157 protein-coding genes and 1 pseudogene (2 of these 158 cut by a window edge) are annotated in these 113,060 nt (G+C 30.6%); 42 read left to right on the top strand and 116 right to left on the bottom strand.

Translation table 11 applies throughout. The annotated features are described in order from the left end of the window. The 25 genes and pseudogenes from NSQ92_RS09875 to NSQ92_RS09755 all read right to left on the bottom strand — a co-directional run. Positions 1-421: the start of a hypothetical protein gene (locus NSQ92_RS09875; RefSeq protein WP_341151441.1), read on the bottom strand. 824 nt of this gene lie to the left of the window's left edge; the window shows 421 of its 1,245 coding nt (coding positions 1-421); it begins with the start codon at positions 419-421; the stop codon falls past the left edge of the window. A gap of 78 nt (positions 422-499) precedes the next feature. Continuing rightward, a complete protein-coding gene (locus NSQ92_RS09870; protein ID WP_341152712.1) occupies positions 500-739 on the bottom strand; it encodes a hypothetical protein in 240 nt (79 codons plus the stop codon). 163 nt (positions 740-902) lie between these two features. Beyond that, complete coding sequence (locus NSQ92_RS09865) at positions 903-1,073, bottom strand: hypothetical protein (protein ID WP_341152711.1); 171 nt, start codon at positions 1,071-1,073, stop codon at positions 903-905. A gap of 25 nt (positions 1,074-1,098) precedes the next feature. Then, positions 1,099-1,977, bottom strand: a complete 879-nt coding sequence (locus NSQ92_RS09860) for a hypothetical protein (protein WP_341152710.1) — start codon at positions 1,975-1,977, stop codon at positions 1,099-1,101. A 70-nt stretch (positions 1,978-2,047) separates the two neighbouring features. After that, the gene (locus tag NSQ92_RS09855) at positions 2,048-2,497 is read right to left on the bottom strand and encodes a hypothetical protein (protein WP_341152709.1); all 450 of its coding nucleotides are present in this window, start codon (positions 2,495-2,497) and stop codon (positions 2,048-2,050) included. Positions 2,498-2,579: 82 nt separating this feature from the next. Then, positions 2,580-2,783, bottom strand: a pseudogene (locus NSQ92_RS09850) (RsfA family transcriptional regulator); the annotation flags it as partial. 103 nt (positions 2,784-2,886) lie between these two features. Beyond that, on the bottom strand, positions 2,887-3,144 hold the full coding sequence (locus tag NSQ92_RS09845) for a hypothetical protein (RefSeq protein WP_341152708.1): 258 nt from the start codon (positions 3,142-3,144) through the stop codon (positions 2,887-2,889). Positions 3,145-3,177: 33 nt separating this feature from the next. Beyond that, positions 3,178-3,384, bottom strand: a complete 207-nt coding sequence (locus tag NSQ92_RS09840) for a hypothetical protein (RefSeq protein WP_341152707.1) — start codon at positions 3,382-3,384, stop codon at positions 3,178-3,180. A gap of 47 nt (positions 3,385-3,431) precedes the next feature. Then, the gene (locus tag NSQ92_RS09835; RefSeq protein ID WP_341152706.1) at positions 3,432-3,662 is read right to left on the bottom strand and encodes a hypothetical protein; all 231 of its coding nucleotides are present in this window, start codon (positions 3,660-3,662) and stop codon (positions 3,432-3,434) included. A 58-nt stretch (positions 3,663-3,720) separates the two neighbouring features. Continuing rightward, positions 3,721-3,891: a hypothetical protein gene (locus tag NSQ92_RS09830; protein WP_341152705.1), complete on the bottom strand. Its 171-nt coding sequence runs from the start codon at positions 3,889-3,891 to the stop codon at positions 3,721-3,723. Between the two features lie 160 nt (positions 3,892-4,051). Then, entirely contained in the window at positions 4,052-4,315 is a 264-nt protein-coding gene (locus NSQ92_RS09825) for a hypothetical protein (protein WP_341152704.1), read from the bottom strand. Positions 4,316-4,372: 57 nt separating this feature from the next. Further along, a complete protein-coding gene (locus tag NSQ92_RS09820; RefSeq protein ID WP_341152703.1) occupies positions 4,373-4,741 on the bottom strand; it encodes a hypothetical protein in 369 nt (122 codons plus the stop codon). A 30-nt stretch (positions 4,742-4,771) separates the two neighbouring features. After that, positions 4,772-5,176, bottom strand: coding sequence for a hypothetical protein (locus NSQ92_RS09815; RefSeq protein WP_341152702.1), 405 nt, complete (start codon positions 5,174-5,176; stop codon positions 4,772-4,774). Positions 5,177-5,203: 27 nt separating this feature from the next. Continuing rightward, the gene (locus tag NSQ92_RS09810; protein WP_341152701.1) at positions 5,204-5,404 is read right to left on the bottom strand and encodes a hypothetical protein; all 201 of its coding nucleotides are present in this window, start codon (positions 5,402-5,404) and stop codon (positions 5,204-5,206) included. A gap of 57 nt (positions 5,405-5,461) precedes the next feature. Next, positions 5,462-5,704 (bottom strand): helix-turn-helix domain-containing protein, encoded by a 243-nt coding sequence (locus tag NSQ92_RS09805; RefSeq protein WP_341152700.1) that lies wholly within the window; start codon positions 5,702-5,704, stop codon positions 5,462-5,464. Positions 5,705-5,764: 60 nt separating this feature from the next. Next, the gene (locus tag NSQ92_RS09800; protein WP_341152699.1) at positions 5,765-6,082 is read right to left on the bottom strand and encodes a hypothetical protein; all 318 of its coding nucleotides are present in this window, start codon (positions 6,080-6,082) and stop codon (positions 5,765-5,767) included. Further along, complete coding sequence (locus NSQ92_RS09795) at positions 6,069-6,212, bottom strand: hypothetical protein (RefSeq protein ID WP_341152698.1); 144 nt, start codon at positions 6,210-6,212, stop codon at positions 6,069-6,071. Before NSQ92_RS09795 ends, NSQ92_RS09800 begins: the two co-directional genes overlap by 14 nt. 120 nt (positions 6,213-6,332) lie before the next feature. Then, the gene (locus NSQ92_RS09790) at positions 6,333-6,692 is read right to left on the bottom strand and encodes a hypothetical protein (protein ID WP_341152697.1); all 360 of its coding nucleotides are present in this window, start codon (positions 6,690-6,692) and stop codon (positions 6,333-6,335) included. 46 nt (positions 6,693-6,738) lie between these two features. Then, positions 6,739-7,077, bottom strand: a complete 339-nt coding sequence (locus NSQ92_RS09785; protein WP_341152696.1) for a hypothetical protein — start codon at positions 7,075-7,077, stop codon at positions 6,739-6,741. A 36-nt stretch (positions 7,078-7,113) separates the two neighbouring features. Then, complete coding sequence (locus NSQ92_RS09780; protein ID WP_341152695.1) at positions 7,114-7,491, bottom strand: hypothetical protein; 378 nt, start codon at positions 7,489-7,491, stop codon at positions 7,114-7,116. A gap of 32 nt (positions 7,492-7,523) precedes the next feature. After that, entirely contained in the window at positions 7,524-8,489 is a 966-nt protein-coding gene (locus tag NSQ92_RS09775) for a hypothetical protein (protein WP_341152694.1), read from the bottom strand. A gap of 53 nt (positions 8,490-8,542) precedes the next feature. Next, positions 8,543-8,797, bottom strand: a complete 255-nt coding sequence (locus tag NSQ92_RS09770; protein ID WP_341152693.1) for a hypothetical protein — start codon at positions 8,795-8,797, stop codon at positions 8,543-8,545. A 30-nt stretch (positions 8,798-8,827) separates the two neighbouring features. Then, entirely contained in the window at positions 8,828-9,454 is a 627-nt protein-coding gene (locus NSQ92_RS09765) for a hypothetical protein (RefSeq protein ID WP_341152692.1), read from the bottom strand. Between the two features lie 37 nt (positions 9,455-9,491). Beyond that, positions 9,492-10,148 carry a DUF3920 family protein gene (locus NSQ92_RS09760; protein ID WP_341152691.1) on the bottom strand — a complete coding sequence of 219 codons (657 nt, stop codon included), beginning with the start codon at positions 10,146-10,148 and terminating at the stop codon, positions 9,492-9,494. Between the two features lie 46 nt (positions 10,149-10,194). After that, complete coding sequence (locus NSQ92_RS09755) at positions 10,195-10,389, bottom strand: hypothetical protein (protein WP_341152690.1); 195 nt, start codon at positions 10,387-10,389, stop codon at positions 10,195-10,197. A gap of 106 nt (positions 10,390-10,495) precedes the next feature. Here NSQ92_RS09755 and NSQ92_RS09750 point away from each other — a divergent pair, with 106 nt between their 5' ends. After that, positions 10,496-11,170: an SOS response-associated peptidase gene (locus NSQ92_RS09750; RefSeq protein WP_341152689.1), complete on the top strand. Its 675-nt coding sequence runs from the start codon at positions 10,496-10,498 to the stop codon at positions 11,168-11,170. 114 nt (positions 11,171-11,284) lie between these two features. On the opposite strand, the gene NSQ92_RS09745 is transcribed toward NSQ92_RS09750, so the two are convergent. The 4 genes from NSQ92_RS09745 to NSQ92_RS09730 form a co-directional block, all read right to left on the bottom strand. Then, positions 11,285-11,452 carry a hypothetical protein gene (locus NSQ92_RS09745; RefSeq protein ID WP_163187038.1) on the bottom strand — a complete coding sequence of 56 codons (168 nt, stop codon included), beginning with the start codon at positions 11,450-11,452 and terminating at the stop codon, positions 11,285-11,287. A 164-nt stretch (positions 11,453-11,616) separates the two neighbouring features. Next, a complete protein-coding gene (locus tag NSQ92_RS09740) occupies positions 11,617-12,738 on the bottom strand; it encodes an RNA-guided endonuclease InsQ/TnpB family protein (RefSeq protein ID WP_341152688.1) in 1,122 nt (373 codons plus the stop codon). Beyond that, positions 12,710-13,342: an IS607 family transposase gene (locus tag NSQ92_RS09735; RefSeq protein WP_341152687.1), complete on the bottom strand. Its 633-nt coding sequence runs from the start codon at positions 13,340-13,342 to the stop codon at positions 12,710-12,712. Before NSQ92_RS09735 ends, NSQ92_RS09740 begins: the two co-directional genes overlap by 29 nt. A 308-nt stretch (positions 13,343-13,650) precedes the next feature. Next, positions 13,651-13,914 (bottom strand): hypothetical protein, encoded by a 264-nt coding sequence (locus tag NSQ92_RS09730; protein WP_341152686.1) that lies wholly within the window; start codon positions 13,912-13,914, stop codon positions 13,651-13,653. A gap of 212 nt (positions 13,915-14,126) precedes the next feature. Here NSQ92_RS09730 and NSQ92_RS09725 point away from each other — a divergent pair, with 212 nt between their 5' ends. Continuing rightward, on the top strand, positions 14,127-14,342 hold the full coding sequence (locus NSQ92_RS09725; RefSeq protein ID WP_095328652.1) for a helix-turn-helix domain-containing protein: 216 nt from the start codon (positions 14,127-14,129) through the stop codon (positions 14,340-14,342). A 276-nt stretch (positions 14,343-14,618) separates the two neighbouring features. Here the strand turns inward: NSQ92_RS09725 and NSQ92_RS09720 are convergent, their stop codons facing one another. The 4 genes from NSQ92_RS09720 to NSQ92_RS09705 form a co-directional block, all read right to left on the bottom strand. Beyond that, positions 14,619-15,614: a phage lytic cycle repressor MrpR family protein gene (locus NSQ92_RS09720; protein ID WP_095328651.1), complete on the bottom strand. Its 996-nt coding sequence runs from the start codon at positions 15,612-15,614 to the stop codon at positions 14,619-14,621. A gap of 24 nt (positions 15,615-15,638) precedes the next feature. Further along, on the bottom strand, positions 15,639-16,952 hold the full coding sequence (locus tag NSQ92_RS09715) for a hypothetical protein (RefSeq protein ID WP_341151476.1): 1,314 nt from the start codon (positions 16,950-16,952) through the stop codon (positions 15,639-15,641). Positions 16,953-17,049: 97 nt separating this feature from the next. After that, entirely contained in the window at positions 17,050-18,072 is a 1,023-nt protein-coding gene (locus tag NSQ92_RS09710; protein ID WP_341151477.1) for a tyrosine-type recombinase/integrase, read from the bottom strand. Continuing rightward, positions 18,062-18,241 (bottom strand): hypothetical protein, encoded by a 180-nt coding sequence (locus NSQ92_RS09705; protein WP_341151478.1) that lies wholly within the window; start codon positions 18,239-18,241, stop codon positions 18,062-18,064. Before NSQ92_RS09705 ends, NSQ92_RS09710 begins: the two co-directional genes overlap by 11 nt. Before the next feature lie 248 nt (positions 18,242-18,489). On the opposite strand from NSQ92_RS09705, the gene NSQ92_RS09700 reads away from it, so the two are divergent. Next, positions 18,490-19,314, top strand: a complete 825-nt coding sequence (locus NSQ92_RS09700; RefSeq protein WP_341151479.1) for an ATP-dependent DNA ligase — start codon at positions 18,490-18,492, stop codon at positions 19,312-19,314. A gap of 106 nt (positions 19,315-19,420) precedes the next feature. Here NSQ92_RS09700 and NSQ92_RS09695 read toward each other — a convergent pair whose 3' ends face one another. The 59 genes from NSQ92_RS09695 to NSQ92_RS09405 all read right to left on the bottom strand — a co-directional run bounded on the left by NSQ92_RS09695 (position 19,421) and on the right by NSQ92_RS09405 (position 48,150). Continuing rightward, on the bottom strand, positions 19,421-19,888 hold the full coding sequence (locus NSQ92_RS09695; protein ID WP_341151480.1) for a hypothetical protein: 468 nt from the start codon (positions 19,886-19,888) through the stop codon (positions 19,421-19,423). An 87-nt stretch (positions 19,889-19,975) separates the two neighbouring features. After that, positions 19,976-20,716, bottom strand: a complete 741-nt coding sequence (locus NSQ92_RS09690) for an MBL fold metallo-hydrolase (protein WP_341151481.1) — start codon at positions 20,714-20,716, stop codon at positions 19,976-19,978. Between the two features lie 22 nt (positions 20,717-20,738). Beyond that, the gene (locus NSQ92_RS09685) at positions 20,739-20,993 is read right to left on the bottom strand and encodes a hypothetical protein (protein ID WP_341151482.1); all 255 of its coding nucleotides are present in this window, start codon (positions 20,991-20,993) and stop codon (positions 20,739-20,741) included. A 112-nt stretch (positions 20,994-21,105) separates the two neighbouring features. Further along, the gene (locus tag NSQ92_RS09680) at positions 21,106-21,291 is read right to left on the bottom strand and encodes a hypothetical protein (protein WP_341151483.1); all 186 of its coding nucleotides are present in this window, start codon (positions 21,289-21,291) and stop codon (positions 21,106-21,108) included. 231 nt (positions 21,292-21,522) lie between these two features. Next, the gene (locus tag NSQ92_RS09675; RefSeq protein ID WP_341151484.1) at positions 21,523-21,786 is read right to left on the bottom strand and encodes a hypothetical protein; all 264 of its coding nucleotides are present in this window, start codon (positions 21,784-21,786) and stop codon (positions 21,523-21,525) included. Next, entirely contained in the window at positions 21,783-22,124 is a 342-nt protein-coding gene (locus tag NSQ92_RS09670) for a hypothetical protein (RefSeq protein WP_341151485.1), read from the bottom strand. The genes NSQ92_RS09675 and NSQ92_RS09670 overlap by 4 nt, the downstream gene beginning before the upstream one ends. Next, positions 22,121-22,300 carry a hypothetical protein gene (locus NSQ92_RS09665; protein WP_341151486.1) on the bottom strand — a complete coding sequence of 60 codons (180 nt, stop codon included), beginning with the start codon at positions 22,298-22,300 and terminating at the stop codon, positions 22,121-22,123. The genes NSQ92_RS09670 and NSQ92_RS09665 overlap by 4 nt, the downstream gene beginning before the upstream one ends. 26 nt (positions 22,301-22,326) lie before the next feature. Then, positions 22,327-22,551, bottom strand: coding sequence for a hypothetical protein (locus NSQ92_RS09660; RefSeq protein ID WP_341151487.1), 225 nt, complete (start codon positions 22,549-22,551; stop codon positions 22,327-22,329). A 165-nt stretch (positions 22,552-22,716) separates the two neighbouring features. After that, positions 22,717-22,875, bottom strand: a complete 159-nt coding sequence (locus tag NSQ92_RS09655) for a hypothetical protein (protein ID WP_341151488.1) — start codon at positions 22,873-22,875, stop codon at positions 22,717-22,719. Between the two features lie 32 nt (positions 22,876-22,907). After that, on the bottom strand, positions 22,908-23,156 hold the full coding sequence (locus NSQ92_RS09650) for a hypothetical protein (RefSeq protein WP_341152685.1): 249 nt from the start codon (positions 23,154-23,156) through the stop codon (positions 22,908-22,910). A gap of 35 nt (positions 23,157-23,191) precedes the next feature. Further along, positions 23,192-23,329 carry a hypothetical protein gene (locus NSQ92_RS09645; protein ID WP_341152684.1) on the bottom strand — a complete coding sequence of 46 codons (138 nt, stop codon included), beginning with the start codon at positions 23,327-23,329 and terminating at the stop codon, positions 23,192-23,194. A gap of 89 nt (positions 23,330-23,418) precedes the next feature. Next, complete coding sequence (locus tag NSQ92_RS09640) at positions 23,419-23,760, bottom strand: YolD-like family protein (RefSeq protein ID WP_341152683.1); 342 nt, start codon at positions 23,758-23,760, stop codon at positions 23,419-23,421. An 18-nt stretch (positions 23,761-23,778) separates the two neighbouring features. Further along, on the bottom strand, positions 23,779-25,008 hold the full coding sequence (locus NSQ92_RS09635) for a DNA polymerase IV (RefSeq protein WP_341152682.1): 1,230 nt from the start codon (positions 25,006-25,008) through the stop codon (positions 23,779-23,781). A 152-nt stretch (positions 25,009-25,160) separates the two neighbouring features. Continuing rightward, complete coding sequence (locus NSQ92_RS09630) at positions 25,161-25,397, bottom strand: hypothetical protein (protein ID WP_341152681.1); 237 nt, start codon at positions 25,395-25,397, stop codon at positions 25,161-25,163. Between the two features lie 216 nt (positions 25,398-25,613). Beyond that, positions 25,614-25,856 carry a hypothetical protein gene (locus NSQ92_RS09625; protein ID WP_341152680.1) on the bottom strand — a complete coding sequence of 81 codons (243 nt, stop codon included), beginning with the start codon at positions 25,854-25,856 and terminating at the stop codon, positions 25,614-25,616. Positions 25,857-25,891: 35 nt separating this feature from the next. Continuing rightward, a complete protein-coding gene (locus NSQ92_RS09620; RefSeq protein ID WP_341152679.1) occupies positions 25,892-26,485 on the bottom strand; it encodes an HNH endonuclease in 594 nt (197 codons plus the stop codon). A gap of 273 nt (positions 26,486-26,758) precedes the next feature. Continuing rightward, the gene (locus NSQ92_RS09615; RefSeq protein WP_341152678.1) at positions 26,759-27,334 is read right to left on the bottom strand and encodes a sigma-70 family RNA polymerase sigma factor; all 576 of its coding nucleotides are present in this window, start codon (positions 27,332-27,334) and stop codon (positions 26,759-26,761) included. A gap of 12 nt (positions 27,335-27,346) precedes the next feature. Beyond that, entirely contained in the window at positions 27,347-28,387 is a 1,041-nt protein-coding gene (locus tag NSQ92_RS09610) for a hypothetical protein (protein WP_341152677.1), read from the bottom strand. 47 nt (positions 28,388-28,434) lie between these two features. Beyond that, a complete protein-coding gene (locus NSQ92_RS09605) occupies positions 28,435-28,875 on the bottom strand; it encodes a hypothetical protein (RefSeq protein WP_341152676.1) in 441 nt (146 codons plus the stop codon). Positions 28,876-29,071: 196 nt separating this feature from the next. Continuing rightward, positions 29,072-29,251: a hypothetical protein gene (locus NSQ92_RS09600; protein ID WP_341152675.1), complete on the bottom strand. Its 180-nt coding sequence runs from the start codon at positions 29,249-29,251 to the stop codon at positions 29,072-29,074. An 89-nt stretch (positions 29,252-29,340) separates the two neighbouring features. Beyond that, the gene (locus NSQ92_RS09595; RefSeq protein WP_341152674.1) at positions 29,341-29,544 is read right to left on the bottom strand and encodes a hypothetical protein; all 204 of its coding nucleotides are present in this window, start codon (positions 29,542-29,544) and stop codon (positions 29,341-29,343) included. 150 nt (positions 29,545-29,694) lie between these two features. Then, positions 29,695-29,850: a hypothetical protein gene (locus NSQ92_RS09590; protein ID WP_341152673.1), complete on the bottom strand. Its 156-nt coding sequence runs from the start codon at positions 29,848-29,850 to the stop codon at positions 29,695-29,697. A 27-nt stretch (positions 29,851-29,877) separates the two neighbouring features. Then, positions 29,878-31,020, bottom strand: a complete 1,143-nt coding sequence (locus NSQ92_RS09585; protein ID WP_341152672.1) for an AimR family lysis-lysogeny pheromone receptor — start codon at positions 31,018-31,020, stop codon at positions 29,878-29,880. 80 nt (positions 31,021-31,100) lie between these two features. Then, positions 31,101-31,268 carry a hypothetical protein gene (locus NSQ92_RS09580; RefSeq protein ID WP_341152671.1) on the bottom strand — a complete coding sequence of 56 codons (168 nt, stop codon included), beginning with the start codon at positions 31,266-31,268 and terminating at the stop codon, positions 31,101-31,103. 153 nt (positions 31,269-31,421) lie between these two features. Next, a complete protein-coding gene (locus tag NSQ92_RS09575) occupies positions 31,422-33,527 on the bottom strand; it encodes a KAP family P-loop NTPase fold protein (protein WP_341152670.1) in 2,106 nt (701 codons plus the stop codon). A 101-nt stretch (positions 33,528-33,628) separates the two neighbouring features. Next, positions 33,629-34,411 (bottom strand): DUF1385 domain-containing protein, encoded by a 783-nt coding sequence (locus tag NSQ92_RS09570; RefSeq protein ID WP_341152669.1) that lies wholly within the window; start codon positions 34,409-34,411, stop codon positions 33,629-33,631. Between the two features lie 7 nt (positions 34,412-34,418). Continuing rightward, the gene (locus NSQ92_RS09565) at positions 34,419-34,916 is read right to left on the bottom strand and encodes a hypothetical protein (protein ID WP_341152668.1); all 498 of its coding nucleotides are present in this window, start codon (positions 34,914-34,916) and stop codon (positions 34,419-34,421) included. Beyond that, a complete protein-coding gene (locus tag NSQ92_RS09560; RefSeq protein ID WP_341152667.1) occupies positions 34,906-35,193 on the bottom strand; it encodes a hypothetical protein in 288 nt (95 codons plus the stop codon). Before NSQ92_RS09560 ends, NSQ92_RS09565 begins: the two co-directional genes overlap by 11 nt. 29 nt (positions 35,194-35,222) lie before the next feature. Further along, the gene (locus tag NSQ92_RS09555; protein ID WP_341152666.1) at positions 35,223-35,759 is read right to left on the bottom strand and encodes a hypothetical protein; all 537 of its coding nucleotides are present in this window, start codon (positions 35,757-35,759) and stop codon (positions 35,223-35,225) included. A gap of 8 nt (positions 35,760-35,767) precedes the next feature. Next, complete coding sequence (locus tag NSQ92_RS09550; protein ID WP_341152665.1) at positions 35,768-36,022, bottom strand: hypothetical protein; 255 nt, start codon at positions 36,020-36,022, stop codon at positions 35,768-35,770. A gap of 236 nt (positions 36,023-36,258) precedes the next feature. Next, positions 36,259-36,432, bottom strand: coding sequence for a hypothetical protein (locus NSQ92_RS09545; RefSeq protein WP_341152664.1), 174 nt, complete (start codon positions 36,430-36,432; stop codon positions 36,259-36,261). A 13-nt stretch (positions 36,433-36,445) separates the two neighbouring features. Then, positions 36,446-36,622, bottom strand: a complete 177-nt coding sequence (locus tag NSQ92_RS09540) for a hypothetical protein (RefSeq protein ID WP_341152663.1) — start codon at positions 36,620-36,622, stop codon at positions 36,446-36,448. Between the two features lie 315 nt (positions 36,623-36,937). Then, a complete protein-coding gene (locus NSQ92_RS09535) occupies positions 36,938-37,258 on the bottom strand; it encodes a hypothetical protein (RefSeq protein WP_341152662.1) in 321 nt (106 codons plus the stop codon). A gap of 226 nt (positions 37,259-37,484) precedes the next feature. Next, complete coding sequence (locus tag NSQ92_RS09530) at positions 37,485-37,784, bottom strand: hypothetical protein (protein WP_341152661.1); 300 nt, start codon at positions 37,782-37,784, stop codon at positions 37,485-37,487. Between the two features lie 35 nt (positions 37,785-37,819). Beyond that, entirely contained in the window at positions 37,820-38,611 is a 792-nt protein-coding gene (locus NSQ92_RS09525; protein WP_341152660.1) for an HNH endonuclease signature motif containing protein, read from the bottom strand. A 262-nt stretch (positions 38,612-38,873) separates the two neighbouring features. Then, entirely contained in the window at positions 38,874-39,053 is a 180-nt protein-coding gene (locus NSQ92_RS09520) for a hypothetical protein (RefSeq protein WP_341152659.1), read from the bottom strand. Between the two features lie 368 nt (positions 39,054-39,421). Beyond that, positions 39,422-40,111 carry an HNH endonuclease gene (locus NSQ92_RS09515; protein WP_341152658.1) on the bottom strand — a complete coding sequence of 230 codons (690 nt, stop codon included), beginning with the start codon at positions 40,109-40,111 and terminating at the stop codon, positions 39,422-39,424. A 72-nt stretch (positions 40,112-40,183) separates the two neighbouring features. Continuing rightward, entirely contained in the window at positions 40,184-40,315 is a 132-nt protein-coding gene (locus tag NSQ92_RS09510) for a hypothetical protein (RefSeq protein WP_341152657.1), read from the bottom strand. Between the two features lie 188 nt (positions 40,316-40,503). After that, positions 40,504-40,701 (bottom strand): hypothetical protein, encoded by a 198-nt coding sequence (locus tag NSQ92_RS09505; RefSeq protein WP_341152656.1) that lies wholly within the window; start codon positions 40,699-40,701, stop codon positions 40,504-40,506. 93 nt (positions 40,702-40,794) lie between these two features. After that, a complete protein-coding gene (locus NSQ92_RS09500) occupies positions 40,795-41,082 on the bottom strand; it encodes a hypothetical protein (RefSeq protein WP_341152655.1) in 288 nt (95 codons plus the stop codon). Between the two features lie 43 nt (positions 41,083-41,125). Continuing rightward, entirely contained in the window at positions 41,126-41,347 is a 222-nt protein-coding gene (locus NSQ92_RS09495) for a hypothetical protein (protein WP_341152654.1), read from the bottom strand. Between the two features lie 43 nt (positions 41,348-41,390). Then, positions 41,391-41,621: a hypothetical protein gene (locus NSQ92_RS09490; protein WP_341152653.1), complete on the bottom strand. Its 231-nt coding sequence runs from the start codon at positions 41,619-41,621 to the stop codon at positions 41,391-41,393. A 40-nt stretch (positions 41,622-41,661) separates the two neighbouring features. After that, the gene (locus NSQ92_RS09485) at positions 41,662-42,204 is read right to left on the bottom strand and encodes a hypothetical protein (RefSeq protein ID WP_341152652.1); all 543 of its coding nucleotides are present in this window, start codon (positions 42,202-42,204) and stop codon (positions 41,662-41,664) included. Between the two features lie 27 nt (positions 42,205-42,231). Next, entirely contained in the window at positions 42,232-42,429 is a 198-nt protein-coding gene (locus tag NSQ92_RS09480; RefSeq protein WP_095328622.1) for a hypothetical protein, read from the bottom strand. Positions 42,430-42,621: 192 nt separating this feature from the next. Continuing rightward, the gene (locus NSQ92_RS09475) at positions 42,622-42,885 is read right to left on the bottom strand and encodes a helix-turn-helix domain-containing protein (RefSeq protein ID WP_341152651.1); all 264 of its coding nucleotides are present in this window, start codon (positions 42,883-42,885) and stop codon (positions 42,622-42,624) included. A gap of 261 nt (positions 42,886-43,146) precedes the next feature. Beyond that, a complete protein-coding gene (locus tag NSQ92_RS09470) occupies positions 43,147-43,548 on the bottom strand; it encodes a hypothetical protein (RefSeq protein WP_341151532.1) in 402 nt (133 codons plus the stop codon). A 75-nt stretch (positions 43,549-43,623) separates the two neighbouring features. Then, on the bottom strand, positions 43,624-43,893 hold the full coding sequence (locus NSQ92_RS09465) for a hypothetical protein (protein WP_341151533.1): 270 nt from the start codon (positions 43,891-43,893) through the stop codon (positions 43,624-43,626). A 241-nt stretch (positions 43,894-44,134) separates the two neighbouring features. Then, positions 44,135-44,389 (bottom strand): hypothetical protein, encoded by a 255-nt coding sequence (locus NSQ92_RS09460; RefSeq protein WP_341151534.1) that lies wholly within the window; start codon positions 44,387-44,389, stop codon positions 44,135-44,137. A 51-nt stretch (positions 44,390-44,440) separates the two neighbouring features. Further along, complete coding sequence (locus tag NSQ92_RS09455; RefSeq protein ID WP_341152650.1) at positions 44,441-44,599, bottom strand: hypothetical protein; 159 nt, start codon at positions 44,597-44,599, stop codon at positions 44,441-44,443. Between the two features lie 81 nt (positions 44,600-44,680). Then, positions 44,681-44,881, bottom strand: coding sequence for a hypothetical protein (locus NSQ92_RS09450; RefSeq protein WP_341151535.1), 201 nt, complete (start codon positions 44,879-44,881; stop codon positions 44,681-44,683). 106 nt (positions 44,882-44,987) lie between these two features. Further along, positions 44,988-45,161 (bottom strand): hypothetical protein, encoded by a 174-nt coding sequence (locus NSQ92_RS09445; protein ID WP_341151536.1) that lies wholly within the window; start codon positions 45,159-45,161, stop codon positions 44,988-44,990. A 143-nt stretch (positions 45,162-45,304) separates the two neighbouring features. Then, entirely contained in the window at positions 45,305-45,598 is a 294-nt protein-coding gene (locus NSQ92_RS09440; RefSeq protein ID WP_341152649.1) for a hypothetical protein, read from the bottom strand. Continuing rightward, on the bottom strand, positions 45,591-45,788 hold the full coding sequence (locus tag NSQ92_RS09435; protein ID WP_341151538.1) for a hypothetical protein: 198 nt from the start codon (positions 45,786-45,788) through the stop codon (positions 45,591-45,593). Before NSQ92_RS09435 ends, NSQ92_RS09440 begins: the two co-directional genes overlap by 8 nt. A gap of 38 nt (positions 45,789-45,826) precedes the next feature. Next, positions 45,827-46,009 (bottom strand): hypothetical protein, encoded by a 183-nt coding sequence (locus NSQ92_RS09430; protein WP_341152648.1) that lies wholly within the window; start codon positions 46,007-46,009, stop codon positions 45,827-45,829. 2 nt (positions 46,010-46,011) lie between these two features. After that, positions 46,012-46,344, bottom strand: coding sequence for a hypothetical protein (locus NSQ92_RS09425; RefSeq protein WP_341152647.1), 333 nt, complete (start codon positions 46,342-46,344; stop codon positions 46,012-46,014). Between the two features lie 28 nt (positions 46,345-46,372). Beyond that, on the bottom strand, positions 46,373-46,612 hold the full coding sequence (locus tag NSQ92_RS09420) for a hypothetical protein (protein ID WP_341152646.1): 240 nt from the start codon (positions 46,610-46,612) through the stop codon (positions 46,373-46,375). Positions 46,613-46,676: 64 nt separating this feature from the next. Further along, the gene (locus NSQ92_RS09415) at positions 46,677-46,994 is read right to left on the bottom strand and encodes a hypothetical protein (RefSeq protein WP_341151541.1); all 318 of its coding nucleotides are present in this window, start codon (positions 46,992-46,994) and stop codon (positions 46,677-46,679) included. Positions 46,995-46,997: 3 nt separating this feature from the next. Next, a complete protein-coding gene (locus NSQ92_RS09410; protein ID WP_341151542.1) occupies positions 46,998-47,729 on the bottom strand; it encodes a tRNA(His) guanylyltransferase Thg1 family protein in 732 nt (243 codons plus the stop codon). 52 nt (positions 47,730-47,781) lie between these two features. Next, positions 47,782-48,150, bottom strand: a complete 369-nt coding sequence (locus NSQ92_RS09405; RefSeq protein ID WP_341151543.1) for a hypothetical protein — start codon at positions 48,148-48,150, stop codon at positions 47,782-47,784. 98 nt (positions 48,151-48,248) lie between these two features. Here NSQ92_RS09405 and NSQ92_RS09400 point away from each other — a divergent pair, with 98 nt between their 5' ends. Beyond that, on the top strand, positions 48,249-48,512 hold the full coding sequence (locus tag NSQ92_RS09400) for a hypothetical protein (protein ID WP_341151544.1): 264 nt from the start codon (positions 48,249-48,251) through the stop codon (positions 48,510-48,512). Between the two features lie 75 nt (positions 48,513-48,587). On the opposite strand, the gene NSQ92_RS09395 is transcribed toward NSQ92_RS09400, so the two are convergent. The 19 genes from NSQ92_RS09395 to NSQ92_RS09305 form a co-directional block, all read right to left on the bottom strand. Continuing rightward, positions 48,588-48,746, bottom strand: coding sequence for a hypothetical protein (locus NSQ92_RS09395; protein ID WP_341152645.1), 159 nt, complete (start codon positions 48,744-48,746; stop codon positions 48,588-48,590). Between the two features lie 31 nt (positions 48,747-48,777). Next, a complete protein-coding gene (locus NSQ92_RS09390; RefSeq protein WP_095328609.1) occupies positions 48,778-49,002 on the bottom strand; it encodes a hypothetical protein in 225 nt (74 codons plus the stop codon). 158 nt (positions 49,003-49,160) lie between these two features. Further along, the gene (locus NSQ92_RS09385; RefSeq protein ID WP_341152644.1) at positions 49,161-49,448 is read right to left on the bottom strand and encodes a hypothetical protein; all 288 of its coding nucleotides are present in this window, start codon (positions 49,446-49,448) and stop codon (positions 49,161-49,163) included. Positions 49,449-49,559: 111 nt separating this feature from the next. Next, positions 49,560-49,763, bottom strand: a complete 204-nt coding sequence (locus NSQ92_RS09380) for a hypothetical protein (protein WP_341152643.1) — start codon at positions 49,761-49,763, stop codon at positions 49,560-49,562. 123 nt (positions 49,764-49,886) lie between these two features. Next, positions 49,887-50,228 (bottom strand): hypothetical protein, encoded by a 342-nt coding sequence (locus NSQ92_RS09375; protein ID WP_341152642.1) that lies wholly within the window; start codon positions 50,226-50,228, stop codon positions 49,887-49,889. 40 nt (positions 50,229-50,268) lie between these two features. Then, positions 50,269-51,873 (bottom strand): class I SAM-dependent methyltransferase, encoded by a 1,605-nt coding sequence (locus tag NSQ92_RS09370; RefSeq protein WP_341152641.1) that lies wholly within the window; start codon positions 51,871-51,873, stop codon positions 50,269-50,271. Between the two features lie 59 nt (positions 51,874-51,932). Then, positions 51,933-53,369: an LPD25 domain-containing protein gene (locus NSQ92_RS09365; protein ID WP_341152640.1), complete on the bottom strand. Its 1,437-nt coding sequence runs from the start codon at positions 53,367-53,369 to the stop codon at positions 51,933-51,935. Between the two features lie 282 nt (positions 53,370-53,651). Continuing rightward, positions 53,652-55,559, bottom strand: coding sequence for a hypothetical protein (locus tag NSQ92_RS09360; protein ID WP_341152639.1), 1,908 nt, complete (start codon positions 55,557-55,559; stop codon positions 53,652-53,654). Positions 55,560-55,592: 33 nt separating this feature from the next. Then, the gene (locus tag NSQ92_RS09355) at positions 55,593-55,775 is read right to left on the bottom strand and encodes a hypothetical protein (RefSeq protein WP_341152638.1); all 183 of its coding nucleotides are present in this window, start codon (positions 55,773-55,775) and stop codon (positions 55,593-55,595) included. Between the two features lie 139 nt (positions 55,776-55,914). Next, on the bottom strand, positions 55,915-56,127 hold the full coding sequence (locus NSQ92_RS09350) for a hypothetical protein (RefSeq protein WP_341152637.1): 213 nt from the start codon (positions 56,125-56,127) through the stop codon (positions 55,915-55,917). Positions 56,128-56,192: 65 nt separating this feature from the next. Next, a complete protein-coding gene (locus tag NSQ92_RS09345; RefSeq protein WP_341152636.1) occupies positions 56,193-57,050 on the bottom strand; it encodes a hypothetical protein in 858 nt (285 codons plus the stop codon). A 1,136-nt stretch (positions 57,051-58,186) separates the two neighbouring features. Then, positions 58,187-59,986: an ATP-dependent helicase gene (locus tag NSQ92_RS09340; RefSeq protein ID WP_341152635.1), complete on the bottom strand. Its 1,800-nt coding sequence runs from the start codon at positions 59,984-59,986 to the stop codon at positions 58,187-58,189. 230 nt (positions 59,987-60,216) lie between these two features. Continuing rightward, positions 60,217-61,101, bottom strand: a complete 885-nt coding sequence (locus NSQ92_RS09335; protein ID WP_341152634.1) for an AbaSI family restriction endonuclease — start codon at positions 61,099-61,101, stop codon at positions 60,217-60,219. A 60-nt stretch (positions 61,102-61,161) separates the two neighbouring features. Then, positions 61,162-63,549, bottom strand: a complete 2,388-nt coding sequence (locus NSQ92_RS09330; RefSeq protein ID WP_341152633.1) for a hypothetical protein — start codon at positions 63,547-63,549, stop codon at positions 61,162-61,164. Further along, positions 63,546-63,695, bottom strand: a complete 150-nt coding sequence (locus tag NSQ92_RS09325) for a hypothetical protein (protein ID WP_303984635.1) — start codon at positions 63,693-63,695, stop codon at positions 63,546-63,548. The genes NSQ92_RS09330 and NSQ92_RS09325 overlap by 4 nt, the downstream gene beginning before the upstream one ends. Beyond that, positions 63,695-64,159 carry a hypothetical protein gene (locus NSQ92_RS09320; RefSeq protein ID WP_341152632.1) on the bottom strand — a complete coding sequence of 155 codons (465 nt, stop codon included), beginning with the start codon at positions 64,157-64,159 and terminating at the stop codon, positions 63,695-63,697. Before NSQ92_RS09320 ends, NSQ92_RS09325 begins: the two co-directional genes overlap by 1 nt. A gap of 353 nt (positions 64,160-64,512) precedes the next feature. After that, a complete protein-coding gene (locus NSQ92_RS09315; RefSeq protein WP_303984636.1) occupies positions 64,513-64,701 on the bottom strand; it encodes a hypothetical protein in 189 nt (62 codons plus the stop codon). 55 nt (positions 64,702-64,756) lie between these two features. After that, positions 64,757-65,878 carry a cell division protein FtsZ gene (locus NSQ92_RS09310; RefSeq protein WP_341152631.1) on the bottom strand — a complete coding sequence of 374 codons (1,122 nt, stop codon included), beginning with the start codon at positions 65,876-65,878 and terminating at the stop codon, positions 64,757-64,759. 3 nt (positions 65,879-65,881) lie between these two features. After that, positions 65,882-66,205, bottom strand: a complete 324-nt coding sequence (locus NSQ92_RS09305) for a hypothetical protein (RefSeq protein ID WP_341152630.1) — start codon at positions 66,203-66,205, stop codon at positions 65,882-65,884. Between the two features lie 232 nt (positions 66,206-66,437). Between NSQ92_RS09305 and NSQ92_RS09300 the strand changes: the two genes are divergently transcribed. From NSQ92_RS09300 to NSQ92_RS09190, 23 genes are all read left to right on the top strand, one after another. After that, entirely contained in the window at positions 66,438-66,656 is a 219-nt protein-coding gene (locus tag NSQ92_RS09300; RefSeq protein WP_341152629.1) for a helix-turn-helix transcriptional regulator, read from the top strand. Between the two features lie 134 nt (positions 66,657-66,790). Beyond that, positions 66,791-66,991: a hypothetical protein gene (locus tag NSQ92_RS09295; RefSeq protein ID WP_341152628.1), complete on the top strand. Its 201-nt coding sequence runs from the start codon at positions 66,791-66,793 to the stop codon at positions 66,989-66,991. Positions 66,992-67,024: 33 nt separating this feature from the next. Next, entirely contained in the window at positions 67,025-69,535 is a 2,511-nt protein-coding gene (locus tag NSQ92_RS09290) for a hypothetical protein (protein WP_341152627.1), read from the top strand. Between the two features lie 297 nt (positions 69,536-69,832). Beyond that, the gene (locus NSQ92_RS09285) at positions 69,833-70,483 is read left to right on the top strand and encodes a PhoH family protein (protein WP_341152626.1); all 651 of its coding nucleotides are present in this window, start codon (positions 69,833-69,835) and stop codon (positions 70,481-70,483) included. Positions 70,484-70,619: 136 nt separating this feature from the next. Beyond that, on the top strand, positions 70,620-70,826 hold the full coding sequence (locus NSQ92_RS09280) for a YonK family protein (RefSeq protein ID WP_095328583.1): 207 nt from the start codon (positions 70,620-70,622) through the stop codon (positions 70,824-70,826). Positions 70,827-70,829: 3 nt separating this feature from the next. Next, a complete protein-coding gene (locus tag NSQ92_RS09275) occupies positions 70,830-72,185 on the top strand; it encodes a hypothetical protein (RefSeq protein WP_341152625.1) in 1,356 nt (451 codons plus the stop codon). Between the two features lie 66 nt (positions 72,186-72,251). Next, positions 72,252-72,512: a hypothetical protein gene (locus tag NSQ92_RS09270; protein WP_341152624.1), complete on the top strand. Its 261-nt coding sequence runs from the start codon at positions 72,252-72,254 to the stop codon at positions 72,510-72,512. Between the two features lie 211 nt (positions 72,513-72,723). Next, the gene (locus NSQ92_RS09265) at positions 72,724-73,659 is read left to right on the top strand and encodes a hypothetical protein (RefSeq protein ID WP_341152623.1); all 936 of its coding nucleotides are present in this window, start codon (positions 72,724-72,726) and stop codon (positions 73,657-73,659) included. Continuing rightward, complete coding sequence (locus tag NSQ92_RS09260; protein WP_341152622.1) at positions 73,652-75,427, top strand: terminase large subunit domain-containing protein; 1,776 nt, start codon at positions 73,652-73,654, stop codon at positions 75,425-75,427. The genes NSQ92_RS09265 and NSQ92_RS09260 overlap by 8 nt, the downstream gene beginning before the upstream one ends. Positions 75,428-75,485: 58 nt before the next feature. Then, entirely contained in the window at positions 75,486-76,991 is a 1,506-nt protein-coding gene (locus NSQ92_RS09255) for a hypothetical protein (protein WP_328020346.1), read from the top strand. A gap of 31 nt (positions 76,992-77,022) precedes the next feature. After that, positions 77,023-78,453: a hypothetical protein gene (locus NSQ92_RS09250; RefSeq protein ID WP_341152621.1), complete on the top strand. Its 1,431-nt coding sequence runs from the start codon at positions 77,023-77,025 to the stop codon at positions 78,451-78,453. A gap of 33 nt (positions 78,454-78,486) precedes the next feature. After that, complete coding sequence (locus NSQ92_RS09245) at positions 78,487-79,023, top strand: hypothetical protein (RefSeq protein WP_341152620.1); 537 nt, start codon at positions 78,487-78,489, stop codon at positions 79,021-79,023. Positions 79,024-79,054: 31 nt separating this feature from the next. Next, positions 79,055-80,071, top strand: a complete 1,017-nt coding sequence (locus NSQ92_RS09240; RefSeq protein ID WP_095328575.1) for a hypothetical protein — start codon at positions 79,055-79,057, stop codon at positions 80,069-80,071. Between the two features lie 75 nt (positions 80,072-80,146). After that, positions 80,147-80,611, top strand: coding sequence for a hypothetical protein (locus tag NSQ92_RS09235; protein ID WP_095328574.1), 465 nt, complete (start codon positions 80,147-80,149; stop codon positions 80,609-80,611). A gap of 13 nt (positions 80,612-80,624) precedes the next feature. After that, positions 80,625-81,020 carry a hypothetical protein gene (locus tag NSQ92_RS09230; protein ID WP_341152619.1) on the top strand — a complete coding sequence of 132 codons (396 nt, stop codon included), beginning with the start codon at positions 80,625-80,627 and terminating at the stop codon, positions 81,018-81,020. After that, entirely contained in the window at positions 81,017-81,265 is a 249-nt protein-coding gene (locus tag NSQ92_RS09225; protein WP_303984654.1) for a hypothetical protein, read from the top strand. Before NSQ92_RS09230 ends, NSQ92_RS09225 begins: the two co-directional genes overlap by 4 nt. Continuing rightward, entirely contained in the window at positions 81,252-81,923 is a 672-nt protein-coding gene (locus NSQ92_RS09220) for a hypothetical protein (protein ID WP_341152618.1), read from the top strand. Before NSQ92_RS09225 ends, NSQ92_RS09220 begins: the two co-directional genes overlap by 14 nt. Next, positions 81,923-82,426 (top strand): hypothetical protein, encoded by a 504-nt coding sequence (locus NSQ92_RS09215; RefSeq protein WP_341152617.1) that lies wholly within the window; start codon positions 81,923-81,925, stop codon positions 82,424-82,426. The genes NSQ92_RS09220 and NSQ92_RS09215 overlap by 1 nt, the downstream gene beginning before the upstream one ends. Continuing rightward, complete coding sequence (locus NSQ92_RS09210) at positions 82,423-83,139, top strand: hypothetical protein (RefSeq protein WP_341152616.1); 717 nt, start codon at positions 82,423-82,425, stop codon at positions 83,137-83,139. Before NSQ92_RS09215 ends, NSQ92_RS09210 begins: the two co-directional genes overlap by 4 nt. Positions 83,140-83,179: 40 nt before the next feature. Then, on the top strand, positions 83,180-83,914 hold the full coding sequence (locus NSQ92_RS09205; protein ID WP_341152615.1) for a hypothetical protein: 735 nt from the start codon (positions 83,180-83,182) through the stop codon (positions 83,912-83,914). Positions 83,915-83,976: 62 nt separating this feature from the next. Beyond that, positions 83,977-84,459, top strand: coding sequence for a hypothetical protein (locus NSQ92_RS09200; protein WP_341152614.1), 483 nt, complete (start codon positions 83,977-83,979; stop codon positions 84,457-84,459). Between the two features lie 15 nt (positions 84,460-84,474). Then, a complete protein-coding gene (locus NSQ92_RS09195) occupies positions 84,475-84,954 on the top strand; it encodes a hypothetical protein (RefSeq protein WP_341152613.1) in 480 nt (159 codons plus the stop codon). 18 nt (positions 84,955-84,972) lie between these two features. After that, complete coding sequence (locus NSQ92_RS09190; RefSeq protein WP_341152612.1) at positions 84,973-85,956, top strand: tyrosine-type recombinase/integrase; 984 nt, start codon at positions 84,973-84,975, stop codon at positions 85,954-85,956. Positions 85,957-86,188: 232 nt separating this feature from the next. Here the strand turns inward: NSQ92_RS09190 and NSQ92_RS09185 are convergent, their stop codons facing one another. Further along, the gene (locus tag NSQ92_RS09185) at positions 86,189-86,380 is read right to left on the bottom strand and encodes a ribbon-helix-helix domain-containing protein (protein WP_341152611.1); all 192 of its coding nucleotides are present in this window, start codon (positions 86,378-86,380) and stop codon (positions 86,189-86,191) included. A gap of 240 nt (positions 86,381-86,620) precedes the next feature. Between NSQ92_RS09185 and NSQ92_RS09180 the strand changes: the two genes are divergently transcribed. The 13 genes from NSQ92_RS09180 (at position 86,621) to NSQ92_RS09120 (ending at position 105,888) form a co-directional block, all read left to right on the top strand. Then, positions 86,621-86,833, top strand: coding sequence for a hypothetical protein (locus NSQ92_RS09180; RefSeq protein ID WP_341152610.1), 213 nt, complete (start codon positions 86,621-86,623; stop codon positions 86,831-86,833). Positions 86,834-87,007: 174 nt separating this feature from the next. After that, a complete protein-coding gene (locus tag NSQ92_RS09175) occupies positions 87,008-88,720 on the top strand; it encodes a hypothetical protein (RefSeq protein WP_341152609.1) in 1,713 nt (570 codons plus the stop codon). 107 nt (positions 88,721-88,827) lie between these two features. Continuing rightward, positions 88,828-89,439: a type II toxin-antitoxin system PemK/MazF family toxin gene (locus NSQ92_RS09170; protein ID WP_341152608.1), complete on the top strand. Its 612-nt coding sequence runs from the start codon at positions 88,828-88,830 to the stop codon at positions 89,437-89,439. 251 nt (positions 89,440-89,690) lie between these two features. Next, positions 89,691-90,398: an immunity protein gene (locus tag NSQ92_RS09165; RefSeq protein ID WP_341152607.1), complete on the top strand. Its 708-nt coding sequence runs from the start codon at positions 89,691-89,693 to the stop codon at positions 90,396-90,398. 59 nt (positions 90,399-90,457) lie between these two features. Continuing rightward, positions 90,458-96,376 (top strand): phage tail tape measure protein, encoded by a 5,919-nt coding sequence (locus tag NSQ92_RS09160; RefSeq protein WP_341152606.1) that lies wholly within the window; start codon positions 90,458-90,460, stop codon positions 96,374-96,376. Between the two features lie 52 nt (positions 96,377-96,428). Continuing rightward, entirely contained in the window at positions 96,429-97,199 is a 771-nt protein-coding gene (locus NSQ92_RS09155) for a distal tail protein Dit (protein ID WP_341152605.1), read from the top strand. Between the two features lie 20 nt (positions 97,200-97,219). Beyond that, entirely contained in the window at positions 97,220-100,009 is a 2,790-nt protein-coding gene (locus NSQ92_RS09150; RefSeq protein WP_341152604.1) for a DUF7359 domain-containing protein, read from the top strand. Beyond that, positions 100,002-102,383, top strand: a complete 2,382-nt coding sequence (locus NSQ92_RS09145; RefSeq protein ID WP_341152603.1) for a glycosyl hydrolase family 28 protein — start codon at positions 100,002-100,004, stop codon at positions 102,381-102,383. The genes NSQ92_RS09150 and NSQ92_RS09145 overlap by 8 nt, the downstream gene beginning before the upstream one ends. A gap of 12 nt (positions 102,384-102,395) precedes the next feature. Then, the gene (locus tag NSQ92_RS09140; RefSeq protein WP_341152602.1) at positions 102,396-102,755 is read left to right on the top strand and encodes a hypothetical protein; all 360 of its coding nucleotides are present in this window, start codon (positions 102,396-102,398) and stop codon (positions 102,753-102,755) included. 46 nt (positions 102,756-102,801) lie between these two features. Continuing rightward, positions 102,802-102,993, top strand: a complete 192-nt coding sequence (locus tag NSQ92_RS09135; RefSeq protein WP_341152601.1) for a hypothetical protein — start codon at positions 102,802-102,804, stop codon at positions 102,991-102,993. Positions 102,994-103,260: 267 nt separating this feature from the next. After that, positions 103,261-103,572, top strand: a complete 312-nt coding sequence (locus NSQ92_RS09130) for a hypothetical protein (protein WP_341152600.1) — start codon at positions 103,261-103,263, stop codon at positions 103,570-103,572. Between the two features lie 90 nt (positions 103,573-103,662). Continuing rightward, positions 103,663-103,944: a hypothetical protein gene (locus NSQ92_RS09125; protein ID WP_341152599.1), complete on the top strand. Its 282-nt coding sequence runs from the start codon at positions 103,663-103,665 to the stop codon at positions 103,942-103,944. A 15-nt stretch (positions 103,945-103,959) separates the two neighbouring features. Then, positions 103,960-105,888 carry a hypothetical protein gene (locus tag NSQ92_RS09120; protein ID WP_341152598.1) on the top strand — a complete coding sequence of 643 codons (1,929 nt, stop codon included), beginning with the start codon at positions 103,960-103,962 and terminating at the stop codon, positions 105,886-105,888. Here the strand turns inward: NSQ92_RS09120 and NSQ92_RS09115 are convergent. Then, positions 105,885-106,412: a serine O-acetyltransferase gene (locus NSQ92_RS09115; protein ID WP_341152597.1), complete on the bottom strand. Its 528-nt coding sequence runs from the start codon at positions 106,410-106,412 to the stop codon at positions 105,885-105,887. The genes NSQ92_RS09120 and NSQ92_RS09115 overlap by 4 nt on opposite strands. 290 nt (positions 106,413-106,702) lie before the next feature. Here NSQ92_RS09115 and NSQ92_RS09110 point away from each other — a divergent pair, with 290 nt between their 5' ends. Then, positions 106,703-107,875, top strand: a complete 1,173-nt coding sequence (locus NSQ92_RS09110; RefSeq protein ID WP_341152596.1) for an N-acetylmuramoyl-L-alanine amidase — start codon at positions 106,703-106,705, stop codon at positions 107,873-107,875. 70 nt (positions 107,876-107,945) lie between these two features. Next, positions 107,946-108,278, top strand: a complete 333-nt coding sequence (locus NSQ92_RS09105) for a phage holin, LLH family (protein ID WP_341151592.1) — start codon at positions 107,946-107,948, stop codon at positions 108,276-108,278. Positions 108,279-108,384: 106 nt separating this feature from the next. Here NSQ92_RS09105 and NSQ92_RS09100 read toward each other — a convergent pair whose 3' ends face one another. The 3 genes from NSQ92_RS09100 to NSQ92_RS09090 all read right to left on the bottom strand — a co-directional run. Further along, positions 108,385-109,272 carry a GIY-YIG nuclease family protein gene (locus NSQ92_RS09100; protein WP_341152595.1) on the bottom strand — a complete coding sequence of 296 codons (888 nt, stop codon included), beginning with the start codon at positions 109,270-109,272 and terminating at the stop codon, positions 108,385-108,387. Between the two features lie 851 nt (positions 109,273-110,123). Beyond that, a complete protein-coding gene (locus tag NSQ92_RS09095) occupies positions 110,124-112,205 on the bottom strand; it encodes a TerD family protein (RefSeq protein WP_341152594.1) in 2,082 nt (693 codons plus the stop codon). A gap of 812 nt (positions 112,206-113,017) precedes the next feature. Then, positions 113,018-113,060, bottom strand: the end of a protein-coding gene (locus tag NSQ92_RS09090; RefSeq protein WP_341152593.1) for an AAA family ATPase. The gene runs 2,297 nt beyond the window's last position; only the last 43 of its 2,340 coding nucleotides appear in the window; the start codon falls outside the window, past its right edge; it ends in the stop codon at positions 113,018-113,020.

The raw sequence follows: 113,060 nt of genomic DNA, 5'->3' as shown, positions 1-113,060 counted from the left end.
ATTTAGCGTGTTCTTCTCCTGATAAACTTTCTTTGTACTCTAGATTTCTAATATCATAACGAATACTGTTAATCTCTTCTTTCAACTTACTATCAGTCGTAAAATCAATAACAATTTTTTTGAAGTCTGCAACCATGTCAACTGTTTCTTTTCGCAGTCGATCTTCCCAAGGAATTTCTAATTTTGTTCCATTTTCACTCTCAGTGCCTTTGCTAAATGAGTAAACCTTATTTTGTTTAGCTTTAGAGAATCCACCATACATTTCAACAAATACACCATTCGTTTTAGATTCTTGTACTGCAAAGTTTAAGCGATGCCCCTCCCATCCACTATCACTTAACTTAACATCGTGAAACTTATCCTCATTCTTTGGAATATTTAGCTCACCGATAAATTCAAATGTGTTATATAATCTAGCCATATATGTATAATTTCCTCCTTGATATCCTTTAATTTGTTTTCGTTATGTAATTTATTTATATTCGTTACGATAAAAGGCTTATTTTAAGTTAATATAATTTAACTCTTTAGTTAGTTTTTCTTTAACTAATTCCTCTAAATTTCGAACGCTATTTATGTATTCTTCTTTTCCAACTTCAACATAGCCATTTAATTTAATAGAATCAGTTACTAATTCAAATTCAATAGTAACTATATCTTCATGATTACTAAGAGTGACTAGCCTTTGACCAAAACCTGCAGTCTCAATACCTCTAAAAACCACACTTTTAATTTCCATTTCATTTCTCCTCCTTTTATTATTTTAATAGTATGTATTACAGAGTTGCTGGTGGATCAAGACCACTATCTATCAATCTAACCAACTCCTTTTCTCTACTTTTACATTATATCAATTTATTTATATTTAAACAATAGTTATTAGTAATTTATTTATATTTAATTCAAAACTTTTCAATCGCTTCTATCTCATTAGCAAAAATTGCAATGTCGTTAAAAATAGCAAATCCATCTGGTTTTAACTTGCCTATAAATTCTCTAAAATTAGGTTCTGTTACATTTCCAATTTGGTATACTCGACCTTGTTTTGTTGTAATTTTAATATTGAAACTCATTTATTATCCCTCCCTTTTAAAATCCTCATTTTAACTCACATATTTGTTTATAAAGATCAATAAACAACTCTTTATCTAATGTTCCAAGCACTATTAATGTGGTTGAATAAATAAAAGCATTTATAAATGAAACTATATTTAATTTTAAATCTAAAAATAAATCAATGGGTTTGATATATTCGTTTTGATATTTCCCATTTACTATTTTTCTCAATACGTACTTTTTTCTTTTGTCACTATATATTAATGATAAGTGTGCTTCAGCATTACGTATATCACGATTAATCATATTTGTTATGATCTTATATTCATACGATGTACACGCATCAAACTCTATTAGCTTTTTATGTAAATTTAATTTCTCTATTTTATACATATTGTACTCTTCTTGATTTTTTATTTTCACAAGACAAATAAATAAGGGTATAATCTTACCAATAAATTCTATGCCTTTTGAATAGTTATTAGATATTGAAGATGTTACATTCCGAATATCTCCTATGCTCGATTTAGAATTAAGAGTTGAGACTTTCTTTTGAGTTTCTGTTGAAAGAAGTTGAAATTCTAAAATAGTCGATAGTTTCTCTTTTCGTGGATCTTTTCTTGACCCAGTAATAAAAGTACTTATTTCTTCATAAGTCTGATTGGGATTTGTTTCGAATGACTCTAAGATTACCTTCAACATAAATAGCATATATGTCTTAGTGAAGAATTTTATTTCATCACCTTCTATCCAGTCCTTTATAATTTCATAAAGCTGGTGTTTATCTTCATAACTTTCAACTTTTTGGAGTAGCAACACTACCTTTTCGCCAAAATACCCCTCTTCGATTATGTGTGTCAATTCCTCATTAGCCAAATAAAAATCTTCATATCCATCCCATAACTTTTGATTAAGCTGCAAAATAATTATTCCTCCTTTATAATTTATTTGTGATAAAAGCCACGTTTTAATTCAATATGACTTTAATGTTTTAAAGATTCGTATATACTTTTATAAGATGTTTTAACTCTTTTAAGGACACATCATCCAATGGTTTCAATTCGTTTCCGTAAACATCACTCCACTCGGGATAGCCTTTACAGTATTTCTTTGCTTCTTCTAGCATAAAATCTATTTTATACTGCAATGGAGCTTCCTTATCCCACCCATCAAATAAATATGACTCAATTGCTTTTAATTTCATATCCTTTGTGATATTAGTACGTTGTTTAGCGTATTCCTTTACTTCTTCCCATTCTCCATCCCATGCAAATTTTTTCTGCAACTTAGCTTTCTTATTTTTATGTTGCTTTAACCCTTTATGATCGTTTTCATTCTTAGAAAACTCATAAACTATATTATTAATAAGATTTTTATATTTTGGTACCGGATCTGTTCCGTTCCATTCATCTAGTTTTACAAATACTTCGTAGGTTTTCATCTTCGTTCTCCCTTTTATATAATTTATTTTTATTTACAATAAATATGTTTAGCTAATTCGCTTTTCCATATTTAAGATTGTACCTGTACTTCTTAGCAGCGTTTATTGCATTCTCATAATTTAATCTAACAGTATTGTTCCATCGATAACCACAAGATGCAGCACTTCTGTTTAATTTCTTACCTACTTCTTCAAAAGCACTTATAGCTGTGCTACCTTCTCTAATATGCCTTAGTACCACTTCTGCTAACAAAATGTCTTGTTCTTCGTTCCAAATACTATTCATTTTCTCACCTTTTTATAATAAATGTTATCTTATATTTATTATCGGTAACAACTTATAGTGTTTAATAGATAATTATGATAATTAAACCAACATAGGGTCAATTTTATAATTTAGAGATAACGACATTCCATTCTTGCTTTGAATAAACTTTCTTAATATCTTTTTGGTGATTTATTAATTCAATTACAGAAGGATAAAATTTCATACGACCTTTAGTACCTGTTAAACTCATTACGAACCATCCTTCTTTTTCTGAGTGACATATCATATAAAATGGATGTTTTCTATTAACTGCTTTATTGTATTCAATTACATCTCCTGCTTGTAAACTACTATTCTCATTTTTTACAACAACATTCATTTTACAACCTCCTTTTAAGTTAAAAAATTAGTTTTATAATAATATCCAATAACCTTCCTTAACTTTGTTATCAAACTCTTCTTTAGTGTAATTTGAAGCTTCCCATTCACCTTCATACTCATATGTTACAACCACTAAGTCATCAGCACTTGGATGTTGACTTGCTGTGTATTCGTATTTCCATCCCAAAGGGTCTATTTTCGATATATCATCTTTTAATACAAACTTAACTTCCTTCATTCAGTTCATCTCCTCATCTAATGAAAATTTACATTTATTAAAACTTATCAATCCCCAAATGAGTAACTAATTAAATTATCTAATTTTTCTTCTACTATTTTTACAACTGGTAAGCCACTCTCTTGATTAAATAGTGATAAATCTAATTCATTTGGGAACTCTTCCCCATTATTTCTTATTGCTTCGGCTAGTGATTCATGAACATGTACCATTGAAAATTTATTTTCATATATGTATTGTTCACTGATAGCTTCTAAAAGTGCTTGTTTCAATGACATTTTCGTAACTCCTTTCCTAATAAAAAGATAATTATAATGTAACTTAGTTTCGTATGGTTCAATAGTGTTTACAGCGATTTTGGTAATAACTTTCTACTTCTTTAAATTTCTCCCTATTCTCTAGAACTCGTTTTGCTTCAATCAAAGCTGATTCCCATGTATATAAAAGTGTATCCTTTATCTTTATTTTTTTTGCTAATTTAGTAATTTCATCAGTGTTTATCATCAAAAATGACAACTCCTTTTAATGAATAGTAATTATCTACTCTCCACCAAGCCATCAACTTAGAGAAGAATATCACTTATGCATTAATTGTAATTTATTTATATTTATATATCAACTATTATTTTAATTTATTTATAGTTTTATTTTTTATAAAATGTGGTTTTTATAGTTTCTTAAAGGGATCGATAAATTGCCATTTAAACCACTCAACTATCTTATTCCATTCCGCAACTATAGGTAATCCAATAATAACTAATACTATCCACCATGTCGCATAGTCTCCGATAACAAATGTAAGTAACCAGTAAGGTAATAAGAATATCACCCCTCCAAATATTCCTACAGTTATTGCTATCAGTAATATAGATACTGCAAAACCAATGATACTCACTAAAGATTTACCCAACCTAATAAGAAATTTATCCATTTCTCCACTCCCATCATTTTGCTTTACTTTAAAACATCGGTTTTAAAAGAGTCTTATCTATTTTTCCATTACTTCTCCTTCTTCCACCAATCCGTATTCAATAAGCAGATTCCCAAATTGGTCATCAAATAAATCGGAATCATACCAGGGGAGATTATCATAGTAATCAACAATGAATTCTAAGTTATATTTTTTACAAACTTTTTGGAAAGCCTCGTAGAACCCACTAGAACCCTCAACGTATACCCACCAATCATAATATGAATAACTTTCATAATCATAAGGTTCTCTTCCTAGATTAATATCATTTTGTCTAAATATTTCAATTGCTGATTTACGAAAATCCTCTATAAATTCCTTTGTAAAATTACCTTTTATTTCATCAGGAATTTCATATATTGTTGTTAAATCATCATTAATAGGCATAATATCCTCCTCAATTTTAATTTTATATTTTTAAAATAGCTCTTCATTTGAAAAGCCAATGATAGTATCCTCTCTCCATGAATCTAAAGTAACAAAATGATAAGTCTTAACTTTTTCGTTTTCATAAACAAAATACAAAGTGTTATCCATGTCTCTTAACAAGAAATATGATCTATCCTCCACTAACTTCGACATCATCTTATGCCAATCTTTCTCTTCATATCTCATCCAAGCCCAACCATATCCCATTCCCTCTACATCCGTCCAGTTATTAAAATATGGATTATCTTCATTATCGTAGTAATTATTTAGGACTTCAATATATTCATAGAGTGATGTAGTCATCTTCAATTCTAATATTATTTTTTCATCTACTAATCCATACTTTATAATTTTGTCAGCTGGACGTAGAATGTGCTCTAGAATACTTTCCATTTATTCACTCCCTTTTAAATATCGTTTTTATAAGTTTAAATATGGTTTAATTTCTTTAAATATCTCTTCGACTAACTCATAATTAACTTCTTCAAAGTCATCTAAAGTCATCGTTCCCAAAGCAAAGGCTGATTTCACTCTTGTTAAATAATATAAATAAGTACCGTCTTCCCACTCATCAGTAAGACCTACTACACTGGCAATTTTATTCTTAACTTCTTCTTCCAACTCATTTCCCTCCTTATAAAATAACCGTTTTATATTTCTATGCAAGGGAATAATCCCTCACATAGTTGGTTTATCACTTTTCCACTCTCCCCATCGCTTTTCAAATTCGGGAATAATCTCATTCAATTTACTTATATTTTTCTCACCAGGGTTCATTGCTCCTTCTTCCCATCGTTGAAGTGTATATGCCGCTACTCCTAAAATTGATGCTAAATCAGCTTGAGATAATCCTTGTTGTGCCCTATATTTTCTAATAGGACTTTCTTTTTTCCATTCTGTTAATCGCTGCTTTATGCTCATTATCCACCACTCCAATTCTTATTAGTGGTATAAGTATATGTGGTAGTGGTTGTATAGTTTCTATTTAATTAACAAACTCATCAAAGTTTTCTTCTTTGCTTCTAATTGACCAATCCATTTTTCATCGTTAGTCATTTCAGCAACGTATAATAAGCTGTTTACATCCAAGATCATGTCACTAATCACACTAAAATCAAAGGTTATATTATAGTATTCAACCTTATACCCTTCACTCTTCCTCTTTGTAAATGTACTTTTTGTTATCTTTCGCTTAATTCCCCACATATTACTTTCTGTTAAATAAACTCGCTTATAATATTCTTCTATTCCTAGTTCCTTATTAAACTCGCAAATATATTTCACTTTAGATAAGTTCATGCCAATCATCCACCTTTACATCACAATTTTTACAATAATTTTCCGTAGCTTCTTTCCAGCAATACGAACATTTATTTTCAGCTTTTTCACTTTCAAGTAATTCAATTATTATCGTTTCAAATTTTATCATTGTATTATCTCCCTCATGTTTGATAATACATTGTATGACGTGGTGGTGTAAGTGGTGTCGTTATTATGAAAGTTTATGTAATTTATTTTTATTAATTGCTAATTTTATCTCTTTATTGTTTTATTTCTCTGATAGGACTTCCTTTTCAAGTTGCTGTATGTATTTTGGTTTATAGTCTCGTATATCTTTTCCATTATCTAAAATTGACATTACTATCAACACATCTTCCACTGTTTTAGATAACGGATATCTCATTAACCAAAGTTTCAATTCATTCCATCTTCGTTCATAATTCTCTTCTAACTTTTTTTCATATAGACTTTTCCATGGCTCTGCAGCATTATCAGCTATGTATTGTGTAGTTAGTATTATATCTGTTCGAGACTTTTCTGAAATAGACTTCCCTTCATTCTCGCTAACTACATGGCACATGTGATTAGTACCTTTGGTAACTAAGTTATAATAGTTAACTATAGACATCGAATTTCTCTCCTTATCTTAATTTATTTTTAATTAAATCATGCTTTTATAATCCTAATTCAATTAACTTCCGTTCAATTTCTTCTAAAGTACCTCTTCTACCTCTTCTGTAACTACTGTTCTTTGTTGGATATGGTATATTTTCATTGTACTTTTTCATCCATTTAACAAAAAAGTCTATTGCTTGTTCTTTTGTTAGACTAGGATATTCATAACCTTCAATAATATATTTAGCCAATTCATATGTACTAATATCATTTAAAGCCTCACACTCGTTAACCCACTTATCGAAATGTTTAGGTACGTCTAACACACCTTCTTTTGTAAATTCCTTTATTGCTGCATCTAATGCCAAACCTAATTCGATACTGACTTTATTTTTCAAATTTATTATCTCCTTTCGTTTAAAATCTGACTTTGATTAGAATTTATATTCTCGTTCTTTTGCTATTTTCTTTGCTAACCTAACACTAGACACATCGCCCATTAAATAACTATCCATTCCCCTAATTAGTTGACCATGTTGTTCTAGAGTTAAAGAATCTAAATATTCATCTCGTTTTCTTAAGAATTCAATATCCATTTTAATACCTTTCTCAACATTACTTTCTTTAAAAGCATGATATGGAAACTTCCCTAGTTTCAACAAATTCTTGGAGTATTCATTAGCAGCATTATCAAAATGATACCGTTCGTTAAATTTCTTAAGATAAGACTTATCATTTTTATCTTTTATTCTCAAACTTACATAAACTATCGGAATCATGACAAGAATTATTTTTAACGCTAAATCGGTCATATTTTTACCTCTATTCTATTAAATTCGGAATTTCATTTATTATCTAGTAAATTATGTTTCTTAGAAATGTCAGCATACGTTTCACCGTTCAGAATTCTAATAATTGAACTTCGCCCCAAGTTAAACCGTTTCGCTAATTTTAAATATGATAAGTTTTCTTCGTTACGTAATTTAAAGATTTCTAATACTTGTTCCTCCGATAATTTACGTACAAGATTATTATTACTCAACTCTCTTTTTGTTAACTTGTATTTTTCAATTATTTTCTTTGAGAAATTTGACTTCCCGTTTAGGTTGAGGTTAATAGCGCCTACTGTAACATTCAATTTTTTAGCAATTTCAGATTGGCTCAATCCTGAATTGTATAAACTAAATATGTATATGATATTCTCTTCTTTTAAGTTTGTATAAACTGGAGTTAATCCTAATTCCTTAATTTCTTTTATGTAATACTCACCTCTCAAAATATTTGAAATATGTGTTTGACGAACACCATATAATTTCCCTATTTCGCTTTGTGATTTCCCTTCTCCATATAATTTAAAAATATTAATTATATCATTCTTAGAAAAGTCACGGTTATCAAAACACTGTCTTAATTTTTTCACATCGACTTCATTGTTTCTTAAGAACTTCTCCACTTCCTTATTTTTAAGAATGTGTTTTCTTAATGTTGCCTCCGATATTTTTAATTCTTGAGAAATTAAATCTATTTCTACTCCTTCATTAATTCTTTTGGAAATATACAATAACTGTTGTTTGGTAAAATAACCAAATCTTATTTGTTTCATATTTTCCACTTTAAGGTTATATCGTTCTATAATGTCTTTATATGACTCCCCTTTTAGTATTAATCTAACAGCCTCCCGAGTAACATTAAATGTATTACCTATTTCTTGTAGTGTGCTACCCTCGTTCCTCATTTGGAACATTGTTTTAACCTTATTTATTGTACTTTCTGGATACGGAAGCAATATTCTATCTTTGTATAGCTGCATATAACCTCCTCTTTATATAATTTATTTACATTAAAAACCCAATTTTATTTACTTTAACAGGTTAATTTATCTAAGATTTCAACAACACCTCCGTACATAGGAATGTACGGCATTCCATCTTCATAAGGTATGTTATAACGATAGTGTAATTCTACTTCACCAGTTTCTAAATTAACCAATATCCATCTGCTGTCGTCCCAGGAGCCGTACTTTCCTCTTTCATCAAAATCACCTTTTTTCACTTTATTTTCAACAACTAAACATTTTGCGCCATTTTTAAAAATAAACACATTTCCTTTCCTAGCCATCTTTCTCACTCCTTTGAACCTACTTCTAGTTCAATCTAACCCATTATATAATTCCTGTGAAAGCAACTCTTCACTAAATCTCGGTAATTCTCTTAATGCAGCAATAACCTTAGATTTAGTCTCTCTACAAGGGAAATAACCATAACGAGCATATCTGAACATTCTGTTATATGTATTAACTGGTAAAACCAATATGTTGTCTGCTACTAATCGCTTCATAATTAAGTGTTCAAAAAACTTTTTATGATAAGCAATTTCCCAACTATCTTCTTCAGGGTCATCTGGATTGATATATTTGAAGTAAGCAAACTTAGTAATTGTAAAATCAAATTCATCTATCATTTCTAATGGACTCTTAAACTTGTGTTTTATCAATTCAATATTTATTTCTCTTTCTAAATCTTTAAAAGCAGTTACTTTATCGTTTTGATAAGTTAATTCAAAATCCGTATGATTCTTAAAATACAATTCAGCTTCTTTGTGCTCTCTTTCATTTTCAAAGAATACGTCTACATCCTTAAATGGTTCTTTATTAAATATGTTCTTAAATACTCCACCTGCTATGTATCCCTTATGTCCTACCATATATTTATCTAGTTGTCTTAATGCTAAATAATTCTCTAATGGTTCGCCTAATACGAAATCTTCTTTTGACAATTCTATCTCTCCTTTAATAAATTACATGTTTTATTAATTAATAATAAATGGTGAATCTTCCCCATAAACAGTCCCAGTCAATATCAGTAATTCCTAAAATTTTGTTAATCTCTTCTTTGTTATTATTCATAAATCTTTGAGCAAAAGCGTTAGCATCCCTTTCACACCATTGCGAACTATAACCTTTTTTACCAGCACCTATGTATTCCATATCATATTTCTTTTTCTTATGTGTTCTTTGATATGCATGTCTAATCTCATGTAATAATCCAAACAGTAAATAGAGTTGGTATTTATAAGTTAGAAACTTTTTAGATTCAAATTTATGATTGGAAGGATACATAGATATAATCCCATCTCTGTGATTACCGCCAAGTTTACCACTTAATATTCCTCTCAAAATTTGAAATTCAAACGAAGAGTCAAATACATTCAGCCAAGACATAAACACTTGTAGTTTATTTTTATAAATAGTGATTTTCATTCCTAAATCATGATAGTCATCATGTAATAATTTCAAAATGCTTTCTAATTCATTTTCACTTATTATATTGCTTTTATTTTTAATTATTGTTCTACCTTTTAAACGTCTTCTGTCAAATACGTTAAATATTAATAGTTGTTCCTTTCCCACTGTATTTATCGAAACTCTATTGATAAGTTTATTTAATGCTTGATCATAGATATCGTTCACTTAATAATTCACCCTCCTTAATAAAAGAATCTTTTTATTTGATAACTTAAGCTTCCTTACTCACCCTAAAATATTTAAGATCATTTCTTTTGATAACGATTGTTCCATCTACTAAATCGACTTTAAGACTATCTTTCCAACCTAATTCTGTAATGACTCCATTATATTTATCGTACGTTTCTTTTGTAATTTCGAATTTCTTAGTATATCTTTCAAATCCAATATCGATGAAATAATTCATTAAGTCTTCCTCTATTCAATTTATTTTAATAAAACTACACTTTCATTCTCCTGTTTGTTTTTCACATTCTACTTTGCTACACTTAACCTAAAAAGCAGGTGATAGAATGTGTGGTCGCTTTACTTTGTTTACTGATTTTGAAACAATTATTGATCGATTCAACATTGACTCAGCTATTGAGGAATCATTGTATAATCCCAACTATAATGTAGCTCCTTCTCAGTCTGTACTTTCTGTAATTAATGATGGTGAGAAGAACCGTCTAGGATATTTACGATGGGGATTGATTCCTCCCTGGTCTAAAGATATGAAAATCGGTTATAAAATGATTAACGCACGTTCTGAAACTATCTCTGAGAAGCCAAGTTTTCGCAATTCATATAAGAAGAAACGCTGCCTAATACTGGCTGATTCCTTTTATGAGTGGAAACGTACAGAGGAACGTAAAATTCCCATGCGTATTAAACTTAAAGATAATCAACCATTCGGTATGGCTGGATTATGGGAATCGTGGAAATCTCCTGAAGGAGAAACTATATACTCTTGTTCTGTGATTACCACTCAACCAAATCAATTAATGACTGAGATACATGATAGAATGCCAGTGATATTGAAACCTGAAAATGAACAATTCTGGTTAGATCCATCGAATACAGATATTAACTTATTAAACAAATTACTTGTTCCCTTTGATTATGAACAAATGGAGGCTTTTGAAGTATCAAGCGATGTAAATTCTCCAAAAAACAATTCACCTAGCTTAATTCAACGAATTTGTTGATATACGGTCAAGGCAGTCTAGATTCATTGTAATTTTATAGATATGTTTTATTCCCCTATAATTTAACTCATGAGAATCTTAAATGATTCTCTTTTCTATATAATTTATTTATATTTAAATTTTATCTTTAATCTCATCATAAAGTAGCCAAAATCCTTCGTCTATGTAATCTCTTGCATGATCCAAATCACACTTAGCTGCTAATTTATCACCCTTCTCAAGATTGATTAATGTTCGTTGTAAACTCGTGATCGTTTTTCTTAATTTCTCTTCTACCAACAAAACCGTCTATCCGTTGCCAAAAACCTATAAAAATCTATAAGCAATGTTTATTTCCTGCTTCTTTGTATCTGCTTTTGCCGAAGCTACTCACATTTGATATGATACTCCACAGGCGTTAATTCGGGTACAACGAACCCTACACATTAGTAGTGTCTTATAAGTGACTAAGCTACTAATTCTCCATATTTAGCTAAATTTAACGCAGCATTCATATCTCTATCTATCTCTAATCCGCAGTCACACTTGTAAACTCTATCAGATAATTTTAAATCTGATTTAATTTGTCCACAGCACGAACATGTTTTAGAAGATGGGAAGAAACGTCCAACTTGTATAAATTCAATTCCGTATTTTTCACATTTATATTTCATTTGACGGAGAAATTCATACATCTTTTGTTTGGCTACTGCTTTAGCTAAATGACGATTTTTCATCATTCCAACTACATTCAAATCTTCCATCACAACTTTACAAGGTTTGGTTTTCACTATTGTATTTGTTGCTTGATGAATGTGATTGTTTCTAATGTTAGCTAACCGTCTGTGTAGGTTTCGTATTTGCTTTTCGATTTTTATAATGTTACATGTTTTGACAAATCGGTTTCCCTCCTTATTCATCTGGTATTTTCGAGAAACCGTACGCTGCAACCTACGTAAACGTTTCTCAATCTTTCTCACTTCTTTTGTTTTATTGATGTTTTTAAACATCATTTTATTAGAGCAAATGGCTAATTCCTTTACCCCCAAATCTACTCCGATTACTTCATCTGTCAATTCTTGTTTAACTTGCTCTTGTTCAATTCCAATAGACAAATACCAATACTTTCCATCAAATGACACTCTAGGGTTAACGTATTTCACTCCCATTGGGACTTGCTCAGAAGTTGCAACCCATCCTACTTTTTCAATTAACACCGTGTTCTTTTTTACTTTAAGTTTCACATTGTCATTATAGAAAGAAGGTTTAGATTTCTTCTTAGACTTGAATCTTGGACGTTTCGCCAAACCCTTAAAGAATCTCTTATATGCATCACAAGCATCTTTAACAGCTTGTTTAGCTACATTATTTGATACTTCACTCAACCATTGGAAGTCCTCTTGTTTTTTAATTTGTGTGATTTCTTTTCTTAAAACATTGTCAGATAAGAATTTCAACCCTCGTTGATAATTTTCTTGCTGTCTAGCTAATGTCCAATTGTATACCCATCTTGCCACACCAGTAGATTTCCATAGTTGAATTTCTTGTTCTTTAGTTGGTTTAATTCGTATCTTCTTTGCTAGTATCATTCTCTTTCAACTCCTTAATTAATTTCTTAGCCTTATTCGCCCGTCTCCCTTGTAATTCCCAACTAAATACAGTAACAATTTGAATTAAATCTTCGACCAACTCTTGATTATCTGTCTTTGGAGTATTGTCGATAACCTCAATCTTTGTTCCGTATTTAGCAAATAAATTTTCCAAGAGTTCAAATCCGAATCGTAATAACCTATCTTTGTATAAAACTACAACTCTATCCACTTTGTAATTTAGGACTAAATCAATAACATCATTTAACCCTTTTTTGTTGTAGTTTATGCCACTACCTATATCTTTCACAATCTTAAATGGATTACCTTGAGACAGTAAGTATGAATCCATGTTTTCCACTTGTCTCTGCAAATCATCCTTTTGCTTATGAGAAGATACTCGACAGTAGCCGATAGTTATTCTCGATTCTGATTCAGGAGAATGTAAACCAAGAAAATATTCAAGTTGTTGTTGAGAGTAATAACGGTGTCCAGAAGGTGCAGTATATTGGGGATTTAATTTATTTGTCTTATCCCAATTTCTTAAAGTCTGAACTGTTACTCCGATTTCTTTTGCGAATTGACCAATACTGTATTTTTTCATACATTTCATTCTCCTTTGAATTAGTGGATAATTCTATTATATTATGAAATGTATGAAAAATCAATAGTTTTTTATAGATATTTATAGATTTATTCTAACTGTTTATGACCTCCTTTATCAAATAACCTATATTAATTGTAATTTATTTATATTTAAAACACAAGTGTTATTTTTAAATTTTCTAAAATAAAACACCACGACTTCTGCAATTGATTCGTGGTGTACTTTATGCCTTTTAAGCAGTAGAGTATTTATAGTTTATTTTTGACTATAGTCTATGGTATAATTACTTACGTGATTGATATATTTCACAACTTTAGTTCATTATCGTCAAGTGCCAGCTTGGCGATTTTTTCATTTTCTTTATCGTCATTTGATTCCATATGATTAATAACTACCCCAATAATTTCAGCTAGAGAAAACTTATGTAGTTTTCCATCACTTGTCCACATTTGTAAATCTGCTCTCACTATGTCATCTTTATTGAGTAACTCTAAAACTTCTTCAACCTTTAATTTAGCTTCATGCACAAATCCTATTTCCATCTTCCCGACAGTTGTTATAGTGCTCATAAGTCTCCCCCATTGTGCTTTTCGTTGTTTATTCCTATCTATTTTCGATCCCCCTCCTAATAGGAACGTTTGTTCTATTTATTAGTATACTATTTCTAGCGTTCATAATCAATTAATTTATTCGTCATAAAGAACTATATCTAACTATTAATACAAATATTTCTATGCTATACTGAGTTGGTACTATTTTCATATACGGGAGGCATTTCCCAATGAACCAAAATGATATTTTTGGAAAATGCCTACTTGAAGATTTACTACGTAAAGAAAGGATGACTAAGACTGATCTTGCTGTCAAAACTGGTATTGATAAAGCACAAATCAGTAAGTACATCTCAAAAGATAGAGCAATGTCATTAGCTACAGCAAGAATAATTTCGAGAGCTCTTAACTGTAAAATTGATGACTTATACGAGTGGAATATTTAAGTAGGCTAGGGCGTTAGTAAGTTTTGCATTACTTTCGCTCTAGTCCGTTGTTGTCTATATAGACAACAAAAGTTCATATAGTACTAAAAGAAGTATTCCATATACCCATTTTACAACAGCAATAAACATTTGTCTTTGTCTTTTATTGTCGAATTGAATGAATGTTTGTCGAACATATTGACAATTCAGATATTTTTTGGTCAAAGATACCAATTATTTCACTATAATTAATTGGTATCTTTTTTATGAATGACAAATAGCCCATTAAAGGGCTACTTATGCTTCAACTTCAACTTCTATATCATATAATTCTTCTATATTGTCTGCGTTCAGCCATTTGCGCAAATGAGATAAATTAATAGCGCGTTTTCCTGCACTATACCTACTTGTATTGTAATTTTCTCCAATAATTCTTTGCTGCTCTTTAGTTAGTATTCCTGAGTCTTTTGACATGAGGTATCCTTGATAGATCATTCCGGATCTGTTTAATCCAACTGGCGTTAATTTAATATCGTAGTCATTAACTTCGCTAACGAATCTAGTTAATAAAGTTGGATAACTTACAGGCTCATTATAGTCTTCTCTTGCCTTTTGAGATATGACAGGGCTCATTACATAATCGTTATTAACTAACACATAGTCTTTAATTCCACCATCTTCAGTTCTTCTTCTATCGATATTTGACTCAGTTAAAATTTTTAGATATTCGATTGTTTCATCACTTAATTTGATTTCAGCGCCATTTCTGTCTGATATAGTTACAGTTTTCTTTTCCCAATTAATATCTTTTTTCATTAAGTTTCTTATCTCACTCATTTGAGTGCCAAACACTCCATCAAAAATTAGCATAGTTAAAACTTTAGATTGTGTGCTTTCGTTTTTAATCATATCTAGTATTTCATCTTTAGTAAAATGAATTCTATTGTTTGGATCAATAAATTTTTTTATCCATTGTTTATCGTTTACATAAGGTTTGATTACGTTATCGTTATTATCTCGATACGCTTTTTCTCCTACTGCCCAAGTAAGGTACTTATTTATCCAATTGACATATTGTTTTCCCATATCATAATTAAGTGGATTTGCATTGTAGAGTGCTTTTTCAACCTCAATCAAACTAAAATTAAATAAATCTTTTTTAAGTATATGTTCAATATAACCAGTTTTTGCAAAAAAGTATCTAACTGTGTTCGCACTACCTCCTTCATAATTATTTTCTTTGATAAATTGCTCTTTGATTTCTGGGTTATATATTTGATCCAAAGTTTGCATATCATTTCTCCCCAATATTAACTTTTATATTAAATTATCTATTAATTTCTCCATATTTTCTATGCTGTTTTTAACATTTAGTTTAGAATCCACTATTTCGAATTCTTTCCAAATATCATCGTCTTTTCTGAAGTCCACTACTTCCAAAATATCTAAGACTTCATATGCTTTCATTTGTTTATTCATCATTCTACTAGCTAAAATAATGAATCCCACATACATTATTTCTTCATTTAACATACTATTTTCTTTGTTTTTACTATCTGTTTCTTCAATCAGTATATTAAAAAATTCTTTTAAATAATCCGCTACCCTATATCTATCTCCAGTTCTCTCTAAATTAAAGAAGTTTTGGATTGTATTTCTCAAAGTTGAATATTTAACAACTTCATTTAAATTTTTATTTAATTCTTTACCTCTTCCGACTTTTTCATCTAATAGAGATTCTTTTAAAAATTTATTTAAAACTTCGTCGCCTAATCCAGAGTTCATCATTTCAAGTCTTCGCTCATCTGAAATAGGAGTAGCTAAAGAATGTTGCCCTACCATTTCTTTTGCTTTATCGTCTGGATAGTTAGTTAATAAAATCGTAAATATAACTTCAGCATTCTTATCCTCAGAATATGCCATTTCAGATCCTTTTGTACGGTGGTATCCGTCTGCTATATCTAAAATAGTTCCAGGCATTACAGTTAAAGTTCTTTCTGCTGGGTCATACTTTAATTCGTTCATTCCATCATCTGCCGAAAAAACTGCAGCATTGATAATCAACTGACTTGGGTATTGTTTCCCCTTTATAATATTATTCTTAATTTGCAATACACTTTCAGGAATTACTGTTATCTCTTCAACAATTCTGCCATTTATATTTTTCTTTTGCGATTCACGTTGAATGTTAAAATTATAATGAAGTTTTCTTGAATTAGATAATCTAGCAATTTCTCTTGAGCTTAATTCAAAGTTAAATGTGTCATGATCAATCATATTTACATTTTTGAAAGTATAAGGGAACTCAATTTCTTCATCTAATTCACTAGTTCCTCTATATTGCCTTGCTCTTTTCATCTCATATTCAGAAAAGTATTTCGAAGGTTTGATGTTCTCTTCCGACGTTTCAATAAACAACTGTTCTGCTAATAAAAGTAATTCAACTTCTTTCATATTAGGTATCTCAACGTCTGGATTGTTAATTGTTTCTTGAATATTTAATAAATCGTACTTTTGCAAACCAGTTTTAATACTTTGGATAGTTTTTCTTTTTCTTTTAATTTTTTTATTTTTAATTACAGATATCAAATTTTCTTTTAATTCATGTATATTTGTAGACACATTTATCACCACTTATTCTCCTTAATATATCATTATTTTAAGTTTATTATATTTAATCAATAGTGTAAACCTTTAACATGTATTATTAGCAGTTAATTTACTTACTTTATACCATCTTCTCAATCTTTTTGTTCAATAAGTACCTTTCAGTCTCACTTAAACTCTCAATGACTTTAATTAATATTTCATGCTCAACTTTTTTATATAGTTCAGAATCAATGTCACTAATGGAACTTATTGCCCCCAAAGAATTAGAAGTTGTTTCTCCTAAATATAACGATGTGACTTTAGAGTCTGAATGTCCTAAAGCTCTTTGAACTGATACTATATCTCCGCCACTTGCCTTATATCTAAAAGTTCCACCAGCTTTACGAATAGAGTGAAACACAATATTTCTATTTGATTCTATATTTGTTTGTTGTTTGAACCTTTTAATCATATCATGAATCATACTGTTACTTATTCCATTAAACACTAAGTCTGAATCACTTTTGATGTCTAATAGCTCATTATAAAACTTCTCAGATATATCATGCCTGAATTCTTTGTTTCCTTTATCTATTCCCTTTACTATTACATGATTCTCTTTGACTTCAAAATCTGACCATTTGAGTTTTAGAATTGCTTCTTTTCTTATACATGTATCTAAAGCTAGAAGAATTAACAGTCTTTTTTCTTTGGGTTTATGCTTTTCAGTCAAGGCTAATTCTGCCCATTTCAATACTTCATCAAGTGTCAAAATACCATACGAATTTCTTTTCTCTGGTAATGTAGTAATTTCGCTGAAATAAGATAAATCATCATCAATTAACTTTTTAACTTTTAGATATTTTAACAAACTTTTAACTGCAGATACTTTCCCATTAATTGTTTTATTGCTGTATATCTCATTTTTCTGATGATAATTTATAAAATCTTCAAAATCATCAATTGTTAAATTCACATCATCTCTAGTTAAATATTTGACATCTTTGTTTTTTATAAACTGAAAGAATATCCTAATGTCAGTTTCATAAGACTTTCTAGTTCCAACACTCTTTTGTTCTTTCTTGATAAGAAAACGTTCAATCTGATCATAAACTAAATCACTATTTAATATAATCACTTGATTATTTCTTTCAGCTAACATTTACTCTTCCTCCTCTCAATGCTTCATTCTTCTTAGATTTCAGTTCTTTTATTAAATTATATAGAAAATCTATATTCTTTTGAGTTAGTTTGATGTTACCATTTGAATTACCTCTGATAACCCATTCCCCAAAATCCCCCTGAGTTAAGTCTACATCAGCACTTCTCATTATTATCTCTCCTTTAGATTATTAACAATTTATTTATATTATAAACTTATGTAATTACATTCACACAGTAATTTAATTATATTTTATCAAAGATACTTATTATTGTCTATAAAATAATTGGTATCTTTTACATGTTTCTATCTATTGACAACAAAATCTTATTAACCCATTAAATTCCTATGATACCTCTTAAACACCAATGATAACTTAATTACATTCCCTTATACTTATATACGAGGTGTTTTTATATGTATGTTTCTCCAATGTTATTACACAAATCAGAGCAACCTTTCAATGATTCTTCATATATTACTGAACTAAAATTTGATGGCATTAGACTTACACTTTCTAAGTTCAATGGTATTACTAAATTATATACTCGTCATAAAAATGAAGTAACTTCAAAGTTTCCTGAATTACTCAATTTAAACATCCCAGACAACATTGTCCTGGATGGTGAGGTGATAGTTACTAATTCTCAAGGTAAGCCAGATTTCGAAGCTATGATGGAAAAATTCATGTCTAGAAGGTCAGAATCTATAATTTCATATGTAGTATTCGATGTTATCTATTATAAAAATGAGAAAGTTACTAATCGCAGCTTACTTGAACGTAAAGAAATTCTTAATCAGATAATTAAAGTAGACACTCCTCTGCTAACTAAAACTAAATGGATAGAAAGTAATGGCATAGCTTACTTTGATTTAATTAAGCAGCAAGGGTTAGAAGGTATTGTACTGAAAAAATCTAATTCAACATATCAGATCGATAAACGTTCATACGATTGGTTGAAAGTTATAAATTATCAGTATGAAACAGTTAAGATTAGCGGATTAAGAAAAGATAAATTTGGAGTGTTACTTAGTTTTGAGGATGGGAAATACGCAGGAATATTAGAATTCATGCCTCCATCTGAACGTTCAAAGTTATATAGAATTCAGAAGGAATTGAAGATTAGAGAAGATGATAAGTTTATTTATTTATATCCTCAATTAAACCTAACTGTAAAATATAGAAACTTAACTAAAAAAGGACTATTGAGAATACCCTCTTTTCATAAATGGGCTTCTTGATAGTCCTTTAAAACTATGATTTTAACATATCTTCATCACTAATTTTGCTTACTAGTATATAAATAAGACCATCCTGATAAATGGTCTTATTCAACTTTATCTAATGTTAAATGTCCAATAACTCAAATTCCGCTTCGCCTGTATTCATTTCTTCTAATAAATCTTCTATTATGTCATTATAAGGAACAATTTTCGACTTAAAATCGTCTATATCCAGTTTCAAATTACATTCGGTATTGATTTTATCAATATTATTAAATAGATAATTTGCAATATCAACCTCATTTCCCTCAATTGAAAATAAAAGATTATCTTGATAATACCCTTTAAAGTTAAAGCGATATTCACTTCCATACCATTTGTTTTTAAATTTGCTGTATATTACAGTTCCACTATCATCTTCCTCGCATATATAAAATGTAACTTTATTAGCATTAACAGGAAATTTTGATGTATTGTATTCTAGATAGTGCTCAACTGCTTCATCAATTCCTTCAAAGTCATTCTCAATAATTTCGATGTTTTCTTCACCATTTACCAAATGGGTTACTTTTTCCACTTTAAAATTTTCCACTTGATCGCCTCCATATTTTTATCTTTATCATAGCAAAAAAACATGTGGACAACAGCGTCTATTTTTAAATTATAAGTTTTAATGTAATTAGAAGCAGTAATATCTATTCTTTCTCACCATATTAATTCCGTATTTCTGCTCAACTTCTTCGATATCAACATCATCTTGGTAGTGCATTCCGTATATTTTATCTAAATCAATTTTACCTTCATAATATTTAACTACATCCTCTATATAAGAATGTACTGGATTAGGAATCAGTGAAATATCATGGAACAACGCTGCAGTTGAATCATCGATAACCCCATCGAATTGAGCAACCTCATGCTTAGCTATATCACTTGTAAACACAATATTATTACTTCCTAATTCATTTATCTTCAATCCCATAGAGAGCATTCCTTGTGAATGTAAATTGTCCGTTTTCACCATTTCAACAGCATATGTTCTACCTATCATAAATTCATCTTCAACATACTGAATGTTAAAATAATCTTGAATAGACAAGCCATCAGTACATAAACCATATGAAAGAATATTGCTCAAACCTTGTAGCAAATCTGATCTCACCCATAAATTCGGCTTATGATTATAAATCCACTTGCATCGCTGCGCAAATTCTTCGAGTCCTCCAACATGGTCAGAATGTAAATGAGTAATTACCATATCTGTAATATCGGACTCTTTATATCCGGATTCATTTAAACTATATCTAAGCGTAGTTCCAGCATCTAGTAACAACTTCCTATCTCCTAATTCAAACACATAGTTATTGTGGTAGTGCTTTGTAAATGCTCCACCGGTACCAAGGGCTTTTATCTTAATCATCTTAATTCCTCCTAAACTGAATTTAGAAAAACTTTTTCCCTGTTAATCTTTCTGCTTGTTTGTTTATTTGATACCTCGCTATTTTCTCACCTAATTTCCTCGGCATAATCTTTTCGAAATTTAGATATGTATATTGACTCGTGATATTAGTATGATGTACACCTTTTGTCCAAACTTCCATTGATATTCTGCTAATAAAATTTCCTATATATAACGATATATCCAGTCTTTTATTGCCTCCAAACTCAATACTATAATGTTTAACATTATCTCTCAAGTTTTCTCCTCCTTGTCTTTTCTACACTTAATCATCTTCAATGACTCCTTAACAGTCTTTTCAAATTGTTTTATGTAATTTAATTTATTTCTATGTATATCTTTGAGTATATTCATGGCTTTTCATCTCCAATAATGAAAACTCCTCGCTCAAACATTTCCTTAATAGCCTTTAATTCATTGTAACGACCTAATTTATTTGTCATCCCACCACCAAAGTCTCTAAGTATTTCGTGATCTAAAGCCGCCATTCTTTTTTCAGCCCATACTATAAACTCATCAGCATTTGCTAATTTCACTTCTTAATTTCACCTCTTACCTTTTTATTTCTATTAAACTCACCTAAGGCTAATCCGAAGGCGAAAAATGTAGCCATCAATAGAATTGAACTTATATACATCATTTCTCTTTCGTTGTTAATGTAACTATAAGAATTCATTAAAATAGCTAATGCAGTCCATACTCCAACACAGAAACCTTTAAACAACGCCTTCACCTTCTTGAAATTTATTTTTATTAAAAACATTCATTTATTCTAAGTTATCTTTAACAGCTTCCCACAAAGCATCTACTAACTCATTACCCGTGTACTCAACTTCGTAACAAGTTACAAACCACTCATTAAAACCTTTATGTATACTTACATAATCTAACCAATCAATCATTTTACCAACGTCCATTTTCCTGTGATGATAATTAGCCCAATCATCTCTAGGTGCTATGTCATTAAACATTGAGTAAAACTGTTCTTCTGTGACTTCTTTTGCTTGTTTTGGAGTAACATGATATTTCATTGTTTCACCTTATTCAACGTACTTTGAGCAATCGCACCATAAAGTGTATTTTTATGTTCAGCAATTTGATTTAATCCATCTTTAAGTATGTTATATTGCTTCTTCAACTCCATTGCCATTTGATAAATACCTTCTGGTTTAGCAATAGCATACTCATGGACACCTGGTGGAAACTCAATATCACTTAAATCTTCTCTAATTTTAATTAACCAATCAGATTCTTCTTTTCTACATTTATACTCCATTTGAAGTTCTCTAATGTCTCTATCAAACTCTTTCATTGTTATGTTACGCCAACCTTTTGCTTTACGATTTATAATATTATCCAAATGACTCACTTTCTCACCTCATCTAGTGCTTTTTGCGCTGTATCGGCATAAGGAGTACCTGTTTCTTTTGCAATCTCCTCTAGAGCAGCGCTTAATAATTTATTTTCATTTTCTAACTGTGTAAGTCTTTCAATCACTGAAACGCTTATTGATTTCCCCCACATTTTCGATACATCTTGATCCATTTTTTCATTCTCCTAACCTATTAAAATTACTTTTTTATCTGTTTTCTATTATCAAAACCAATTGCTACTTTCCAGATAAACAACGCAGGGATAGTGCCTCCTAAATTCGACATCCAAACTGGAGTGCGCTTATACTTTTCACCCGAATGCCATTTAGTTTCTGAGACAGCCACAATCCACGACTTTCCTAAGAATCTAAAGGCATATGCTTTTACATTTCCTTCTGACCCTTTAATTAATTTTGTAATCACGCTAACCACCTCTCTTTAATCTTCTTTCCAATCAACTTCCCATCCCAATGAACCAATATCACATTCTATACTAGGTACGAATATTTGACCTCTTTCGTCCCAATCCGATTTGGTAATTTAACTTCATTTCGATGTTACAATTTGGATAGATATGTTTTTCTTCCACTAAATTCCCCCTATTTCAAATTTTCTAGTACATGAGTGCTTCCATCCATTAGAAGTTAATTCTCTATATACCCCTTCCCAATTGTCTTCTTCCTCTGAAATAACATTAGTCTCTATTTTACAAGAATCAGTTATTTTTACTAAGACATGTACAGTCAAATTCTCTATCCTCCTTTAAAATCGGTCTTTTATTAAATACCATATCTTACTTTTTTTAATTGCTCCTCAAGTTGTTTGATTAGATTTTCCATTTTATACTCACTCATCTCAACATAAAGATTAAACTCATCATAGTCACCAACTTGAATATGTAAGTACGGTCTACTTGTATCATATGTGCTAAAAGAAGTATGATGGTAATCAACTTTTAATTTATCAATCGTTTCATCCTCTAAATATGTTAAATATTGATCTCTTCTAATAATAATTTTCTGTTCCAATTACATATCTCCTTTTAATTTATTTCTAATGAAAGTTACTTTTCAACTCGATTTAATTCATTTTTCAGCTTAAAAATTTCATCAATAAGCAGACAAATGACATGAGATTCCATATCAGAGTTAATAATTTTCTTAGCTTTCAAATCGATTAATAATTTATCTGTTAAATCCATTGGATCACCTTTATTCCTCCTTTAATAAATGGAACATTCATCTTCAATTTATTTTTATTTATTTAGAAGTGAGATAAAAACCTCACTCTTCAACTAAGATTAATATCGACTACTTCTTCTAAATCCACTCTCATTTTTCCTTCTTCATTGGTAATATGTAATTTTTTCGTGATATTATCGAATTTATTGATGTAGCAACTAAATTCTTGTATCTTACCATGTTTAAAAACTTCAATGCACACTGGAGTATAATCTTCTATTGCGATTTGTAAAACATTATTTATCTCTTCAAGTTTTTGCTCATCTACGATCGGCTTACTTATTATTGTTTTACTTCTGTTATATTGATTAAACTGCTCCACATGTTCAGGAAGCATCATTCTACTCGATTCCCATCTTAAATTTGCACCCTTAGTCAATTTACTAGCCATGATAATTACCACCCTTTTTTACTTGTAATGTCCGCCAATTTTCTTCGCTCGTTCTGTTGCTTGCCCTGCTTTGGTTAATGAAGACGCTCGAAAAAGAGCAGTTCTTCCGTATTTATTCCAAACTTTATCTATTGCAATATTTAAATTTTCTTTTGGTAAGTAATCATTAAATAAATCAATCTGATACTCTTCATCTTTTTGTAAATTTGTTATTGATACTCCGACACTTCTAACAGGTCGTCTATCCCAGTTATCCATGAATAGTTTATATACACCATTGAAGATATCTAAATCATAATTAGTCGGAAAGGTTAATGTCATCTGTCTATGAAATCCTGTTGGGAAATCAAAATCAGCACCTCTTATGCTACAAGTTATTGTCGTTCCTAAATATCCTTTAGCTCTACACCTTCTAGCAACTTCTGTGCTTAATTCCAAAAGTACTATTTTAATTTCATCAGCCGTTTCATAGTCTCTTGGCAAAGTCATATGATGCCCTATTGCTTTTTGCTTAGAATGTGTTGTCACTTTAACTGGAGAATAATCTATCCCATTTGCTGTTTGCCATAATACTTCTCCGTTTATTCCCCATCTCTTCTTTAGTATCTCTATAGGAAAATTAGCCAGTGTTCCGATTTTAAAAATACCCATTCCTTGCAAATGCTTCTCCATTCTACTTCCTACACCAAACATTTTTCCTATAGGAAGTTCCCATAACATATGTAAATTGTCTTCCCTAAGTTCAAATATTCCTTCTGGATTCTTTTTGGCGAAGTTATCACAAGCAAGTTTAGCCAAAATTTTATTTTTTCCAATTCCAATCCTTGCTCTAACTCCTGTTTCATTAAAAATAGATTCTTGTACCAATTTTGCTATTTCATATCGAGATCCAAACAGTTTTTGACTACCTGTAACATCCATAAATTGCTCGTCAATTGAAAATGGTTCGATCATATCCGTGTATCTTTCCATAATGCTACTGATTACAATTGATACATCAATGTATCTTTGCATATGAGGTTTTACAACCACTACTTCTGGACACTTCTTTATCGCTTCTCCTAATAGCTCAGCAGTTTTAATTCCACATTTTTTTGCTAACGGACATGCTGCTAAGATTATTCCGCTTCTTTTTTTCGGATCACCTGCTACTACTAACGGTTTATCCTTATATTGATTATTAGTAACTTTTTCTACTGTCGCATAAAATGATTCCATATCTACAAGGAATATCACTTTTTCTTTCATGCTTTTGTCTCCTTAAAGAACATTTGTTCTTCTTATTATATACGAATATACGTTCGATATTCAACAAAATAATTATTCCTAAATATCCCTTTTGGAAACCATGAAAAAGTTATCTCAATGCTTCAACACTATCAATATTCAATCTTCTTTATTCATAGCGACTCTAAATATTCTTTAATTCTATCTACATCAGTCTCAAGTTGCGTAAAATTCTCCACCTTGTTACCTTGGATATATACTTCCATATAAGGATTATCTATCTCTATTTCTAAATCATCATCTTTTACATATTCTACATACAAGTTAACAGCCTTTAAGATATTAGTTGTACCCAAGAAATTTCTTCTGTGAGCACCATGTCCTAAACCAACCACGTAAACTTTATCCATTAAGTATTCCTCCTTTAGTTTTGATAAATAAATGATTTAATTACTTAAATTTACTCAAGCTACTATATTTAACATACATCATGATCGCTGTAATAGTAGATAGGTAGGCTGCTGTAAGAGTATTTTCTTCAGGGTTAACAAACCAGAACAGGTAATAAGCATACAACGATAGACCTAAGAAAATTAAATTAAATAATAATACTATGTACTTCATGCCTATTCTCCTTTCTTATGTCCACAAGCTTCTTCATAACTCCAAAATCCTTTGCATTTCTTGGAATTAGGTGTCATTTTAAAGTCCGTTAAACTTTCAGAAACACATGTAGTTGAATCATTTTTATTAGGAGAATACATATTCCAAGAACATTCTGTACAGCTGCAATTTAAGTCTTGTGATTCCTGTACTTTTTCAACCTTTTCTAACATCTCGTCGATACCAATAAAGTAATCTTTACTCATATCTTACACACCTTTATGTAATTTATTATTAATAGTTAACCTTTACTTTTTTCTGTGTATTTCTTATAATCTTCATTTAACCAAGCTATTATTCTATTAAATCTTTTTATTGAATACCTTAAATTATCTTCGTTATACCACTCTTCAAATTCATATTCCCATTTTTGACTATTACAGCTTTTACAAGCTGGAACACAATTACTCAAATCGTCTGCACCAGTATGAAAAACATGTTCCTTGTGTAAATATTGCCCTTGTTGAAGCTTTGCTATTTTTTCACTTATGCCGCAATATGCACACGAATATAAAAAATAAGATTTACAACTTTCCCATTCATGTTTTGTAATATTGTGATTTTTATTCATTCTTTTAAAGTTATATTGTTTTATTTTATCTTTATTTTCCTGTCTCCATTTAATACCATAGCCACTCAATCTTTGTTTTGTAGTATGCTTTCTTTTACTCACTCTTCTCCTAGTTGTTTTAGCATATTGATTGTCCCAATTCCTAACTTTGTCTCTGTTGTTGTTCTTCCATTCAGTATTTTTCAACTTAGTACATTCTTTGCAATATGGATGGAATCCATCTACATAATTTGATTTATTTTTATAGAAATTATCACTATTCATTGGTAACCACTTACTACACTCTGAACATAATTTATGTTCAACATTATTAATTATTTTATGGTTCGATTCATATGACACTCTCGGCTTTCTACTACTAGGGTATTTCTTAACATTATCTTTCTTTTCCTTTTTATATAACGGATCTCCGTATTTATAAAATGATCTATAATGCTTCTTACAGTAACCTTTGGCTTCATGTTTCTCATTACATCCTTCAATTGAACATATCTTTATATTGATCAATCCTTTCTTATTTTCACTTAAACGAATCATTTATTGTAATTTATTTTTAATCTTTTTCAAATACCTAGCCACACTTGGTCTACTGAGTCCTATTTCCTTTGAAATTTCCTCTTGAGTCAAGTCTTTTACTTTAGTTAAGTAATATATCTTTCTTTCTCTAGGATCAGCCATAGCATAAAAAGTACGTAGTTTGTCTTGAACCATTGTATACGTATCACTATCAACGCAATCTGAAGCAGTAATTTCTTCATATGTAAAAGAATCCTCATTGTTTTCCACTTGTTGATTCAAACTATAATATGTATATTTATTAATTGTTTTCTGTCTTCTTAAGTACATGAGTATTTCATTTTTAATGCACAATGTTCCATATGTATTAAATTTGCAACCTTTATCTACATCGAAAGTATTAAATGCCTTTAGCATGCCTAGATAACCTTCCGACACCATTTCATCTCTTTGCTGTTTATTAGGTCTAAATTTATTCACTTCTCCGTGAACCATCTTGAGATTCTTCTCAAAGAAGCGCTCTTTCACATATTCATCATTAGTTGACCAATAAAGACCTATTAACTCTTCATTGGTCATTTTATCTAATTTCATCATTTCCACCTCTCTTTAACTGTTATATATGTTATATGTACTCTCATTAACCCATATATTCCCTGTGCTAAATGCAATTTTTGCTCGTTTAAACTTGTCTTTATCCTTTCCTCTCAATCCTCGTTCAACTTCTTCAAAGTTTAATCCTTCTGACTCTATGTATTCTTTGATTAATTTCACTGCTTCTTTACTATATTTCAATGTCGGAACTTCCACTCCACCCCTTTGAACAACATTAACAGTTACAAATTTATCTTCATGTCCTTCATTTCCATCTGGACTTATGTAAATTCCTAATTCTTTAGCCATGTGTTCTGCAAATTTATTATGTGGTTTATTACTCGTTGCACTAAATATGTTAAATTCTCTTGCTACGGCTTCACCAGTACAATCTCCAACTCTCACTACGACAGAACGATTTACTTTATCTTCAATCTTAGTTACCTTATTCTCCATTAAATCAATTCTTTTGGAGTTTTTATAAGCTTCTAACTCTAATTTTGTATTATTGTAGTTTAGTAAAGTTAACATATCACTTGAATCAACCTGTAGAACTTTTTCTAAGTTATAAAGTCTCAATGAAATAGTTTTCTCTTTCTCATCCTCAATTTTCATTATTTCTGCTTGTTTGGGATCATAATACCCTACTTCATTTAGTTGAGGAGTAACCTCTCTTCTCATGAACTTTTTAAACTTGTTAGCATGACCTGAATTTGAAGCGTACATCGCTCCGTATATGCCTTCTTCTAGGACTATATCAACAGACGGTACTTTAGAATATTGTTCGTACAATGTCGTTGTTATTTCACCAACGAGTGTATTTAAGTCGTTGTTTTTTAATATTGATTTAAATATCCTTAACTCTTCACCTTTGAGAGTCTTATATTCAAAACCTTCTTCGAAATCCTCTTTAGTCTTAATATCAAACCACGCTCGTCTCACATCCCTATAACCTTCAAATGCCATCAACTCTGGGGCTATCGTTGCCATTTTTCCATCTAATTCAAACAAAAATAATTCTTTACCTTCTACCGGGAATTTAATAATATTACTCAAATCAACATCTCCTCTTATGTAATTTATTTATATTTATTATGATATCATTACTGAAAATATGTAAAAGACTTCAGAATAATCTTACCATTGACCACTCTAACCAACACATCGTCAATTTCTTTCAGTATCTTCCTATCAATTAGCTTGATTGGTAAAGGAACTCTACCGTTCTTATTCATTTTAACTATTAATCTATCGCTGTTAGGATCAAGGAGCACTTCTCTTTCACTACTTGTTTTAATTCCAAACCTGTCTCCATCTTTTAAATTCAACTTTTCTCTAATTCTTACCGGAATATGAATTCTTAATCCGTGTTCACCTGTGTATGTAATCCTTGCTTTTGTAACTAGATGCTTTCTAAGTATATATCCATAAATCTCTTTCAGGCTATCTGCCGAAAAACTTCTAATTACACTTTCAGACCATCCAGTATTCTTCTGAATTAAGTCCATTAATAACTCCCTATCTAATGTTGTAGTTGTTGCCATCTTTCTTTCCTATTCCTCCTTTTATTTAATTATATTTTTATATTTATATATGCAAAAAATGAAGCAATTAACTTACTCCATTTTTAACTTATCTATATTTTAGCAATTTATTTATATTTAATCAACAAGTATTTGTATAATTTTCAATTTATTATTATGTTTATGAGTTCGATAGTATGTAATATGATTGAGTATTTTATCTAGCAGTTTTATATAACATTGCAGGTGAATCTCTTCTAATTCTAACAACTTTTCCATTAATTTTGCTATAAGGTACATTATCTAATCTAAGATCAAGTCCTCCATGTTTATAAAAATCTATATACATTTTTTCTATTCTTCTATCTTTCAAATTAATTATATTTGATACCAACACAAAAACACCTCCGACTTATCTCTTAAATAAAGTGTACCATTGTGAGACGGAAGTGTAAAGTGTTAATTTATTTATTTTTAAAACAATCATTAATTTGCTACTAGATACTTACTAACTACCTGTACTTCAGTTAAGTTGATAAATGGATCATTCTTTATATCTCCAGTATTTTCACAGTCGCATCCACTTTGCCAGCAATGCATACATACCCCTTCACCATTCGTTTGTTCTTTTCTTAATGTAATTGGTAAGTAAGCCGCTTGTAATTTTGCTAACGAATATTTTTCTTTCATTTCAAATCTCCCCTTTTAGTTTATTTATATATGATACCAATTGTCCTTTTTTGTTAATTAGGTATCTTTTGGTTAAAATACAAATGGTGTTACCCTAATTAAAGGATAACACCACTGTTTAAAACTAGAAAATATGTAGTTATGATTTCATTACGGTCTTACTCCATCTCCTGGATCATATGCTTGCTTGTATTGAATGTCTTGATCTAGGTCAGCAGACTTTTGAATGTCAACTTGAGATACACCAAAAGCTGCAGCTCCAAGAATAAATCCTGTTGCTATGATTTTCACGATAAACTTTTTCATTTAATCACCTCCCTTCAATTGTATTTATTAGGATACTAAGGCTTCCAAGTAAAATTCTTCTACTCCTAATTTACCAAGTTCTTCAACTGGTAATCTTTTATAATACTTATCTCCACATACATTGAAATAAGCTACTGATTTACATAATAATTTTTTGTCTCCATATAGCAATCCTCTGTAGTAGCAATTAAACCCTTTTTGATAATCAGTAAGTTTGTTAAAATCTATTTTCTCTAAAATGGCTTCAGCTAATACTTGCTCTTTTTTCATACAGTAGTAATATAATTCATTGCTGAAATCTCCATCTTTTGTATAACTAGAGAAATCTCTATAATAGATAGCTGCAAAATTCCTACTTTTAACTATTTCCTTTTGAATTGTAGGATTATCTAAAGCATAGCTATCGGCTTCATCCAGATATTCTTTAACCTTTTTATAATCATTAAACATATGACTATTAGCATACTGTAAGAAATTATTAGCTTTAATTGGATTTAAAGCATTTCTAACAAGGAAAATATCGTCTTTAATCGCACTATTTCCATTTAGCAGATTCACTCGACTATTAATAGCAAAAAACCTAGCTTTGAAAGTGTTCCTTGAAAAATCTTGTTTAATTCCTTCAATCGTTTCAAGTATTTCTTGATGAATACTTTTAAGTGTATTGATATTTTGTTTATCTAAATGAGCATAAAATTGCACAATTTTAGAAAACACTTTCATATCATTTGTAATGTAGTTTTTTGTTACTAACTTGTGAATAGCATCTTCTGCATCTATTTCTTCATTTATTAACATGTTGTCTATATGATAAACAAATGCCCATTCTTTACTTTCTTCGTTAGAAGCATTTAACATTAATTCTAACAAGTTTTTTTTATCTTCAGCTAATTTATATAAAGTTAAGTATTCTAACATGAATCTAGCTGTAATGGTATTGGGATTTAATGTCTTTGCAAACTCACTCATTAATTCAAATTTTTCTTCTGGGTACATATGATGAACAACTCTAACAAAACCGTCAAATTTCTCAATATCTCCATTTTCTTTGGAAATCATTTCTTTGAATTTAGCAGCAGTAGCATACCCTGCAAGTTTTGCCATTTTAGTAGCAAGTCCTCTAGTAGATTCGATATCGTTTAAAATTCTTTGTCTTAATCCTTTCATCATTTCCACCCTCGTCCATTTTAATGAATTATAAGTATATTTTACTATACTTTCCAGACTATTTACAGGTAATCTACGTGCTTCTAAATAACTAATTCCACTTCTTTTTTCCTTGCTCGATATTCTATGTAATGGGTCAAAATCTTCACTTTTACATCTTTACCAAATTCTACTTTCAACCCTTTTATGATGCGATCTCTTTCGTTGCTTTTCTCATAAGGGATAAGACCAAAAATCTTCATCTCGTCCATCTTAATCCCTCTTTCAAATTGATTTATTAACTTATGTACTTATTGTAATTTATTTATATTTACCTGTCAATAGTTTTTGTTAATTTATTTATATTTAATTTTAAAAATATTAGGGAGTGTCAAAACAATCTGGGTACTCCCTAATAAAATGTCTCATTTATTCTCGTGTAGCCATATAAATTGACTGGCTAATAATAATTGTCTATCTTCTTTTGTTTCATATATCCATGATGGATATGTCTGTTGGGTCTTTAAATTAGGGAAATGTTTATGTATCATGCTAATGATACTTTCAGGGGCGATGATATCAACTAAAGCTTCGTATTTATCTCTCTTTAGATCCCCCTTTGCATTGTAAGATGTTGGTGTATAGGATTCCAACAAATCAAAAACATTAATCTCTTCTTTTTTAAATAACCCATCTAAATAATGTAATAATTCATTAGTATCACCATAAGTGTGCCATAAATAAATAATATTTGAAATATCATAATCAGTTATCTTTGTTCTTTCTTCTAATAGACCCTTACTTAAATTTGATATTAGAAATCTTCCAATATCAAAATATTCTTCCTTAGTAAATTCTCCCTCTTTATTTTCATCTTCTCTCTCTCTTCTAAACCAAGTAAAGTAGTCGATAGCAAAATCTAAATTTGCCGTTGATGATATTGTCTCTTCAACAAATTCCATTCTCTTTTTTTCATCTTCAATACTCTCTATATAGTCAGTTACTAAAAAAGTTGCTTCACCGTACTTAGGTGCTTTAAAAAAACCTTCTATTGCAACATATGAACTAGACATTTCTACCACTGATTTTATTAGATTAAGCTTTTGTTTTTCTGAGATTTTTGAACATTTCCTTCTTAACTTAATGAATAAGGACTCTTTATTTGCTGTAGTGATAGTCTCATTTATAACATTTAATACATCTATTACACTCTCAGCATTTTTTGCAATATCAAGTATATAACTAACTTTTTGATCTGCAACATCTTTTTTACTAACGGAATAAGAGAAATATCTCTGGAAATAGTCTATTGAGCAAATTCTTTGTTGTTCACTCCATCTTGCTTCTGCGTTACCGTAAAAATTGTTCCCTAAAAAACCTTCTATTTTAGGGAACATATATTTTAACATTTTTTTAATCCCTTCCGATTCTTCATGATCAAACTTTTCTAAACATTGATTAATTAGTTTTTCACGTCTTGATTTTTCCTCATTATCATGAGAACTTCCATATCCCTTATTATAACTTGTTAAGAAAATTTCTCTATTATCCTTAATAAAGTTATATACTGAAGGAATAAATGCTCTTATTCCCTCTATTAACATTAAATCAACTATATTAGCCTCTTTTTTTAATAAAGGAATCGAAAAAGAAAGGATATTTGAATACAACTTTACTTGTCTAGGTGTCTTAAAAAATAATTCTAAACCTCCAGTAAAGTAATACATGAAATCGCTCGCTTCAGAATCTGATAACTCAATTTTATTATCGTGTAATATTCTATTTAGATCTTCTACACAAAATTCTCTAAGATCATCTACTTCAGCTAAAGGTAATTGTAAAGGAATTTGTATAATTTTTTCTAGAAATGACATTCCAGTTAAATTGTCACCGTATGAATATCTATCTTGTAATGCGGAAGACACGACATCTTTATCAAAAGCTAACACATATGCCGTATATTGAAAATCAGCTGACAATTTTATTAATCTAAATAATGAATGAATTTCATTCTTATCTAATCTATCGATATCATCAATTAGAATCACAACTCTTTTTTGTTCCTTAGCTAGTGCTTCTTCAATACGGTTTCTTAATTCCTCTAAATCAGCACCAGAAAAGAAAGAAGCTACTCCGTCTACGATTTCTCCCTTACCAACAATTGTTCCAATTGGCTTGCCAAATTTATTTATAAAACTCGCTAATTTCTCTGAATTGGTTTCTAATGATTTGTCTATAGATCGAGCTAATTCATTAAAAAAGTTAGTGAGCATTATTTCTTCTGAAACAAAACGCCAAGGATTAAACTTTAGAATTACTATATGTTCCTTAAATTCTAATTCTTTTTCAATAAAGTTAAATACAGACGTTTTTCCTTCTCCCCATGCTCCATTTATCCCAATTACTATACTACTAGGATCAGTTCTATTCGAAATAATCTCTGAAATTCTTTGAGCAAAAGGATATCTATTAAATCTATCTTGATTTATATCATTAACCGGACTATCGGAAGAATAATTACTAAATACCATTCATATATTCCTCATTTCCATATTAAAATAAAAGACTTCATTTACTTGTTCTTTAAAAAAAGATAAATAGGACACCCTTTACATTATAATTAACCCATTAACTAAACTCCCATTTCATCTAATTCTTTTTGATACTTCTCCATCGTTTTAAATGATTCAATAGCAACGTCTAGATGTTCGTCTTTTGGCTTTGATGTGAAAAATACGTACTGAGCAAAAGAACCCACTTTATAAACTGGCTCAAGTATTCTTTTAACACGTTTATCTTCAATCACAAAAAGTTCAAATGCTATTGACCAAGTAAGTAGCAATATTAAAAAATCGTTCCAACTTCTAGTAAATGGAATAATCGATAATAATAAACCAACTAAGCTTACGAAAATAACTAAATTCGTCCCACATGCTCTATGAATTCTTGATTGTTTTCTAACATTTTCAACCGTCAACGATTTTCCACTTAGATAGCAATTAGATGTCATATGTTCAGCTGCATGATATTTTCCTATTTGTGTTATATGAAAAGTTAAGAATACTGCCACCCAAATACCTATAAAAAAGTAGTCGAAGTTAATGTTAATATCATTTGCTCCCTCTGTGTTACCCTGAGAAAATAAAAATGTGTAACTCATTAGTGAAATAAATAACACTATAAACATTTTCCAAGCGCTTGCGATTACTTTTAATGCAAACCATGCGCCTCTAATAAAAGGTACTCTTTCCAAAAAATCATTTATACTAAATCGTGTATTTTCGGTATATTCGTACTTCCTATGATCAATGTTGTGACTAGTAATGATTTTACCTTTCTTTCTAATTGCCTTAGCTTTTACATCAGTTGATTCGAATACAACTCCATTGAATAATGCTTTACCGCCGTGTCTCATATCATACCTACTTATTCAAACTGTCAAAATATTTAACAATCTCGTCAGTTTCTAAATCTTCATTAAGTGTAAATTTCAATAAATTAAATATAAAATCCTCATAATCCGTATTATCTTTGAAACTCTTTAAATAGGGTTTTATTACATTCATTATCCACTGTTTATCATTATTTTCTACTTTGTATTCTTCTCTACAGAATATGATTATATCTTTTAGTGTAACTTCAACCTTTTTACCAGCATAATCATATTCTCCAACATTTACTATATCTATGATCCACTCATCTTTACCTTCATCCAGTAAATCCTTCAATAAATTATAAGCAGTATCATATTCCTTTTCTTTCAACTCTTCGAATGTTTCTCCAACTTCCAAATAAGCAGTTTCAGTTTTGCCATCAATTTCTTTAATTAATTTAAATTCTATAAAGTCTTTATTATCGGCATTACCGTCCAAATCTAAAGATATTTGTCTTTCGACATCAATATATATCTTATTTTTCATAAGTAACTCCTTTTAAGCTAATTATATTTCCGTTTATATTGTATTCTTCTTCTTTAAGAAACTTCTCAATAAGATCTTCGCTCCAAAAATCTTTAACAAAGTCTAAAAATTTACTAGGTTCAAAAAACGGAATTGCCTTTATTTCATCGAAGGTATCGAACTCGATATTCATTTTATCTAAATCAAATGATCTTAGTGTATAATATGTGTGTATAATATTACCTTCATAATCTAATTTTTCATTTTTAGTTAAATAGAATTCGTTACAGAATCTCATAATTCACTCATCCTTTCCTAGGGTCACTTTCATCTATCTTTTTGAAATATAACATTAACATTGTGGGTTCCATGAATTTTCTCTCCATCGATATAAAATTTAAACTTATATGAACCACTTCTTAAGCTTAAGGCTTCTCTTTCAGTGATAAGGTCATAATAAAAGTATCTATCTATTAATTTACTATTTACTTCGATTGATTCGTGCTTCAAGTCAAAAGTAGCTGTTTTACCAATTGGTGATGTCACTGACATATTAGCTTTTATCATCCCATCCGGATAATTTCCAATCCCAACACATTCATATTCAACGGATAAATCATAGTTATTAGGATCATTTGTAATAAATTCAACTTCTTGATTAAACACAGTATTTCCATTTAATTTAATAGTGCAATAATCATCAAACCCCTCTATTAATGGGTTATTTACTTTTTCTTTTTCGTTATACCCTAATAAGGGTGGTAAATACCAAATTATCAATAATAAAACAACAATCAACAAAACTAATTTCGAAAACCCTATAAAAATTATTTTGATAAATTGTATTACTATCCACTCCTTCATCCCATTCTCTATTTATTTGCCAATACCTCACTTACCTTCCTATATTTTACTCCATCCTTCATATCAAGCTCAACACAAATACGATAATATTTTCCTAGTCTCATAGCCTCAGTTAATTCTAGTCCACTTGTATAACCTCTGATGAAGTCTTGAGCTTCATCTTCTGTATCAAATGTCTCAACAGGAAGCCTAGAATACTCAACCACTATATAAAATTTATTTATATTTTTAATGTAATTAATATTATTAATGTCCGCTAACATCTATTACTCCTCCTTAATTTCTGCTATGATAATTTTATTAACTTCAGAAGGTGATACAATGGAACAATTTGATAAAGAAAAAATTTATGATTACAGTGAATATCCAGATAAAAACGCTGGAAGGTGTGACCACTGTAACAATTCTCATTTTGAGAACTCGATTAAGAATGGTAAACTCTTTAGAAAATGTCGCCAATGTGGGATGACTAAGAGTATATGATATGTAACCACAGCCCTTATTTTAGGGCTGTTTCTAATTCAATTACATGTATCTCTCCAAAACGCAAATTCAATTTATTTAGTAACTCTTCAAATTTACTTCTTGCTTCCTCATCTGTCGTCGCAATGATAGTTTCATTTAAATCGACAATATAATCACTATCCGCATAACATTGAAATATTTTGTTCATAGAGTCTCCTTTTCTAACGGATTTCCACTTCTTCAATAAACATTAATTCGTCTTCTACAAACTTCTCAACATACGGATGATCATCAAACTGTACATGAATATAAAATCGATCTCGTTTTAAGATAATACCTTTACGTCCTTCAAATAAGCTATTATCACTTATTACAACAACTCTCCTACCTTTAATCATATCCTTCCACTCCCATTAAGAAAATGGTGACAATTCTATGAAGTTTCCCTCTAATTAGGAATATTATATCAATTTATTTATATTTAAACAAGTGTTAATATGGAAAATATATGAAAACTCTCAAAATAAAAAGCCCTAAAATGGGCTAAAGAGTTAAAATCCCTGTTTTATTTTTCATTCTTTTCTCCCTTAAACATTAACATTCTTCATTTAATTCTCATGATATAATTTTAAAATATACATATAAGTTTCATCGATAGCTTCTTTATCTGTATTTTCACCATAAATTATCTTTACTTTCATACTAACGTTCCTTCACTCTACATTTATTGTTAAATAAGTATCTAGTTTTATAAAAGAAATTTCACCAGGATAGTGTTTATTACACCATCCCATTAAAGAATCTATTGAATCGTTAAAGATTAACCTTGCAGTTTCGATCTGGGGATTAAAGTTAAAATAGGTAACTCCTAAATCATTGTTATCATATGAAGAAGTATAGTAAACTACACTTGGATCTAGTTTCTTAATTAGTTTAGCACAACTATAAGACATGAAAGTTACTATGCCACATGCTTCTCTATGAGAATGCCCTTCTATTGCAAATCCATTATTATACTGTTTGAATTTAATCACTTAGCTATTCCTTTCCTGTATTTGACATAGCATAATTATAGCAGATGTGGGATATATATTCCTATTTTGAAAAGGAGCTTCCTACTAAGTTTATATAAAAGTCTGTTTTTATGGCGAGTTTAAATCTACTGTCAATGTATTTGAAAACTTACCATCCATATATACAGCTAATACAATATAATTATCGTACTTAGCTAATATTTCAGTACTAATATTTACAGTTAGATCATTCATCTTTTACCCCTTTACTATGTAATTTATTTTTTCTCTCCGATGGAAATTGTTCATAAATTTGTTTACCTTCAAATATAGTCATAAAAGCATGTTCTTGTGGGTCATTTACTTTATTTTCACCTATTCGCAGCAATGCTGATTCGTAAAACTCTGCCTTTTTAGCTTGATTAATTAGCCAGTCCATAACGTTAACGTCCTTCTCGCTTAATAAAGGAGATTCATCATTTTCGATTGCGTTAATTATGTCTAGTTTAAAACTAACAGCATAATCAATATTCTTGTTTTTGTGCAAAAGTTTCCACCTCCCTTCTCTTTTTTCAAACAAAATCAATCTTTTAATGTAAAATTTAATATCCATTTAACAATCTTATTATACCTTCTTTTGTTATATACTGGATTTCCTTCTTGATACCAATCATTGAATTGAAAAGTATGCTTAGAACCATTGCAACTCTTACATGCGGGAACACAATTAGTAATATCATTGGCTCCATCATGTTCTAAATGTTCTTTATGTAGTAATTGTCCATACATCTCGAACGCCATTCCCTCGCTGATTCCACAATAAGCACAACTGTTATTAAAGAAATCAAGGCACTCAAACCATTCAGTATCAGATATAGTATGTTCCTTATGCATTCTTCTTTCTAATCCGTAATTATATAATTTATTTTTATTTAATTGTTGCCATTCTTTATACTTTCCTTCTTTTCTAGCTTGAGATGCTCTTTTTCTTCTTCTGATTTTAACATTCTCTTTTGCAGCATATTTATCCGAGGAAACTTTCACTTTTTCTGGATTCGATACATACCAACCTCTAGCTCTTTTTATAGCACAGGCTTTACATTCTGGATGATAATAAGTGTATTTCCCCTTACTTTTACTTTCTTTTTCACTACTGTAATACTGAGTCAATTCTTTTAATTCGTCACATACATTGCATCGTTTGTATTCAACATCTTCAATTATAACTACCTTTCCGCTTGACTTCATACTACTCACTTTTCTCTTAGGTTCTGTTAAAGGATCGCCGTATTTATTGTAAATGCGATAATGTTTTTTACAATAGCCTTTTGAAACTTGAACTTCTTTACATCCATCAGCCATACATTCTTTCATAGGTAACTCCTTCCTATTGTATATTAGATTCTAATTAATCTTCCGATCGACCAAATGCATCTTTGTTATCGTTTATAGTTTCAAAGATATTTTCTTTCCAGCTTTATTTCTTTCCTTCTTGACAATTTCAAAGCTACATTTATCCTTACCGTACATCTCACAAGTAACTACATAATCAACAAATAATTTTTTTATATACTCTAAGCTGCCCGATCCATAAAAACTTCCGTTTAAGTAACACATGTAAATTTCATTCATAACATTAATACCAAACTTCTAAATGTGGATTCTCTTTAATAGTTTGCTGTAAATCTAAATGTTTCACTGTTTCCTTAGCTTCTATAAATTCCGGCATATGATTGTATTTATCATAGTATCTTTTTGTTACTAATAAATGTGAATCGTCTGATAGTGTAATTAAGTATCCTTCTGTAATATTCATTTACTTTACTCCTTAATTTTTATTAAAATGAGATTTTTATTGATTTCTTTTCTTTACGTTTCTTCTAATTTCATAAGCTCGACCAAAGAAAAAACCAGCAATTCCAACTAAAATCAAATTTATTAACATACTCTCATCTCCTCTATAATAGTTCCCACTCAGCTTGAACATTCCAATAAGAAACCATAGCTTTCTTTATCTTCTCACCATACTTGTTACAGTAATATAATTCACCATCACTCATGATTACGTACCAGGTTGCATATTGAAATGTTGCTTTAGCTATTTGCCCTTCCTGGATGTTATCGATCATTTCATCAACAGTCATAAGTCACCTATATAATTTATTTTTATTTAAAATCAACATTTTATCTTTTTATAACTAAATTCTTTTTAGAATCATACCTGATCCATTTATAAATTTTTTCGTATCTATCTCTACTATATTTTGGATTAGTAACGTTATACCATGTATGGAGTGAATATTTACTCTTTTGAGAATTACATTCTTTACAAGAAGGAACACAGTTAGTTAAGTTATTTCTTCCTAGTACAATTACATGTTCTTTGTGCAACCTAGTTTTATGTAGCTTTTTGTGATTTTCTTCTGTCAACCCACAATAAGCACAGGAGAAATCAAAATAATTTAAGCATGAATCCCATTCAGAGTTTGCTATTTTGAACTTCTTCTCTTTGTTTCTTTCTCTTGCATAATCAACAAACTTTTCGATATTATTACTTTGATATTCCTTGAAATACCTCTTGTAATGCCCTGGATCGGCTGCTCTTAAGCGTCTTTTATTCTGTGCTTCTCTATCTCTGTTTTTAATATTCCAACTTGCATGATATATTTTTTGTTTTTCTTTGTAGCCCTCTTTTGAATCAATATAATTACGTTGTCGTTTTTTCCTGCATTCTCGACAAGGGTTTACTAATTTATAAAATTCTTCACCATTCTTCTTATACTTTTGCTTATAAAAATTTATTTCAGTAGCTTCTAGCTTCTTTTTACATTCGGTACAGGTAATCACACTTTCAGTTATTATTAATTTTGCCAATAAACATACACTCCTTCTTTCAATTTATTTTTAATAAAACTTAGTTTTTATCTCACAATATTTTGCTATATTTCAACAAAAATACAACTTAACTTCGTGAAATAATCCTGTTTCTTCATAAGCGAATTTAGCAGCATTATACGCTTCTACTGGTGTATCGTATTTAGCAACTAAATAGCCATCTAATGTAATAGCATATTTCATAAATTCTTTCTCCTTCCTACCATATATAAGTTATCAACTTTTAATCAAACACTCTAAACAAAAACTCATCCAACTTAAAGTTTTTCTTCTCGCAAACACCAATCCCAATAAACAAACTAATCAACATTACTGGTGCAAGAAACAAAGTACCCACTTAAACCAACTCCTTTATTTTAATTTATTTTTATTTAAAAGGTCATTGCTTGCTCTTTAAGCGCTATAAATGTTTGAGTATCTAAACCATATACTCTATGTAATCTCTGCTGTATTCGGCTAATTTTAGCGTTATAAGTTGATTCTAAGGAGTCGATATTATCCAATGAGTACCATGCTGCTTCCTGAAATTCATCTGTATATTTTCTAATTAATAATGCGTAAGCTTTCATGATATAATCACCTAGTTATAATTTATTTTTATAATCTAATTATATCATTAACAATGTCAATTATTCAATTTATTTATATTTAAAATTAGAGTGTTATTTTATTTCTATTTTTCTTAATAACTTCTTATAACTCTCCATCAATTCTCTTTCAGACTCATCACAATATGCCTCAAAAAACTCGCTATCTTCAAATCTCTTGATCATTGATTCTAAGGTATACACTTCATAAGATACCTTAACAACTTCCCCTTTTGAAACAAAGACCACGGAATTTTCACCATAAGTATTTAAATATTCAATAGCATCCTTTATTTCCTGGTTATATTCAGTCATATGATACACTTCTGTTAGACCATCAAATTCTACAATCACTGTATACAAGTTAATCCACCTTCTCAAATTTTTTTTCTATCTAGTAATTCTTTTATTTAAGTCTTTCTCCTAAGCCACCAATTAAAATATAAAGATGTCTAATCGTATGGTCAATACCATTTATATCTTGAGCTAATTTGTCTATCTTACTAATATCAGAAGCATTGAAAACTTTTACTAATTTCTCAACTTTCTTTTGATTTACTTCTCTTTCTGATTCAAGCTTTTTTATGTCTTCTCTTAAAATCTTATCAAATAATTCTCTTTGTTCCATATAAACTTCCCCTTTCTTTTTGAAATAGTTCTTTGATTGTAAATTATCTGCTATATAAATGTTTAATATCCCTTACTAAGTTTCCTAAAAAGATTTTAAAATCCCTTTCACTTAGTGTACCTTCCTCACTTAAAATCTTCATCATATTTTGTATAGTTTCTTGTACTAATACCTCTTGATAATTATCTTTTGCTTTTTCTAATAAAGATAATTTATCATCTAATTCAAACTTTAGTTTACTCATTTCATTCCATGCAACTTGTTTATTGTCCATTGATCTCAATCTCCCTTTTAATTTTTTTAAAGTAAAATTGTCATTTTATTACTTCATATAAATTTTCTAATTGCATAATAGCTTTTTCTACTATCGGAACATCTTTTCTATTATAATCTTGTCTTTCTTGCCTGATTCTTTCCCACCCATTGGCATCAGCGTATAAAGGATTTACACTATATACTCTAGCTTTTCTATAAACCTTTGAAAATTCTTCTTCCATGTGGCTAACAAAATCTAAAATGTTTTTAATTTCTTCTTCGCTATAGTATGAGGAAAGTGGGAACTTTTTAATTTTTTCTAAAGCATCTTGTATAATTGACTTTGCATCTTTTTTCAATCCATTTTCAATTGAGTGTGACAATAAAACATTCTCTATTTTAGTTAAATTATAATTTACAATAAATCGGTTTTGATTTTCTGTTTCTCGCTTTTCCTTTTCCGCTGCTTCTTTTATTGCCAATGCTGTTTTGTTAGATGCAACAGTTGCTTTCCAAACCAAAAAACTAAATGTTGTAGTTGCTAAGATATTTACTATTGCGATTAAATCCGCGGTATCTATAGTTGTTATATCTAAATTCACTCTTATTCTCCTTTTAAAAGACTTGTTTTAATAGATTACTTTAGCCCGTTCTCTAATTTTCTCATCAATTTCATAAAGATCTATCCCAGTATCTTTTTTAAATTGTTTAATAGCATTATTTATTGTCATATTGTCTCTTCCTACTCCTGGCTCTAAGTTTACAGGAACAATTCCGTTGCTTTTAATTTCACTTTCACCTATGCTAAATACTACTATTGCTTTCATTTTTAATCCCCCCCTCCCAAATTTCATAAAAGAGCAGTTTTATCTACATAATTCATAGCTTATATCCAATTACCACCATGAGGATCTTCCATATTTATTTCATCGAAACAACTTTCACAGACGTTTGGAAACGGATCGTATTCTTCGTTTATTTTATTACCACAATACTTACATTCCATTTTTCTACTCCCCTTATTTATCAACTTTAATATCAATACCTAGTGCACAAGTTACCTTTAACAAAGTATCCAGTCTAGGAACAACATCCATATTCAACAGTCTTGATATTACTGGCTGCTTAAGACCTGTTATTTCCTCAATTTCTTTCTGTGTAACATCCAACTCTACCATTCTCTTTCTAATCTGAACAACACAATTTTTATAAAACTCTAAATAATATTGCTCAAAGTCTTTTTTGTTTTCTTCATCTAATTTTGAAAAATCCAGTTCATTCACCTTCTTAATTACTTTCTAAATAATATTTTATAACATATAAGTTATAAACACAATAGTATTTTCCAATTAAATTCACTTTTTTTATAATTTATTTTTATTAAATACTATATAAATAGAACGCAACTCACGCCCATGAATTACGTTCTTATTGCAGATGAACTATTTTGGAGTTAGTTCTTTAATATTTTAGCTAAATAAAAGATTGCTGTCCATAGGAATTTATCCCCTGGTCTAGTTCCAAGATCAAAGTATCTATTCATATTAACTAACCCTTCTAACATATGATGAATAATGTTTGTGTAAGAATTCAATAAATTTAGAGTTATTGAATTCTGGAATTTCATTTTCAAATACATACAATTCTACAGCATCTTCATTATCATTTAAATGTATTCTTGTTTTCTCTTTAAACTCTTTGCCTTTATAAGTAATATTTAAATTCTTTAATTCTTGTTCACTAATGTCTCCTTTTAGATGATCAAAAGTAACATGTAAGTAATTCTCATTTGCATCTAGCATTATCCAACGCTTCTTATTAGAATATGGCTTAGCATTTATTCTTCTATGTGAAAGCCTTTCTTTTTCATTAAACTTAAAGTTCACATTCGGAAAGTGTCTTTCAATAACTCTAATTAACTCTTCTCTCACTGAATATGTGTCCATATTTTTCTCCCTTTTTAGCTTTATACTACCATAAAACGGTAAAAACGGACTAAAAAATGTTTTAAAACATGGGTTTTATCCGAATCCTCTACTACAAGCTTCTAATACGCAATCTTCAGCTTGTTTATAATCTTCCTTGCTATATCTGTTCTTATATTCTTCATTAGATATAGAAGTACCATTCCACCAATCTCTAAAAATTTCTTTTGCTCCAGTGGTTGAACATTCATTTATGTAATATCGATAAGTTTTATTCATTAAAATTCTTGTCTCTTGATTGAGATTATCTAACCATTGATCATAATCTTCTTGATTATTAAATCTAAGCACTTCTATTTGATTCAAATTAACATCCTCCTATAATAAGTACTACTCTTTTACTAGTAAATTTATCCTTTACATACGAATCATTTTCTAATACAATATACCTAAGAAGAGCTCAATCCGGCATCTGAGTGGGATAAACCCAGCCGGTGCGAGAGACTCTTCTTTTTTTATTAATTTCAATCATTTCCTAAAAGTTTAATATGTAAATTAGTTTTCTTACTATTCATCTACTTTTTCTCTTCAAGTTATTAATTAATTGTCATCTACTCATTATTAATAGTAAATTATCAAATTCTTTCTGACACATATTATTAGGAACAAAACGCTCTATGATTTCTGTAAAAGGCAGTAAATGGTCACGTAAGATTAGTTCCCCTTCATCCCTGTTTCTGACTGTTCCTGAAACATTATTTAGATAATCTTCTCTTGTCATATTCCAATGTGTGGGACAGTCTACTACAGTGGAGAAGCGACAATATAATCCATTTGGTTGTTTAGATATAAAGCTGCTCAAATTAACACCTCATTACCTCATAATAGTTATCTAAACAGTTGTTTCGTATGGTTACTTAATTACTTTCATAATATCTTTGTCACTCATACCATTTTCTCTCATAAGTTTTACTTTTTTGTCACAATCACGACAACCGTATTTCACAACAAGAGAAGTTTGTTTTAAATATAAATTCTTACCTCTGCAATATGGACACTTTTTAGAAAACATTAATTTTCTTCCCTCCTTTTAATGAATAGTAGCCATCTATTACACTTTTGGGATATGTTATATTTATTACTTTGTTAACGCCTATAAATTCCCATTAATGTACTCATATGCTTCAGCTTTATTATTAAATTTCCTAGGTTGCAATGAACTTTTCTCAAGTACTAAAATATTTCCGAATTCCTTTGTACTAACTTCCAAATATCCTTCTTTTTCTAAGTATTTATACTTTGGTTTGTCCAGCAATAATTGTATTAGTTCATCGTCTTGTTTACTCTTTTTCATTTGATCACCTTCAATTAATCGTAAACCTTTCTTAACTTAATTTCTTTTAAAGTACCTTCCACCTGATCACGATTTCTACACGTTTCGTTTAGTGTTACGGTATACTTTATAAAGCGGATTCATCTTCAAGTTTCTTTTTAAAAATACATTCACCATTAATTACAGAAACGAATTCCCATCCTTCTTTACCTAATTGATCTAATTTATAAAGCTTAATCCCCTTATAATAATCATCTATAAATTCAGATTCATCAATTGACATGTATCTATATTCTTCCATAAATTCACTCCTGTATTAATAATCAATAATTATCTGATGTACTAATTAAATACCAGATTCCCTTACCATTTCTAATACCCTTTGCATACACAACTATTAACCAAAATATAATAGTATTAGAAGAAGTTATAGCCTCTTCTTTTTTATTTGTCCTCAAGAATAGCAATTCTCTTCTTTCTATTTCCTCCTGGTAAATCATAATCATCTAGCACATGATAGTAATTAAATCCTTCATGAAAAGGATGAAAACTGTCAGGATGATTTGTATAGCTAAAACGTAATTTATGATACTTGTCTAGCTTATAATACATAGTTCTATGAGTATCTACTTGAATGATATTGCCATTCAATAAGGCTTGTATACGTTCTTCTCTTGATGGATTACCTTCTAAAACGCTATATCTATCTTTAGTTGATTCTTTCTTAGGTTTACGCATCTAAATCATCCTTGTATTTTTCTATGTAATGATTAGAGTCTTCTGCAAAGGAATATAACTCGTTAACAAATTTACTTGCTGATTGATTTCCATTTCTTTCTGCTTCACTGACTATTCTCCATAAATCTATTGCCTCATTAATTGTTAATTTTAATTGAAAACTTTTTGTTACTAATTCACTAAATTCCATTTAATCATTCCTTTTCGTTAAATTATTTTTATTTACTTTCAATCATAGTCGCCTCTAATTGATTTTACTGCCCATCCTAGTATTAAAGCAATAATGACAATTATCATTAACAATGTTACTATACCGAAAAAGACAGGGAAATTTAAATACATGTATAACATAAATAATATGAATAACGATATATAAGATAAGTATTTTAATCCAATTAAGAACTCTTTCACTCTTATTTCGCTCTCCTTTTAAAGGCATTTTCTATAACCTTTTCACCATTACTCATGAATGAACCTTCACAACAACCACATTTCCAAGTTCTTTCATAATTTAATTCCTTTTCTTTCTTACCTCTGTTTAATTTACCTTCACAATCAGGACAAATATTATTCATTACCTTTGCTTTTCTTACTCTCATTTCTTCACGCTTTTTTGAGTCCAGTTCTATTTCCTCTACTTGCTTTTTAGTCAATTTAGACTTATTAATAGCATTAGTGGCAACTATCTGTTGCAGAAGTGTAGAATAATCCATACTTCCTAATATAGAAATTTCTTTCTTTTCCAATTCATCACACCTCTATTATAATTTATTTTTATAAAGTCATTTCCTTAACTACTACCATATAATTATCTATATCACTATTAATTTCTACTGGATACCCTACTAAGTGGTCAAATTCACCATTACCTGAGCCGAATGCTCTTTCACTTTCTTGCTTAAATGAATCATATACTTCTTGTGAAATTAGTATTTTTTCTGTATCATACCCATCAGTAAGTGCACTTGTTATAGAATCATAAATACTATCAAAAATTTCATTTATATTTATCACAATATATTCCTCCTTTATAATATCAATTTATTTTTATATCGATAAATTCGTACATTTATCATCCTTATCGTACTAAGTACAATTTAACATCAAGTAATTCTGAGAAAGTAAGGTTTCCTAAATCATCACATAAACCTATATAACGATAATTCCCATTATTAAATAACACTTTTATATCTGAACCCGCTAACATTAAGTCTATTGCTTCATGGAGATTTATTTCTTTTTCTTCTTTCTTAAATTCATCATCAAACTCCACTAATTCATTCTCATCTATTCTCCCTTCATTAAGAATCCATGGTTCCCAACCCTTATAATCACAAACTTTATCCCATAACCCTAGATTCATAATTTGTTTTACGGTTAATTCAATTTTAGCCATAGTTTATTCTCCTTTCTCTAAGTAAACATATTGCTCAATGTAATTTCTATCTTGTGAGAAAACAGGCGTTTCATGATCGACTCCCCATGTACTTCTTAAAGCCCCATTCTTTTCAAAATACTGTTTAGTAATACAAACTCCCCTCTTTTGCCAAACAGGAATATCATTCCAGTTAACACCTTTTTCTAGCATTAGTTTATCCTGCATTTGTTTACCATTTAATCCTTGTAATTGCTTATGTGGAAATTTAGCTTGCGCAACCATTGAAATACTATTCTTAGTTGCATCTTGTTGTCTCCATAAAAAGTAATTACATACTTCATCATGAGGTAATACCCACGCTCTACTATCAAATGTAGCTAATGATTTCTCTGGGTATCTTTCTCTCATCACCTCATTAAATTTAGCAGTAGCCATAGATGCCGATACGGAGACTAACTTTTGTAAGTTGTTATCAAACCATGATTGAGTTGTTAATTTATCATAGTTAGTAAGCAGTAAACTAATTTCATCTGATTGATGATAAACAATTTTACATCCCATGATATTCTTAGCTAGATACTTACAAGTTTCCCAGAAGGCATTAGTTATATCCTCATCAAATGGCTTTTTCATTCCTTTTGTATATGTATGAAAGTGCGTGCCATCAATTCTTAATACAATTGGCAATCTCTTTGGCAAATTGATTCTATAAGCATTCTCATAATCTTTCATTCTATCTCCGAACTTATCCATTTACAAATCTCCTTTTTAATTGTAATTTATTTTTTTTAAAACTGTAATTTCATTAGCTATTAATAAAATTAAACTTTCCCATTTTCTCATACTCTAAATATAATTCTAATCTTGCTTGCATTTTCATTCTTCCTCTGAATGAATCATTCTTTGCCAATATCATTGTTTCATAATCTATTTCGTGTTTATCGGCAATACTATTCATTTCTCTTCTTACTCTTTCTGCATTAATAGAACTTAATTTCTTAGCTTCATAATTATTAAATACTACCATTGTTTCATCAAATTTTGATGGCATAATTCCCCATAGTGAAAGGTCATAAGTTTCAGTTTGATAATCATACCAAAGCCAAAGCAATAGGGCTTTTTCATACTTCTCATCTTTCATCCATTCACAAAAATATTCTCTTTTATAATCCAATTAAAACACTCCTTTTATAGATTAAATTATAACTTTTTCTTTCCTTCACCTTCATGTTGTGATAGCTTATAGATTATCATATAGAAGGAGATGATATTATGAAACCAGAATATCAATTGCAAGCCCAAACAATGATAGATGTTTATAAATTCACTGAAGAATTTACAGGTGGTTACATTCTTCATCCTGACGAAAGAAAAGAAATTGAAAAGAAAGCAATAAACTTAGGTAATATGACTTGTGGACTTTTTGTAGGCAATGATGAAATTCTTAAAGATATTTTAATGGGCAATCTAAGAGAAGCTCTTAAAGATGCCACTGGTAAAACATTGAAAGTATCCCATTCAGTTAAATTAATATAAAATTATAAGAATTAGATATGTAGAGTAAATACTAAATTTGCATATCTAATTCTGAATTACTTTAAATGATTCATTTCATTGTGATTTATTAAATGATTCAAAGGTTGTTTCAGCTAACTCAATTTGCAACTTAGTTAATTTACTTTTAAGCAAACTCATTTCTAATTCTTTAGCATCAATCGTTTCTTCAATATACTCTATTTCTGCTATTAGTTTTTCAGGACTCTTTTTCATAATTACCCTCCTTTAATTTACGATACAATCCTTATTTTACTAACTGTTCCAACGTCATATAAGGTTCATTTTCTCCATATTTCACATTAACAAAGCAGCTATCATCATTCGTATATTCAAACATGATATAAGCTAATTGATCCTCGTCTTCATCCTGTGCAGTAAAGTATAAGTTTCCTTGATTCTCTGAAATGAAAGTAATATCTGAGAAATAATTCCCCTCTAAATAATCAGTACAATTTTTAATTTCAAGCATATTAACTCCTCCTATTATGTAAATTATTTATATTTTCCTTATCTTCGTTTTCTTGTTACTTCTATTATAAATCGTATACACATACATTTCAATTGTTAATTTAATTATATTTAAAATAGTTTCTTATTAGATAAATCTTACAATTTATAATATGTCACTTATAAAGATTGGTTTTTTATGAATTTTTGCACCCTTTTTATGTCCCATATCTCCTTAGCAGCTTCTGGTAATTTCTTACTTATATTACTTTCAACTTGACTAAATTCTACTAAAATTCCTTTTTTAATTAAGTCATCTAGATACGAACCTTGTCTATATAATTCCATTTCATATAAGTTATTGTATCTATCCTCAATATATAAACTATTTTTTCTTAAAAAACATATCTTAATTTGTTTCGCTTCTAGTTCAGACAAGATTTTTTTAAAATCAACTACAATCTTCATTTTTTGTTTCCCTCGATTCGTTTATGTAATTTATTTCTATTCTTTTTAACTGGATTAATCTTATCATATACGAACGTATATGTAAAGTGTAGAATCAAATTTTTTTATAAATTATCTGATTCTTTTATTTCTAGCATATTCTTCTACATCTGACTTCAAATATAACCTAACTGTATCCTTAGATATATAAGGTTTCAAAAGTCCGTTGGCTACAGATTGATTAAAAGCTGATCTACTTTGATTAGTTACTTGCATAGCCTCTCTAGGAGTGAGCAAATTTTCTTCTATCCATTGTTTCAATTGTTCGCTATTCATCAATTAAAACCTCCATTAGTGTTTATTAACTTTATCTTAACATAGATAGTCGTATATGTTAAGAGTAAGAAAAACGGCTAAAATAAGCCGTAAAATAGGGATGAAATGCTTCTTTTAATTAGATTAAAAAGTCTCTCTTTCCAATATATCTACACTCTCAATATCATCATGAAAGAATGTAATTTGAACCTTATCCCCTTTCGCAAAGCTACCTTCAATGACAACAATATCATCTGGATCGTTGTTATTTACAGCAGTATAAAATAATCCATCTGAAGTTTTAGAAATGACAGTAGCTGTAATTATTTCATATGATGAGTTAGTTTCTGACGTGATTGGTTCAGCTTGTGAATAAGCTTGATTAGGAATTGATGGAGTGCTGGATAGTGCGTAAATTGTTAGTATTGTTAAGATTAAGCATAATGAGATTAGAATAGTGGATGATATTACATATTGTTTTTTCATGAATCATTCTCCTTTTAATATGTAATTTAATTATAATTTATTAAGATGTCAGTCTTAAAAGATCACTAGTTTCTACTAAGAAATATTCTTTATTATTCATTACCTTTTCATAAGATGTTTTACCTTCAAATGAATCAATAACAGACTTCTCTTCTTGTGTCATATCTTTATAGCTTTTCTTACCATAGCTAGGCGGAATCCAGCCTTTACGCTGAGATCCATAAAGATTGAATTTCTGCAGGAGTTCTAGATTTTTAAATTCGATATGACATGTTCCCTTTTTGAAGAAGGTAATATAAAAATATTTAGTTTCAATTTTCTTTGTTTGTTCTCGTGTTTCAGCATCCTTTAACACTTGTTCTAAATCTATTTCTTGTGTTATTCCTCCATCTAAATAATTGAATACTTTTTCTATATCCTTCAGTTTATCTTTAACTTTATAATTACTTGGGTTATATCTTCCCCATGAATAAAGAATATCATAGTAACCATTTAGGGGAATTATTACTTTTTTATTAATTTTATAGGCTTTGTTCGTTTTCCATCCGTTGTATAGATGTACATTCTTTGAACTTTCATCATAATAATGTTTGTAGCTAAATTCTTCAAATAAATTTAAGATAGTGTCTTCTACTCCTTGAATCATTTCTTTATTTAATTCTATACGTAAAGAATAAATGTTATAGAAAGAAAAATCATAATCCTTCAATTCCTCTATTTGCTGCATATATTTTTGTCTTAGGTTACTTGTAAACAATCCCATGAATTGTTCATTATTAAATAATGCTTGCCAATACTTTGCTCTAATACGTTTAATATAAGAATTCTCTAAGCTACTACCGTCTTTGTCTTCATAGTCTAAACCTAGCTTTAAAACTGGATTACTATTCTCCTTGAAGCTGCTTAGCATTAATGGCACTAATGAATTATATTCTTCAATTAGTTTTAAGCCCGCTTTAATTTCATAATTATATTGCTGTACTATACCTCTTATAAAATCAGATTCTATTAAGTTAGTATTTTTATAATCTTCTTTTATATTGTATGACTCTTCTTGTTTTAAGTTGTTTTCTATTAAGCTAGTATGTATTACTTTTGGAATTGATATATGTATAAGTGCAACTGAAACATCTGTCTTTCTTAGAGCATCACTAAAAGCGTTATCAATATATTCAACTTCCGCATTGTATTCCTCTAACTTTCTGATAAGATCTTTTCTGGTATTACTATATGGGTTAATGAGAGTTTCTTTATTAATTAAACATACTAACTCTCCACCAGATTTAAGTATCTCTATAGCCTGTAAAACATGCTTTTCACCATTAGAGAATGGAAAATTTGCAATAATAGCATCATACTTTTTGAAACTTTGAAATGATAAGAAATCATTATGAATAACTCTGTAACCTTTACCTTTTAAGATATGGATAAGATTCTCGTCTATCTCGATTAGATCAATATCATATTTATTTCTTTTATGATGGTACTGACTGTTTCTGAATTTATTATCAATAGCTTCGGCTAAATGTCCCATTCCTGCTGATGGCTCAAGTACGGATTTAATATTTTTCCACTCTAATTTAAATAGCATTTTTTGAATTAATTTCTCTGGCGTTGGATAAAAATCATGGTTTTCTTTGAACATGTTCGTTAATTCCTCCTTTATATTTTAGGGGAAAAATAATACTCTTTCCCCTTGTTAATTTATTTACTTTTTAAATATTCTTCTTTGGCTTGACGAATAGAGACAGATAATAAAATCTTATTAAAAGTTGCTTCAATGTCTTTCTCATTACCTGTTTTATAGGTATCCATTAGTTCTAATTGTTCTTCTCTAGTCATGTTAGGAAGAATATTTTTGAGAAAGCTATCCATCATTTTAGACGTTTCTTCTTTCTCCTGCTTAGCTTTCATTTTAGAAGTAAAGTCTAATACATTCGACTGATTATAATGACTTGTAGGCTCATTTGTAGGCTTTATAGAATCCTCTAATGGGTAAGTATTAATGAAGTGCTTATAGTCTTCTTTACGTTCATCAGAGTACCAGGAACCATCATCTTCTATAACATCATTTACAAATGACTCAATATGACTTTTTAAAGGTGTAGCTTTGAACATATCTGATTTAACTAAATCTAATCTACCTTCATACTTTTGACCATCTGACCAAACTATATTAAACTTTGTCTTATCATACGCTCCATTATCTGGTGCATGTTTAGCAGCATTTCTTATGATTGTTTCAGCTTCTGTAAATGTAGTTACTTTTAAGCCGTCTTCAATTTCTCCAGACTCTGACCAAACAAATTCTATTTCTTTTAAAACTACTGTTTTATTGTCATTTTCAATTGTTTTGTATGTATCTTCAAGTACTGCTTCCTCTTGCATTAATTCCTCTGTTTCTGCTATTACATTTGATACAAGTTGATTAGTATCAGCTAGAATTGATTGAATAGCTTCAACAAGTGATAATCTTTCTTGAGTTTGACGAGCGTACCAAAAACCACGTTTTGACCATCTGAAGCCATTTTCTGATAACATCTTTCTAACATTTTGAGAAGGCTTAGAGCTGAAATATAATTCAATTCCTTTCTTTTCTTCATTGATAACTACCTGTAAAGTGATGTCAGTAGCGTTGATTTCTTGTGTAACTTCTACAGTTTCGATTGTTTCAGATACTTCTTCTTGAGTTGTTTCGTCTTCAATTATTGTTAAACCTCTGTAATTTTTCATATTGTCAATTGCTTGGATAACATATGCTTTCACTTCTTCAGATACTTCAAGATATTCAACTAATCGTAAAGGCTGATTATACATATATTCGTGACCTTGAATGCCTTTTAAATATTCAAACCACATAACAAGTGAAGTTTTATAATCTTTAATATCGGATTCATGAATTTCATATACTTCTAAATCAGATCCACAAGTTACCATTTCAAAAGTCATTTCATCATAATAACTAACTCTTTGTTGACGATTGATATATCCTTCTGCACCTCGTTTAGTTTTCTTAACAGTATCAATATGACCATTGTAACGAGCAACTACAAATGCTTTACTGTGATACATGTTATCTAAAACTTCCTTTGCGCTTTGTGGATTAGAGTTAATTTTTGAAATGATTTCTTGAGTGTTCATCGCGAACCTCTCCTTTTTTGTAATTTATTTTTATTTGTGTAATTTGTCTTCCCTTACCTGATACTTAAATTATAACAAATAAGTTATAAAATATCAACTGTTAATTTATTTATATTTAAACTTTTTTTAAAGGGAAACTAATTAAAGCTTCCCTTGTGTGATAGCTGGCTGAGGTGAATTTGTTTTTCTGTATAGGTTATGCTTGTTGTTCGGCTAGGTTGCATAGTTGAGCGTATAGGCTAACTATTCTTAGTTGGTATTAAGCTCGCATTAAATTCCTATTTATTTATGATTATGTATAATTGCAAATGGATATCCTTCACACTCTATATGTAATTCTTGTTTAAGTTTCTTTGTTAATCTGACTCTTTCTAAACCATATGTATCAAGCATTTCTTGTAAAGAAACTTTTACCTGTCTCTCAAAACTTTGTTTAGAATATGCTTTATTCATTTCGGAATATAATTCTCGTAAGTGATAAACTATTTCTTTTTCCGTTGCATATTTTTTAGTATGTAATAAATCCATGGTGATTTTATGTATATGTTCTGTTCTTACACTGGCTTCATCCGTTATCTTTGTTTTTACTAAATAAGGATACACTTCATTGGCTATTTCTTCTCCAAAAGTCCTATATAGTAATTCTTTACTCCACGCCTTCATAGTTATATTATTTTCCACATATAGTAAAGCTCGTTCTAATGATTTAATCATATGTTCATCAGAATACGATGGTATAGAGTAGAAACTTACGATATTTTGTTGTTTATGTTTAGCAGCAATATGCTTAGCCTTTTTTAAATAACTTTCTGGTATTTGATTTTCATTTAATTTTTTTATTAATAAAAGAAAAGCTAATAATCCAACTCTATTAGGAATTTTAGAATTTCTACTTGTCATTTCTAGAGCTTTACAGATAGTTGGTATACTTGCAAAAAAGACTACGTTGTTTTCATCATCTGATAATTTTTCATCATAAACGTGATCTAAAGCCACATCATGAAGAACATTTAAAACATTTAAGTATTTTTTTACAACCTTATGTATTTCAGGATAAGATTCCTCAAACTCTCCACTTAGAATCATTTTCTTGTTAGATAGCAACATTTGTTTTTGTTCTCTCTGCCAGTCGGTATCTTTAATCTCTAATTTAAAAACTTTTTTTATAAAATTGATAGCTTGAGAACGCGAACAACGCTGCAACCTTTCTACACATCTAATTATATTCCCTCTAAATGAACATGTAGAGCTATGACATTTATAGAAATATTGATTTATCTTAGTGATAAATATACCTGCACTAGGTGAATTATCTTCATGAAATACACATTCAAATGTACCAGTATGAGGTACACCTAAAAAGTCATAAAGGTCAATCTCTTGAGTTATATAATCATAAAACTCCCCTTCATTCTCAAGCAATTTGTAAGCAGGTTTAAGCAACACTTGCAAAGCTTCGACATCAGCATTCTTAATAGCATGAACAAACACATTATCTCCCCTTTGGGGTTTTGGGGTGACTGTTATAGAAGTGTTATTAATACTTATTCTATCAGTCACCCTTTTCTCCAACTGTAATTTATTTATATTTAAGTGTGAGTGTAGATGATTCATAATTACATTAATATCATATCTGTTATTGTTCATTTGCTTAATAATACATTTAAACTTTTCATTTGTCTTATTCCAATAATAGTTAGGTAGTCTCATAATACGTTCAGTTGTTTTAACTGCAGGATCAGAATTAAAATAACTTATTAATAAATCCTGACATTCTATATAATTATTAATTGTAGTAGTTTCATTAACTAACCAATATACATGTAATCCATTTCTAGTTTCGATAATTACAGATGGTTTAAATTTGAATTCATCTAACGATTTCAATTTATTTATTTTATACTTTTTTACATGCTCAAGTGGGTAATATTCTTTATTTTCATTTTTACCACAATCAAAATCAATAAAGACCGCATTAATCTTATTAATTTCATGTTGCTTAGTTCCACCTGAGTTAACTGTAAAATATATATCGTAACCATTATCATTATAATAATTTAAATCATTTTCTATTTGATCATATGTATTATATAAGTTAATTGGTGCTTTTCCTTTAGTATTTAGTATTCTAAAGTTTATTTTGTTTTGTGTATGGAAAAGTTTTAAAAAGTCATTCGTTTGATTGTTCAATATGTATTGCTCCCTTTGATTAATAATAGTTGATTAATGAAAATTTGATTTGTTAAACTGTGCAATTGCTTCTTGAAGTTCTGTTGTAATTGGAAATAAAGTTACATTTCTATCATCCTTTGTTTTACCTGAGAAGATATATTTCAGTTTTTTCTTGAAGAATAAATAACAGAATTGATCGTAATTGTAACAGAAATATACATTATTTTTAGTCATTATATCCACCTCCTCTTTATTAATTTAATTGTATATAGAGTCGCTTAAAAAAGAATAGAACTCTACTCCTTTATAATACCATAAAAGCAATAGAATGTACAGTTGTAATTTAATTATATTTAAAGATTTTTACTAATGTTTATCGCTGTCGTTTAGTCCTAGCATATTCCTCTAAATCAGACTTTAGATATAAACGTATCTTTCTATTCGTACCATACTCTACAAATGGTTTAATAGCTCCACTTTGTACAGATTGATTGAATCCAGGTTTAGATTGTTTAGTTATTTTTATAGCTTCTTCCTGCATAACTAGATTATTGTGTATCCATTGTTTGATTTGATCAGTGTTCATTGATAGTTCTCCTTTGTTAGTTATATACAATTGATTATATGATATATGGATAGATATGCCAATGGTTATTTACTAAGGTACTCCCATCCATATTTAAATTCCCAAGATGGCTTAATATTACTGTTATTGAATGCATAGTCAATATATTTCCGCATTGACCAAGACTTTCTATATTTAAACGTTGCTGTAGCTTTCTGGTTATCGTTTGAATAGGTTATTGATACTTTGTTATTATCAATTAGAATATTGGCGTAATCAGCTAGCATTTGAGTTTCTGGGATTATATCTGTTATGGATTGCTTAGGTTTAGATGGTGTCCTGTTTGATTTCTTAGGTGATTCATTATTTGATTGAGTAATAACATATTTACCATTTAATTTATTTATAAGAATACTCCAGAAGTCTGAATCTCTACCATGTTCCTTCATTATGGATTGAATATATTGTTCTATTTCCCAGTATAAATCATAGTTGTTAGGCTGCACTGGAATAGTTACAGACTCATTACCTTTAGGATTGAAGTATGTCATTGTGTTGTTAGTGTTTCTGTTATCGTTGATCCATACTGATTGACCGAAACCATGTAAACTTTTTGAAGCTGTGAATGTAATTGTTTCTTCTTCTGTTGCTGTGCTACCTTGTTGGTTATCTTCAGTTTCTTCAATAACCTCTTGAGTTTGTTCTGCTTCTGTATCTACATATGTACCAATGATTAACTTATCATTTTTACCAAATGAGATAATAACTTCACCGTTAACTAATTTCATTTGCTTTGCCATTGTAGATAATCTAATTCCATTCTTGATAGTTGTGAAGTAAACTCTTCCATTGCTAGTACGGTCAACTCTTAATGAAGTGTATTCTCTATCGTTATGTACTCCTGAGTGATTGAATTCGTTAGCGTTTAATGTAACTTGGATCATGTTAATCGTCTCCTTTAATTTTATATTTAATTCCTTATCTTTAATTAAATTATAACATATTATTAGTTATATGTATATATGTAATTTAATTATATTTAAAGTTTTTTATATTAGGTAATATGATTGTAGGTTGCTGGTGTAAGTGTAGAATTACATATAGATTGGGTACAATTTAATTGCGGAATATGTAACAATGACAAATGATATATGATAGTAAACTATATTGTGTACAATTTAATTTTATATAACACATTAATCTGCGCATAACGGTTATCGTGCGACAGTGTAAAAATACACTAAACTACTCAATTTTTATCATTTTCAAATTTAAAATTTTACAAAGTTTACCAATCAATTATCTTTTCATGCGTGCGTATTAGCTGCTGGATCAATTAAATTTGACTTACATTTATTTCCTTTATCCCTATGGAATGGTTATTCTATTGGGTTTTTTGAGTAAAAATAGGCTATTTTCTACTAATAAATGGTAATATGGAGGGGGCATAGTTTACATTTTTAACCCATTTATTACCTGGTAAAATCCTCCTAACACTTCTATCCACACACCATACTTATTTTTCCATTTCATCTCAATTTCTATCATTTTCACCCTATTTCTATCGGAAAGTCTATCGGAACATGTCGATAGAACCCTTGATATCATTGACTTTCTCTCACCTCTCATTTTCTCAATTTCACCATATTTTCACCAAAAAGTGACTCAAAGCCTTGTGGCTCTAAGGCTGAACGATACTCCACCTCGATAATCACTAATTTACGTATCGAAAATACCCTGCAAACCCTTATATATCAACGTTTCATCTCACTTTTAACCCTCATATTCACCTTATCGACGATACACCTCTATCGGGGGCTTATTTTACACTATTTCAATCCATCAATTTCCCACATACAATATACCTTTAAAAATAGCTATATTTCTCCTTCGCATTCTATTTAAATCACAAAATAACCTATATACTTTAATTTACTCTAATTTACTTCATATTACTATCTTATCTATTTTCACTAATCTCCATAAAAAATAGGCAGCTCATTATCTGAACCGCCTGAAGTAATTTTTTATGTAATTTTTAATCCTAATGACATATTTCTCATCGATATTTGTAATTTAATTATACTTTACTTTCAACTAGTTTATCTCCAAAATACTCATCAATGAATACAGATCCTTCTCCAATTTGACTCACATAAAGATTCTTCTTACTACGAGTAACAGCAACATACCAGAGCCTACTCTCCTCATCTAACTTCGCCTTTTCATGTGGAAACTTCTTCTCTTCTACCCCAACTAGAAAGCAAGAATTCCACTCAAGACCTTTTGAAGAATGTACGCTCATTAATTTAACACTATTCTTCTTAGCTTTCTTACTCATGTTTGTACCATAAACGTAATTGATAAATTCCTCTAAGTTGTCTGTCTTAACAAATCCCTTTAATATATTCATGTTTTTCAATCGTTCCTGGATTTCTTCTTCATTAGTATATGTTTCATATATGTAGTTCTTTAATTTAAACAATTTAATTATATTATCAATCAAACTTCTAATTCCTATGTTACGTTCCTTCTGCATTCTCAACCTGTTTATGTTTTGTTCAAATTGATTCTTCTTTTCGTAGTGCCACTTAGCGTCAAACTTATAATCCAAGAAATTTTCATATAAAGATAAAGTATTCTTAGCGGATTGATCTTGCACATCTTTCAATATTGTATTCTTAAAGAACTTTAATGAATCGTTTCTTAAATTCCAAACATTTATAAAAGCTGCATCATCTTGCAAATTATGTACCAATCTTAAATAACTCATAATAGCCAGTATCTCTTTTCTTTGGAAAAATGAATCTGTAGATGTAATATCGTAGTCAATCTCCCTTGCTCTAAGTTCATTTTCAATATGAGCAGCATGTGCATTCATACGATATAATACAGATATTTCTTTTAACTCTTCCCCTTCTTCTATTAATCTCTCAATATGGTCAACTACTTTAATGGCTTCATCTTCTCTTGTTTGATATGTATGTAATGTAATTTCTCCATCTTCTTCTGAGTTTGCAATAGAATCCTGGTAATGATCAAAGTTTTCAAAATAAGGTCGTATGAATTCATTTGCAGAGTTTACAATATTTCTAGCAGAACGGTAATTAATATCCAAGTGAAGAATCTTAGCGTTCCAATCCTTTTGAAATTGCATCGCATATTCTAGATTTCCCGATCTAAAGCTATAGATTGACTGGCGAAGATCATACACGGCAAATATGTTCCCTTTCTTTGCTAACAATTTTAGTAACTCATTTTGTACAAGGTTTGAATCCTGATGCTCGTCAATAAGAACATATGTATAATCCGTTAAATCTGGATTCTCCTTTAACACTTTATAGCATTCTAATAAGAAATCATCGAAATCACATAGTCGTTTCTTTTTCTTAAGTTCTTCATATGTATGGTAAAACATTCTTAAAACTTCTTCTGTATAGTTTGTCTCTTTATAAACAAATTCATCATACGGCATTCTCATATAGTTCTTTTGATAAGATATCCATGATAATACTTCTGAAGTATTCACCTTTGGATCTATTCGCTTAAACTCGTTTTCAATTTGCCAATCCTTAATTAAATTTCTACTATTGATGTAACTCCCTGTTTTAGCTAAAATTCTTCCACATATAGCGTGAAATGTTCCTACGTGGATATCATTGAATCCCATTTTTGATAATTTGTTTTTTAATTCAGTGGCGGTTTTGTTGGTGAAGCTAATAGCTAGTATCTTTTCTTCCGGTACATCGTGGTTAACAATTAAATTCCTAACCCTTTCTAATATAATACGTGTTTTCCCACTTCCAGCCCCCGCAATTACACCAAAAGCCCCTTCTGTAACTTCAACTGCAGCTTTCTGTTGTTCATTTAGTTCAATCAAATAATCCTCTCCTCTATTTGTTTTATATTTTAAATTGTAATTTATTTATATTTAAAACACAATACTTAATTATAATTTAAATTAAAATATCGCACTAGACTTTTAATATCCTCCCTTATTATATTCAATTAATTTAAGGGGTATATAAGCACATACGTATTTATACCTTATAGAAAGCTTGTTAGATGGTTTAGGATTGATTATATACATAAAGAAAACAGCAGATAAGACTATACCTGCTGTTTTGGATTAAGATACGGTTTTAAATCAACTTCATCGGAAATTCGCTTATATATAGCATAATTCCCATTGACTGTTGGTTTAAAAATACCGACAAATTGATACTTATTTGTTTTGAAAACTGGATCTTTTATCTTCATGAATGTGATTCTATTTCTTATATAAAACTTCATGTTCAATTCATTGTTTTCATCAACGTGTTTTTCAGTAATTTCAGTCCAATCTGAGTTTATAAGATTCATCCATCCGTTTCTATCGGAAAATTTACCATCCCCCAAATCGTATGATAAATGCGGAAACCATAACGAATACTCATTGTTTAAATTTAATGATCCTTGTCGGAAGCCATTGTATTCTCTTCCAAAACAACTTATTATATCCACTGTTCTATCGAACGTAAAATTATCCTTAATACTTATAACTCCGTTACTTTTAGCTGTATTAGTATAGTCTTCAATTTCTTCCCAAGTTGTAATGTTATTTCTTGAGGCTAAATCATTTATTAATCTAACAAGTTCATCTACTCTGTTATGAATACCATCGACTTCCTGACTCGCATCTATTCTTTCAATAATGATCTCTTTCTCTTTTACAGCTTGAAATAGCTTACCAATTTCATAAGTCCTTACTTCATCATTAAGAACATTTCCTAAGTGATATGCCTCATCCACTTCTATCCCTAAGTTTATTTGAGGAAAGAATAAATCAATCAGTGCGTACTTACCATCTGCTCTTTTAACATACTGTTGAGTTACTGGTTTTATATCAAGTCTATCTAACTTAGTCCAAATTCGATTAAGAATATAGTTCTCATAATCTTTTCGCTTGGTTCGAGAAAAAGTGCGTATTAAATAGTCTCTTTTATTTTTGTTCATTTGCTTTCCCCTTTTAATATATTATATGAAAATTATACCTTATTTTTGCGACAAAAAACGTTAAGCACTTTCACTGTACATCGCTAATTCAATTTCCATAATACGTTTTCTAACTTTCTCAACAGGAGTACCATATATTTTTGTATGTTCTTCAGTTAAATGACAATTTGAGTATCTTATTCCCCTTTTTATTGGTGGAGGTAGCATTTTCACAAAAAATGGATCTAATTGCATTCCGTTAATAAAAGGCATAAATATACATTCATATCGATTGGTTTTCATAGCTGTTTCTACTTCTATAGGTAGGAGCTGCTCTTTTAAGTCGTTATATATTTTCCAATTAGTGTTTTTAAATATGAAATTATTACAGCTGCTAGATCTCATAATATTCCAAAGCTTATCAGGTAGCTGGTTAGGATTATGAAAAAGCCAATTGATGCATAGTCTATATTTTGGACATTCCGCCATCATAGACTCAGCTAACTCTTGGAACCCGTCTGACATAAACTGATGTGGTTCATTAAATACGATTAATGTTGGATCATCAGTTTGAATGATTTTCTTTATCCAAAACACTTTCATCGTTAGTAAGTACATTAGTATTTGAACACCTATGTCTCCTATATTTACTTTTTTCATTCTTAGAAGAACTATCTTTCTTTCTCTAATCCATTTTTCAATATCCATATTCTTGTTTGGTTCTTGTGCAATCATATGTTTAAAATGAGGATTACCAAGAACCATTTTAAGTCTGGTTTTGACGGTAGAAATCGCCTTATCATTTTTAGCATTTAAGAAATCATGGTAATATTCTAAAGCTAATAATTCGTCTTCCTCCTTTACGATTTCATACATGCTGTTAGCAAATTGTTTAGACTTTAGACAACAATACATATCGTATAGATTACATTTACATACCTTGGCTATTAAAGAACAAATTTCTTGAGATGTTGTAGTATCTTCTAATCCTAATACTTTAGTGAAATTGTCTGCTATCACATTCATCCCATTAATTCCAATTAAATTTGCTACATCCTCTAATCCAAAATACACAGGGTTATTATAGTCACCTAGATTAATGTCGATTATCCTGTCACTAGGTAAGGATTCTAATAAAGAATCACACATTCCACGACCATTTCCTTTTTCATCAATTACATCTGGTATAATAGCTCCAGCATTTATTGTGTTAGCAAATTCAACTATCATATTAATAGCAGCAGTATCTTTTCCCATACGGGGAGAGCCGGTTAGAATATTTGTATTACACAATGCATCTAAGTTATCACTTGGTAACCTTATCTCAACTTGTTTGCCTTTGTCTTCCGTATGACCAATTAAAATACCGTCCTTTTTAGTTAACATTTTATTCACAGACAATTCTTGTCTTTCATCAATACCTAACTGAAAATCTTTTTGTATATTTCTTTCAGGTAATTTAATAAAGTGTTTAATTTCTTTTCTGGTTAACAAGAAGCGCTTATTAAAGTTAAAGAAATAAGTCTTGATTTTTCTTCTTTCAACATATTTTTTATACCATTTATATAGTTTTTTGTTTTTAATTTGTATTTCAACTAGTTCATTATCTCCATTAAGTTGTTTTAAAGCTAATATAATCCCTCTCGAAATCATTTCTGACCTTCTAATACTCTCGCCATTTACTATTACTCTCAAACAACAATCAAACGCTGGATTTCCTAATTTAGAATTGCTTGATTCAGAAACACTTTTACGTTTAGGAAGAGAAGAATTTCTTTTCTTAACTTCTCTCCACCAATCAAACTCTGCAGGCTGAATGCCAAATTGTATAAAAACATCTTCACCACTTCGAATGGATTGTGATTGTTCCATTAGTTCTCTTATAGGCTTTTCCTTTAAACGCTGATCAACTGATAGTGATAACCCAGGGGTATATTTAAGTTTTAAATCGAAACATACAGTATGGTTAGTTACGTTAGGTATTGGGTTACTAACATTTACCTTGGCTGCTTTATGCCATGTAAAATTCATTGTCTGAAGTGTTTCTTCTTCAATATTTTTTGGGAAAGTAACATAGTTGGAATATTCTTTATTAGTTATTTTTGTTTCAAAGAATAACTTATTTTGAACAGGAAGTGTAATTCCATCACTATCCATCTTGAATTGGTTGGTCATATGCGCTAATTCTTGAAAAGAGTCGGAAAGATAATCTAATAGAAGATGCACTTTATCATTTTTTGTGGATGGAGTTGGTTTTATTTGATAAGTTACTAATTCTGGTTGTTTAATTTGGAAGTTGAATTTTATTTCAGGTATTTTGAATTCTTTTTGCTGCACTTCTTCAGGTGTTTCTATCACTTGTTCAACATTAGGAATAACTGTAAATTCCACCTTAATAGGAAATGTATTCTTAATTACTTTCTTTTTTATTAACGGATCATTTAGATGCCCCAACATAATAATTTTCATAAGCCAATCACAGCCTTAATAACAGAGATCGCTTTAAGTAAAAAGTAATTATCATTTGCTTCCACAGTGTAATAAATCCCATATGGAAATCCGATTAAATAACCGAATATAAATCCAATAATAGTAAAGACTATTTTCTTTAGCATTATCCTCCCACCTTTACACTATCTTTGAAATTCATATTCTGGAAAGCTTCTGTTAAAACATCATTCAGCATATTACCTATTATTGCAAATAACATAACTGCTGAAGGAATTAAGAAACATCCTGCAATAACAATGACTGAAGTCAATATGACTTGTTTACCTGCGTTACGTTTAAACAAAAAAGTAATTACTCCGATAAAGAGTGCCAACGTCCCACAAACCATGCTAATATCCTTGAAAACATCCCATAAGGGTTGCATACTATTCCAAATGTTCATTCCACCTGTAGTAGAAGCAAATACTCTACTTTGAGACATCATCACTCCCGAAATTCCCCATAACCACGTTGCTAACTTTTTCATCTTCTTTGCTTCTCTTTTAGTCTTTGGTAAGTATTCGGATATATCTATAATTTCACGATGTATCTGTTCGTTGATTTCTTCACCATTAATCCTTATGATCATTTTTCTTTTCCTCCATTCTTTTTACATGTTTAAAACCGAAAGCCCAGTAAACAATAGTTGTAAAAAGCATACCGAAAAAAGGAATCATCATTTCACCCACTTCAAAGAATAATTTAATTATATTTAGGAGATATTAAAAACAAGACAAGATGGAAAGGTGGAATCTAAGATGATAACTGCGACTTTAATTGGGGTTGGTTTAACGTTGATTACAATTGGATTATTACCGTTCTAAACAAGCTATCTAAAATTTTCCCTACGTCAAAAGGTTTTATCCTTCGGGAAAATTATATGATTTGCATGTTGGAAAATATGACTGTTTTTATAAATTGAGTAATAATTACCCCTCCCTCTTATTTAGGAGGGGATAGTTTTAATTTTTCTAAAACAGTCTCAGGTGTCATTCCTTCTTTTATTAGTAAATCAATAGTAGAATACCACTCGATAATTATTCTTTTACATTCCGTGCAGATACTTGGAAATTTGTTTACACCTTTATATTCTCGATTACACGATTTACATTTATGCTGATAAATTTTCATATTATCACTCCTGCTGTGGCGGATATTTTCAAATATTGCTAGAAATAAATAGATATCAACGAAGATACTTATTAAAAACATCAGTAGGATTACTTTTTGCCTTGACGCTACTACTTCTTACTGGAATTACACTTTTCTTTCTAGCTTTTGGTTTATACTCAACAACTTTGATTTCATTAAGAGTATTCTCTTCTTCATCTGCTAATGTATCTAATTCTTGCATTCTTGAATTAATCCAAGGTAGACCGCTAAGGATTGAAATTACTTCTCCTCTTTTCTCTTTATAGTTTCCTTCAAAAAGATCATACGGACGCTTATTTTTAAAAACATTAAATATTTCATCATAATCCATAAGTTCCATTAAGTAGTCATCTCCATTGAAAATAACTCCCGCTCTAATTACTTGATCGTATTCAATAGGAGCGAATATACTGTTAATCCATGATTCTTGTATTTTCTTAGCAAAATGATCAGTTGTTAATGCTGTCCCTGAAACATCCATCACTTTTGCTACACCTATGACTAACACTCCTTTCACCGAGAATATTTGTCGCAAATCTTTTCTATCAATCACTCCATTTTCACTGCTTTTATTTGTGTATTCTAGCAGCTTATTAATCATTGAAATGAATTCCTCGTTAGTTTTCTTATAAATGATATTTTTAGAGATAAAAGTGTTACTATTGGTTAGGACTGTATTGTTGTCAATTGGAATAACGCAAAAGTCTAAATCGGATAATTCACTAAGAGCCTCTAACGAATTTAGTTTGTTATTGAGTGTTTCATTGTTGGCAGGTAAAATCGGACAAGCTACAAATGTCTTATCAGGCATCTCATTAGATAGTATTTCTAATAATAATGAGCTCATTCCTGAACCACTTCCCCCACCTGTACCGAATGGGACTAAAATAACTTCAATTGATGGTTTGGATAAATGCTTTTTAACGAAGTTTACAGTTGATTCCCAGTTATCTCTCATTAGTTGTTTAGCTAATTCTCTATCTTTACCTACTCCTTCGCTACCTAATAAAGAGTGAATCATATCTTCAGGTATATTAGTAATTGATTTTAAATCAGTTTCTGAGTAATTTATGGCTACACTAGTGTAAAAATGTTTAGCTGCCAAATCCGCAATATTGCCTCCTGCTTGCCCAAGACCTATGAATCCAAAATACATATATTATTCCCCCTCATTTTCTAATTTGATTTGTAAAGCTTCAATTCCTCTTGGTGTAACGAACATCTTATATTCCTTTTCTTCTCTTACTATTTCAATAAATTTCATTGGTTCTAAACGATAAAGACATTTTCTTAGTGTCGCTTCTGTGATCCTTGCATCACTGTTTAACATGTCTTCTGCAACTCTTCTTCTTTTGATTGATTTAAATTTCTCAGTTGCATTGTTCTCTGTTAAATAACTGAGCAAAAAAAAATCCTTAACTGTTAGACTGTCTACTATTTCGTAAAAATAAGTATCGGTAATTATGATGACTACCTCCTTCATCTTTAAATATTTTTGACTATCGCTAGAAATAGTTGAATATTTTCTATGATATTCGTCTATCTGATTTAGAGTATAAACTTAAAAACAAGCAGTACGCAAGAGAAAAGTTAAAGAAATACATTAATTTTTTAATGAATTATAATAACTTATTAAAATATTACTTGTACTTCATTGGAATAGTTTGCTATACTTACATCATACAAGTTATTATTAAAAGGAGGGATAGGTAGAATTGTTAGGTGATTTTGTAGTGATCAAATCAAAATTAAGAGTTAAAATAGCAGAAACAGGAATAAAACAAAACAAATTAAGTGAGGAATTAAACGTTACTCCACAAACATTTAGTTCTTGGGTAAACGGGAAAGCAGTTCCTTCATTAGAAGTTGCATTTAAATTAGCAAAAAAATTAGATTGTACTATAGAAGAAATATTCGAATACATAGAAGACTAAACGAACCATCCCTCACCCGTCTTTAAATATAAATAAATTGACAATAATTCTATTTATAATGTAAAATAAAGACACGGAATATTTAAATTTTAACTTTAAATATAATTAAATTATATATTTAGGAGGTGGAATGAATGGTCAGCAAGATGAAACGACATACTTTAAGTGAGGTGATAAGTTATGTTGAAGAATTACTTTCTAATGGGTCTGCTTCATACGAAATGGAACTTCTTTATCAAGAATTTAAATGGCAAGGTGAATACATAGATTCTAAGAAACATAGAAAATTAATAAACGAAATTATTAGAGAAATGAATGTATACAATGGTTTCTAAATATAAATAAATTATTAAAGGAGAGGTAATTTATTGATTAAATTAGATAGGCAGGTTTATATTTATAGTGTTGATACGTCTGCTTTCTATAATGATTCAGAAAATCAAATTCATGCAAAATTATTAAACCTCTATGGATTAAGAAATGATTATAAAAAGCAACAAGATATTCAATCAATAAAAGAAATATCGGAAGAAATAAAACTATTAAAAGAAAGTTTACTTTCTGAAATAAATAAAAACTGTACTATACGTAAATTAAGGAATGAAGTTTTAAAAGATAATAAAGTTATATCTATCTTTGATTCAGTATTAACAAGAACTTTAAGTATGAAACAAAATACTTTATCTGAAGATATTATGGTTGTTCAGACATACTATTTTCAGATTTTAGAAGATTTAATAAAGAATGGTTTTATACATAATGATCAAAAATACATATATTTAACCTCAAGTGCCGGACAGATTAGAACTAAAAAATCTGTATTTATTAGAGAGGAATTATGGGAAAAACATAAAGATTCCTTATTATGTGGATTATCAATAGAAAAAATCAATTCTTTTGGTGGAGTTAATATAAACAAATACCAAGCATATTTAGCGCTATCAAATTCTGCTACAGATGAGTGGGATAACTTTAATATCGATAGATCTATCGTAGTTAACGATCTTGAAACCGATGTACATAGTTTAGTAGATTACATTGATCGAAATACATATAGTATTGAAAGAAAAGTTATGGACATTCCAATAGAACATACTGATGGTTGTGGAATGATATTGCCTAGAAAGAGCAAAAAGTCTTTTATGGTTCGTTTACCATGGTGTAAAGGATTATTAGTCCCCTTCCCTTTTGATAAATTCGCAAAGATATTCGATGCATATAAAGTCACAGATATTTACGGTAAGGAATGGGATATAAAGAAAGATAGAATTGAAGTAATATTTACAAAGTCACAATTTAAGATGTGGAAGTATTACAATAGCTGGGAAGAATACAAAGAATCATTTAAAAAGTATAAGTGTCACGCAGCTAAATTAAATGAAGAAGATGTTGGTGTAGATGCTAATTTGAATTACCAAATGCTCCAAACATTAACAGATATTACAGTTGAAGAATTAACAGATATAGCTAGGTCAACATGTAAGGATATATTAACAATAGGTGAAGATAAAGAAACTATGCTAAGGGTTTTGGGAGCTACTAAAGATAATAAAAAGAAGAACCACTTCCAGAACGCACTACTAATTTATCCTGAACTCTTGAATGATGTTCATTCAAAAAAAGTTATTAAAGATAAAAAGAAAAGTCTAGTTAAGGATGCAAAGGCTGCTAAATTGAACACTAAAGGCAAATATACATTTCTGTGCCCTGACTTGTATGCTTTTTGTGAAAAACTGTTTCTTGACATAGCGTCACCAAACGGCTTGCTCTCCGAAAATGAAGTATATTGTTCTCTATATGAAGAAGGAAAATTAGATATCCTTCGCTCCCCTCACCTATATAGAGAACATGGAATTAAGATTAATTTGAAAGACGATGAAAAAAGTAAATGGTTTATAACTAAAGGAATCTATACAAGTGTAAAAGATCCAATAAGTAAAATGTTACAATTTGATAATGATGGAGACAAGGCATTAGTAATACAAGATGAGACCTTGGTAAAAGTAGCTGAAAGAAACATGCAAGGAATTGTGCCACTATATTATGAAATGGCAAAAGCAGAAGCCGAATTAATTACTAATGAAAACATACATAGAAGTTTGATAATGGCATATAAAGCTAATATCGGGGAAATAAGCAATAACATTACTAAGATATGGAATTCAAATAATATTAATCTTGACGTTATAAAATGGTTATGTATGGAAAATAATTTCACCATCGATTTTGCTAAAACGCTTTTTATGCCTGCTAGACCTGATAATGTAAAAGAACAAATATCATCATATATAAAGAATAAAGTCCCCTACTTCTTTGTTCATGCAAAAGATAAAGATATAAAGAATGTTGAGCCTATAAATGACAGTGTAGTAAATAAGCTTGAATACATAATACCAAAGAAAAGAATACTCTTTAAAAAGGTTGCAGGAAAATTCAATTATAAGTTGTTAATGAAGAATAAAAAAGTAGAAATGGATGAAGATATTATTGAAAAATATAATTCACTCAACAGTAATAAGAAATGGAGACATAAGATTGAAAGCGGAATAAACAGTAATGATAAACTATATATCTATAAAGTTATCAGAGACGAGATTTTAATGATAAATAATGATATAGATTATGTGACTGATGTATTAGTTAAATATCTTTATTCCGAAAAAAACAGTAAGAATAAGACTACACTTTGGGAATCTTTTGGAGATGTACTTTTTAAGAACTTAGAAATAAATTTAAAAAATACAACCCAATGTGAATCTTGTGGTAAGCGTATAATCATTAAATCAAATAGAACTAAGTATTGTGAAAAATGCTGGAAGGAAAAAGAAAGAGAGATATGGAGGGTCAATAAAAGGAAGGTAAGAAGTGTCCAAGTTTAGAAAAACGTTGTATCCCTTGTGGCTCTAAGGTTTGCAAGCATTAATAAATATAAATAAATTACATAAACTCGACTTATTATTGATATACCAAGTGTTTTGGCGATTTGGAGATAATCCTCTTTAAAGGAGGAAAAACGCTAAAGTACAAGCAAAAGGGCAATTTTTCTCTTTCCCATAAAACTATCATTTTATATTTTCAAATATAAATAAATTACATTAAGGAAAGGTAAATGACATCCCCTCACCTCCCTCCTATCCTGCCTTAGAAATTAAAATACTAAATAAGGGGTAATACATATGCCAATGCCAAAAGATACTATGCTTTATGGATTTGCTACAAAGTTAACAAGCGAACAAAAAGAATATGTTGATTCAATCTTTGATAAGCAATTAACTATTGTAAATGCTCGGAGTGGAACAGGTAAGACTACTTTGGCAGTTGGATGTGCAAAAATTATTGATAAGCCCTTACTGTACATCTTCTCTCCTGTTGAGGAAGATAAATTAGGGTATACTCCTGGTACAGTTGAAGAAAAAGAATCTAAGTATACTGTTCCACTTAAAGACGCATTACTAGAAATTAATGAAGATCCTTCTAGAGTAATTCACTCTGAGGAAAATTTAGATAATGTAAAGAACGGTAATTGTTGGGTAAAAGCTCAATCTCACGTTTTTGCTAGAGGAACAAACATTAAGGATATGACAGTTATAATAGATGAATGTCAAAATTTCACTAAGTCAGAATTGCGAAAAATCCTAACTAGAATTCATGATTCATGTAAAGTTATTATGATTGGTCACACTGGTCAAATTGATTTAAAAGATCCTAGAGATAGTGGTTTTGCTGCATACATAGAACATTTTAAGAAAAAAGAATACGCTCATGTTTGTGAACTTTCATGGAATTTCCGTGGAAGACTCGCTAATGATGCGGATGAACTAATATAAATATTCACTCGTGATTTACTTATAGTCTATCACCTACAAAGGTTTAATACTGTACCCGCAAACAGTGTAACTTCTCCCCTATTCAAATGACTAGGGGATACTTTGTTTTAAGGATATAAAAGGAGGAGAATTACAAATGGCAAAAAAGAAAAATCTAGACACTAAGACAAGTAATAGAGTTGGTATTCTAAATTTTGAAGATTTTACTGTAGTTAATATTGATGAAAAAGATGGTGGAGAATTCACCTATGATTTAAAGGAAATGCTGAAGCAATTTGATGGCAGAAAAGTTTCTATTACTGTTTCATATGAAGATGAAGCCCCTGTCGTTGAGGAGGTCTAATAGATGATAAACTCCCCTATTTTAAAACGACAAAACAATGAAAATGAAGACGCATATTTAGTGCGTTTGTATTCTAATAAAGAATTTTATGGAATTGATAAGTATAAAATTGCCGAACTAATGAATGCTGCTACTGGTAAAAATTGCGATGAGAGTAAATGGCGTAAAGATTATGCTCAATATTTAAGATGGAATACATACAAGGAAACTAAAAATCTAGAAGAAGATACTTCTGCTGAGAAAGAAATTATTAATAACTATCGTTCTGAGGTTGAAATTTTAAAAGATGGATCTCAGAAAAGTGATAAATTAATTAAAATGTCTGTAGAGGATAGTAAAAATTCTGACTTTCTTCTAAAATCACATGGTTATGATCCTAAAGTTTGGGAAGTTGTAAATGCTAAATCAAGCATATGGAATCAACATAATAAAGAAGACGGAACTTTAACCCTATTTAGCAGCAAGATAACAGTGAAACCTAAGAAAAATGAATTTGATGTTGAGGACGTTAAAGAAATTGTAAATGATTTAATGAAGAATTACTCCCCACCTTCTCTTCAATCTATAAAATACAAAGAGAATGGTAAGTTGCTAGAAGTGAATATTTCTGATTTGCACCTAAATAAGTTAGGTCATATAGATGACGAATACGATCACAATTTAGCTGAAAAAGCATTCTTCTACATACTAGACGATGTAATTAATAAAACACAACATATGAAGTTTGAAAAAATATATTTTATTTGGTCACATGATTTCTTTAATATCGATGGATTAACTAAAACTACAACTGGTGGAACGCCACAAGACGTTAGTACAAGATTTTCCAATATGTATAAGCAAGGAAAAAGAATGCTTATACAAGCGATTGATTTGTTAAGACAAATTGCTCCGGTAGAAACCATTCAAGTTGGGGCTAACCATGATAGATTAACGAGTTATACTATGTCAGAAGTATTAGATGCTTGGTTTAGAAATGAAGACAATGTATTAATCGACAATGACCCACTTTCTAGGAAATACAGACGTTTCGGCAAATGTTTAATTGGGTTTAGTCATGGTCATGCAGAAAAGAAACGATTAGGTAAAATTATGCCTATTGAAGCTAGAAAAGATTGGGGAGAAACTTTATTCGCTGAGATTCATGCAGGACATTTCCATAGTGAGCAAGCAGTAAAAGAAGAAAATGGAGTAATCGTTAGATATTTATCATCCCCAAGCGGTTCCGATAATTGGCATTATGAAAGTGGTTATGTGGGTGCGATAAAGAAAGCTCAATCATTCGTTTGGGACAAAAATAAAGGTATGGAATTAATGATTAATACGTCAGTTACTGGTGAAGAGTTATTAGTTAAATAAAAACAAATTACATAAGGTATGATGTTTACACATCCGCTTCCTCCCTATTTTAAGGAGGTATTTTTTATGAATGATTATCCTAACGTGATGATTATCCCACCAAATGATATTACACCTGAGCAACTTATTAATCGGTATGTAGACATGATCCATTACAGTATCGAGCGTAATGAACCCATCGAAGAAATTCTATTTGATTTATTTGATGATGCTAATCGATGGACATCAAAACAATTTCTTATTGATTTAGCAGCTCAATCCTTACAAGAGCTTGAGAACATAAAAGAACATGAAGATGATTTTGACGAGGAAGACATAGATGAGTAGCTTAAAATCAAGGTTTTATTTTGACTTATACATACTTTATTCCCAAGGTCGAGGAGATTAATTTCTTCTCGGCTTTTTAATTTAATCCATTCCCAGAGAACATTTGGTGGGTAGTTTTTTCGGTGTACGTACACCTCCCTCTCCTTTTACTGCTCATTAAGCGCTCTCTTGAAATGGATTAACTGGATTACTTTAGAAAGGAGATACAAGAATGGCTACTAAGAAAATTACTTGCACATGTTGTGGGAAATCCAAAGCACAAGAAGATTTTTATACATCTCGTTCATATATAAACAAACATACTGGTAGATCTTCTCTATGCAAAGAGTGTATTTGGGATTATGTTACAACAGAAGATAATGGATATGACTATAACAAAATGTTAGATATGTTACAGATGATCGATAGACCGTTCATCCAAGATTTGTTAACTTCTTCTATTGATGAAGCTGCAAAAGGAAATAAAAATGTATTTAAAATATATATGAAAAACTTGGGCATGGTTCAAAATATTGATAAACGTTGGCAAGATTCTGAGTTTGATGGTTTTAATAAACCGGATACAAGTGAGAACACGAGTAAATCTAATATGCTTCTCGAAATTGAAGATGAGGAAATTCAGAATCTAAGTAAAGAAGACATGAAATATCTAGTTTCTTTCTGGGGAAAAGGATTTGATCTCGAAGCTTATATTTGGCTACAAACTGAATATGAAGATTGGGTAAATAGATATGAATGTGATTCTAAAGGTATGGAAAACCTCATTAAAGAAATATGTAAGCAACAATTAGACATTAATAATCGGAGAGCTCTTGGTGAAAAAGTTGACCAGCAATTAAAAACATTACAGGATTTACTTGGCTCAAGTAATCTAAAACCTGTGCAAGAAACAGGCGCTAATGCTGTCGAACAAGAAACATTCGGAACTCTCATTAAGAAATATGAAAACGAAAAGCCTATTCCTGAACCTGATGAAAAATGGAAAGACGTAGATAAAGTAAGTAAATATATTAGAGTGTTCTTCTTAGGTCATTTATCTAGAATGTTAGGAATTAAGAATGAATATGAAGAAGAATACTGGGATGAAATTGATAAACTTACTGTTGAAGAGCCTGTTATTGATGACGAGGAAATAGACAATGGCTAGTCATGAAAATTATAAAGTAACTAGAAATAAGGCTACTCGTGGAATTAATATATTTAATAAAGACAGAAACTTCAACAAAAAGAAATCTAAGTCAGAAAGATTAATGGATGGAATAGGTATTTGGGCTTCTTTCTATAGAAGTAATCCCCATAGATTTGTCAAAGAATATTTAGGTATCACATTAAAAATGTTTCAATGTATCCTGATTTACATGATGATGCATAATCACTACTTTATGTATCTAGCAAGTCGGGGGCAAGGAAAAACATTTTTAACTAGTATATTTTGTTGCGTGAGGGCAATTCTATTCCCCCAAACTAAGATAATTATTGCCTCCGGTACAAAAGGTCAGGCTAGAGAAGTTATAGAAAAAATAGATGATTTGAGGAAAACCTCTCCTAACTTAGCTAGGGAAATCAGTGATTTAAGAACTTCTACTAATGATGCTCGTGTTGAGTTTCATAATGGAAGTTGGATTAAGATTGTTGCCTCAAATGATGGAGCTAGAAGTAAAAGAGCGAATCTACTTATAGTTGATGAGTTCAGAATGGTTGATTTAACTATTATAAGCAAGGTTCTTAGAAAGTTTTTAACAGCTCCTAGATCCCCTAAATATTTAGAAAAAGATGAATACGCTCACTTAAAAGAAAGAAACAAAGAAATTTATTTAAGTTCCTGCTGGTACAAAGTTCATTGGTCGTACAATAGATTTTTAACTTATTACAAAGCTATGACGAATGGCGCTAAATATTTCGTATGCGGTCTTCCCTATCAACTTGCTATCAAAGAAGGATTACTGGACGAAGAACAAGTTAAAGATGAAATGTCTGAAGATGACTTTGATTCAGTTGGTTGGAGTATGGAGATGGAAGCTTTATGGTTCGGTGAATCAGAGAAAGCCTTCTTTAAATTTGAAGACTTAGAGAAAAATAGAATACTAGCCTCCCCTCTTTACCCTAGAGATATGTATGATCTTATTAGAGATACTTCTTTTAAATATGAGAATAAGAAACCAAATGAAATTCGATTAGTCACATGTGATATCGCAGGTATGGCTGGTAAAGAAAATGACTCATCTGTATACACTATCTTTAGATTAATTCCGATAAAAACTGGCTATGAACGTCAAGTGGTTTATATGGAAAGTCTAAATGGTGAAAACACTGTACATCAGGCTATGCGAATTAGACAGCTATATGAAGATTATGATTGTGATTATATTGTGCTAGATACACAGAATATTGGATTAAGTGTCTTTGACCAGTTGATACTTCCTCTATATGATAAAGATAGAAATAAAGAATATGAACCATTAAATTGTATTAACAACGACGATATGGCTGACAGATGTACATACTCACATGCTGAAAAGGTTATTTATAGTATCAAAGGTAATGCTTCATTAAACTCCGAGATTGCATTCGTTATGCGTGATAGTTTGAAGCGTGGAAAAATTAGAATGCCTGTAAATGAAATGGAAGGAAAAGAATCCTTGAAAAAATTAAAAGGTTTTGAAGCACTTCCTGAAGAAGTCAAAGCAAAATTTGTATCTTCTTATTCCCAAATCACTCTCTTAATTAATGAAATGATCAACTTGGAAGCAGAATTCAATGATAGTAACGGTCAAGTTAAATTAAAAGAGCCCAATTCTAAGCGTAAGGATAGATACTCCTCTGTTTCATACGGTAACTATGTTGCTACTCTACTTGAGAGAAAATTGAATAAGCACGAAGAAATAGACATTGATGATGACCTAGTTTACTTCTAAATAAAAATAAATTAAAGATTGGGGGGGTGGTTAAGTGACTGAAACAGTAAAAATAGATATGGAATCAGAAGAGTATCAACGCATGGTAAACGATTATCAAGATTATGTTGCTACTTATGTTAATGGGTTTGTTAGCAATTTATTTTCAAACGATATCGTAAATGAAGTTGAAGCTGAAACTATTAAAAAATACTTTTCTAGTCCAGATAAGTTTCAAAAGGAAATTGAAGATTTAGCTCAATACTTCTACATATCTACTGCAGAAGTACATCAAATGTATGAGTTAATTGAATCACTTCCAACATTAAATTATAAAATTGATTCATTTGATAAGTCAAAAACAAATGATAGGCATATCTCAACATTGAATAAGATTCTACATAAAGTGAAACACAAAAGATTAACACGAGATTTAATGAAACAAACTACAGTTAGTGGATCTTTAGTTGGAATATGGTTAGGTGATAAAAATAAACCATATCCATACATATTTGATGATTTGAAATACATCTTCCCTTCTTCACGAAAAAACGGTGAGTGGGTTTGTGTAGTTGATATGAGTTGGTTTTCTACTATGACAGAATTCCATAGACAAACGCAATTATCAAATTTAAGTCCCTATATCACTAATAAACAGTATGAAGACTATCTAGATGACACCATGAATAAACGATACATCGAATTACCGCAGGATAGAACATTCGTACTTAGAACTGGAACTCTTAAAAGGAATCAAGGGTTAGGCACTTCATGGGTAACTCCTGGATTGTACGATGTACTTCACAAAAAGAAATTAAAAGATGTTGAAAGATCTATAGCCAATAAAATTATCAATGCAGTAGCTGTACTTACAGTTGGTCATATTGGAACTAATGAAAAATTACAAGACTACGCAAACTTAAAATTACCTAAAGCAGTTAAACAAAAAGTACATAGTGGCGTAAAAGCTGCACTAGAAAAAAATAATTCTAATGGAGTTACTGTTGTTACTATCCCTGATTTCGCTTCACTAGAATTTCCTGATGTAAAGACTGATGGACTAGATGGTGATAAGTTTGAGCATATCAACAATGACATACAATCTGGCTATGGAATTTCAGGTGCAATTTTAAATGGAAACAGTGGGAATTATTCTACTGCGAAATTAAATTTAGATACAATCTATAAGCGTCTAGGTGTATTGTTGGAAGACATCGAACAAGAAGTTTATCAAAAGTTATTTAACTTAGTCCTTCCTACCAATCAATCAGATAACTATTATATTGTTTACGATAAAGAAACTCCGTTGACACTAAAAGAAAAATTGGATGTGTTAATCAAACTTAATGACAAAGGTTGGTCTATTAAGCATGTTGTTGACAATTTGGCAGGAGTATCTTGGGAATCTTATCTAGAACAAACTTTATATGAAACTGAGGATCTAAAGTTACAAACTAAAATTAAACCTTATCAATCGACATATACAATGTCCGATAGTAACGGTGGTGCTCCTTCTGTTGATGATCCGACAAATGAAAACACCATTCAATCTAAAACTATAGATGGGAACAACTCCCCTATTTAGTTATTTTAACTCTCTTTAAGGAGGTGAGATATTGAAAAAAAAGAGAGCATTATTTGATATTAAATTAAATTCAATACAGGACACTGATAATCCGACTAAAAAAGAAGTCGAATTTATTTTACATGATTTTGAAGTTAGTCATAATAATTCAATAATCTCAAAAGAGACTGCCTTAAAGACATTACATACTTTAAAAGATATGCCTATTGTTTGTAAGTACCATCCTGTTTCAGAGGTGGGGGCAGATGATGATGCACTTGGTTCTCATGAACTTTATTTGGATCAAGACAGAAAATCTGGTGATACCATATTAGGATTGGATACAGTGCCTATCGGAGTTTTTACCGAAGATGGTTACATATCGACTATTCTTGATGAAAATGGTCAAGAAAAAGAAGTTGTAATTGGTAAAGGAATATTATGGGCTTCTAGATTCCCTAATGTCATTGGTTTACTAAAAGAATGGAACGATAGTGGAATTGATGTAGTTTCAAGTATGGAGATTCTATATGATAGTTACTTGTTTAAAGATGGAGTTGAAGAAATCCTTTCATATGTGTATGAAGGACACTGTATTTTGAACTCTGAAGAACGTGGTAATCATCAAAAAGTCTACCCTGCTTATGACGTTTCTAAGATAACAAAATTAGTTGCTCAAGCAGTTAATCAAGAAAATATTGATAAACAATTGAACGACAAGGAGGTTAATAAAGTGGAAAAATTTAAGAAAGTGTTTGAATTATCGCATAGTGATATACGATCAAAATTATATGCTAAATTGGATGCCACACTTGGCGAAAATGAAGATTCGTGGATTTCAGATGTATACGAAACTTACTTTATTGTGAATTTATATAGTTGGTCTGAAGAAAATTCGTATGATAAACACTTTAAGTTAAACTATACAAAATCAGAAAATGATGTTGAAATTGATTTTGATTCAAAAGTGGAAGTATTTCTAACTCGGAACTGGGAAGAGATTGTTCCTGAATCCGTTCAATCTCAACTCAACGAGAAAGATCAGACTATTACTGAGTTACAAACACAAGTTAATAGTTTAACAGAAACGAAAAATGATATTGAAAACAAATTCAATAGTGCTTCTGAAAAGGTTGTTGAACTAACTACTAAAGTTTCTGAATTAGAACCTTTCAAGACTCAATTTGAAGCGAAACAAAATGAGGAAAAACTTAATGAGAAGAAAGAATTCTACTCTAAGAAATTTGAAGCATTGAAAGCAAGTGATACATTTGCTTCAGATGAAGTTCAAGAACTATTAAATAAATCTATCTACGAAAATGAAGATGGTAAACAAGCAATCTTACAGTTAAACAGTATTTTAGTAGATTTAGTAGTATTTGAACAAGCTAAACCAGAGGAAAGTATTATCAGAGAAGTTTCTAGTAAGAGAGAAAACCTCATTCCTGCTAGTGATGACTTTGATAGTAGATATTCAAAATAAAACAATTAAATTACAAATTGGAGGAATAAAACAATGGCAAGTCGTATTTTAAAAGCCTTAACTGAGGTAGGCACTCATACTGTTGGTAACTTAAATTCTATGAAAATCAAAACACTAGCTCATGGTGCTTTAGTTGAAGGAGCAGATATTGATAACTTCACACTTGTTGAACTTGGTTTCAATGCTGATGGAGAACGTACTGCGAAACAATTATCAGCTATTGATAAGAAGGCATACTTAATTGCTACTCCTGAAGTGAGATATTTAGGTGAAGCAATGGTTGATTTCTATAACGGGGTTGGAGAACGTGCGAGAATCATAATTTTCGAACCAGGTTATACTCGATTTGAAACATCTGCATTCACATTAAATACTGGCGTTTCTGCGGTTGCTAAAGGACAGGTTGCTCACTTTGATCCTGCTACTAAGAAATTTATTATTTCTGAAGTTGGATCAGCTCATGAAGATTACGCAGGATCTTCTGCTAAGTTCTTAGTAGTAAATAGTGAAGATGACATGGAATACACTTTAGGTGCTGCAACTGTGCGTCTTGAAGTAATTGAAGCCTAATTTTAAAAATAACTTATAAGGAGATTTAATAATGACACTTGATAACTCAAAATTAAAAGGCTTGTTTAGCCGTGTATACAATAACAAAATGGAAGAAAAGGATTCAACTGATATTAAAGCTTATATTACTAAAGTATTCGGTGATGGTTCACAAACTCCAGATCCTTCTGCATTGCATCAATTTAACACTTTAGTTGTAGAAATGGCAGATGAAATTGCAAAACCTATGGTGACTAACCTTCTTTCTTTATTTGCTAAAGTGGAAAATCGTAATCGCGGTGATTTAGTAGAATTAAAGATTCCACAAAAGAACAAAGCTAAGGTAGTTTGGTCTGCTGTTGGTTCTGGTGTAGATTTAGTACGTGTAGAAGGTAAAAAGTCTATCGTAGCAGTTCCTGTTCACCTATCTACTGGTTTCTATTATGAGCCACTTGATTTAGTTAAGGAATCAGAAGAATATTTCCGCAAATTAATCAATGACGTTGCTAATGCAAAAGTACGTTTATTCCTTGATAAGATCAATGAACTTACTGCTACAGCTATTACAAGTGGTAAGATCCCAGGTAAAAACGTTGTAACAGGTGCTAACTTGACAATTGCACAATACAATAAAGTGGCTTCTGTACTTCAACGTTATGGTGGTCGTCCTGTATTTGTTGCAGATGCTTTATTGATTGACTATTTTGCTATGCAACAAGCTACAGATTCTACTTTGAAAAACCTTTTAACTGATGGTATTAAAGATGAATTATTAACAGCATTAAATCCAGCAACTATCGCTCGTACTACTGCGGTCAACTTGGTAAACCCATTCACTGATGCTACTAACTCTAAAGTTGAGCTTCCAGTAAATAAAGGTTACATGTTTGCCGGTGGAGTAGAACAAAAACCATTCTCTATCGTTGAGTATGGTGGATTACGTCAACAAACTGCTACAGATATTGAAGATGAAAGAGTTATGATGAAAATTACTCAAGATGTTGCAGTTAACCTATTATTTGGTGAGGCTATCGGGATTATTGAAGAGCAATCTGCAGTTACTTTATAATTTTTTATAAAAATAAATTACAAGGGGTAAGAAAAAACTTACTCCTTTCTTAGGATAATAAGGAGGATATTTTATATGACAGATAAAGTTAAATTAGGTAGATATAGAAACACATCTTATTTTGTTAGATATGATGGGGATGGATCAAATCGTCAGTATACATGGAATGGTAGTAAAAATGGTAAACCTGATGTAAAAGAAGTACCTCGTGAGGTAGTTGAATGGTTAACTATGAGTACTATTTGTTTTGACAAAGGCGAATTGGTAATTATGGATCAGAATGAAACTACAACGGAACTAAAAGATGGTATCGCAGAGATTGAAACATATGAAAATAACACTCACTCTCATGAAGAAATTAAAAAATTATTAGAAGGCAATATCAATAAAATGAAAGCATCTTTAAACAAAATTACCGTTGATTCAGAAAAACAATTTGTTCTAGAAGTTGCTGCTACACTAAAAGATGATTTAACTAAAGGTAAAATTGATTTCTTAGCTAATTGGATGAATATTGACCCTTCTCTTCTATTCGAATAAGGAGTGATGATAAATGACTTCTTATGATGAAATTTGGACTACCTTTCTAAATAATTGTAAAGTATCCGATTTAGATTTACCTCAAACGAATAAAGCAATTTATGAATCTATCAGAAATGCAGTCATGTATATGAATAACAGACTGAGAACAGACCTAATTTGCGATGATGTTAAAGAAACGCTAAATAAAGAAATAACACAAGATCACCTTTTGATTTTAGCAAACTATATTCGTTATATATTTTTAATTAACCAAAAGACATACTTTGAGAATCTTTGGCAGCCTTTCTCGAAAGATGTAGGCTTAAAAAACTTCAGCACTCAACTTAACTCTCTTAAAACATCTATTGAACTCCAAGATAAAACTATTGACCGTTTAATCATGAATACGGAGGTTGATTTCTTATGAGCAACCTTAAAGTAAAAATAATTAAAAATGACGGAACTATTGAGATTGAATCGTTGTATGCTTATTGTTCAAGAATTAGTAAGAGAAATAATTCAATCTTATATAAGTTGGAGAATTATCTAGGTAAAAGATTATTAGATGAGCCGGATTTGGTTGAATTGAGAGATATTATCCTTACTGTTAGCGCTGATGTTTCCAAGATAAGTCAGCTAGTCATTTGTGGTGATGAAGATGAAGGATTATAGTAATTATCACAACATAAATAGCAATGATAAAATACATCGAGACGGAATGACCTTATTAGAACATTCTCTTAATGGTTTTGAATCTTATGAAGCATTTGTAGATAGCTATCCTACTCCTATTAGAGTATTGATTTATCAAAAATACGATTCTGATAGTGAAACTAAAAGAGTTATCGGGCATATTGCAGATATAGAACGTGGGAACATATTAAACATCAATAAGCAAGATTGGTTAGTTGTGACAATTCCAGAGGATAACAAAATTTATCGAAAAGCAGATATGAAGATTTGTAACTCCTTCTTCCCCGCCATTACTGATAAAACGAAAGTTTTAATGCGGGATGATCAAGGAAATGTCATTCGAGATAAGTTTGGAGATCCTGTTTATCAATGGGTTGGTGGAGAAGAATTCTTAGTACCCTGTATTGTGGAATCTAGTATAAAAGATAGAGAGAAAAATAGTCAGCTAAATCTTCCTGATGGTCGAATTGTTATTACAATGAAATATCAACCAATTTCCAATGTTAAAGATAATGCTGAGTTTATGATGTATGACAATACATACAAAATTGCTAACGTAGATAAAACTAAGGTGATTAATGAGGTTGGATTAATGACTGTTACTGCAGATATAGTTCCAAGTGAGGTGATTTCATAATGGGTTCATACGATGATTTCCTTGGAATTTATAAGTATATTCGTAACGATGAAAAATTACTTAGACTACTTACTTTACCACCAGAGGATTTAGGTACTGGAATAGATGATCCACTCTCCCCTTCCTTGACTAATATTTTAGATAAAGATCCTGAAAAAATCTCTACAATACAAAATGAACATATTATGAAGTCAATGAAAGCTGATGACTTAGAAAATAAAAAGATATGTAGGCTATATATCTATCCTGGACGTAGAAGTCCTAGAAGCGACAGTTACTACATAGCTTCACAAGAATTAGTTATTGACTTGTTTGTTCATCTTGATTATGAGAATGGTGACTTTAGAACCAGTAGAATTAATGACCGACTAAATGAATTAATAGTTGATAATCATATTGCCGGCGCTAGTTCTATGCGTTATTTAGAAGGTTCACCTAGAAGTGCTCCTAGAAATTATGTAGGATACGAAAGTGTATTTACTTTCATGACTAAGAAATCATGAAAAACTTTCAAGAGTTCTATATTTTAGGATTACCTATCGAAACTGAAATTGGATTGTGTAATTTCATAAAGGTTAAGGATTATCCTGATTTTATTTTGGATTTGCAAATTATATCAATGAACAAAAATAAAGTAATCCATGATTATTCAGTCAGTAATAAGAAGGGTGAATTAAATGATTTCATAATTAAACTTAGTGAAATGGACTTCTTTGATATTGTTCTGGGCATTGCTGAATTACGAGAAGCGTATGTGAATGTATTTACCAAGGTGTTTAATGATGAATCAGTGTTGAGTAAAATTACCCCTGACAACTTTGAATACTATCGTAATTTAGTGTTAAATATGCAATGTATTAAAGAAGAAATCATTAATCCCAATCCAGAGATTCAAAGAGCTATTGAAAGGTCTAAACGAGTGAAAGCGCAAGAGTCTTCACAGCTAACTTTTGCTGACATGGTTTCAAGTGTTGTTGTAGGGACAGGCATTGATTATGAACAAATTAATAATTGGTCTATATATAAATTACATATGACGTTTCAGAGAATAGCAGTATTCCAAAACTATGACACTTCTACTCTATTTGCAACTGTATCATCTGAAAAGATGAAAATAGAAAGTTGGAGTACTCATATTGATTTATTTGAGGAAGAAAATCATTTTGTAACACAAGAACAATTCAATAAATCTACAGGTAGTGCATTTAGAGAGTAGAAATTCTACTCTCTTTTTTATATTTTGAGGAGGAAAATAAATGAAACTATTAATAAGCGATTCAGCAGATATTATTATCAAAAGAAAATCTGATGGGCATTTATTTATGTCTGCAGAAGGTCAGTTAGCCAGTATCTCTCAATCATTAGGAATAAATGAAAAGATATTTGGTGGATTAGGCAACAAGCCATTAGCCATCATGAGAGGTCAAAAAGAAGTTACATCAACTATCCGAAACGCTTTCTATGACATGGAAATCTTATCAATGACTCAAGGTGTTGCAATTAATGAAGAAGGAACTGGAACAATATTAAAAGATGAAAAAGGTCTTAAAGTTGTAGATAATACAGGAGTCTTAGAAGTTACAATTACTGGAACCCCAGCTGGCACTACTGCGTATGTGAGAAATACTGCAGGTGAAACCGCTACTGCTACTATCGCTACAAATAAGGTCACTATCCCTACCGGTCACGCTGTTGCTGGTGAGCTGGTAACAGTTGCTTATTCATCTGAAGTTGAAGGGAAGGTTTTAACATTAGATGGTGAAAAATTTGCTGAGGCATATGAAGTACAATATCATACTATCGGATATGATCCATCTACGAATAAAGTAGTAAAAGATATTTACATTCAGTTAGACCATGCTGTTCCTTCAGGTGACTTTGAATTATCATTTGAAAATGGCACTGCTATTGCTCCAGAAGTTACATTCGATGCTTTAACACCTGCAAACAGCACTGAAATTGGACGAATTTACGAAGTAGATAGAGTTTAATTAAATTACATTGAGGATTCTTCGGAGTCCTCTTTTTTAGGATTAAAAGGAGGAAATTAAAAATGTCAAAAAAACTTACCCTATCCGGAATTAAGGAAAGCAACAAAAAATACTCTCAAAAGAAACGTGTTGAATTATCAGACGGTTCTCACTTATTTATTTACCCCCATTTTTCACAACCAGATCAAATTGAGTTAATCAAAGAACTGATTAATAATCAAACTGAAGCCAAAAATTTAGGTATTAAACTCGAACAAATCAATTATAGCGATTGGGTTTTGTACAACGTAGTTTACAAATTTGCAGATTTAGGAATCCCGAAAGATTTAAAGAAGAAAATCCAATGTTTTCATGAGCTAATCAAGTACGATTGCTATGGAGAAATTGTTAAAGCATTTCCATTAGAAAGTATTCAAGGTTTTCAAGAGACAGTAGTTAATTTTCAAAATAACCTCACCGCTGTTCTAAAAAATGAAGGTATTGACTTAGACGAGGCACTAGAACAAGTAGCAGATATAACAAAGGAAGATACAATCGTTCAATAAAGCGAGTTGATATAAATGGAGTTTGATAGTTTAGCAAAGCTATTAAAACATGTTGAAAAGAAACACTTTAGACCAGTAATGGAAACCGTTATGGCTGAAATGGTCAAAGATGAGGAACAGAAAGCTATTGATAAAACAGTATATGATGCTTATAAACCAGGAACAGAAGATGGTGAGCCATGGGTTTACAAACGTAGACGTGACAATGGTGGATTGAGATCTAGAGATAATATGAAAGTCAATGTTAAGCGTGTTGGAGACGGTATTGAATTATCTGTTGAGAACATAACTAAAGGTGCAAATGGTTATGAGATAAGTGAAGGCATTGAATATGGTACGGGATATGAATATACATCTAACCGTGATGGTACCGCTGATCAATATACCTCCCCTCGCCCATTCACGCAGGAAACAGAGAAAGAAATTTTAAGTAGAGATTTACATACGAAAACAATGAAACAAGCGCTTAAAGCTCGTGGATTAGATATTGAATAATTTATAGGAGGTGAGAAATTGGGTAAACGTGTAGAAAAAATTAAAGAAGTTACTGAAGAAGAGTGGGAAGCTTGTCATCCTTTTAATAAAAGAATTACAAATGAATTTCTTGAACAACAACATTTGTCCCCTCAGACACTTAGACAATACCAATCATCTTTAAAAATTTTCTTTAGATGGGTAAAGGACAATTGTGAAAATAAATCAATTACTAACCTCAAACCTAGAGATGCTTTACGTTATCAAAACTTCCTTATGAGTAGAGACTTATCTTCCAACGCCGTTAAATTTAAACGTTCATCTGTTTCTAGTTTATGTGGATTTATTGAATTATATTATAATGAAGATTATCCCTTATTCCGTAATATATACAATAAAAAGATTCCTAACCCACCCCGTGCTCTTAGGAATGAAAAACAACCACTAACTAAAGAAGAATTAGATTTATTAGTCGATACTTTAAAAGAACGTGAAGAATGGCAAATGGTCGCATATGTGATGTTTAGCTATGAGTCAGGATGTCGTAGAAGTGAAACAGCACAACTTCTTAAAGAAGTAGTTACTTATGACAAAGTTAAAGATAAAGATGGAAATTTCAAAGATTACTATATGACGAATCCTATCCGTTGTAAAGGTAAGGGACGTGAAGGAAACGTTAGAAAGCTTGTTATGGGTGACGCTGCTATGGAGGCAGTTAAAAAATGGTTAGAAGTCCGTGGTGAAGATGATTGTGATTTGGTATTCGTGAAGAAAACTAAAGATGGGAAAGTTGATCCCCTCTCCCCTACTGCATTTAACTATTGGTGCCATGAAATATTCAGTGAAATTGTTGGAAGGAGAGTTCACCCTCACCAACTGCGCTCGACTCGTGCCACTCACATTGTAGCGATAGATGGTAAAGATATCAAAACTGCACAAAAGGTTTTAGGACATAAATCATCTGAAACTACACAAATATATGTTATTCGTGATGATGACGATGATATTGATGATGCATTTTAATAAAAATAAATTACATATCATGTAGCACTCATCTAAACTGGTGAGTGCTTTTTATATTGGAGAAGTCGACATTTCCCCCTCTTTTTTTAGTTCAATAATATAACGCTTTCTAATTGAATTTATTATCAGGGACATCCTCCCTTCTCCCCTATTGCTCACACAAAAAGACACTGGACAAATCCAATGCCTTCTTGTGTTTACGATAAGTTAAAAGTGCTGTTTTATTAGATGTTTATTCGCCTAAATTTCTAGTACTATTAGTTCTATTCATACCTCTTTTTTCAAAAAGCAACTCGACTGCTTGGTCTAATAATTTGCTAATAGGAATATCAGTATCATTTGATAATTCTTTTAATTGGTCATAAAGCTCATTTCTTAAAGTTGAAGTAATCTGGCTTCTATTTTTTAAAACTTTCTTAGCCATTCTATTCCCCTTTCAATACCTTAACCTTCTAGCACTTCCAAGAATGTTAAGTAACTGTTTATAAACTTATTATAAACATACATACACAAAAACGTAAACCTTCAATTTACGATTGACAATAAGTATTTTTCATAATCACTTCAAAAAGTACTTTACATATAATTAAGGTTAAGGTATTATAAGGTTACACCGAAAGAAACGAACATACATACGAAAATATAATACAAGGGAGATATGAGAATGGCAATGGTGTTCGGCAAGGTTAGTTTTATAGTAGGGATTAAAACAGAAAGTGACGATGAGACATTAGCATTGGAACAAGCTAACTATAAGTTTACCCCGGATCTAAATAATCATTATGAGTTATTTTATGTAGATTACAAAGGTGAACGTCATAAAGTAGATATCTGTGAAATAGTTGGCGAAGGAATTTTAGATACTGTTGAAGAGTAAGAGAGAAATATGTTAGTTATTACATAGAGAGATTTGATCATGGGTATTATGGAAAGCTTCATATTGGGCAGTGGTGCAGCATACTGATCATATGCGAAGAAAGATGACGAATCCTCACTCTTCATCTCCCCTGCCCTATTTACTAATTAGAGTGGGATTTTGTGAGGAGGATGATTGATTGTGATTGTACCTGAACAGATGATTGAAGTTAAGTGGTCACGTAATAATAAAAAATGGTTTATGGAAAAAGGGTATACATATACTGATATGAAAGACATTTTTTTCGTTAAACCAGAAGAATTAATGCCAACTTCAACTAATAAAGTGGAAGTTATTTGTGACTATTGTTTATCAGAGGATATAGAAACTAGGTTTATTAAACCTTGGAGTCAAATCACTAGTAGTAAACATATTGACTCTAATAAACATGCATGTGTGAAATGCAGAGGAAAGAAAATGAAAGAAGTTAAATTACTCAACGGTACACTCTATACCGAAGCTTTCATAAAAGCTAATGAGAAATCGAAATTAGATTTCAATAAAATAATAAATACTTTTACAACTAAAGGATACAAATTATTAACAAATAAATATGTAAATAATCGTTCCAACTTAGAGTTTATATGTCTAAAGCATGAATCTTATGGTACTCAATTCACTTCGGCATCCAGATTGAAAACTATCAAGCATAACTGTAAGATTTGTCAATTGGAAATGAAAGAAATGAATAGAAAAAAGAAGCTAAATGGAGTCAACCCATTAGATGTATACTTGGATGTACTAGACAATAATATAAAAATCTATCCACACGGCTTCTTTAAGAAATTCACTTTGCAAGATTTTAAGCCATTATTAGAGTATTATGTTTCATTGGTAACAAAACAAGAGAAACTAGATGTAACAAAAATGTTCTGTAGGGAAGTAATGGATAGATATAAAATTAGCAACTTATTAAATTATTATAATGGATTTGAATTGTTAAATACTATTTATCCAGATACTTATAAACCTTGGTTGATGAATGCAGTTGCTCCTCATTTTTGGGATAATGTAGATAATATTCGACAAGCTAGTAATTGGTTTTATGAACAACTATATAAAGACGGAATTATACAATCCGATGATCAGATACTAAATTTGACTTTAGGGGAATTATTTAAAGAGTATAAGTTAGACGGTATGTATTACAGTAAGTTTAACAGTAGCCATGTTGATTTTTGGAACTTTATGTTTCCTAATAGGTGGTATGACTGGGAATTTAAAATGACAAAGAAACATTACTGGGAAGACAAATATAATAGGATAACCGCAATGAAACAATTAATAGAGGAAAAATTAAATATTAGCATTTATGATATTCCGAATATTATATCTTATCCTTTTTTAGTAAATAATTTCAGAAAGTTTTCGGCGATTTGTGACACATACTATCATAGTAATATATACGCTTGGATAAATGAATGTTATCCTGATAAATTTAAACTGGAAGATTTCAAAAATATTATTGGTAGAGACGGCACAGTGTTAGATAGCTTACAAGAAAAAGAAATACATGATATTTTAATCACTAATAATGTAAACTTTAAATATTATGAAAATAAGGTTGCGAATTCATACCTATTTATTAATCAATACGAAAATGAAAGTTATATTCCTGATTGGATCATCAATGACTTCATAATAGTGGAATATTTCGGTTGGTACGTAACTGAAAAATATAAGTATAATTTAATTAAAAAATACATTGACAAAGCAGACAGAAAAATTAAATATTATAACTCTCTTCTTGATTATCAATTTATCGATCTCTACCCTTCTGACTTACAAAACAACTATGAAGGACTAATTAAAAAGTTCGCTGAAAAAGGAATTGAAATAAAAGTTTAATTTCCCAGGTAACCGCAACAACCGACAAAATGTTCTTTATTTCGAATAATTTCCTCTCTACTATTCTCTTAATATGGTAAAATATAGAGAAATATGGGAGGTGAAATATGGAGAAAAGTACAAGTTCAAAAGATATAGTAAAGATTTTAGAAGAAGATTTAGAGTTAAGCTTTGCAAAATTAGAAAATGTTATTAAAAAGCCAATCAAAAACCAAGATATTTATAAAAAGCAATTGGTATTGAGAAAGAATTTTATTGATTGGACTCATACGAAATTTAAAATGCTTAGAGCTGGTTCTCCAGTAAATGTATTCAAAAGAGATATTTTTTACTGTTCAATGGGATATAATATTGGTTCTGAGCAACAAGATAAGAGACCGGTCGTTATTGTGCAAAACGACAGAGGGAATAAATCATCAGAAACAACAATCGTTGTACCTATTACCACTCATCAAAATTGTAAGATATATGAAGAAGATGGTAAAAGATATTATAAGTACATCAATTCCTCAGGTGTAGAGAAAATCAAGAAGTTAGATTATTATGAAGTTCCGATTGATTTAGACCCTAGCTCCAAAAATGAAATTTTAGGATTCATTAACTGTGCACAAATTAAAACTATAAGTAAGAAGCGGTTATCTAATTTACCAGTAGCTAAAATTTCGTACGAAAATTTCAGTGATATTAAAAAATCCATAAATCGACTGTTATTTACTTGAAATTATAAATTATATGTAGTATATTTTAAATACAACATACAGAGTCCTTGAACAAAGTTTAAGGCATAATGATTACTTAAGAGTGGCAGCGCTAAGCGTTGCCCATTTAATTTTATATTTATATGAGATGCTAAGACCTTCACCTTAACTGGTGAGGGCTTTTTTATGTTCGCCTCCCCTTCCCTATAGTTACAATTTACATATGATGTGATATTATGGAAGTAACTATATTTGTGAGGGTGAGAACTAATATGAGCAGTAAACAAAGAAATTCTATTTGGATAATATATGGTATTATATCTTGTTCGTTTTTATTTATAGATACTTGGGAACCGTTTGGTGTGATGTTGCTCATATTAGGTGGTGTATTGTTGGCTTTTAGACCGTCTCGAAACAGAAATCGTAAACTTGCTGAAGAAAACATGAATAAAAACCGTATTTTAATTGAATATGACAAAGAATTTAATGCTGATCATTCTTACTCTACAATTGATGAAAAAATTGCAGTAAATGAAGAATTACAAATGTTTAAAATTTATAAGTTTGATAAAGAAAAACAGATAGTTGAAAGTAAGATTAAATTTGATCAAATTATGGACTCTGAAATCAAAATGGATAATGATACTATTTTCAAAGCATCCAGAAGTAATCAAATTGGAGGAGCTATTATTGGCGGCATGGTTGCCGGTGGAGTTGGTGCAATTATTGGTGGATCTTCCCCTACTACATCTAAAATTGAGAAAGTGAAAGCAATACAATTAAAAATTAGAATAGACGATTTTAAAAATCCTAATCTTACTTTTGATTTTCTACCCACTCCTAAGCAAATGGGTGTCAATACATTCGAAGGATTCGATAAGAATGGTATTGAATATAAAACAGCTTATGAACGTGCAGAGTTTTGGCATAGTTTATTAGAAATAGCTATACGAAAAACAAATAATAAAGTATCTGTCTAGAGGTGTTCTGATAAGAGCATCTCTTTTTTTATGCACTTTTTTAGAAAGGAGATGTCTTAATGTCAGATTTAAAACTTAGAATTATAGGTACTTTGAATTCTAAAGCTACTATTAGCGAAGTAAATAAAGTAATATCCAAAATAGAAAAAGATTTATCAAAGATTAAACTAAATATCCAGCTTGATGATAAAGTAGCAAAGTCTCTTTCAGATTATGCTAAAGCTATGGAAAACTATAAGAATATCTCTTCTCAATTGAATAGAGTTCTTAAAGAAGAAAAAACAATTACTAAAGATGTAAATGGCGTTACAAAAGAAAGGATTTCTCAACAGTTAAAAAGTGGAGAAATTATTCAAAAAGAAATAACTCGTATTAATAATAAGAATAAAGCTACTCAAAAGGAAATTGAAAATACAAATAAATTACAAGTAGCGTATGATAAACTTGGACAGAAACAAAAACAAGTCACTACTCAGACTAATAATGGTACTTCTACTTCTAATCAATTTAAGAATGGATTCACAAATACAACTGTAAATTCTAATGTCAATGGCGATGTTACCTCTGTTAAAACTGTACAGAACCTAGACCAAGAAAGAAAAGCGACTGAAACATTACTAAATAGTAAAAATAAATTAAAAGATACCCTTAGACTTTTAAACAATGAAGGTAAAATATCTTCTGATAGTTTATCTAGATTAAATAATGCAGTTAATAGTGCTAAGAATATTGAGCAATTAAATAGGTTAAAACAAAATATAGATAACGTTAATAAAGTTAGAGAAATGCAAAATAAATTAATATTAGCTCAACGTGAAGCTGAATTAAAAGTAAATAACTTTAAAGCTAATTCTAACTTAAACTCAACTCAAACGGCTCAATTGAATGCCTATTTGCAATCAATAAACTCGTTGACAGCTAGAACCCCTCAATTGAATCAAAGATTACGTGAAATGTCTATAAGATTTAATGAAATAACCTCTGAAGCAAGAAATGCAGGTGCTCAAGCTAGAACATTTGGCGAAAGAGTGCAATCGGCATTTAGCTTTATTTCGGTTGGAATGCTTACATATGGGGCATTTTATGGATTTGTTAATACTATTAAAGACATGACTAATCAAGTTGTTGAACTTGATACAAAGATGACGAATTTGCGAAGAGTTTTAAATCTTCCCGATTACAAATTTAATGAGTTGATGGAAGAATCAATTTCCCTTGGTGATCAATTGAGTAATAAGATCAGTGATATTTTGGATTTACAAGGTTCCTTTGGGCGAATGGGTTGGTCTGAAGATCAATTATCATATATCACAAAGACAGCACAGGTGCTTCAGAATGTTTCGGATCTCGGAGTTGACGAAACAGTCAACACTCTCACATCGGCGATGCTTAACTATAATATTGCCGCTGAAGACTCACTGCAAATAGCAAATAAGTTAAATGAAGTCGATAATAATTACGCAGTCACTACACTTGATTTAGCAAATTCTATTCGTAAAGCAGGTTCGACTGCAGCTACATTCAATGTAGAATTAGATGATTTAATTGGTTATACGACAGCCATCGCAAGCACGACTCGTGAATCTGGAAATATCGTAGGAAATAGTTTAAAAACTATTTTCGCTAGATTAACAAATAATTCTCAAGCAATTGGTGCATTAAATGATATTGGTATTTCAATAAATGATGCTAATGGAAAACTAAAGCCAACTGGTCAAATTTTAGATGAAATCGCCGTTAAATGGAACACCCTTTCTGACGCTGAAAAACAAAACGTAGGTGTAAAAGGCGCTGGCATGTATCAACTATCGAGATTCAACGCCTTAATGAACAACTACTCGATAGCTCAAGAAGCATCTGAAACAGCTGCTAATAGCTTTGGATCTGCTATGCGTGAGCAAGAAAAATATTCAGAATCTCTACAAGCCCGTATTAACCGCCTATCTAACGCCTTTACATCTTTGGCAGTAAGTGCTGGAGATGCACTAATATCTGATACTTTAATTGTGGCTACTGAAGAATTTGGAGATTTTCTAAAAACTACTGGTGATGTAATAGATGTAATTGGAGTATTGCCTATTGTAATGGGAACCGCTGGTGTCGCAACAGTATTACTAAGTAAGAATGTTCGAGGAATGTCTACTGCCCTTCTTACTGGAAATGTTTCTCTAGCTGGTACTGCAACTTCTTTATTTGGTTTGGAAGCTGGTATGTCAAGAGCAGCTATAGCTACTGCTGTATTTAAAACAGCATTACGTGGTTTAATGGTGGCTACTGGCGTAGGTGCTATATTAACTGTTTTAGGTTTTGCTATCGAAAAAATAACAAATCACTTTGCCGAAGCTAAACAGAAACAACAAGAATATGAACAAATTCAGAATACAACGGTTGAGTCCCTAACGGCTAATAAGCAAGCAACTGATGAGTTGTTAAAGAAGTATCAAGAATTAACGGAAGCTAAAAACTCAGGCAATTTTAATAGTGATAAAGAAAAAGAGTATTTACAAGTATCACAACAACTAGCTGGTCTCCTCCCTTCTCTTGTTGATCATTATGACTCACAGGGAAATGCCGTCTTAAAAGTCGGTGAAGCACTTGAACAAGAAATTGAGTATACTAAAGAACTTGTTCGTCAAAAGAAAGAACTACAACAACTCGAAGCAAAAGACAATATCCAATCTGCATTAAAATCAGCAGATAAAATAGACAGTAAAATTGATAAAAAGAATCGAGTTCTTGATCATAAAGCTGGCGTTAGTGGTGTTAAGTATTCGGATAAAGATAAGAAAAAGATTGAAATTGAAATTACTGAATTAAAACGTCAATATAATGAAGAACAAATGAAATTACGTGAAGAGTTGCAGAAAACTGTAGACTCTTATTTTACTGACATAACTATTGACACTTCTATTACTGCTAAAGTAAACAGTGTTATTAGTTCACTTGATGTTTCTGGTGCATCTGCTGAAGAATTAAATACTTTTGCAACCAATGTAGCTTCTGCTATGAAGAAAATGCAAAATGCTGCAACAAATAATGATGAGAACGCCTATAAGATTGCTAAAGCTGATTTAGACGATCTACTTACTTCTTATAATGTTGCTGAAGGTGGTTCAAGAAATCTAGAATTAACCTTCCAACAAGTAAAAGACAGTATAAATGGTGTTTCAGATGCAGCTAAAGGTCAAAAAGTCATTTGGGATGAGAATGGTGAAGTTGTCGGGGAAGTTTCGGGTGAATATGAAGATTTAGCATCTAGACTCCAAGATGCTAAAGGTGATTTCGAAGCTATAAGAGATATCATTCTTGAAACTGCTAAAGCCGGAGATTATCAAGCCGCTATAACAGCTAGTATGACGGATGCTTATACTGCCCTATCAGATGAAGTTTCGCCATTGAATGATTTGCTTGAAAAAACTGCACAGGGTAAATCAATTACTTCCAATGAAGCAATGCAACTTATCGCTAAAGAAAAAGACTTAGCTTCTGCAATCAGCGTGGAAAATGGTCAAATTAAAATCAACGAGAAAGCAGTCATTAAGCTTCGTGATGCTAAAGTTGCTTCATATAAGCAAATGATTGAGGCACAAAAACGTGAAGTTCAGGCTCAGGCTGAAGGTTTAAAAACTAAACTTAAAAACTTTGGTGTTGAAGTAAAAGGTATTTTAACCGTTGCACAAGCAAATGAAGCATTGGCTAAAGCTGAGGAAGAACGTGCTCGTAAAATGGCTGGATTAAATACTGACCAGACTGGAGCTATGCATGGTTCTACTGTTGTTCAGAACCAGTACGAAGGTATCACTTCCGGCATCAATGACATTAAATCAGCATACGAAGCATTAGATCAAATGTCTGCAATTGCTTCTACCGGTCTCAAAGAAGTTGGTACATCTGCTGAGTCTTCCTCTGATAAAACTAGCAAAGCTAATGAAAAGTCTACATATACAACTGATAAATATAAACAGGCTGTAGAAAAACTTAACTTAGAATTAGCTAAAGTTCAAAAATTAAAGAACGATTATGCTCCGGCTTCTAAAAAGTATCAAGATGCAATTAAACAAGAAATTAAATTACAGCAACAATTGCTTGATTTAAATAAAAAGCAACAAACTAACCTCAATAAGCAAATTAAATCAGGTAACATAATTCCAACAGGCAAAGTGACTACTTCTACCACTACTCCATCATCTGGAGGCGGCTCGTATAGTGGACAGTATTCATCTTACATCAATCAAGCTGCTTCAAAATATGGAGTAGACCCTAATTTAGTAGCTGCGATTATTAAGCAAGAATCAGGATTTAACGCTAAGGCTACATCACACGCTGGTGCTATGGGATTAATGCAATTAATGCCAGGTACTGCTCGTGGACTTGGAGTTTCTAATGCATACGACCCTTATGAGAATATCATGGGTGGAACAAAGTACATTAAGCAGATGTTGGATGCCAATAACGGTGATATCAGATTGGCACTCGCTTCCTATAACGCTGGATTAGGAAATGTACGCAAATATGGTGGAGTACCTCCTTTTGCTGAAACTCAGAATTATGTTAAAAGAATCATGGCTAACTATAGTGGCTCAGGTACTTCTTCTAATATATCAACAACCGCTTCTCAATCTAGTGAAGTGGCAGATAAGGCACAAGCTGTAGATCAAGCTAAGTCGGAAGTGTTAAGTTTACAAGAAGAAGCTTTACAGATTCAACAACAAATTCAACAGTTAAACATGGATTTAATCGATTCTGTACTAGCTGGTTATGACCAACAAAAGAATAAAATTAACAAATATTTGTCTCAGATTGACCTTGTTCAAAGCGTTGAAACTGAAACATCTAAGAAATGGACTGACCAACAGCTTAAAAAGGAGAAGTTAATCCGCAACCAGATAGAAATTGAACAAAAGTCAATGAAATATATCCAAGGTCAGATTAAAAACAATAAAGCATTAACAGAAGCACAGAAAGCTTTATTGTCCGATAATCTTTTACAACGAACTGAGGATATGATTTCTCTTGAAAAGCAATTATTGGATCAGCGCCAACAAATGGCTGATACCATTGTTAATACTTACAAGCAAGCTGCGGAATCTATTAAAGACACTCGTCTTAAGACAATTGATAAAATGATTGATGCAATTAATAAAAAAGATGATGATGAATCATATGCGAAAGATTTAGCTAAGAAGCAAAGTGAACGTCAAAAGATATTAGATGATATTGCGAAATATTCTTTAGATGACTCATTTGCAGGTATCGCTAAAGTTAAAGAGCTGCAAGATCAATTGGCTGAAATGGATGAATCCTTAGCTGACATGCAATCCGACAGAGAAAAACAACTTAGAATCGATAATCTAAATACTCAAAAGGATTCTATTCAAGAGGAATTTGATAATCTCGTGAATGATGAACGTAAGTTTGCTAAAATGCGCTCTGACATTATCAATGGAAATGCTAGTCAGATTCAAAAGGATTTGAATAAGTATTTCAGTAATATTAAAGCTAATTCTAATATCATGGGAAAAGCTCTGTCTAATAATCTTATAGATTTAATCAACCAAGCCAATCGATATCTAAACGGTAAAGATTATAAGCCTATTAAGATTGCGTCTGCAGCTAAAGGTGGTATATTACCTTCTTGGGGTCATGAAGGTAAAGCAATGGTTGTCCATGAAGAAGAAATGATATCTACTAAACATGACACGAAGAATTTACTTACAGCAATGGATGGTGCAAAGTCTTTAGTAGATACAATGAAAAGTATGGATATTGGTAAATCCTTGGCTGATGCTTCTATGAATTTATTAACTAACTTTAAATTGCCAAGTGTGCCCACTCTCTCCCCTTCTACTTCAACTGTTGGAGATACTATAAGTAATGTATTTAATTTTGAATATCATGGTTTGGGTAATAGGAATGATGCTAAGTCATTTGCTAATGAAATGGTTAGTGAACTTAGTCGTAATGGTATTAAATTCTAATGAGCGAGAGTCGATTTAATTATCGGCTCTCTTTTTATATGGAGGTGAACTGATGATTAAAGAAAGTTTATATTTCACTTTTGATGGCAGAAAATCCACAGATTTCAATTTAATAAACGTATCTATCAACCCAGGCTTATACGAAGAAAACCTTTCTTCTTCTCGTTCTATAATTGAGCAAAATAAAGCAGGTGTACATGAGCCATATTTTTTAAGAGTGCAGCGTGATCCAATCACTATCCCCCTCACCTTCTGTTTTAAGGAACAATGGAATACTCAATTAATCGATGAGATATTAGATTGGTTAGATGTAGATAATTATAAGCAATTAGCTTTTAATGGTGACTTTGACCGATTATTTTATGCAATGCCAATTGAAAACATATCGCTTGTCCATAATGGATTGAAACAAGGATATATGACTTTAAATATGCGATGCAAATCCCCCTTTGCCGAAAGCCATGTGGTACAAAATTCATTTGACTTTACAAAGAATGATATTAACTCTTTCACTATTGACAATAAAGGTTGGTTAGATATCAAACCTGTTCTTCAAATTATTAAAGTTGGAGACGGTGACATAAAAATTATTAATTCAACTAAAGCGTATTCAGACTTTATACTTACTGACTTAAAAAATAATGAACATTTAGTAATAGATTGTAAGAAACATTATATAAACTCATCTTTAGGAACTGAGAGATATGACAACTTTAATCACAATTATCTATCCCTCCCATATGGAATGAATCGATTGAGGATAGAAGGTAAATGTGTATTGGTTATAAGATATTCCTATAAATACAGAGCATTGAGTCTATAAGAAAGGACGGTGAAGTATAATTGTTAGAATATTATGTTGACCATAATAAAAAACCAAGAAAAATAAGATTATTTTTATTAAATGCTCGTGGTCGAATATTAAGTGAATTAAAGGATTCGTATAACAAACAACAAATAATAAGATTTAATGATATCAATGAATTAAGCTTCACTGTCCCCTACATAGTCGAAATAGAAAACAATTATATGCGTAATCCTATCATCAAGAAATTTAAAAAGAAAAACCGTATCAGGGCAGTCATTTATAATGAGAAACACGAAGAAATTCATCGGGAAGAATTCGTTGTAAAATCGAAATCTAAAAGTTTAAATGACAGTACCAATGAAATGAATGTTACTTGTATGGGACGAGGATATGAATTAAGTAGATTCAAGATGCGTGGTTATGAAGTTGTTTCATATAATTGTGAGAAAGTAACAAAAGATGCATTGACAGGAACAGGTTGGAGAGTTAGTTATATTAATCCTGAGTTCAATAAAATGTACCGATCCTTTGAGGTGTCTGTTAAGTCTGTTCTAGAATTCATCATTGAAATTGCGAAAACATTTAAAGCTAAATTGGTATATGATACAAACAATAAAACGATTAGTTTCTATAAGGAAGAAGAATTAAGTAAATTTAAAGGTTTTGTCCTTTCGTATGAAAATTATATACAGAGTTTAGATGAATCTGAGGACAATGATGAAATAATTACTCGTTTATATGTATCCGGAGCAGATAACTTAACCATTAACGGAGTCAATCCAACAGGACAAAGTTATATTGATGACTTTTCTTATTTTTATGACGACATGAGTGATTCATTATATAATGCTTTATTATTATACAATGATAAATTTGAAAAGAATAAATCAACACTTAAAGACTTACTTGCCAATAAAAAATCTAAACAAGAAGAATTAACTACTTTACAAAACAAATTGGCTACTTTGAATACTGAGTTAACAATAATCAAAGACAACATAGAGATAGCTAAAAGGAACAACGAATCCACCACTAACTTAATAAATCAAAGAAATGCTAAACAATTAGAAGTGAATAATCAAAAGTCTCTAATTTCAAATGTAAACAGTCAGATAAATACGCTTAACAAAGCTATTAAAGCAATAACAAATTCTTTGTCTTATCAAGCTAATTTGAATGAAGAACAGTTAGAGGAATTAGAAGAGTATATTTATTATGAAGAATGGTCAGATTCAAATATTGATGAAGAACAAACTTTATATGAAGAAGGATTGAAATATCTTAAAGAAAACAACTCCCCTTCTACTAACATAAGAACTCAAATTGTCAATTTCTTCGCAATTGTAGAAGAACAACATAATTGGGATAGATTTAATGTAGGAGATATTATTCGTGTTGAATGTGAACCTGTAGATTCCTATGTAAATGCTACTTTGACTGAATTTACGATTGATTATGAAAGTGAATCTTTAGATGTTGTTATATCAGACGCGAATAAAGTTAAACCTAAGAATGACATGGAGAAATTAAAGAAAAAGTTTACAGAAAGTGATCAAGTAAAAAATACTTATTACTTTAGTAGACCTGAAATCAATAAATCTGTATTAGCATTTAACTCACGCTCAGAACGTAATTCCACTGAGGTATTATCCCCTATTTTCATGGGTTCTAATGATAGCGAAGCTGGAATGTTCTCATTGTTATCATTAGAAGACATAGATGATTCTTCTAATGATATCGCACACACATTGAATGATGATGGAACCGTAGACTTAACTGTTAATTGGGAATATGAAGATGACTTGTCACAGATTGATGGTTTTGAAATATTCTTATACTCTTCTCATCTAAGTGATGATTACCAATTTGGCTCTACTATTGCTAGTGAAGATGTAAAAGTTGTAGATTCTAATAAAAGAGTTCTTTCATTCAAAGGTAAATCAGCAAATAAATATCACACATTCGGTATACGAGCTTACAGATATGTAGATAGTGATATTAATGCAACAGGCAGACTATATTCTGACATTGTAAACTTCCCTTCTTCTCCTTATCTACCTATGGAACAAGTTTCGATGAAAGGAAATCTGACGGGTGCTTTAGATGGGAAAGTAAACGGCACTACTTTTATTAATTCTAAAGAAGAACCTATTGATGCTGAAGTTGAAAAAACTGTATGGATAGACCCAGCTACTAAGCAAATCAAATTGAAAGATAAAAATAATTGGGTTACTACTTCTTCTGGAGATTCGTCATCTCTCGGTGGCTTCAATCCTAATATAGAAAATAAACCCCTTACTATACCTGTCCGAGATGAATTAGGAGTTATCCACGCTGATATAGATGGAGATGCTAAAACATTAAATGGTATGTCTCAAGATGAATTTATTTTTACAAGTGAGCAAGGTGTTCCAAATGGAGTTGCTTCTTTAGATGAGAATGGTAATGTCCCAACTTCTAATCTGGGTAATGCCTCAAAATTCATCTCTGGATTTTATATTGGTGATGGAACAATGAGTAGATTAATGGAATTACCTTTTTCTCCTACATTAGTGAAAATTTATACAACTATTATGAATGATGCTAGTCTCCTCCTACCTTCTAAAGATGGAGGTTTTTTAATGTCAGTAAACGGCATAAATCCTTACCTTTCTGGAATCAACAATTCATTGACATTAGAGTACGGGCAATTAACTGACAACGGATTTACCACAGGAAGTGATACAAACACATATGGAAATAAACTAGATGTCTCATATTTTTATGAGGCTTTTTATAATCCAACAACACTAATTAATGAGGAGGTAGGTGAAATAAATGGATAATTATTATGAGGAAATAATATATAATGACCCAATTAGATTCTTAAAAAGAAAAGGTACAATAGACGATCCTTATAAACCTATTACTGAGATGGTAACCGTCTTAGATGGACGTGTTCAATTGAGAGAAATCCCCAACAGAGGCAATCGAGTTATTGTTAGAGGTTATAATGTAAGTTGGTTTGAACAAACCGATTCTAACTTTACTAAATTAGAAGATAATCAATTTCAAGTTGACTATTTAAATGGATTGGTAACTTTTAATAATTCAAATGAAGGTAAAAGTTTATCCTTTACTTACTTAGGTGAAGGAGTAATTTACTTTCCTTCTACTCGAATTTATCTTCCTAATGACAGAGATTTCTCTAACCTATCTGATAAATTAAAAGATATGGATAGGTTAGACTTAGAACAAAAAAATAGAGTCGATAATTTAATTAAAGAGAATCCTCAGCCTGATGAAATTGTAGATGTACGAACTGATAGAAATGGAAAAGTTTATACAGTTGCGAGAGATAGGATTAATGCTGAACAAAAGAAAATTGAAGATGCGTATATTGGAGAGAATGGTAATACATATACATCTTTAAAGAATAGGTTTGATTCTATTGATGTAGACATTGAGGAGGTCGATGCACGTTTTACTAATCAGTTGACAAGCGAAGAAATCAATGTTTTATTTTTACCGCAGCCATCGTTAGTACCTCCTGCCATTGCAGACGGGGTTACTGATACAACACAAAGTTTAAACGATATTTTTAGTCTGTATAGAGGAAGGAAAATATCTATACCAGACGGAATTTATCTTATAAGCGATTCTTTAATAATATACGATGATAGTACATATGAGTTAGGGAAAAACGCAGTCATTAAATTTAAAGAATATGAATTCACTGCTCGAAACGGAGTCAATGATTATAGCGGAAGGCATATTTTTAAAAATCATCCTACTGAAGGAACAAAAAATATTGAAGTCTTTGGTGGTTGTATCGATGGTTCTGCCCCGACACAAGTTAGAGATGCTCATAGGGGTTTTTTCTTAGAAAATGTAAACAACGTTAAAATACACGACATAAAAATTAAAGAAGTTTCTGGATGGGGCATCGCTCATACAAATTGTAATAACTTCCATTTTTATAATATCGAACTAGATCAGGCGCCTGAATCTAAATATGGATATAACGGAGATGGAATCACAGGATCGTCTACTAATGGATTGATTGAAAATATCAGCGGTTATACATCAGATGATTTAGTTTCACTAAATGCGGGTTTTCCATACTTTACAAATAGATCTAATGTATACAATGTTACTATTCGTGGGATATATCCAAAACCGAAAATATGGGTTAATGATAATGGAGAAACTGTAACTGAATATTGCTACAGAGCATTTAGTCTACATGTGCAATCCGGTTTTGAAATGAGTAACGTTCTCGTTGAAGATGTAAAAGGCGAATCTGTTCATGAATTATTTATGTCATCTGGGGGATACACCACTACGGGAATAAGAGGGAAATTCGGATCTATAACAATCAGAAATGTAGGTGTAACATTTGAAGGAATAGAAACTATGGGATTTCAAGCTAGATATTTCGAAGCTGAAAATCTTAAGTTCGAAAATGTATCTTTCTTTAATATGGATGGTTATCCTTATCAATATACAGCCTTCCTTTTTACGGATACATTGACTAAAAATCTCTCTCTTGATGGTTTTTACTGCAATAAAAAAGCGGGAGACAATCCTTTTATAGTCGATACAGGGGAAATTCACAACATATACTTCAACGATATTTACGCTAACAATGATGCGATTACAACGGCGCAAGGATATTTTTATTACAAGAGCTCCATTAAAGATAATGTAACTGTCATAAACTGCGGCAATATGAAAGGCAATGTTGGTTCTTTAGTTGGTAAATCATCAGAAGGCATCAATAAAATAAGAGTAGCTTCAAGCAATTTTGCTGTAAGGGAAAATTTTATAACGAACCCCACAAGTGGCGATATGGTTAACTTAATTGACAGAGGTATGTGTGTATACAATGGTTCTCGATTTTCTTTGTTAAGTGATGTTTTCAATTCACCATATATTGCAGATGGGACAAAAAACTACACTCTTAATAATTTATGTTCTATCCTTAATATTTTCCCTGGAGTTACTACTATCACTATTACGCTTGGTAAAAATGTTGAAATTGGTGGATATAAGTTTGATTTAAATGTAAGTTCGTCTTCTAACGTAACATTGAAAGATTCTGACGGAAATACTTTATTTAATTCTAAAATATTTGGAACAGGAACTTATAGTATAGCTAGATACGGGACTAGTTGGATGTATGCTAAAATTTCAGATTCACCTTATTTGTTCTCATAAAGGAGTGAAAACATGGCGTTGCAAATGAGCACCACTATAACTTTAAGTTATACAAATGATATGGTTAAGTATGACGAAAACTTTAAATTGAATTTCCCGACCGTAAGGGAAAGCATTGTACAAACTATTAATATTAATAATGCGTATTATATGATTGATCGAATAGAGGGTAGTAAAGAAGAATTAACAATCGTGTTAAATATGTATATAGATTCTTCAAAGAGTTGGCTTATAAAGGTTGACACGTTTAAATTTATTCCATCCGTAGCAAATGATTCCCCTGATTTTATTAGACAAGGATATAATCACCTTAAGAGTTTGGATGAGTTTTCAAATGCAATAGACATTTTAGAAGAAGGGCAAGTTGCTTAGGAATTATATGAATAGGGTTATTAGGTTAGAAACAGGAGGTCAAAAAATGACGATAGAAGAATTTGAAAAACGTTATTGTGAACGTTCAGCCATTACTATTGATGAATATCACAATGATTATAATTTAATTACTTTACCTTGTAGTTGTGAGAAGGAAGGATGTGAAGGTTGGGCAGCGGTGAATAATTTGCCAGTATCAATCAAGGCACATAAATCCTTATATATGTTTGGGCTTTAAAGCAACTTATATCACTTAAAATGGTTTAGAAGAGTTAGACAGCATCATAGGAGGGGAAACCTATGAAATTTATAATAATTTGTCCAAATTGTAAATCCAATAACTTATAAGAGTTCTCATCCATGGATATGGAAGTAGCTTTTATTCGTCAAGATTGTAACTATAGAGAAATGACTGATGAAGATGATTAAAGAGTTTAATTGGAAACTAAACCGCAATAAGCACTCTAATTAAAGAGTGCTATTTTTATTGATTGGAGGATAGAAAATGAATATAAGTGATATTGCCTCATCACAATTCGTATGGGCAATTTTATGTATATCGTTAGCTGCTTACGTTTTGCGTGAAATGAGGAAAGATTCAGTATCAAGAGAAAACAATTTAATTAACTTGTATGAAGAATCAAGAGTTGAATCAAAAAATAGAGAAGATAAGCTTATGGATCACCTAGAGAGATCGAATGAAGCCCAATCACAAACGGCAACTACATTGGAAGCAATTCAAGATCACTTGGGGAAAATTGATGATCGTGTCGGCAGTCTTGAAGCTTTAGCAAAGAAAGATAATGATAAAAGGTGACTTTTATCTAATATTTATACTCATTTAATAACTTTTACAGGACACCCATAAAAATGGATGTCCTTTTTAATTAAATCAAGGAGGTGTCCTATGGTTAGACAGGGATCAGGATTCGATGGGAGTGAAGATATTCAAATTTCAACTAGTAATCAAGAATTAGTCCCCTCTACTCCTGCAAATTGGCATAATGTAGTGAAATCATTTTATAAGTTTTCATTTAAAAACAAAAGCGATTGTCATATTTTAGTTAACGGAAAAAGACTGTTTTGCGAAGCTGGAGATGGATTTGAAAGTACAGAAATAGACGTAGAAGTGACTAGTTTTATCATTGAAGAAAAAGATATTGAATTTAAGTGGCGAGGCGCTTATTAAAAGTGAGGTGAAATCATGTCTTTGTTCACAAATGATTTGTCAAATATACAAAAAATAGATTCTCAATTAAAAGAAAAAGCCGAAAAAGCTGATTTAGTTAAAGTTAGTAAAAAAATAGGAAATGAGATCAATATAAAAGAGTTTGAACATTTGATACCAAATAAAGAAGTTACTCAAAATGAATGGGAATGGGATTGGACACTAGCTTTTAAATCAGCAATGGATGCATGTAATTATAATAATGTCTTATTGATTCCTGCAAAAGAATATAGTTACCTCATTACTGATACTATTATAAACAAAGCTAAAGCAATAATTGGAGAAGGTACATATATTGATAGTGGAGATAAAGGCGTTCTAATTAAATTTGAACCAAAAACCCCTTCTGATTTACTACCAGCATTCGAGATTAATAGAGGTTATCCTAGTGTAGAAAACATTACAATATGGGGAAACACTGACTACAACGCAAGCAACTTAGCGTCTCATATTAATAAAACATTCTTTGATCAAGATAAGTATGAAATGTTTAGTACGGGATTATGTGGAATTCGTATTTCTGGTTCAGCAAGAGTTGTATTTAAGAACGTAGTTACTAAAAATATAAAAGTGGGTATATTATCTGACTCTACATCAGGACATCATACTTTTTATGATTGTAATATTCATGGGTTGATTGGTATTTACATCCGAAAAAACAGTGGAGATTATTACCTTCAAGGTGGAGATATCAAAGGTGCTTTTTGTGGGATAATGTGTGGGATTCAATCTCAATCTAATCATTATGGTGGCATAGACGCATTTAAAATGAACAGAGTTCATATGGGCTTTTCACCTTATGGAATATATCAAGTTAAAGACTCTGATAATTACGATGCTCTATCAACAGTTTTTGGTATATCTGGAAACTTACAATTTGTAAGATTTGAACAGATCGGTGAAGCTGCAATCAAGCTCCTAAATAAAGCTACTAGTAGTAATCTCTCAATTGATGGATTTGGCTTTTCATGGAGTAGAGCTAGTTTCACCGGTGAAGGATGGGAGTACCCATTACCTGATACCTTAAAGCCTCTTCCTGAGAAACAAAAATATGCAGCTTACTTAGGTAGATTGGCAAACAACGTAGACATATCTTCTCTCACTGGTCAATTGATTAAATCCACTAATTCTGGATCGATAGGGTCAGCATACATAGATTACTTATCTTCATCTGCTAATCTTGATGGATTAAATGTTACAACAACGATAATAAATGGTAAGGCAACTTCATCTATACCTGATTTGTCAGAATTGAGAAATTTTAATGATCGTATTCAAAAATACACCACTCCTATTTCAGGAGGGAATTTGTTGAAAAATCCAGAAATTATATCTAGTTGGAGTCTCACGAATACAAGTATAGAGATAATTAAAGACACTTCATCAGTCCCTGTGTTTACTGAAGAAATGGTCAAAGAAATCGGCAAGATAAGTACAATAATAAAATTTACTCCTACGGGAACGGGCAATCCTTTTGTAGAAATATCATTAAACAAGGTATATTCGACTGAAAATAGTATGAATTTTTCTATGTTTGTTTTTACACCGAACCAAATTAGAACAAAACTAATTGCTAACAATAATAGTTCGATTTATGATTCGACTTTTACAGTTTCTAATAGGTGGAGGAAAATTCAAGGGTTGGACAGTAAAGCCCCGGTAGGATCAAGAACCTATTCAAAAATGACCTTTGAGAGTATGGCACAGGGCTCACCAACTTATATTGTCGCATTAAGATTAACAGAAGGATCTCTTTCCCCCTATAGCCCAACTGAGCATCTCTCGACAACAGAAGATATAGAATTATTAGATAGTTCAAAAGGAATTATACTTCGATCTCAAAATGGTAAAAGGTTTAGACTAACTGTTAGCGATGAAGGGCTTCCTATTTTCACACAGCTTTAAATTACTTTATCACGTAAATTATTTACTATTCTTGCTGGTGCACCTACAACTGTTGAATTGGAAGGAACGTTCATTAGTACAACTGAGTTAGCTCCGATAACAACATTGTTTGCTAATCTCACTTCTCCCAACACCTTTGCTCCAGATCCTATGAACAATTTATCACCGATAACGGGAGAACCGTATGAATTAGTTGGGGTATCTTTATTACCTATGGTAACTTGATGAAATATAGTAGCATACTCTCCTATAGTTACATTAGGATGAATAACTATTCCGTTTCCTCCATGTGGTAATCTAAGCCCCCCTCCTATTTTGCATTTTGCTGGGATAACAGAATGGTTACAAATTCTAACAAATAATAAGTCTAATAGTTTATACATTATATTAAATAATTGCTTAATTACTGGTACATGTAAATCATAGTAAATCCAATTTCCAAATCGATAAGTAATCAATAAACTTGATATTAATGGGTCTTTTACATTGTTAACATTAAAATCCATTCTTAATTTTTTAAACAAATACTATCACTCCTTCTCGATTTAGACTCATTATCAATATTCATTATAACGAACAATGATAAAGACTACAACTAAGTAATGAAAATTATATTTCGGAAATAATATTCCTTATTTATTATAGATATACAAGGAATATAAAAGTATGACTTGTTATTAATAACCAAGATATATTCCTCAATAAAGAATATTAATATGAGGATATAAATTTAATAGTTTGGCATTTAAGGAGTTTCTGAGAAATCGGAAGCTCCTTTTTTATATGCAAAAAAAATAATTAGGAGGAATTTGTAATGAGTATAAAAGTAAAAGAAATGTTGGTTTCGTCTTCTAAATATAGTATTAAATGCCCCTACTCTATGGATGCTGAATATATAACTTTCCATAATACTGCAAACGATGCTAGTGCACAGAATGAGGTCAAATATATGATCGGAAACAACAGTGAAGTATCTTATCACTTTGCTATTGATGATAAAGAAGTCGTTCAAGGTTTACCACTCAACCGTAACGCATGGCATACTGGCGATAGTTCCAAAGGTGACGGCAATAGAAAATCAATCGGTATTGAAGTTTGTTATTCTAAATCTGGTGGAGAAAAATATAAAAAAGCTGAAGCATTAGCAATTAAATTTATCGCTCAACTTTTACATGAACGTAATTGGGGAGTTGATAGAGTTCGTACTCACAAATCATGGACTGAAATTGGGGTTAAAAAAGGTTACTCTTCTTATGTTAAAAATTGCCCTCATAGAATATTAGATGCTGGAAGATGGAACGAAGTCCTGAAAGCAATAGAGAATGAATTAAAAGCATTAAAAGGTGGAAATAAAACTGACGAAAAAGTTATCGAAGCTCCTAAAGAAGAAGTTAAATCTGAAGTAATTAATTCCCCTTCTAAGCCATCTACAAGCTTAGGATTGGTTGATTGGATGAAGTCTAAAGGGATGGATTCAAGTTACAATAATCGTGCAAAATTAGCCAAAGAATACGGTATAGCTAATTATAGTGGTACTGCTTCCCAAAACGAAAAGTTGCTCGATCTGTTACAAGCTGGAAAGAAACCTGCTTCTCCATCTAAATCAACTCCTAAAACGAACGGCAACCCTAAGAATTTAGGTTTAGTTGACTGGATGAATGCTAATAAAATGGATTCTAGCTTTTCTAATCGTGAAAAACTAGCTAAACAATATGGAATTAGTGGTTATAAAGGTACTGCTGACCAAAATATTAAATTGTTAGAAAAGTTAACTAGTGGGGCTAAAGTAAGTACAAAAGCTACTTCTTCCCCTACTATAAAAGTTGGAGCTAAGGTTACCTTAAAATCCTCTGCAACTAAATATGCAACTGGTGAAAGTATTCCTAAGTCAATCAAAGGTAAAAAATATACAATTCAACAAGTTGGTAGTGGCAAAGTTTTATTGAAAGAAATTTATTCATGGGTTAAAACTAGCGACTTATCTTAATACGTCATCACTCCCCTTCTGTTCGCTCAGTTGGGGATTTTTATTTATAAAACTTTAGGAGGAATATGAAATGGAAGCTATTCAGCAATTATTACAAAGTCAATTTATTGAATTATTATCAACTGTGTTAGTTGCATTCGCTGGTATTATCACAACTTACGTGACTAAATTTTTAAAACAAAAAGGTTTGCTTGCTAAATTAGAACATAATAAAGGTTTAGTTAAAATCGTTGTCAATGCAGTAGAACAAGTTTCACATGAATTAAAAGGTGAAGAAAAGTTCGAAATTGCGAAAGGACAATTATTAGATCTCTTAGCATCTAAGAAAATTAAAATTAGTGAAGAAGAATTGAATCAATTAATTGAAGCTGTAGTCAAAGAAGTTAAAGCAGCATCTAAATAACATAAGAAAACCCAGTGAGGAAATGGAGAATAACCTCACTGGATTTCTATCTTCATGAATTAACTCTAAGTGATAAACAGTGGTACTTATAATGTTTCCATAAAAGTTAAATTTTATTACCTTTTTTCTGCTTATTATATTCAGTAAGTAGTTTAATGAAGTTCGAATGAAAATTTCCATTACTAGGTAAGTTATACTCTTTGTACAACTTAAATAAAAACCGTTTTCTAGTTTTAACATTTGTTAAACTATCTAATAGTTCTGTGTCCATTCTATCTAAAATCAACATTGCTACTTCACTATATTCCTCTTTAAGAAAAAATACTTTAGTTGGTAAATTCCCCATAACCTTATTATATCCATTCGGATACATAGAATTATAAGCCCTAATTGCATTATCTTCTAATTCATTCAAATCCCCAAAGTTAACTTGACCCAATGGTATTATTGAGATCTCGAAATAATCACCTAACTTAAAATCTTGAAATACTTCTGCATTTCCCGAATTAGCTTTGAAATGTTGATATACTCTATCAAATATACTCTTAGCTTGACCAATATAGTATTTATCTAAATCCACATTATGAATTACGTATATTCCTGCGATATCTTCCATGTTTAATTGTCTTCTTATATTATAATTTTTAAGTTTTAACAAATCTTCAGGAGAGTATTTCTTATTTCTATTTCTGATTAAGTCTAGCTCTTTTCTTGTTTGTTCTCTTTTTGAGTTTCTCTCATAATCCGTTTTCAACTTATAAAAGTATGATGGTGAAATTCTGAGCACTCCATCATCCTTTAATACTTCTCTCATCCAAGACAATTCACTTTCAGAAAACAAAGCAGTAACCTCCCTTCTAACCTCTTCCCCACTCCCTCGAAGGGTCTCCTTCAAGTATCTTATTATGAATTCATATACAAACCGACGCATATTTATATATGATTTAAAATCACAAGGAAAATCACAACTTGTCCAAAAACGCCTAAAAATCACATATAAAATCACCGCATTTAGTAATTTTTTAGGACGTTTTAGAAAAGCTTAGGAAGAAGTCACAAATGGTAATCTATCATATAAAAACCTTATAGGACAAGCTTTTTAGCTCTATGTCAACGTTTCTAAACTTGTATATTTAACGAAAATACTTCAAATAACACCCATCATATCGGTATCAGCATAATATAATTCAATATTCCTAGAACTCACATATACCACGGTTTCTAGCACTTCCTTTACTCAACTTTTTATAAAATAATCACCATTTTTATCACTCTGTGATAACGTTAAATTTCGCAACTGCATCAGATATGCCAATTGATGTAATATATGACCATAGGTTCTTAAAAAGATTTTTATTGTCCAGCAATTATATATAAGCTGTTTTATTAAATAACTCTTTCACCTAGTCTCATAAATTCATCAACTAAATTACTTATAATAGCGACTTACACTTACTCCTTTTTATTTATTCAACAAATTCTTTTAATACAGTCATAATATTACTCATTTTATGTATGTAAATGGTATCAACTAGAATTTAATTTTTCATTAGAAAGCATTTTAAGTAGTCCGATTCCTTGGTTTTTACTGCTTCAAAACAAAGAAAGGAGTACCACCGAATATTATCCATAATACTACATCTTTTAAATAAATCCAATTCAATAAAAGGTCAGGGCTATTATCACCCTAACCTTTATAAAGGAAATTGTCATATCTAATTCATTCACACAGATTGTAGTTTGAAGGAAGATATAACATAGCCTTAATTATACAATCGGGGAATTTGCTCATCTAATTCAGGAAGATGGATATAGAAGGAAGACGAGCAATAGCCCAATTTTAACTTATAAATATTGTGACACAATTACATCCTGGTCAAAAGGAGTAACACCTTGATTTATAGAAAATACAATATCTGCCTCTTCTATATTATCACATTTTTCCCCTCTTGCCTTAATATTCAATTCTATTAACTCATAAAGATTAGGTTTAATTAAAGTAGTCATTGCTTTACCCATTAATACCATACCTATTTTATTACCTTCCACATTATTGTAATAATCAGGATTGTTTCTAAGTGCTATATCTGTCCATATCACTTTGTTTTCATGAAGATCGATTATCATAGGTATACTTACTCTAGCTTCAGAAGTTACATCCATTCTGTTCTCGACTGTCTTAGGTTCGTAAATTTCTCCAGAATTAGGATTTTCCCTATCCATCCATCCCATAAAACATTCGGGTAACTCACTAAAAGTTTGACCAGTAAAGGATTGAATTGAAAGTACTATATATCTTCCTCCAAATTTTCTAACAGAATCAATTTCTAAATCGATAAATTCACTTGCTCCATGAGGAGCTGAAGTAATATCCCCACTATGAAAAGCTTTATACTTTGATGATCTCAGATTTGTATAGGACACATGCTCTAAATAATTCCAATTATCATCATACATTACTGCAGACAAATCTATATCTGCCCTATCCAAATTATTTTCTTTCCAATAAATAAAGGAGCGAATAGTACTGGTTGAATCGCTTATATCTAATTTTGAACCTCTTACTACTGATTTAAGTGATTTACTTGCTGACCGTTGCGAAAAAGGCACAAGATAATTTTTTAATGATTCATCTAGATAAACCTTACCAAGATAGTCCCTTTTCTTATACTCATTTACTAAACTATTTTCGCAGATTTGTACTATGCTATTGCATATATTCTCCTCAATCTCAGGAAGGTTATTATCTATGACAAATAATTTAGCAACATTACCTTTAGGGAAAAATGTTCTTTTCTCTTTTTGATTATTTCTATTTTTAAAGTGCTCTCTAACTTGCAATAGCACTGTAGTTTCAACACTATCCGCCACATTTTTAAATTCATTTAGTATTACATTTGGGTTAGTATGCAACCTTATTAAATGATCTAATTTACGTGCGAATTCCCCTGGTCTTTTCACTAATAAAGATAATGCTTGATCCATTCTATTATTTTCTAACGCATCAGTTAACACACCATTAAATGTTTGAATTGGTTGATTATTTCTCAGCTTAGTAAAAGCCTCTTTTACTTTTTCATATCTTTTGAATTCTGTAGGATGTAATCTTTCACCTATTCTAATCCATCTATTCTTATATCGTTTCATATCCTCTTCAATATTAGAACAATTTTCTAATAAGGACATTAATAAACGTCTTTCCTTACGTTTGAAACTTTTAAACTTTGTATTAGTTGCTAAACTAATATCTCCTTCTGACATAGCAACGGCAATTCTTAATACATCAGTAGCTATCTTTACATAATCAAATAATACAGAAGTATTTATGTTATTATGCAGTAACAATTTAGATAACAAAGCTACATTTTCTTTTGAAGGTATTTCTTTAGGTAAGATATTGTTAACTTTGTCAGGATATTCATTGAAAAACCATCTTAAATCCTCTTTATCAGTTTCAGAAATAGAAGTTTTAGAAGATAATAGATTTATAAAAATACTTTCAAATTCTTCCTCGGTACCTATCTCTATTACTTTCTTGGTTGTTATATCATATAATGGTAATCTCTCTTCTTTTTTATAATTAGGAAGTAATGATCCAAATGACCAGTAATGAAAAATAGCATTAATGAATAACTCGGAGTTATCTGCATCCATTACTTGGTGAGGAAAGTTAGGATACATTGGATTGTATTGTTTGTTAGCTCCTACTAACTCTTTTAAATTTTTAATTAAAGCAATGTAGAAACTGTTTAATTGACTTGTGGAATATGTATATAGGATTTCAATAATATTTTTCGATAATGTAAATCCCAAATTATCAATGTTTAATAATATTGTCGCAATGTAGTTTTTCTGTGGAGTTTTTTCATTACCTATATTCAATAGTAATTTGTTTTTTCTTCTTAGGTAAATATCATTTATAACCATTTAATCACTCCAATTGTAAAATAACTCTAACACTTCCATCCACACACCATACTTATTTTAATTTTACATTTCATCTTCACTTTTCACCCTGTTTCTATCTGACTTTCTCCATAATATTCTTGCAGGCTCTTTAGATTTGTATTTATTTTACTTTTTTTTGTCTAAATTTTTAATACTAAGACGTACCAAGAGCAAATATATACCTTCAAACGCATCAAGATCGATTTAAAATCTGTTTCTTTTAAGTCTGTGGCTAAGGAGTTCTACGAGTGAGTATTTCATTTGCCCAATAATGAAAGTGTACCTAATATAAGTTATTTATTTTTTCTCTTTCAGCCTCAGTTTTTTCTTATACATATAGGCCACAAATTCTTCCTCACGATTTCCATTTCTTAATATTACGTTTATTTTTCTCCATTCACTCTCAGAAAACAAAGAAATGCCACCCTTCTAAGCTCTCCCCACACCTACAACTATGTCCCTTCTAGCGACTAACATTGAATAGATAAACAAATCGACGCATATTTTTTACTACTTGTTGTCACCGTGATTATCATGGATGGTCCTTAATCACAGCAATTTGTTAATTATTTGAATAATTCAGGATAAGTTAGGAAAAAACAGTAAGGTAAAAACCACATAAGAAACGCCTGTAAATCCCTATATACCAAGGTTTATGCTGTAATTGTTTGACACTTATCCTTTTTTTCATTTGTTAACGAGACCCCGATCATATCGATATCAGCATAATACAATTCTATATCCCTTCTGGAGATAAAGTAATTAATTGTCCATCCATATTCGTCCCCAGCCTATTCATCGATTTTCTTTTTCTCTTTTAGCACACTTTCGATA

Origin of the sequence: Niallia sp. FSL M8-0099 (genome assembly GCF_038006945.1) — a bacterium.
In the GTDB taxonomy this organism is placed as follows: domain Bacteria; phylum Bacillota; class Bacilli; order Bacillales; family Cytobacillaceae; genus Niallia; species Niallia circulans.
The sequence above is the reverse complement of the archived record's forward strand: the minus strand, read 5'-3'. Positions and strand labels throughout refer to the sequence as shown.

Coding starts and splice junctions, on each gene's coding strand:
- NSQ92_RS09615 (WP_341152678.1), bottom strand. CDS start 27,334: ATGATGAAATTAGATAAAATGACCAATGAAGAGTTAATAGGTCTTTAT.
- NSQ92_RS09620 (WP_341152679.1), bottom strand. CDS start 26,485: ATGAATAGTGATAATTTCTATAAAAATAAATCAAATTATGTAGATGGA.
- NSQ92_RS09845 (WP_341152708.1), bottom strand. CDS start 3,144: ATGAATGTTGTTGTAAAAAATGAGAATAGTAGTTTACAAGCAGGAGAT.
- NSQ92_RS09675 (WP_341151484.1), bottom strand. CDS start 21,786: ATGAAATATCATGTTACTCCAAAACAAGCAAAAGAAGTCACAGAAGAA.
- NSQ92_RS09800 (WP_341152699.1), bottom strand. CDS start 6,082: ATGAACTTATCTAAAGTGAAATATATTTGCGAGTTTAATAAGGAACTA.
- NSQ92_RS09135 (WP_341152601.1), top strand. CDS start 102,802: ATGACGATAGAAGAATTTGAAAAACGTTATTGTGAACGTTCAGCCATT.
- NSQ92_RS09445 (WP_341151536.1), bottom strand. CDS start 45,161: ATGGAAGAATATAGATACATGTCAATTGATGAATCTGAATTTATAGAT.
- NSQ92_RS09120 (WP_341152598.1), top strand. CDS start 103,960: ATGTCTTTGTTCACAAATGATTTGTCAAATATACAAAAAATAGATTCT.
- NSQ92_RS09410 (WP_341151542.1), bottom strand. CDS start 47,729: ATGGATAAGTTCGGAGATAGAATGAAAGATTATGAGAATGCTTATAGA.
- NSQ92_RS09540 (WP_341152663.1), bottom strand. CDS start 36,622: ATGATTAAAGGTAGGAGAGTTGTTGTAATAAGTGATAATAGCTTATTT.
- NSQ92_RS09690 (WP_341151481.1), bottom strand. CDS start 20,716: ATGATTAAGATAAAAGCCCTTGGTACCGGTGGAGCATTTACAAAGCAC.
- NSQ92_RS09350 (WP_341152637.1), bottom strand. CDS start 56,127: ATGAACACTGATCAAATCAAACAATGGATACACAATAATCTAGTTATG.
- NSQ92_RS09835 (WP_341152706.1), bottom strand. CDS start 3,662: ATGTCATTGAAACAAGCACTTTTAGAAGCTATCAGTGAACAATACATA.
- NSQ92_RS09790 (WP_341152697.1), bottom strand. CDS start 6,692: ATGTCTATAGTTAACTATTATAACTTAGTTACCAAAGGTACTAATCAC.
- NSQ92_RS09320 (WP_341152632.1), bottom strand. CDS start 64,159: ATGATCATAAGGATTAATGGTGAAGAAATCAACGAACAGATACATCGT.
- NSQ92_RS09335 (WP_341152634.1), bottom strand. CDS start 61,101: ATGAACAAAAATAAAAGAGACTATTTAATACGCACTTTTTCTCGAACC.
- NSQ92_RS09595 (WP_341152674.1), bottom strand. CDS start 29,544: ATGAAAGAAAAATATTCGTTAGCAAAATTACAAGCGGCTTACTTACCA.
- NSQ92_RS09855 (WP_341152709.1), bottom strand. CDS start 2,497: ATGAAAACCTACGAAGTATTTGTAAAACTAGATGAATGGAACGGAACA.
- NSQ92_RS09505 (WP_341152656.1), bottom strand. CDS start 40,701: ATGAAAGCTTACGCATTATTAATTAGAAAATATACAGATGAATTTCAG.
- NSQ92_RS09220 (WP_341152618.1), top strand. CDS start 81,252: ATGAAGGATTATAGTAATTATCACAACATAAATAGCAATGATAAAATA.
- NSQ92_RS09365 (WP_341152640.1), bottom strand. CDS start 53,369: ATGAACACTCAAGAAATCATTTCAAAAATTAACTCTAATCCACAAAGC.
- NSQ92_RS09520 (WP_341152659.1), bottom strand. CDS start 39,053: ATGAATATTACAGAAGGATACTTAATTACACTATCAGACGATTCACAT.
- NSQ92_RS09645 (WP_341152684.1), bottom strand. CDS start 23,329: ATGGATTTAACAGATAAATTATTAATCGATTTGAAAGCTAAGAAAATT.
- NSQ92_RS09390 (WP_095328609.1), bottom strand. CDS start 49,002: ATGCTTGAAATTAAAAATTGTACTGATTATTTAGAGGGGAATTATTTC.
- NSQ92_RS09865 (WP_341152711.1), bottom strand. CDS start 1,073: ATGAGTTTCAATATTAAAATTACAACAAAACAAGGTCGAGTATACCAA.
- NSQ92_RS09245 (WP_341152620.1), top strand. CDS start 78,487: ATGGCAAGTCGTATTTTAAAAGCCTTAACTGAGGTAGGCACTCATACT.
- NSQ92_RS09630 (WP_341152681.1), bottom strand. CDS start 25,397: ATGGATAAAGTTTACGTGGTTGGTTTAGGACATGGTGCTCACAGAAGA.
- NSQ92_RS09415 (WP_341151541.1), bottom strand. CDS start 46,994: ATGGCTAAAATTGAATTAACCGTAAAACAAATTATGAATCTAGGGTTA.
- NSQ92_RS09740 (WP_341152688.1), bottom strand. CDS start 12,738: ATGATACTAGCAAAGAAGATACGAATTAAACCAACTAAAGAACAAGAA.
- NSQ92_RS09330 (WP_341152633.1), bottom strand. CDS start 63,549: ATGAAAATTATTATGTTGGGGCATCTAAATGATCCGTTAATAAAAAAG.
- NSQ92_RS09345 (WP_341152636.1), bottom strand. CDS start 57,050: ATGATCCAAGTTACATTAAACGCTAACGAATTCAATCACTCAGGAGTA.
- NSQ92_RS09230 (WP_341152619.1), top strand. CDS start 80,625: ATGACTTCTTATGATGAAATTTGGACTACCTTTCTAAATAATTGTAAA.
- NSQ92_RS09275 (WP_341152625.1), top strand. CDS start 70,830: ATGATAAACTCCCCTATTTTAAAACGACAAAACAATGAAAATGAAGAC.
- NSQ92_RS09310 (WP_341152631.1), bottom strand. CDS start 65,878: ATGTATTTTGGATTCATAGGTCTTGGGCAAGCAGGAGGCAATATTGCG.
- NSQ92_RS09570 (WP_341152669.1), bottom strand. CDS start 34,411: ATGAGACACGGCGGTAAAGCATTATTCAATGGAGTTGTATTCGAATCA.
- NSQ92_RS09455 (WP_341152650.1), bottom strand. CDS start 44,599: ATGTTTTCTAAAAAGTGTCCATATTGCAGAGGTAAGAATTTATATTTA.
- NSQ92_RS09820 (WP_341152703.1), bottom strand. CDS start 4,741: ATGCCTATTAATGATGATTTAACAACAATATATGAAATTCCTGATGAA.
- NSQ92_RS09105 (WP_341151592.1), top strand. CDS start 107,946: ATGGAAGCTATTCAGCAATTATTACAAAGTCAATTTATTGAATTATTA.
- NSQ92_RS09755 (WP_341152690.1), bottom strand. CDS start 10,389: ATGAATTATTTCATCGATATTGGATTTGAAAGATATACTAAGAAATTC.
- NSQ92_RS09555 (WP_341152666.1), bottom strand. CDS start 35,759: ATGAAGGAGTGGATAGTAATACAATTTATCAAAATAATTTTTATAGGG.
- NSQ92_RS09145 (WP_341152603.1), top strand. CDS start 100,002: ATGGATAATTATTATGAGGAAATAATATATAATGACCCAATTAGATTC.
- NSQ92_RS09140 (WP_341152602.1), top strand. CDS start 102,396: ATGGCGTTGCAAATGAGCACCACTATAACTTTAAGTTATACAAATGAT.
- NSQ92_RS09315 (WP_303984636.1), bottom strand. CDS start 64,701: ATGAAAATTTATCAGCATAAATGTAAATCGTGTAATCGAGAATATAAA.
- NSQ92_RS09705 (WP_341151478.1), bottom strand. CDS start 18,241: ATGAGAAGTGCTGATGTAGACTTAACTCAGGGGGATTTTGGGGAATGG.
- NSQ92_RS09605 (WP_341152676.1), bottom strand. CDS start 28,875: ATGGCAACAACTACAACATTAGATAGGGAGTTATTAATGGACTTAATT.
- NSQ92_RS09450 (WP_341151535.1), bottom strand. CDS start 44,881: ATGAAAAAGAGTAAACAAGACGATGAACTAATACAATTATTGCTGGAC.
- NSQ92_RS09380 (WP_341152643.1), bottom strand. CDS start 49,763: ATGAATAGCGAACAATTGAAACAATGGATAGAAGAAAATTTGCTCACT.
- NSQ92_RS09155 (WP_341152605.1), top strand. CDS start 96,429: ATGATTAAAGAAAGTTTATATTTCACTTTTGATGGCAGAAAATCCACA.
- NSQ92_RS09560 (WP_341152667.1), bottom strand. CDS start 35,193: ATGAGATTCTGTAACGAATTCTATTTAACTAAAAATGAAAAATTAGAT.
- NSQ92_RS09775 (WP_341152694.1), bottom strand. CDS start 8,489: ATGCAGCTATACAAAGATAGAATATTGCTTCCGTATCCAGAAAGTACA.
- NSQ92_RS09840 (WP_341152707.1), bottom strand. CDS start 3,384: ATGAAGGAAGTTAAGTTTGTATTAAAAGATGATATATCGAAAATAGAC.
- NSQ92_RS09725 (WP_095328652.1), top strand. CDS start 14,127: ATGAACCAAAATGATATTTTTGGAAAATGCCTACTTGAAGATTTACTA.
- NSQ92_RS09125 (WP_341152599.1), top strand. CDS start 103,663: ATGGTTAGACAGGGATCAGGATTCGATGGGAGTGAAGATATTCAAATT.
- NSQ92_RS09545 (WP_341152664.1), bottom strand. CDS start 36,432: ATGAACAAAATATTTCAATGTTATGCGGATAGTGATTATATTGTCGAT.
- NSQ92_RS09395 (WP_341152645.1), bottom strand. CDS start 48,746: ATGAAAAAGAGTCCTGAAAAACTAATAGCAGAAATAGAGTATATTGAA.
- NSQ92_RS09780 (WP_341152695.1), bottom strand. CDS start 7,491: ATGACCGATTTAGCGTTAAAAATAATTCTTGTCATGATTCCGATAGTT.
- NSQ92_RS09285 (WP_341152626.1), top strand. CDS start 69,833: ATGCCAATGCCAAAAGATACTATGCTTTATGGATTTGCTACAAAGTTA.
- NSQ92_RS09185 (WP_341152611.1), bottom strand. CDS start 86,380: ATGGCTAAGAAAGTTTTAAAAAATAGAAGCCAGATTACTTCAACTTTA.
- NSQ92_RS09095 (WP_341152594.1), bottom strand. CDS start 112,205: ATGGTTATAAATGATATTTACCTAAGAAGAAAAAACAAATTACTATTG.
- NSQ92_RS09735 (WP_341152687.1), bottom strand. CDS start 13,342: ATGAAAAAATACAGTATTGGTCAATTCGCAAAAGAAATCGGAGTAACA.
- NSQ92_RS09180 (WP_341152610.1), top strand. CDS start 86,621: ATGGCAATGGTGTTCGGCAAGGTTAGTTTTATAGTAGGGATTAAAACA.
- NSQ92_RS09435 (WP_341151538.1), bottom strand. CDS start 45,788: ATGGAATTTAGTGAATTAGTAACAAAAAGTTTTCAATTAAAATTAACA.
- NSQ92_RS09550 (WP_341152665.1), bottom strand. CDS start 36,022: ATGTTAGCGGACATTAATAATATTAATTACATTAAAAATATAAATAAA.
- NSQ92_RS09585 (WP_341152672.1), bottom strand. CDS start 31,020: ATGATGAAAGGATTAAGACAAAGAATTTTAAACGATATCGAATCTACT.
- NSQ92_RS09240 (WP_095328575.1), top strand. CDS start 79,055: ATGACACTTGATAACTCAAAATTAAAAGGCTTGTTTAGCCGTGTATAC.
- NSQ92_RS09480 (WP_095328622.1), bottom strand. CDS start 42,429: ATGAAAGCAATAGTAGTATTTAGCATAGGTGAAAGTGAAATTAAAAGC.
- NSQ92_RS09730 (WP_341152686.1), bottom strand. CDS start 13,914: ATGAGCACTATAACAACTGTCGGGAAGATGGAAATAGGATTTGTGCAT.
- NSQ92_RS09470 (WP_341151532.1), bottom strand. CDS start 43,548: ATGGACACATATTCAGTGAGAGAAGAGTTAATTAGAGTTATTGAAAGA.
- NSQ92_RS09635 (WP_341152682.1), bottom strand. CDS start 25,008: ATGAAAGAAAAAGTGATATTCCTTGTAGATATGGAATCATTTTATGCG.
- NSQ92_RS09305 (WP_341152630.1), bottom strand. CDS start 66,205: ATGAAGGAGGTAGTCATCATAATTACCGATACTTATTTTTACGAAATA.
- NSQ92_RS09295 (WP_341152628.1), top strand. CDS start 66,791: ATGGTCAGCAAGATGAAACGACATACTTTAAGTGAGGTGATAAGTTAT.
- NSQ92_RS09750 (WP_341152689.1), top strand. CDS start 10,496: ATGTGTGGTCGCTTTACTTTGTTTACTGATTTTGAAACAATTATTGAT.
- NSQ92_RS09510 (WP_341152657.1), bottom strand. CDS start 40,315: ATGAAATATGCTATTACATTAGATGGCTATTTAGTTGCTAAATACGAT.
- NSQ92_RS09265 (WP_341152623.1), top strand. CDS start 72,724: ATGGCTACTAAGAAAATTACTTGCACATGTTGTGGGAAATCCAAAGCA.
- NSQ92_RS09130 (WP_341152600.1), top strand. CDS start 103,261: ATGAATATAAGTGATATTGCCTCATCACAATTCGTATGGGCAATTTTA.
- NSQ92_RS09795 (WP_341152698.1), bottom strand. CDS start 6,212: ATGATAAAATTTGAAACGATAATAATTGAATTACTTGAAAGTGAAAAA.
- NSQ92_RS09400 (WP_341151544.1), top strand. CDS start 48,249: ATGAAACCAGAATATCAATTGCAAGCCCAAACAATGATAGATGTTTAT.
- NSQ92_RS09710 (WP_341151477.1), bottom strand. CDS start 18,072: ATGTTAGCTGAAAGAAATAATCAAGTGATTATATTAAATAGTGATTTA.
- NSQ92_RS09385 (WP_341152644.1), bottom strand. CDS start 49,448: ATGAAGATTGTAGTTGATTTTAAAAAAATCTTGTCTGAACTAGAAGCG.
- NSQ92_RS09210 (WP_341152616.1), top strand. CDS start 82,423: ATGAAAAACTTTCAAGAGTTCTATATTTTAGGATTACCTATCGAAACT.
- NSQ92_RS09490 (WP_341152653.1), bottom strand. CDS start 41,621: ATGGACAATAAACAAGTTGCATGGAATGAAATGAGTAAACTAAAGTTT.
- NSQ92_RS09205 (WP_341152615.1), top strand. CDS start 83,180: ATGAAACTATTAATAAGCGATTCAGCAGATATTATTATCAAAAGAAAA.
- NSQ92_RS09215 (WP_341152617.1), top strand. CDS start 81,923: ATGGGTTCATACGATGATTTCCTTGGAATTTATAAGTATATTCGTAAC.
- NSQ92_RS09590 (WP_341152673.1), bottom strand. CDS start 29,850: ATGAAAAAGTTTATCGTGAAAATCATAGCAACAGGATTTATTCTTGGA.
- NSQ92_RS09255 (WP_328020346.1), top strand. CDS start 75,486: ATGGAATCAGAAGAGTATCAACGCATGGTAAACGATTATCAAGATTAT.
- NSQ92_RS09200 (WP_341152614.1), top strand. CDS start 83,977: ATGTCAAAAAAACTTACCCTATCCGGAATTAAGGAAAGCAACAAAAAA.
- NSQ92_RS09495 (WP_341152654.1), bottom strand. CDS start 41,347: ATGGAACAAAGAGAATTATTTGATAAGATTTTAAGAGAAGACATAAAA.
- NSQ92_RS09370 (WP_341152641.1), bottom strand. CDS start 51,873: ATGTTCAAAGAAAACCATGATTTTTATCCAACGCCAGAGAAATTAATT.
- NSQ92_RS09165 (WP_341152607.1), top strand. CDS start 89,691: ATGAGCAGTAAACAAAGAAATTCTATTTGGATAATATATGGTATTATA.
- NSQ92_RS09260 (WP_341152622.1), top strand. CDS start 73,652: ATGGCTAGTCATGAAAATTATAAAGTAACTAGAAATAAGGCTACTCGT.
- NSQ92_RS09440 (WP_341152649.1), bottom strand. CDS start 45,598: ATGCGTAAACCTAAGAAAGAATCAACTAAAGATAGATATAGCGTTTTA.
- NSQ92_RS09525 (WP_341152660.1), bottom strand. CDS start 38,611: ATGAAAGAATGTATGGCTGATGGATGTAAAGAAGTTCAAGTTTCAAAA.
- NSQ92_RS09225 (WP_303984654.1), top strand. CDS start 81,017: ATGAGCAACCTTAAAGTAAAAATAATTAAAAATGACGGAACTATTGAG.
- NSQ92_RS09640 (WP_341152683.1), bottom strand. CDS start 23,760: ATGGCTAGTAAATTGACTAAGGGTGCAAATTTAAGATGGGAATCGAGT.
- NSQ92_RS09160 (WP_341152606.1), top strand. CDS start 90,458: ATGTCAGATTTAAAACTTAGAATTATAGGTACTTTGAATTCTAAAGCT.
- NSQ92_RS09565 (WP_341152668.1), bottom strand. CDS start 34,916: ATGAAAAATAAGATATATATTGATGTCGAAAGACAAATATCTTTAGAT.
- NSQ92_RS09235 (WP_095328574.1), top strand. CDS start 80,147: ATGACAGATAAAGTTAAATTAGGTAGATATAGAAACACATCTTATTTT.
- NSQ92_RS09580 (WP_341152671.1), bottom strand. CDS start 31,268: ATGGACGAGATGAAGATTTTTGGTCTTATCCCTTATGAGAAAAGCAAC.
- NSQ92_RS09700 (WP_341151479.1), top strand. CDS start 18,490: ATGTATGTTTCTCCAATGTTATTACACAAATCAGAGCAACCTTTCAAT.
- NSQ92_RS09325 (WP_303984635.1), bottom strand. CDS start 63,695: ATGCTAAAGAAAATAGTCTTTACTATTATTGGATTTATATTCGGTTAT.
- NSQ92_RS09870 (WP_341152712.1), bottom strand. CDS start 739: ATGGAAATTAAAAGTGTGGTTTTTAGAGGTATTGAGACTGCAGGTTTT.
- NSQ92_RS09375 (WP_341152642.1), bottom strand. CDS start 50,228: ATGAAAAAACAATATGTAATATCATCCACTATTCTAATCTCATTATGC.
- NSQ92_RS09825 (WP_341152704.1), bottom strand. CDS start 4,315: ATGGATAAATTTCTTATTAGGTTGGGTAAATCTTTAGTGAGTATCATT.
- NSQ92_RS09355 (WP_341152638.1), bottom strand. CDS start 55,775: ATGACTAAAAATAATGTATATTTCTGTTACAATTACGATCAATTCTGT.
- NSQ92_RS09575 (WP_341152670.1), bottom strand. CDS start 33,527: ATGGTATTTAGTAATTATTCTTCCGATAGTCCGGTTAATGATATAAAT.
- NSQ92_RS09280 (WP_095328583.1), top strand. CDS start 70,620: ATGGCAAAAAAGAAAAATCTAGACACTAAGACAAGTAATAGAGTTGGT.
- NSQ92_RS09770 (WP_341152693.1), bottom strand. CDS start 8,797: ATGGCTAGGAAAGGAAATGTGTTTATTTTTAAAAATGGCGCAAAATGT.
- NSQ92_RS09805 (WP_341152700.1), bottom strand. CDS start 5,704: ATGAGCATAAAGCAGCGATTAACAGAATGGAAAAAAGAAAGTCCTATT.
- NSQ92_RS09720 (WP_095328651.1), bottom strand. CDS start 15,614: ATGCAAACTTTGGATCAAATATATAACCCAGAAATCAAAGAGCAATTT.
- NSQ92_RS09815 (WP_341152702.1), bottom strand. CDS start 5,176: ATGGAAAGTATTCTAGAGCACATTCTACGTCCAGCTGACAAAATTATA.
- NSQ92_RS09110 (WP_341152596.1), top strand. CDS start 106,703: ATGAGTATAAAAGTAAAAGAAATGTTGGTTTCGTCTTCTAAATATAGT.
- NSQ92_RS09665 (WP_341151486.1), bottom strand. CDS start 22,300: ATGGATCAAGATGTATCGAAAATGTGGGGGAAATCAATAAGCGTTTCA.
- NSQ92_RS09170 (WP_341152608.1), top strand. CDS start 88,828: ATGGAGAAAAGTACAAGTTCAAAAGATATAGTAAAGATTTTAGAAGAA.
- NSQ92_RS09270 (WP_341152624.1), top strand. CDS start 72,252: ATGAATGATTATCCTAACGTGATGATTATCCCACCAAATGATATTACA.
- NSQ92_RS09625 (WP_341152680.1), bottom strand. CDS start 25,856: ATGAGTAAAGATTACTTTATTGGTATCGACGAGATGTTAGAAAAGGTT.
- NSQ92_RS09195 (WP_341152613.1), top strand. CDS start 84,475: ATGGAGTTTGATAGTTTAGCAAAGCTATTAAAACATGTTGAAAAGAAA.